The sequence below is a fragment of the Pseudomonas sp. GOM7 genome, from assembly GCF_026723825.1.
Lineage (GTDB): Bacteria > Pseudomonadota > Gammaproteobacteria > Pseudomonadales > Pseudomonadaceae > Aquipseudomonas.
Genome location: NZ_CP113519.1, coordinates 4,094,013 through 4,209,355 on the forward strand (window position 1 = coordinate 4,094,013; position 115,343 = coordinate 4,209,355).

At 62.5% G+C, this 115,343-nt stretch carries 100 protein-coding genes, 3 tRNA genes, 3 rRNA genes and 4 pseudogenes (1 of these 110 only partly in view); 34 read left to right on the top strand and 76 right to left on the bottom strand.

The window, feature by feature from the left end:
- The 6 genes from OU800_RS18095 to edd all read right to left on the bottom strand — a co-directional run.
- Positions 1–35: the start of an ABC transporter substrate-binding protein gene (locus OU800_RS18095; RefSeq protein WP_268178730.1), read on the bottom strand. The gene continues 1,234 nt to the left of window position 1, outside the view; only the first 35 of its 1,269 coding nucleotides appear in the window; the start codon lies at positions 33–35; its stop codon lies beyond the left edge, outside the window.
- 116 nt (positions 36–151) lie between these two features.
- Positions 152–1,384: a D-mannose isomerase gene (locus tag OU800_RS18100; protein WP_268178731.1), complete on the bottom strand. Its 1,233-nt coding sequence runs from the start codon at positions 1,382–1,384 to the stop codon at positions 152–154.
- Positions 1,385–1,553: 169 nt separating this feature from the next.
- A complete protein-coding gene (locus tag OU800_RS18105) occupies positions 1,554–3,011 on the bottom strand; it encodes an ATP-binding protein (RefSeq protein ID WP_277372703.1) in 1,458 nt (485 codons plus the stop codon).
- Complete coding sequence (locus OU800_RS18110) at positions 3,001–3,735, bottom strand: response regulator (protein WP_268178732.1); 735 nt, start codon at positions 3,733–3,735, stop codon at positions 3,001–3,003. Before OU800_RS18110 ends, OU800_RS18105 begins: the two co-directional genes overlap by 11 nt.
- Positions 3,736–3,778: 43 nt before the next feature.
- Positions 3,779–4,747, bottom strand: a complete 969-nt coding sequence (locus OU800_RS18115) for a glucokinase (RefSeq protein ID WP_268178733.1) — start codon at positions 4,745–4,747, stop codon at positions 3,779–3,781.
- A complete protein-coding gene (edd, locus tag OU800_RS18120) occupies positions 4,744–6,573 on the bottom strand; it encodes a phosphogluconate dehydratase (RefSeq protein ID WP_268178734.1) in 1,830 nt (609 codons plus the stop codon). The genes OU800_RS18115 and edd overlap by 4 nt, the downstream gene beginning before the upstream one ends.
- Before the next feature lie 128 nt (positions 6,574–6,701).
- Between edd and gap the strand changes: the two genes are divergently transcribed.
- Positions 6,702–7,703, top strand: a complete 1,002-nt coding sequence (gene gap, locus OU800_RS18125) for a type I glyceraldehyde-3-phosphate dehydrogenase (protein ID WP_268178735.1) — start codon at positions 6,702–6,704, stop codon at positions 7,701–7,703.
- 44 nt (positions 7,704–7,747) lie between these two features.
- On the opposite strand, the pseudogene OU800_RS18130 reads toward gap, so the two are convergent.
- The 3 genes and pseudogenes from OU800_RS18130 to OU800_RS18140 all read right to left on the bottom strand — a co-directional run.
- Positions 7,748–8,150, bottom strand: a pseudogene (locus OU800_RS18130) (Fic family protein); the annotation flags it as partial.
- A 30-nt stretch (positions 8,151–8,180) separates the two neighbouring features.
- Complete coding sequence (locus OU800_RS18135) at positions 8,181–8,843, bottom strand: DUF4276 family protein (RefSeq protein WP_268178736.1); 663 nt, start codon at positions 8,841–8,843, stop codon at positions 8,181–8,183.
- 3 nt (positions 8,844–8,846) lie between these two features.
- Positions 8,847–10,238 carry an AAA family ATPase gene (locus OU800_RS18140; protein ID WP_268178737.1) on the bottom strand — a complete coding sequence of 464 codons (1,392 nt, stop codon included), beginning with the start codon at positions 10,236–10,238 and terminating at the stop codon, positions 8,847–8,849.
- 530 nt (positions 10,239–10,768) lie between these two features.
- Between OU800_RS18140 and OU800_RS18145 the strand changes: the two genes are divergently transcribed.
- The gene (locus tag OU800_RS18145; protein WP_268178738.1) at positions 10,769–11,815 is read left to right on the top strand and encodes an NAD-dependent epimerase/dehydratase family protein; all 1,047 of its coding nucleotides are present in this window, start codon (positions 10,769–10,771) and stop codon (positions 11,813–11,815) included.
- 67 nt (positions 11,816–11,882) lie between these two features.
- On the opposite strand, the gene guaA is transcribed toward OU800_RS18145, so the two are convergent.
- Complete coding sequence (gene guaA / locus OU800_RS18150) at positions 11,883–13,460, bottom strand: glutamine-hydrolyzing GMP synthase (protein ID WP_268178739.1); 1,578 nt, start codon at positions 13,458–13,460, stop codon at positions 11,883–11,885.
- A 119-nt stretch (positions 13,461–13,579) separates the two neighbouring features.
- Complete coding sequence (gene guaB / locus OU800_RS18155) at positions 13,580–15,049, bottom strand: IMP dehydrogenase (protein WP_268178740.1); 1,470 nt, start codon at positions 15,047–15,049, stop codon at positions 13,580–13,582.
- A gap of 192 nt (positions 15,050–15,241) precedes the next feature.
- On the opposite strand from guaB, the gene OU800_RS18160 reads away from it, so the two are divergent.
- Positions 15,242–17,359: a TonB-dependent siderophore receptor gene (locus tag OU800_RS18160; RefSeq protein WP_268178741.1), complete on the top strand. Its 2,118-nt coding sequence runs from the start codon at positions 15,242–15,244 to the stop codon at positions 17,357–17,359.
- 74 nt (positions 17,360–17,433) lie between these two features.
- On the opposite strand, the pseudogene OU800_RS18165 reads toward OU800_RS18160, so the two are convergent.
- Both OU800_RS18165 and OU800_RS18170 read right to left on the bottom strand, forming a co-directional pair.
- Positions 17,434–17,987, bottom strand: a pseudogene (locus tag OU800_RS18165) (sugar ABC transporter ATPase).
- 60 nt (positions 17,988–18,047) lie between these two features.
- A complete protein-coding gene (locus OU800_RS18170) occupies positions 18,048–18,515 on the bottom strand; it encodes a multidrug/biocide efflux PACE transporter (protein WP_268178742.1) in 468 nt (155 codons plus the stop codon).
- An 88-nt stretch (positions 18,516–18,603) separates the two neighbouring features.
- Between OU800_RS18170 and OU800_RS18175 the strand changes: the two genes are divergently transcribed.
- The 7 genes from OU800_RS18175 (at position 18,604) to OU800_RS18205 (ending at position 27,079) form a co-directional block, all read left to right on the top strand.
- Complete coding sequence (locus OU800_RS18175) at positions 18,604–19,482, top strand: LysR family transcriptional regulator (RefSeq protein WP_268178743.1); 879 nt, start codon at positions 18,604–18,606, stop codon at positions 19,480–19,482.
- Between the two features lie 43 nt (positions 19,483–19,525).
- A complete protein-coding gene (xseA, locus tag OU800_RS18180) occupies positions 19,526–20,905 on the top strand; it encodes an exodeoxyribonuclease VII large subunit (protein ID WP_268178744.1) in 1,380 nt (459 codons plus the stop codon).
- Positions 20,906–20,909: 4 nt separating this feature from the next.
- Positions 20,910–21,752, top strand: a complete 843-nt coding sequence (locus tag OU800_RS18185) for a peptidoglycan DD-metalloendopeptidase family protein (protein WP_268178745.1) — start codon at positions 20,910–20,912, stop codon at positions 21,750–21,752.
- 120 nt (positions 21,753–21,872) lie between these two features.
- Entirely contained in the window at positions 21,873–23,180 is a 1,308-nt protein-coding gene (locus OU800_RS18190) for a mechanosensitive ion channel family protein (protein WP_268178746.1), read from the top strand.
- Between the two features lie 17 nt (positions 23,181–23,197).
- The gene (locus tag OU800_RS18195) at positions 23,198–23,863 is read left to right on the top strand and encodes a glutathione S-transferase family protein (RefSeq protein WP_268178747.1); all 666 of its coding nucleotides are present in this window, start codon (positions 23,198–23,200) and stop codon (positions 23,861–23,863) included.
- A gap of 321 nt (positions 23,864–24,184) precedes the next feature.
- The gene (gene leuA / locus OU800_RS18200) at positions 24,185–25,861 is read left to right on the top strand and encodes a 2-isopropylmalate synthase (RefSeq protein WP_268178748.1); all 1,677 of its coding nucleotides are present in this window, start codon (positions 24,185–24,187) and stop codon (positions 25,859–25,861) included.
- A 168-nt stretch (positions 25,862–26,029) separates the two neighbouring features.
- Complete coding sequence (locus OU800_RS18205; RefSeq protein WP_268178749.1) at positions 26,030–27,079, top strand: NAD(P)-dependent alcohol dehydrogenase; 1,050 nt, start codon at positions 26,030–26,032, stop codon at positions 27,077–27,079.
- A 51-nt stretch (positions 27,080–27,130) separates the two neighbouring features.
- Here OU800_RS18205 and OU800_RS18210 read toward each other — a convergent pair whose 3' ends face one another.
- The 22 genes from OU800_RS18210 to trmJ all read right to left on the bottom strand — a co-directional run bounded on the left by OU800_RS18210 (position 27,131) and on the right by trmJ (position 46,375).
- The gene (locus OU800_RS18210) at positions 27,131–27,589 is read right to left on the bottom strand and encodes a hypothetical protein (RefSeq protein ID WP_268178750.1); all 459 of its coding nucleotides are present in this window, start codon (positions 27,587–27,589) and stop codon (positions 27,131–27,133) included.
- A gap of 17 nt (positions 27,590–27,606) precedes the next feature.
- Positions 27,607–28,389, bottom strand: a complete 783-nt coding sequence (locus tag OU800_RS18215; RefSeq protein WP_268178751.1) for an amidohydrolase — start codon at positions 28,387–28,389, stop codon at positions 27,607–27,609.
- 66 nt (positions 28,390–28,455) lie between these two features.
- On the bottom strand, positions 28,456–29,604 hold the full coding sequence (locus tag OU800_RS18220; protein WP_268178752.1) for a pyridoxal phosphate-dependent aminotransferase: 1,149 nt from the start codon (positions 29,602–29,604) through the stop codon (positions 28,456–28,458).
- A gap of 117 nt (positions 29,605–29,721) precedes the next feature.
- A complete protein-coding gene (gene der, locus OU800_RS18225; protein ID WP_268178753.1) occupies positions 29,722–31,197 on the bottom strand; it encodes a ribosome biogenesis GTPase Der in 1,476 nt (491 codons plus the stop codon).
- 100 nt (positions 31,198–31,297) lie between these two features.
- A complete protein-coding gene (gene bamB, locus OU800_RS18230) occupies positions 31,298–32,449 on the bottom strand; it encodes an outer membrane protein assembly factor BamB (protein ID WP_268178754.1) in 1,152 nt (383 codons plus the stop codon).
- The gene (locus tag OU800_RS18235) at positions 32,442–33,080 is read right to left on the bottom strand and encodes a tetratricopeptide repeat protein (protein WP_268178756.1); all 639 of its coding nucleotides are present in this window, start codon (positions 33,078–33,080) and stop codon (positions 32,442–32,444) included. The genes bamB and OU800_RS18235 overlap by 8 nt, the downstream gene beginning before the upstream one ends.
- Positions 33,081–33,112: 32 nt before the next feature.
- A complete protein-coding gene (hisS, locus tag OU800_RS18240; protein WP_268178757.1) occupies positions 33,113–34,402 on the bottom strand; it encodes a histidine--tRNA ligase in 1,290 nt (429 codons plus the stop codon).
- A gap of 140 nt (positions 34,403–34,542) precedes the next feature.
- Complete coding sequence (gene ispG / locus OU800_RS18245) at positions 34,543–35,655, bottom strand: flavodoxin-dependent (E)-4-hydroxy-3-methylbut-2-enyl-diphosphate synthase (RefSeq protein WP_268178758.1); 1,113 nt, start codon at positions 35,653–35,655, stop codon at positions 34,543–34,545.
- A gap of 3 nt (positions 35,656–35,658) precedes the next feature.
- On the bottom strand, positions 35,659–36,645 hold the full coding sequence (locus OU800_RS18250; RefSeq protein ID WP_268178759.1) for a helix-turn-helix domain-containing protein: 987 nt from the start codon (positions 36,643–36,645) through the stop codon (positions 35,659–35,661).
- Positions 36,642–37,403, bottom strand: coding sequence for a type IV pilus biogenesis/stability protein PilW (gene pilW / locus OU800_RS18255; RefSeq protein WP_268178760.1), 762 nt, complete (start codon positions 37,401–37,403; stop codon positions 36,642–36,644). The genes OU800_RS18250 and pilW overlap by 4 nt, the downstream gene beginning before the upstream one ends.
- Before the next feature lie 13 nt (positions 37,404–37,416).
- The gene (gene rlmN / locus OU800_RS18260; protein WP_268178761.1) at positions 37,417–38,559 is read right to left on the bottom strand and encodes a 23S rRNA (adenine(2503)-C(2))-methyltransferase RlmN; all 1,143 of its coding nucleotides are present in this window, start codon (positions 38,557–38,559) and stop codon (positions 37,417–37,419) included.
- A gap of 26 nt (positions 38,560–38,585) precedes the next feature.
- Complete coding sequence (ndk, locus tag OU800_RS18265; RefSeq protein WP_017675177.1) at positions 38,586–39,017, bottom strand: nucleoside-diphosphate kinase; 432 nt, start codon at positions 39,015–39,017, stop codon at positions 38,586–38,588.
- 102 nt (positions 39,018–39,119) lie between these two features.
- The gene (gene iscX / locus OU800_RS18270) at positions 39,120–39,320 is read right to left on the bottom strand and encodes a Fe-S cluster assembly protein IscX (protein ID WP_268178763.1); all 201 of its coding nucleotides are present in this window, start codon (positions 39,318–39,320) and stop codon (positions 39,120–39,122) included.
- Between the two features lie 18 nt (positions 39,321–39,338).
- Entirely contained in the window at positions 39,339–39,680 is a 342-nt protein-coding gene (gene fdx, locus OU800_RS18275; RefSeq protein WP_013716857.1) for an ISC system 2Fe-2S type ferredoxin, read from the bottom strand.
- A 7-nt stretch (positions 39,681–39,687) separates the two neighbouring features.
- Positions 39,688–41,562 carry a Fe-S protein assembly chaperone HscA gene (gene hscA / locus OU800_RS18280; RefSeq protein WP_268178764.1) on the bottom strand — a complete coding sequence of 625 codons (1,875 nt, stop codon included), beginning with the start codon at positions 41,560–41,562 and terminating at the stop codon, positions 39,688–39,690.
- Positions 41,563–41,607: 45 nt separating this feature from the next.
- On the bottom strand, positions 41,608–42,129 hold the full coding sequence (gene hscB / locus OU800_RS18285; protein ID WP_268178765.1) for a co-chaperone HscB: 522 nt from the start codon (positions 42,127–42,129) through the stop codon (positions 41,608–41,610).
- 7 nt (positions 42,130–42,136) lie between these two features.
- Positions 42,137–42,460, bottom strand: coding sequence for an iron-sulfur cluster assembly protein IscA (gene iscA / locus OU800_RS18290; protein WP_268178766.1), 324 nt, complete (start codon positions 42,458–42,460; stop codon positions 42,137–42,139).
- Positions 42,461–42,473: 13 nt separating this feature from the next.
- Positions 42,474–42,860 carry a Fe-S cluster assembly scaffold IscU gene (gene iscU / locus OU800_RS18295; RefSeq protein WP_268178767.1) on the bottom strand — a complete coding sequence of 129 codons (387 nt, stop codon included), beginning with the start codon at positions 42,858–42,860 and terminating at the stop codon, positions 42,474–42,476.
- A gap of 73 nt (positions 42,861–42,933) precedes the next feature.
- Positions 42,934–44,148, bottom strand: coding sequence for an IscS subfamily cysteine desulfurase (locus tag OU800_RS18300; RefSeq protein WP_268178768.1), 1,215 nt, complete (start codon positions 44,146–44,148; stop codon positions 42,934–42,936).
- Between the two features lie 29 nt (positions 44,149–44,177).
- Positions 44,178–44,675, bottom strand: a complete 498-nt coding sequence (iscR, locus tag OU800_RS18305; protein ID WP_268178769.1) for a Fe-S cluster assembly transcriptional regulator IscR — start codon at positions 44,673–44,675, stop codon at positions 44,178–44,180.
- A 139-nt stretch (positions 44,676–44,814) separates the two neighbouring features.
- Complete coding sequence (cysE, locus tag OU800_RS18310) at positions 44,815–45,603, bottom strand: serine O-acetyltransferase (RefSeq protein ID WP_268178770.1); 789 nt, start codon at positions 45,601–45,603, stop codon at positions 44,815–44,817.
- Positions 45,596–46,375 carry a tRNA (cytosine(32)/uridine(32)-2'-O)-methyltransferase TrmJ gene (gene trmJ, locus OU800_RS18315; RefSeq protein WP_268178771.1) on the bottom strand — a complete coding sequence of 260 codons (780 nt, stop codon included), beginning with the start codon at positions 46,373–46,375 and terminating at the stop codon, positions 45,596–45,598. The genes cysE and trmJ overlap by 8 nt, the downstream gene beginning before the upstream one ends.
- Positions 46,376–46,555: 180 nt before the next feature.
- On the opposite strand from trmJ, the gene suhB reads away from it, so the two are divergent.
- On the top strand, positions 46,556–47,371 hold the full coding sequence (gene suhB, locus OU800_RS18320; protein ID WP_268178772.1) for a type III secretion system regulator SuhB: 816 nt from the start codon (positions 46,556–46,558) through the stop codon (positions 47,369–47,371).
- A 66-nt stretch (positions 47,372–47,437) separates the two neighbouring features.
- On the opposite strand, the gene OU800_RS18325 is transcribed toward suhB, so the two are convergent.
- From OU800_RS18325 to OU800_RS18355, 7 genes are all read right to left on the bottom strand, one after another.
- Positions 47,438–47,980, bottom strand: coding sequence for a glycine zipper 2TM domain-containing protein (locus OU800_RS18325; protein ID WP_268178773.1), 543 nt, complete (start codon positions 47,978–47,980; stop codon positions 47,438–47,440).
- Between the two features lie 154 nt (positions 47,981–48,134).
- On the bottom strand, positions 48,135–49,046 hold the full coding sequence (secF, locus tag OU800_RS18330) for a protein translocase subunit SecF (protein WP_268184371.1): 912 nt from the start codon (positions 49,044–49,046) through the stop codon (positions 48,135–48,137).
- 13 nt (positions 49,047–49,059) lie between these two features.
- Positions 49,060–50,928, bottom strand: a complete 1,869-nt coding sequence (gene secD, locus OU800_RS18335) for a protein translocase subunit SecD (protein ID WP_268178774.1) — start codon at positions 50,926–50,928, stop codon at positions 49,060–49,062.
- 70 nt (positions 50,929–50,998) lie between these two features.
- Complete coding sequence (gene yajC / locus OU800_RS18340; RefSeq protein WP_268178775.1) at positions 50,999–51,331, bottom strand: preprotein translocase subunit YajC; 333 nt, start codon at positions 51,329–51,331, stop codon at positions 50,999–51,001.
- Between the two features lie 44 nt (positions 51,332–51,375).
- A complete protein-coding gene (gene tgt, locus OU800_RS18345) occupies positions 51,376–52,491 on the bottom strand; it encodes a tRNA guanosine(34) transglycosylase Tgt (protein WP_268184373.1) in 1,116 nt (371 codons plus the stop codon).
- 20 nt (positions 52,492–52,511) lie between these two features.
- The gene (queA, locus tag OU800_RS18350; RefSeq protein ID WP_268178776.1) at positions 52,512–53,555 is read right to left on the bottom strand and encodes a tRNA preQ1(34) S-adenosylmethionine ribosyltransferase-isomerase QueA; all 1,044 of its coding nucleotides are present in this window, start codon (positions 53,553–53,555) and stop codon (positions 52,512–52,514) included.
- A gap of 78 nt (positions 53,556–53,633) precedes the next feature.
- A complete protein-coding gene (locus tag OU800_RS18355) occupies positions 53,634–54,344 on the bottom strand; it encodes a substrate-binding periplasmic protein (protein ID WP_268184374.1) in 711 nt (236 codons plus the stop codon).
- A gap of 250 nt (positions 54,345–54,594) precedes the next feature.
- On the opposite strand from OU800_RS18355, the gene OU800_RS18360 reads away from it, so the two are divergent.
- The 3 genes from OU800_RS18360 (at position 54,595) to OU800_RS18370 (ending at position 55,793) form a co-directional block, all read left to right on the top strand.
- Positions 54,595–54,679: transfer RNA gene (locus OU800_RS18360), tRNA-Leu, on the top strand.
- Between the two features lie 304 nt (positions 54,680–54,983).
- Positions 54,984–55,196 carry a cold-shock protein gene (locus tag OU800_RS18365; RefSeq protein WP_268178777.1) on the top strand — a complete coding sequence of 71 codons (213 nt, stop codon included), beginning with the start codon at positions 54,984–54,986 and terminating at the stop codon, positions 55,194–55,196.
- A gap of 99 nt (positions 55,197–55,295) precedes the next feature.
- The gene (locus tag OU800_RS18370; RefSeq protein WP_268178778.1) at positions 55,296–55,793 is read left to right on the top strand and encodes an RDD family protein; all 498 of its coding nucleotides are present in this window, start codon (positions 55,296–55,298) and stop codon (positions 55,791–55,793) included.
- 58 nt (positions 55,794–55,851) lie between these two features.
- Here the strand turns inward: OU800_RS18370 and lptG are convergent, their stop codons facing one another.
- Entirely contained in the window at positions 55,852–56,916 is a 1,065-nt protein-coding gene (gene lptG / locus OU800_RS18375) for an LPS export ABC transporter permease LptG (protein ID WP_268178779.1), read from the bottom strand.
- The gene (lptF, locus tag OU800_RS18380; protein ID WP_268178780.1) at positions 56,909–58,027 is read right to left on the bottom strand and encodes an LPS export ABC transporter permease LptF; all 1,119 of its coding nucleotides are present in this window, start codon (positions 58,025–58,027) and stop codon (positions 56,909–56,911) included. The genes lptG and lptF overlap by 8 nt, the downstream gene beginning before the upstream one ends.
- A gap of 144 nt (positions 58,028–58,171) precedes the next feature.
- Between lptF and OU800_RS18385 the strand changes: the two genes are divergently transcribed.
- The 7 genes from OU800_RS18385 to OU800_RS18415 all read left to right on the top strand — a co-directional run bounded on the left by OU800_RS18385 (position 58,172) and on the right by OU800_RS18415 (position 67,403).
- Complete coding sequence (locus OU800_RS18385; RefSeq protein ID WP_268178781.1) at positions 58,172–59,689, top strand: leucyl aminopeptidase; 1,518 nt, start codon at positions 58,172–58,174, stop codon at positions 59,687–59,689.
- A gap of 95 nt (positions 59,690–59,784) precedes the next feature.
- Entirely contained in the window at positions 59,785–60,204 is a 420-nt protein-coding gene (locus OU800_RS18390; protein ID WP_268178783.1) for a DNA polymerase III subunit chi, read from the top strand.
- Positions 60,205–60,264: 60 nt separating this feature from the next.
- Positions 60,265–60,717, top strand: coding sequence for a DNA polymerase III subunit chi (locus tag OU800_RS18395; protein ID WP_268178784.1), 453 nt, complete (start codon positions 60,265–60,267; stop codon positions 60,715–60,717).
- Between the two features lie 135 nt (positions 60,718–60,852).
- A complete protein-coding gene (locus OU800_RS18400; protein WP_268178785.1) occupies positions 60,853–63,684 on the top strand; it encodes a valine--tRNA ligase in 2,832 nt (943 codons plus the stop codon).
- 170 nt (positions 63,685–63,854) lie between these two features.
- Positions 63,855–65,231, top strand: a complete 1,377-nt coding sequence (nhaD, locus tag OU800_RS18405) for a sodium:proton antiporter NhaD (protein WP_268178786.1) — start codon at positions 63,855–63,857, stop codon at positions 65,229–65,231.
- Positions 65,232–65,244: 13 nt separating this feature from the next.
- Positions 65,245–65,541 carry a winged helix-turn-helix domain-containing protein gene (locus tag OU800_RS18410; protein ID WP_268178787.1) on the top strand — a complete coding sequence of 99 codons (297 nt, stop codon included), beginning with the start codon at positions 65,245–65,247 and terminating at the stop codon, positions 65,539–65,541.
- Positions 65,542–65,573: 32 nt separating this feature from the next.
- Positions 65,574–67,403, top strand: coding sequence for an SLC13 family permease (locus tag OU800_RS18415; protein ID WP_268178788.1), 1,830 nt, complete (start codon positions 65,574–65,576; stop codon positions 67,401–67,403).
- A 6-nt stretch (positions 67,404–67,409) separates the two neighbouring features.
- Here OU800_RS18415 and OU800_RS18420 read toward each other — a convergent pair whose 3' ends face one another.
- Positions 67,410–67,880 carry a bacteriohemerythrin gene (locus OU800_RS18420; protein ID WP_268178789.1) on the bottom strand — a complete coding sequence of 157 codons (471 nt, stop codon included), beginning with the start codon at positions 67,878–67,880 and terminating at the stop codon, positions 67,410–67,412.
- Positions 67,881–68,085: 205 nt separating this feature from the next.
- On the opposite strand from OU800_RS18420, the gene rlmF reads away from it, so the two are divergent.
- Positions 68,086–69,087 carry a 23S rRNA (adenine(1618)-N(6))-methyltransferase RlmF gene (rlmF, locus tag OU800_RS18425; RefSeq protein ID WP_268178790.1) on the top strand — a complete coding sequence of 334 codons (1,002 nt, stop codon included), beginning with the start codon at positions 68,086–68,088 and terminating at the stop codon, positions 69,085–69,087.
- Here rlmF and rimI read toward each other — a convergent pair.
- From rimI to OU800_RS18440, 3 genes are all read right to left on the bottom strand, one after another.
- Complete coding sequence (gene rimI, locus OU800_RS18430) at positions 69,084–69,536, bottom strand: ribosomal protein S18-alanine N-acetyltransferase (RefSeq protein WP_268178792.1); 453 nt, start codon at positions 69,534–69,536, stop codon at positions 69,084–69,086. The genes rlmF and rimI overlap by 4 nt on opposite strands.
- Before the next feature lie 31 nt (positions 69,537–69,567).
- Positions 69,568–70,320, bottom strand: coding sequence for an energy transducer TonB (locus tag OU800_RS18435; RefSeq protein ID WP_268184376.1), 753 nt, complete (start codon positions 70,318–70,320; stop codon positions 69,568–69,570).
- Positions 70,321–70,384: 64 nt separating this feature from the next.
- Entirely contained in the window at positions 70,385–71,317 is a 933-nt protein-coding gene (locus tag OU800_RS18440; protein WP_268178793.1) for a LysR family transcriptional regulator, read from the bottom strand.
- 111 nt (positions 71,318–71,428) lie between these two features.
- Here OU800_RS18440 and OU800_RS18445 point away from each other — a divergent pair, with 111 nt between their 5' ends.
- From OU800_RS18445 to OU800_RS18455, 3 genes are read left to right on the top strand one after another with little or no spacing between them, the layout of a single operon-like run.
- Positions 71,429–72,778: an acyclic terpene utilization AtuA family protein gene (locus tag OU800_RS18445; RefSeq protein ID WP_268178794.1), complete on the top strand. Its 1,350-nt coding sequence runs from the start codon at positions 71,429–71,431 to the stop codon at positions 72,776–72,778.
- Positions 72,778–73,101, top strand: a complete 324-nt coding sequence (locus OU800_RS18450; protein WP_268178795.1) for an AtuA-related protein — start codon at positions 72,778–72,780, stop codon at positions 73,099–73,101. Before OU800_RS18445 ends, OU800_RS18450 begins: the two co-directional genes overlap by 1 nt.
- 55 nt (positions 73,102–73,156) lie before the next feature.
- Complete coding sequence (locus OU800_RS18455) at positions 73,157–74,458, top strand: CitMHS family transporter (protein WP_268178796.1); 1,302 nt, start codon at positions 73,157–73,159, stop codon at positions 74,456–74,458.
- 62 nt (positions 74,459–74,520) lie between these two features.
- Here OU800_RS18455 and OU800_RS18460 read toward each other — a convergent pair whose 3' ends face one another.
- The 5 genes from OU800_RS18460 to OU800_RS18480 all read right to left on the bottom strand — a co-directional run bounded on the left by OU800_RS18460 (position 74,521) and on the right by OU800_RS18480 (position 80,430).
- Positions 74,521–75,765 (bottom strand): saccharopine dehydrogenase family protein, encoded by a 1,245-nt coding sequence (locus OU800_RS18460; RefSeq protein ID WP_268178797.1) that lies wholly within the window; start codon positions 75,763–75,765, stop codon positions 74,521–74,523.
- A 143-nt stretch (positions 75,766–75,908) separates the two neighbouring features.
- The gene (locus tag OU800_RS18465) at positions 75,909–77,006 is read right to left on the bottom strand and encodes a carboxynorspermidine decarboxylase (protein WP_268178798.1); all 1,098 of its coding nucleotides are present in this window, start codon (positions 77,004–77,006) and stop codon (positions 75,909–75,911) included.
- A 235-nt stretch (positions 77,007–77,241) separates the two neighbouring features.
- Positions 77,242–77,745, bottom strand: coding sequence for a DUF6160 family protein (locus tag OU800_RS18470; protein ID WP_268178799.1), 504 nt, complete (start codon positions 77,743–77,745; stop codon positions 77,242–77,244).
- Positions 77,746–77,759: 14 nt separating this feature from the next.
- Positions 77,760–79,322: a hypothetical protein gene (locus OU800_RS18475; RefSeq protein ID WP_268178800.1), complete on the bottom strand. Its 1,563-nt coding sequence runs from the start codon at positions 79,320–79,322 to the stop codon at positions 77,760–77,762.
- Position 79,323: 1 nt separating this feature from the next.
- Positions 79,324–80,430, bottom strand: a complete 1,107-nt coding sequence (locus OU800_RS18480; protein ID WP_268178801.1) for a hypothetical protein — start codon at positions 80,428–80,430, stop codon at positions 79,324–79,326.
- Positions 80,431–80,724: 294 nt separating this feature from the next.
- On the opposite strand from OU800_RS18480, the gene mksB reads away from it, so the two are divergent.
- From mksB to mksF, 3 genes are all read left to right on the top strand, one after another.
- Positions 80,725–81,966 (top strand): Mks condensin complex protein MksB, encoded by a 1,242-nt coding sequence (mksB, locus tag OU800_RS18485; protein ID WP_268178802.1) that lies wholly within the window; start codon positions 80,725–80,727, stop codon positions 81,964–81,966.
- Positions 81,967–82,050: 84 nt separating this feature from the next.
- Positions 82,051–82,743 carry an Mks condensin complex protein MksE gene (mksE, locus tag OU800_RS18490; protein ID WP_268178803.1) on the top strand — a complete coding sequence of 231 codons (693 nt, stop codon included), beginning with the start codon at positions 82,051–82,053 and terminating at the stop codon, positions 82,741–82,743.
- Entirely contained in the window at positions 82,740–85,571 is a 2,832-nt protein-coding gene (gene mksF / locus OU800_RS18495) for an Mks condensin complex protein MksF (protein WP_268178804.1), read from the top strand. The genes mksE and mksF overlap by 4 nt, the downstream gene beginning before the upstream one ends.
- 128 nt (positions 85,572–85,699) lie before the next feature.
- Here mksF and OU800_RS18500 read toward each other — a convergent pair whose 3' ends face one another.
- From OU800_RS18500 to ilvC, 14 genes and pseudogenes are all read right to left on the bottom strand, one after another.
- Positions 85,700–88,000, bottom strand: a complete 2,301-nt coding sequence (locus OU800_RS18500) for a PqiB family protein (protein WP_268178805.1) — start codon at positions 87,998–88,000, stop codon at positions 85,700–85,702.
- The gene (locus OU800_RS18505; RefSeq protein WP_268178806.1) at positions 87,993–88,610 is read right to left on the bottom strand and encodes a paraquat-inducible protein A; all 618 of its coding nucleotides are present in this window, start codon (positions 88,608–88,610) and stop codon (positions 87,993–87,995) included. Before OU800_RS18505 ends, OU800_RS18500 begins: the two co-directional genes overlap by 8 nt.
- Positions 88,597–89,256, bottom strand: coding sequence for a paraquat-inducible protein A (locus OU800_RS18510; protein WP_268178807.1), 660 nt, complete (start codon positions 89,254–89,256; stop codon positions 88,597–88,599). Before OU800_RS18510 ends, OU800_RS18505 begins: the two co-directional genes overlap by 14 nt.
- Before the next feature lie 98 nt (positions 89,257–89,354).
- Positions 89,355–89,870: pseudogene (locus OU800_RS24415) on the bottom strand (methyl-accepting chemotaxis protein); the annotation flags it as partial.
- 387 nt (positions 89,871–90,257) lie between these two features.
- A pseudogene (locus tag OU800_RS24420) lies at positions 90,258–91,031 on the bottom strand (cache domain-containing protein); the annotation flags it as partial.
- A gap of 442 nt (positions 91,032–91,473) precedes the next feature.
- Positions 91,474–91,589 (bottom strand): 5S ribosomal RNA (gene rrf / locus OU800_RS18520).
- A gap of 138 nt (positions 91,590–91,727) precedes the next feature.
- A 23S ribosomal RNA gene (locus OU800_RS18525) occupies positions 91,728–94,620 on the bottom strand.
- 257 nt (positions 94,621–94,877) lie between these two features.
- A tRNA-Ala gene (locus tag OU800_RS18530) sits at positions 94,878–94,953 on the bottom strand.
- A gap of 22 nt (positions 94,954–94,975) precedes the next feature.
- Positions 94,976–95,052: transfer RNA gene (locus tag OU800_RS18535), tRNA-Ile, on the bottom strand.
- 85 nt (positions 95,053–95,137) lie between these two features.
- Positions 95,138–96,674, bottom strand: a 16S ribosomal RNA gene (locus OU800_RS18540).
- The 16S, 23S and 5S rRNA genes sit together here with 2 tRNA genes alongside, the layout of an rRNA operon.
- A gap of 553 nt (positions 96,675–97,227) precedes the next feature.
- Positions 97,228–97,854, bottom strand: coding sequence for a protein-methionine-sulfoxide reductase heme-binding subunit MsrQ (gene msrQ, locus OU800_RS18545; protein WP_268178809.1), 627 nt, complete (start codon positions 97,852–97,854; stop codon positions 97,228–97,230).
- Positions 97,854–98,864: a protein-methionine-sulfoxide reductase catalytic subunit MsrP gene (msrP, locus tag OU800_RS18550; RefSeq protein ID WP_268178810.1), complete on the bottom strand. Its 1,011-nt coding sequence runs from the start codon at positions 98,862–98,864 to the stop codon at positions 97,854–97,856. Before msrP ends, msrQ begins: the two co-directional genes overlap by 1 nt.
- A 66-nt stretch (positions 98,865–98,930) precedes the next feature.
- Positions 98,931–99,746 carry a CDP-diacylglycerol--serine O-phosphatidyltransferase gene (gene pssA, locus OU800_RS18555; RefSeq protein WP_268178811.1) on the bottom strand — a complete coding sequence of 272 codons (816 nt, stop codon included), beginning with the start codon at positions 99,744–99,746 and terminating at the stop codon, positions 98,931–98,933.
- 137 nt (positions 99,747–99,883) lie between these two features.
- Complete coding sequence (ilvC, locus tag OU800_RS18560; RefSeq protein ID WP_268178812.1) at positions 99,884–100,900, bottom strand: ketol-acid reductoisomerase; 1,017 nt, start codon at positions 100,898–100,900, stop codon at positions 99,884–99,886.
- A 123-nt stretch (positions 100,901–101,023) separates the two neighbouring features.
- On the opposite strand from ilvC, the gene ilvY reads away from it, so the two are divergent.
- The gene (gene ilvY / locus OU800_RS18565; protein ID WP_268178813.1) at positions 101,024–101,905 is read left to right on the top strand and encodes an HTH-type transcriptional activator IlvY; all 882 of its coding nucleotides are present in this window, start codon (positions 101,024–101,026) and stop codon (positions 101,903–101,905) included.
- A 54-nt stretch (positions 101,906–101,959) separates the two neighbouring features.
- Here ilvY and ilvN read toward each other — a convergent pair whose 3' ends face one another.
- Both ilvN and OU800_RS18575 read right to left on the bottom strand, forming a co-directional pair.
- Positions 101,960–102,451: an acetolactate synthase small subunit gene (gene ilvN / locus OU800_RS18570; RefSeq protein WP_104728002.1), complete on the bottom strand. Its 492-nt coding sequence runs from the start codon at positions 102,449–102,451 to the stop codon at positions 101,960–101,962.
- A 1-nt stretch (position 102,452) separates the two neighbouring features.
- Positions 102,453–104,177 carry an acetolactate synthase 3 large subunit gene (locus OU800_RS18575; protein ID WP_268178814.1) on the bottom strand — a complete coding sequence of 575 codons (1,725 nt, stop codon included), beginning with the start codon at positions 104,175–104,177 and terminating at the stop codon, positions 102,453–102,455.
- A gap of 403 nt (positions 104,178–104,580) precedes the next feature.
- Between OU800_RS18575 and OU800_RS18580 the strand changes: the two genes are divergently transcribed.
- Positions 104,581–105,012: a DUF4124 domain-containing protein gene (locus OU800_RS18580; RefSeq protein ID WP_268178815.1), complete on the top strand. Its 432-nt coding sequence runs from the start codon at positions 104,581–104,583 to the stop codon at positions 105,010–105,012.
- A 194-nt stretch (positions 105,013–105,206) separates the two neighbouring features.
- On the opposite strand, the gene OU800_RS18585 is transcribed toward OU800_RS18580, so the two are convergent.
- The 3 genes from OU800_RS18585 to mrcB are packed head-to-tail and all read right to left on the bottom strand — an operon-like array spanning position 105,207 to position 108,584.
- Positions 105,207–105,533: a YqcC family protein gene (locus tag OU800_RS18585; protein ID WP_268178816.1), complete on the bottom strand. Its 327-nt coding sequence runs from the start codon at positions 105,531–105,533 to the stop codon at positions 105,207–105,209.
- A complete protein-coding gene (locus tag OU800_RS18590) occupies positions 105,533–106,225 on the bottom strand; it encodes a tetratricopeptide repeat protein (RefSeq protein ID WP_268178817.1) in 693 nt (230 codons plus the stop codon). The genes OU800_RS18585 and OU800_RS18590 overlap by 1 nt, the downstream gene beginning before the upstream one ends.
- Positions 106,226–106,265: 40 nt before the next feature.
- Positions 106,266–108,584 carry a penicillin-binding protein 1B gene (gene mrcB / locus OU800_RS18595; protein WP_268178818.1) on the bottom strand — a complete coding sequence of 773 codons (2,319 nt, stop codon included), beginning with the start codon at positions 108,582–108,584 and terminating at the stop codon, positions 106,266–106,268.
- A gap of 114 nt (positions 108,585–108,698) precedes the next feature.
- On the opposite strand from mrcB, the gene OU800_RS18600 reads away from it, so the two are divergent.
- The 4 genes from OU800_RS18600 to OU800_RS18615 all read left to right on the top strand — a co-directional run bounded on the left by OU800_RS18600 (position 108,699) and on the right by OU800_RS18615 (position 111,917).
- Complete coding sequence (locus OU800_RS18600; RefSeq protein WP_268178819.1) at positions 108,699–110,261, top strand: bifunctional aminoglycoside phosphotransferase/ATP-binding protein; 1,563 nt, start codon at positions 108,699–108,701, stop codon at positions 110,259–110,261.
- 81 nt (positions 110,262–110,342) lie between these two features.
- Entirely contained in the window at positions 110,343–110,687 is a 345-nt protein-coding gene (locus OU800_RS18605) for a pentapeptide repeat-containing protein (RefSeq protein WP_268178820.1), read from the top strand.
- A gap of 66 nt (positions 110,688–110,753) precedes the next feature.
- A complete protein-coding gene (locus OU800_RS18610; RefSeq protein ID WP_268178821.1) occupies positions 110,754–111,026 on the top strand; it encodes a TfoX/Sxy family protein in 273 nt (90 codons plus the stop codon).
- Between the two features lie 105 nt (positions 111,027–111,131).
- The gene (locus OU800_RS18615) at positions 111,132–111,917 is read left to right on the top strand and encodes a cyclic nucleotide-binding domain-containing protein (protein ID WP_268178822.1); all 786 of its coding nucleotides are present in this window, start codon (positions 111,132–111,134) and stop codon (positions 111,915–111,917) included.
- 264 nt (positions 111,918–112,181) lie between these two features.
- Here the strand turns inward: OU800_RS18615 and OU800_RS18620 are convergent, their stop codons facing one another.
- The 4 genes from OU800_RS18620 to OU800_RS18635 are packed head-to-tail and all read right to left on the bottom strand — an operon-like array spanning position 112,182 to position 115,010.
- Positions 112,182–113,066, bottom strand: a complete 885-nt coding sequence (locus tag OU800_RS18620; RefSeq protein WP_268178823.1) for a ChaN family lipoprotein — start codon at positions 113,064–113,066, stop codon at positions 112,182–112,184.
- 20 nt (positions 113,067–113,086) lie between these two features.
- Complete coding sequence (locus OU800_RS18625; protein WP_268178824.1) at positions 113,087–113,854, bottom strand: heme ABC transporter ATP-binding protein; 768 nt, start codon at positions 113,852–113,854, stop codon at positions 113,087–113,089.
- Complete coding sequence (locus tag OU800_RS18630) at positions 113,854–114,888, bottom strand: FecCD family ABC transporter permease (RefSeq protein WP_268178825.1); 1,035 nt, start codon at positions 114,886–114,888, stop codon at positions 113,854–113,856. Before OU800_RS18630 ends, OU800_RS18625 begins: the two co-directional genes overlap by 1 nt.
- Positions 114,888–115,010, bottom strand: a complete 123-nt coding sequence (locus OU800_RS18635) for a hypothetical protein (protein WP_268178826.1) — start codon at positions 115,008–115,010, stop codon at positions 114,888–114,890. The genes OU800_RS18630 and OU800_RS18635 overlap by 1 nt, the downstream gene beginning before the upstream one ends.
- Positions 115,011–115,343 lie beyond the last annotated feature (333 nt).

Below are 115,343 nucleotides of genomic sequence, written 5' to 3' on the forward strand. Positions count from 1 at the left end.
GATACGGCAGCGGAGATACGCGTAATCGAGTTCATCGGAAATACCTTTCTTGTTGTTATCCGGCAAGTCATGGCGCTTGCGTTTGGATGGAGTGTAATCAGCCTTCGAGGGCGCTCAGGTAACGAAGCGACGCGCGAATGTCACCAGCCCGTTACAAAGCCGCCAGGGCACTGGCCAGGCTCGGCGCCAATGACAAATTCGGCAGTAGCACGGCCTGATAGGCGTGATAGAGGTCGGGTTTGCCCGCCCAGATACTCCCTGCCGGGCGGTTGTCGCTGTCCAGCTCGTGATGCCAGCTACCGCCTTGCAGGTCGATGAAGTGGCGCGCGGCGAACTCCCAAAACTGTCGATACCAACGCTCGTAGTCGGCCTCGCCGGTGCGTCGCAGCAAGGCCGCAGCCGCCGCGATGGCCTCGGCCTGCACCCAGTGCAGACGCGCACGCACCACAGGCCGCGCCTGCCAGTCCAGGCTATAGACCAGCCCCGGCGTGCCGTCGGCCTGCCAGGCAGCGCGACTGGCGCTGGCGAACAGGCCACGGGCGTCCGTCAGCAGCCAATCGGGCGCGACCAGCCCGGCGCGCAGCAAGGCCGCTTCCAGATGCAGCAGCAGGCGCGCCCACTCGAAGCTGTGGCCCGGCGTGCTGCCGTAGGGGCGGAAGGGGTCGGCACGGTTGTCGGCGTTGTATTCCGGCAACGGCTGCCAGTGGCGGTCGAAATGTTCGACCACCACATGGCCGCTGGCCACGGCATGAGCATGGATCAGCCGCTCGGCGATGCGCAGGGCGCGCTGCAGCCACAGGGCATCGCCGGTGACATCGGCCAGGGCGAGAAAGGCCTCCACGCCATGCATGTTGCTGTTGGCACCGCGATAGGCCTCTTCCTGCGTCCAATTGCGGCTGAAGCTTTCGCGCAGGGTGCCCTCCTCCTCGCTCCAGAAATGCCCTTCGAGCACTGCGATGGCCTCGGCCAACAGCGCCTCGGCGCCAGGCCGCTGAGCCACCCGTGCGGAGCTGGCAGCCAGGGCGACGAAAGCATGCAGGTAGGCGCTCTTGTCGCCGCTGCGGCGGGCATCGGCGAACCAGCCGCCATGCACCTCGTCACGCAGCGCCCCGCATAACGCCGCGATGCCGTGGTCGACCAGATGGGCATGGCCGGGCAGCCCCTGGATATGCGCCAAGGCGAAGCAATGGGTCATGCGCGTGGTGTGGATCAGCTCGGCGCAGGCGTCGGCCGGCAAGTTGCCGCGCTCATCGAGGGCGGCGAAGCCCTGTTCGACGCGCGCGGCCCTGGCGAAGGCCAACAGGCGCTGGCCTTCGGCGTCCAGCCAGGCCCGGTGGCGGGCTTTGCTCAGCCAGCTCGTGGCGGGCAGTTCAGGCAGGTTCATGGCAGTGACTCCAGACTCATGGCAAACACCCGGGTTACGCCTTGGGCTAACCCAGGCTACGAAACGACGACACCTGCGCTCACCGTAGCCTGGGTTGAGCGCAGCGATATCCGGGAACCCACTGGCGCCAACGTATCGCCCGAACGAAGCCCACACCTGCTGCAGGCAGTCACTCCACCGAACGCGGCAACTGCAGGGTCACCCGCAGGCCACCTTCGCGCAGGTTCTGCAGGCTCACCTCGCCGCCATGGCTGTGAGCGATATTGCGTGCGATGCCCAGCCCCAGGCCGTAGCCCTGCTGCTGCCCAGCCAGGCGGAAATGCGGCTCGAACACCTGTTCCAGACGCTGTTCGGGCACCCCTGGGCCGTCGTCATCGACGTGCAGCACATAGGCCTGGGCATCGTCCTCGACATGCAGGTGGGCGCTGTGGCCGTACTTGAGCGCGTTGTCGATCAGGTTGCCGATGCAGCGCCGTAGCGCCAGGGGCTTGCCCGGGTAGGCAGCCTGGGCCTGGCCATGCACCGTCACCTGGCCCGTCCCCGTTGGCGCCAGGTAGGGTTCGACCAGGCAATGCAGCAACTGGTTGAGATCCACCGGCTCGATGTTCTCGTGGATGTCGGTGTCCTTGACGCATTGCAGCGCGCCCTTGACCAGCAGTTCCAGCTCGTCCAGATCGCGGCCGAACTTGGCTTGTAGCGCCTCGTCCTCCAGCAGCTCGACCCGCAGACGCAGGCGCGTGATGGGGGTGCGCAGGTCGTGGGAAATGGCGCTGAACAGTTGCGCACGCTCGGTCAGGTAACGGCTGATGCGCTCGCGCATGGCATTGAAGGCGCGGCTCACCTCCACCACCTCGCGCCCACCGCCCTCGGCCACCGGCTCCACCTCGGCGCCCAGCGACATGTGCCGCGCCGCCCGCGCCAGACGCTTGAGCGGCCGGCTCTGCCAATGCACAAGCAGGCCGATGAACAGCAGCAAGAAGGCGCTGCTGAAGAGCATGAACCAGAGTTGCTGGGCCGGCAGCACCGGCTCCTCCAGACTGGTGTAGGGCTCGGGCAGCAGCGAGGCGATATACAGCCATTCGCCGGGGGCTAGCTGCATCTGGGTGACCAGCACCGGCGGTTTGACCGGCTCCAGGGTCAGCGCGTAATGCGCCCAGGAGCGTGGTAGCTCTTCGAGCTTGAGACCGCCATTGAAGATCAGCAGGTCGTCCGGGCTGACGAAGTTCACCGAGATGTCCGCACTGCCGCCCAGCGAAGCGTGCAGCACCTCGCTCACCGCCTCGGTCACCGCCTGCTTGCGTGGCGTGGCCGGCAGCAGCTTCATCTGCAGGGGACGATCATTGAGGCTGACCACGAAGCGCGTGCCGCCCATGCTGCGCAACTGGTCGAGCACCAGCGGCCGATAGGCCACCGGCAACGAGCGGAAGTAACGCACGCTGGCCGACATCGAATGAGCCAGGCTGCGCGCAGCGGTGACCAGGCCTTCGAGCTGGGTGGCGCGCAACTGCGACAGCCAGATGGCGCTGGACAGCGCCTGTGCCACCAGCACTGCGAGCAGGGTCAGCAGCAGCATGCGCCCCAGCAGCGAACGCGGAATCGGCAACAGCCGCCGCCACTCAGCGCGCATGGCCGGCCTGGGCGGTGACCGTTGCGGCCAACTGGTAACCACTGCCGCGTACGGTGCGGATCAACCGTGGCGGCTTGTCGGTGTCGCGCAGACGCTGGCGCAGGCGACTGACGGCCATGTCGACGACGCGCTCCAGCGGCATCATCTCGCGGCCACGAGTGGCGTTGCCGATGGTGTCGCGGTCGAGAATCTGTTGCGGATGATCGAGAAACAGCTTGAGCAAGGCAAAGTCGGCGCCGGAGAGCAACACCTCCTCGCCATCGAGGTGGAACAGGCGGTGACTGACCATGTCCAGGCGCCACTCATCGAAGGCCAGCACCTCGGGGGCCCGCTCCTGGGCGAAGTGCACCCGGCGCAGCAGGGCCTTGATCCGCGCCAGTAGCTCACGCGGGCTGAAGGGCTTGCCGAGGTAATCATCGGCGCCCAGCTCCAGGCCGATCACCCGGTCGGCCTCGTCGGAGCTGGCGGTAAGCATGATGATCGGCACCTGGGCGAAACGCCCGTGCGCGCGCGTCCAACGGCACAGGCTGAAGCCGTCTTCGTCGGGCAGCATCACATCGAGAATCAGCAAGTCCGCGCCGCCCTCCTCCAGCGCCTGACGAAAGCCGGCGCCATCGGCCACGCTGCGCACCTGCAGGCCGGCGCGGCCCAGGTAGGTTTGCAGCAACTCGCGGATTTCCTGGTCGTCGTCGACCAGCAGGATGGATTTTCCGGTCGGGCTCACATCGATAGTCCTTGATCTTGTTGTTATGCAACGCCGCGTGCAGCTATCGCCTGCGCGCCAGATGCTGCTCCGCCGCCACACCAGCACCCATCAGCCCCGGATACTCGGCCGTCACCAGCCACACCGGCAAGCCGTCGAAATAATCGCTCATGCAGCCCTTGTCGCGCAGGCAGCGGGAAAAGCCGCTGGCCAGGAAGAATTCGGCGAAGCGCGGCACCATGCCGCCGGCGATATACACGCCACCGCGCGCGCCCAGGGTCAGCACGTTGTTGCCGGCCACCCGTCCCAGCAGGCAGCAGAAGGTTTCCAGCACGCTGGCTGCCAGCGCGTCGCCCTCCAGAGCCGCGCCGGTAATCTGCGCGGCACTGTGCAACAGCGGCGGCTGGCCGTCCACCGTGCAGGTAGCGCGGTACAGCGCCAGCAGGCCATTGCCGCTGAGCGCGCCGGCCTCGGCGCTGACATGCCCGAGCTGGTCATGCAGCGCCTGCCAGATCTGTGCCTCGCGTGCTGAGCCCACCGGCAGGTCGACATGCCCGCCCTCGCCCGGTAGCGCATGCCAGCCGCCACCCGGCAGCTCCAGCAGGGTGCCGACACCCAGGCCGGTGCCCGCACCGATCACCACACGCGGACGACCAGGCTCGGCCACGCCCGAGCAGACGCTGATGCGCTCATCGTCGCGCAAACAGGTCATGCCCAGGGCCATGGCCGAAAAGTCGTTGATCAGCAGCAACTCGCGCACCTGCAGCTCGGCGCAGAAGGCCGCACGACTGATGCGCCAGGCATTGTTGGTAAAGCGAAACGGATCGATCTCCACCGGCCCGGCGCAGGCCAGGCAGACGGTCTGTACCTCCCCCGGCGCCAGCCCCACGGCGGCCATGTAGGCGGCCACGGCCAGCTCCGGCGTGGCATGCTCGGCCGTGGCCGATACCCTCACGGCCTCGATACGGCCATCGCGCCACAGGGCGAAACGCGCGTTGGTGCCGCCGACATCGCCGACCAGCACCAGGCTCATCGCAGCGACTCCAGTTCCGCCGTGAAGGCACTGGCGCCCTGCTCCGCCGGGCTGAAGGCGGCGCGCATGAAGGCGAACAGCTCACGCCCGCAACCGACGCCGGTGCCCTGCGGGCGCGGTGCCAGCTCGCGGGCGGCCCAGTCGGCCTCATCCACCAGCACCTGCAGGTGCCCGGTCACGCCATCGACACGAATCAGATCACCGTCGCGCACCTTGGCCAGCGGCCCGCCGTCCCAGGCTTCCGGGCTGACGTGAATGGCCGCCGGCACCTTGCCCGATGCCCCGGACATGCGCCCGTCGGTGACCAGCGCCACCTGAAAGCCACGATCCTGCAGCACACCCAGGTAGGGCGTGAGCTTGTGCAGCTCGGGCATGCCATTGGCTTTCGGCCCCTGGAAGCGCACCACGGCGACGAAGTCGCGTTCCAGCTCACCGGCCTTGAAGGCATCGGCCAGCTCGGCCTGAGTCTCGAACACCCGCGCCGGCGCCTCGACCACCTGATGCTCCGGCGCCACCGCCGACACCTTGGCCACACCGCTGCCCAGATTGCCCGTCAGCACGCGCAACCCGCCTTCAGCCGAGAAGGCCTCGGTCGCGCCGCGCAGGATAGTGCGATCCAGGCTCTGCGCCGGGCCTTCGCGCCAGACCAGGCGGCCATCATCGAGGAAGGGTTCCTGGGTGTAGCGCGCCAGGCCGGGGCCGGCCACGGTATGCACGTCCTCGTGCAGCAGACCGGCTTCGAGCAGGGTACGCACCATGAAGGGCACGCCACCGCTGGCATGGAAGTGGTTCACGTCGGCCTGGCCGTTGGGGTAGACCTTGGCCAGGGTCGGGGTCACGGCGGAGATATCCGCCATATCCTGCCAGGTCAGGTGAATACCGGCAGCACGGGCGAACGCGGGGATATGCAGGGTGTGGTTGGTCGAGCCGCCCGTGGCGTTGAGCGCTACCACCGAGTTGACGATGGCCTTCTCATCGATGATCCGGCACAGCGGCGTGTACTCGCCGCCCTGGCGGGTCAGACGCACCACCTGGCGCGCGGCCTCGGCGGTCAGCGCGTCACGCAGCGGCGTGTAGGGGTTGACGAAGGACGAGCCCGGCAGGTGCAGGCCCATGATTTCCATGACCACCTGATTGGTGTTGGCGGTGCCGTAGAAGGTGCAGGTGCCGGGGCTGTGGTAGGACTTCATCTCCGATTCCAGCAGCTCTTCGCGGCTCGCCTTGCCCTCGGCGTAGAGCTGGCGCACGGCGGCCTTTTCCTTGTTGGGGATGCCCGACGGCATCGGTCCGCCCGGCACGAAGATCATCGGCAGATGGCCGAAGCGCAGCGCGCCGATCATCAGCCCCGGCACGATCTTGTCGCAGATGCCCAGCAGCATCGCCGCATCGAACATGTTGTGCGACAGCGCCACGGCGGTGGACATGGCGATCACCTCGCGGCTGGCCAGGCTCAGCTCCATGCCCGGCTCGCCCTGGGTCACGCCATCGCACATGGCCGGCACGCCACCGGCCACCTGGCCGACCGAGCCCACTTCGCGCAGCGCCTGCTTGATCATCTGCGGGTAGTGCTCGTAGGGCTGGTGCGCCGAGAGCATGTCGTTGTAGGCGGTGACGATGCCGACGTTGGCCTCGTTCATCAGGCGCAGGCGCTGCTTGTCGCCAGCGGAATTGCAGCCCGCCACGCCGTGGGCGAAGTTGGCGCACTGCAGGGTGCCACGGTGCGGGCCCTGGCTGTCGGCGGCAGCCATCTGCGCCAGGTAACGCGCGCGGGTCGCAGAGCTACGGGCAATGAGGCGCTCGGTGACCTCAAGAATGCGGGGATGCATGGTTTCGACTCCAGGCTATCGAACAGCCATTAAATTGTATTTTTATCAAAATACTGACATTCAAAGCGCTTGATTTCTAGTCTCATGGGAATAATCTTGTTTTAAAACAACAAACCGAGATCATCACCATGACACTACGAATTGCCATCAACGGTTTCGGCCGCATCGGCCGCAACGTGCTCCGAGCACTCTATACCCAGAACTACCGCGACAAGCTGCAGGTCGTCGCGATCAACGACCTGGGCGACAGCGCGATCAACGCCCACCTGCTCAAGTACGACAGCGTACACGGCATTTTCGATGCATCGGTCGAGGTCGACGGCCAGAGCCTGATCGTCAACGGCGACGTCATCGCTGTCAGTGCCGTGCGCAACCCGGCCGAACTGCCGTGGAAGGCGCTCGAGGTAGATGTGGTATTCGAGTGCACCGGCCTGTTTACCGAGCGCGACAAGGCCGCCGCGCACCTGGCCGCCGGCGCCAGCAAGGTGATCATCTCAGCCCCGGCCAAGGGCGCCGATGCCACCATCGTCTACGGCGTCAACCACGGCAGCCTGCGCGCCGATCAGCAGATCATCTCCAACGCCTCCTGCACCACCAACTGCCTGGCGCCGGTGGCCCAGGTGCTGCAGCGCGAACTGGGCATCGAAAGCGGGCTGATGACCACCATCCATGCCTACACCAACGACCAGAACCTCTCCGACGTCTACCACAGCGACCCCTTCCGCGCCCGCTCGGCCACCCAGTCGATGATCCCCACCAAGACCGGCGCTGCCGAAGCCGTCGGCCTGGTGCTACCGGAACTGGCCGGACGCCTGACCGGCATGGCGGTGCGGGTGCCGGTGATCAACGTGTCGCTGGTAGACCTGACCGTGCAGGTGCAGCGCGACACCAGCGCCGAAGAGATCAATACCCTGCTGCGCGCCGCTGCCGAAGGCTCGAAGGTATTGGGTTACAACCCGTTGCCGCTGGTGTCCTGCGACTTCAACCACAACCCGCTGTCATCGATCTTCGACGCCAACCACACCAAGGTGAACGGCCGCCTGGTCAAGGTGCTGGCCTGGTACGACAACGAATGGGGCTTCTCCAACCGCATGCTCGATACTTGCCTGGCGGCGTGTGCGGCGGGGTGAGGGCATCGAGTGCCTGGCATCAGGGCCCAAGTGGGCCCTCAGTCCTATCTGCGCCGATATCGCTGCGTCGGGCTGCGGGGTGATGCTGGGTCGGTCATTTCGATCAGCCCCGCGGCCAAGGCTGGATTAAGGTAGTTCCGAGTAAAGGTCGGACGATGTGATAATCCCAGACGCTGCATCAGCTCGCTGGATTTGAGCGCAACACCAGGCGGAAGAGCCTGCAGCAAACGCGCTACTTGATCGGTTACTTGATCGCTCTGACCAGTCTCGCTTAGTGTCTGGCGCAACGCCGCCAGCATGAACTCCACGAACAGCGTGGCCTCAGCCGCCTGATCGGCAGCGGCCAACGCAGCGTAATAGGCCTCCTGCTGATCGCGGATTACGATTCTCCACTGGCAAATAGGCCAACACCAACCGCCATCGACTGAGCCACAAGCGCCCCGCACGATAGATAACAGAACACTCCCCCGTGCGGCATTAACGCAAATAACCGAGCTCTCGCAGCGCCAACCGCAGCTCTTCCTCCAACGCTTGAAAGCTAGGCAGATTTCGTAATACCTCAAGCGATACTTGCTCACCCAAGGTGTTGAGATAGGGGGACACGCCTTGGCGTAAGCGCCTACTCGGTGGGTTTGTGGCTGTAAACGCTCCCTTCAATGCGGCTTTCGGATCCGCTACACCTTCGGCACCTCGAAGGGCCGGTAGACCCAAGTCTTGATCACTCAGCTCTGTACCAAATGCACACCTAAGCGCATTACCATCAGCAATGACCCAAGCTTCCGTTTCACGAATTGGAACTACGCCCACGCCCGCCACCTCACCATCCATAGTTCGACGAACAAGATCAAGCCCCGGCTGAACCTGCTGCCGCCGAAATTTTTGCGGATCGCTGGCCCCATCAGCATGAATAAATAAGACATTCCAGGCACCTCTTGCCATTTTTGCCGATTGGGCTATACGTTCTTCCCTCGGCAAACGGTCTTCAGTCACTGGATTGTCCAATCCCAAAACCTCACTAACCTCAACGGCATAGGTAGCATCATGCGCACAGATATCTTCACATAGGCGCTGAAGTAGCGGACGAAGAAAGTAGTAGTCGGTAGGTCCTTCCGCAAACAGAGCCAATCCCAAATACCGCATAAATCAGCCCTCTGCACTCGCAGTTTCCAGAACTGTTCTTACTTCAAAATCGGAGACGAAATCGCGATTGCCTTCATCGTCAAAAAGGTCGCCCTGTGGACGCGTGCGAACAGGGCGAAGACGTGTTTTCCGCCTAACCTCTCCCACCACTGGATCGCTTACCGTTGAAGTGTCGGCAAACAGCACAACCCCTTCAGTAGCGTGATAGCTCTTGTCGATCAGAGCTGAGAGCACCACCGGAGAATGACTATTTAACAAGAGCTGACTGAGAGGAGCTACTTCGTCTTCGACTTCAAAATCGTCAGGCTGGCTGACCATATCCCTTAAACGCTGAACCAACAGTTTCACCCTGGCAGGGTGAACACCATTCTCCGGCTCCTCAAAGCAGATGAGCCCACGATGACGAGGGTCATGCAGCAGCGTGAGCAGCGCCAAGACTCGCAAAGTACCATCGGATACGACACGCGAAGAGAAGGGCAAACCATCACGCATTGTCAATTCAATTCGATATTCGCGACTGGCGTCATGCAGCTCCGCATCCAGTTTTTTTATTCCAGGAATGAGATTATTCAACTCCGCTGCTATGTCGCTCAAAACACCATTTGGCCGCACAGAACTTTGTGTTTCCATTTTCAACTGGGTCAACACAGCGGCGAGATTGGCGCCATCAGCATTAAGAGTATCGGATGCGGTAACAGCTACCGGTTTGCGTAAAAGCGTCGGATCTAGCTGCAAAAGTCTCCAGTGACGCATTTCCTCTCGCAACGCGAAGAGATGCGGAAATTCCGCATTAGTAATGCTATAAAGCACGGTAGCCTCTGCTGCACTGGCTGGCCGATTACGCCCTTGCTTGCCATCTTGATGTATATCAAATATCGGGCCATTTTCACGTTCTTCCGTTGTCAACCAAGGTTTGCTACGGCTGTACTTCAAATAAGCGACTCTAAAACCCTTAGATGGCTTTACCGCCTCGGCCCATCTATCGTCTTTTCGCATAATCGGGCGAACGGCCTCGTGAGCAACTTGTATACGCTCGATACCATTTCGTATCTCGCGCCGCTCAAGAGTAACCTCATAACGCATCCGAGTGTGAGTTAGCTTTACTTCACTGCCCCAAGGATCTCGCACAACAGGATCGACAAGCACTTCGGCAGCCAAGCGAATCTGCTTGGCTCTACCGCTCGGAGTCTGACGAAATAACTCTAATGGCTCCCCCCTCATTTCTTTAACAGCCTCAGCAACATCACGTACAGCGAGGCTAGACAGTAGCTGAATAGCATCAAAAAGATTACTTTTACCCGCTGCGTTATTTCCCACGATTGCAGTAAAAGGCGTCAGATCAACTTGAAGATTCTCGAAGGTCTTGAATCCATCTATTTCGAGACGCGTGAGCATACGGTTACCTTCGGTTCAGTGGGTATTGCTTTTTAAGATGCGGCCATCCTAAACGCAAATATGCGCCGTTCCCAGAGGCTCAAGCTCCTGTTGTACAGCAAGCTAAGATCTCGACCCCCGACTCGATGGTCGTCGGCGGCTAATTTGAGACGCCGTGAGTGGAACGAAAGATGTCTTCGGTCTGGTTGATGATGCGACCGCTGGCTTTTCCGGTTGCTCGTAGAGCATACGCTTACAGAGCGCCCGCCCCGGTGTGAAAATGAGCGACTCGCTCCGCTCGATTCAGAAGACACTCTACTCGAAGCTTCAGATATCGCGACGCAAAGTCCGATAACGCCAATTCGCTGTCCGTCTAAGCCCCCTTTTCCGTCCCTTACGCCCCTTATCGACCTGGCCAGCGCCTGAATAAGCTAGCCGGCACAGCATTGCGCTGCCTGATAACGACGCTCGCTCCATCGCGGCCAAAGCCCGCGCTCTCACGCAGGGCCGATGGCTGTGCGAACCGACCCGCGCCAAAGAGGAGTTACGCCATGGCTGATACCGTATTGGTCACTGGCGGCAGCGGCTATGTCGCCTGCCACCTGATCCAGCAATTGCTCGCTGCCGGCAACCGCGTTCATGCCACGGTGCGCAGCCTTGGCAATGCAGCCAAGCTGCAGCCGTTGCTGAATCTGCAGAAGGAATTTCCGGGGCGCCTGCATCTGTTCGAGGCCGACCTGCTGGCAAATGGGGCCTTCGATAGCGCCATGCGGGGTTGCTCGGTCGTGCACCACGTCGCCTCGCCATTTCTGCTCCCCGAGAAGATCAAGGATGGCCGCAGGCAGATGCTCGAACCAGCCCTGCAAGGGACTCGCAACGTGTTGGGCAGCGTGGAAAGAACCCCCAGCGTCACACGGGTGGTGATGACCTCCACCGTCGGGGCGATCTTCGGTGACTACATAGATGTCATGCAGATGGAGCGCCAGACCCTCTCGGAGGCCTACTTCAATACCAGCAGCACCCTGGAAAACAATCCTTACCACTACGCCAAGACCGCAGCCGAAAAGGAAGCCTGGGCCATCTGCGCCAGCCAGGATCGCTGGACACTGGTGACGATCAACCCCGGCCTGATCCTCGGCCCGTCGCTGACGCCGGCCTCGGATTCCGGCAGCCTGTTCCTGCTGGACGAAATGTTCAGGGGTTATTTCTTCTATGGCATGCCCGACCTGAGCATCACCACCGTGGACGTGCGCGAAGTGGCGCAGGCGCACATCGCCGCGGCCAGCAAGCGCAACGCGCAGGGGCGCTATATCCTGGCGGAAAAACGTATGCTGTCCTTCGCCGAGGTGGCCAGGATCGTTCGCCCGCACCATCGCCGCCCCTGGACGCTGCCTACCTACAGCCTGCCCAACGGACTCATCCGCCTGATCGGGCCGCTCTTCGGCCTGGATGGCGACTACCTGCGCAAGCACCTGGGCATCCGCTTCGCCATCGACAACCAGCGCAGCATCGACGAACTGGACATCACCTATCGCCCAGTCGAGCAGACGCTGATCGAGCACTATCGCTGCTGGGAGCGCCAGCGCTCGGCTCGCTAAGCGAGCCCACTTATCCGAGCCATGAAAAAACCGGCCGAAGCCGGTTTTTTCATTTACCGCAGCGGGATCACTCCCACTCGATGGTCGCTGGCGGCTTGCTCGACACGTCGTAGGTGACGCGGGAGATGCCGTCGATCTCATTGATGATGCGGCCGCTGACGGTTTCCAGCAGCTCATAAGGCAGGTGCGCCCAGCGTGCGGTCATGAAGTCCACGGTTTCCACGGCGCGCAGGGCGACGACCCAGGCGTAGCGACGGCCGTCACCGACCACGCCCACCGACTTCACCGGCTGGAACACCACGAAGGCCTGGCTGGTCTTGTGGTACCAGTCGGCCTTGCGCAGTTCTTCGATGAAGATGTGGTCGGCACGGCGCAGGATGTCGGCGTATTCCTTCTTCACTTCGCCAAGGATGCGCACGCCCAGGCCCGGCCCCGGGAAGGGGTGGCGGTAGACCATGTCGTAGGGCAGGCCCAGTTCCAGGCCGATCTTACGCACTTCGTCCTTGAACAGTTCACGCAGCGGCTCGACCAGCTTGAGATTCATTTCCTCCGGCAAGCCACCGACGTTGTGGTGGCTCTTGATCACATGGGCCTTGCCGCTCTTGGCGCCAGCCGACTCGATCACGTCCGGGTAGATGGTGCCCTGGGCGAGGAACTGGATGTTGTCCAGCTTGCTGGCCTCGGCATCGAACACGTCGATGAAGGTGCGGCCGATGATCTTACGCTTCTTCTCCGGGTCGGCTTCGCCGGCCAGGTTGGCGAGGAACTGCTCTTCGGCATTGGCACGGATCACCTTGACGCCCATGTTCTCGGCGAACATGGCCATCACCTGGTCACCCTCGTGCAGGCGCAGCAGGCCGTTGTCGACGAATACGCAGGTGAGCTGGTCGCCGATGGCCTTGTGCAGCAGCGCCGCGACCACCGAGGAATCCACACCACCGGACAGGCCGAGCAGCACGTTGGCGTCGCCGACCTGGGCGCGCACAGCGGCCACGGCGTCCTCGACGATGTTGGCCGGGGTCCACAAAGCCTCGCAGCCGCTGATTTCCAGCACGAAGCGCGAGAGGATGCGACCGCCCTGCTTGGTGTGGGTCACTTCCGGGTGGAATTGCACGCCGTAGTAGTGGCGGCTGTCGTCGCTCATGGCGGCGATCGGACAGCTCGGGGTGCTGGCCAGGATGTGGAAGCCTTCCGGCAGGCGGGTGACCTTGTCGCCATGGCTCATCCACACGTCGAGGCCGAACACGCCGTCGGCGTCGACATGGTCTTCGATGCCGGCCAGCAGCTCGCTCTTGCCGACCACGTCGACACGGGCATAACCGAACTCACGCAGGTCGGAGCCTTCCACCTTGCCGCCGAGCTGCTCGGCCATGGTCTGCATGCCGTAGCAGATGCCCAGCACCGGCACGTTCAGGTCGAACACCGCTTGCGGCGCGCGCGGGCTGTTGGCTTCGTGCACCGACTCCGGGCCACCGGCGAGGATGATGCCGCGCGGCGCGAAGGCACGAATGTCCTCGTCGCTCATGTCCCAGGGGTGCAGTTCGCAGTAGACGCCGATCTCGCGCACGCGACGAGCGATCAGTTGGGTGTACTGGGAACCGAAGTCCAGAATGAGGATGCGGTGGGCGTGAATGTCGTGGGCCATGGGTGCCTCTGCGAGGCAGCTGCAAGCCTCAAGCTGCAAGCTGCAAGTTGAAGAAGAAAGCGGCAGCCACAGGCGCGATGGCTTGTAGCTTGCCGCTTGGAACTTGAAGCTGGTGGGCTTTAGCCCACCCGGTAGTTGGGGGCTTCCTTGGTGATCTGCACGTCGTGGACGTGCGACTCGGCCATGCCGGCGCCGGTGATGCGCACGAACTCCGGCTTGGTGCGCATCTCTTCGATGGTGGCGCAGCCGGTGTAACCCATGGAGGCGCGCAGCCCCCCCATCAACTGGTGAACGATGGCCGCCATCGCGCCCTTGTACGGCACGCGGCCTTCGATGCCTTCCGGCACCAGCTTCTCGGCACCGGCCGAGGAATCCTGGAAGTAACGATCCGAGGAGCCCTGAGCCTGCGCCATGGCGCCCAACGAACCCATGCCACGGTAGGCCTTGTAGGAACGACCCTGGAACAGTTCGACCTCGCCCGGCGCCTCTTCGGTACCGGCCAGCATGGAGCCGATCATCACAGCCGATGCGCCAGCGACTATGGCCTTGGACAGGTCACCGGAGAAACGGATGCCACCGTCGGCGATCAGCGGCACGCCAGTGCCGGCCAGGGCGGCGGCAACGTTGGCCACGGCGCTGATTTGCGGCACGCCAACACCGGCGACGATGCGGGTGGTGCAGATCGAGCCAGGGCCGATGCCGACCTTGACGCCATCGGCGCCGGCTTCGACCAGCGCCAGAGCAGCAGCGCCGGTGGCGATGTTGCCGCCGATCACCTGAACCTCCGGGAAGTTCTGCTTGACCCAACGCACGCGGTCGATCACACCCTTGGAATGGCCGTGAGCGGTGTCGACGATGATCACGTCGACGCCAGCGGCAGCCAGTGCCGCCACGCGGTCACCGGTATCAGCGCCGGTGCCGACGGCAGCGCCGACACGCAGGCGACCCTGGTCGTCCTTGCTCGCCAGCGGATAGGCCTTGGCCTTCTCGATGTCCTTGACGGTCATCATACCCTTGAGGTTGAAGGCGTCATCGACGATCAGCACCTTCTCTATGCGGTGCTTGTGCAGCAGCTCGCGCACGGTTTCCTTGTCCGCGCCTTCCTTGACGGTGACCAGGCGCTCTTTCGGCGTCATCACCTCACGCACTAGGGCGTCCAGGCGGTTCTCGAAACGCACGTCGCGGGAAGTGACGATGCCCACCAGGTCACCATTGGACAGCACCGGCACGCCGGAGATGTTGTTCTGCCGGGTCAGCTCGAAGAGGTCACGCACGGTGGCATCGGCTTCGATGGTGATCGGATCCTTGACCACGCCAGCCTCGAACTTCTTGACCTTGCGCACCTCGGCAGCCTGCTGCTCGATGGTCATGTTCTTGTGGATGATGCCAATACCGCCTTCCTGCGCCATGGCGATGGCCAGGCGAGCCTCGGTGACCGTGTCCATGGCGGCGGACAGCAGCGGAATGTTCAGTTCGATCCCACGGGTCAAGCGGGTCTTGAGGCTGACGTCCTTGGGCAGCACCTCGGAGTAACCGGGGATGAGCAGGACGTCGTCGAAAGTGAGTGCTTCTTGGCTGATGCGCAGCATGGCGGGCTCCCGAGCGGGAAAATAAGAAGCGCGACATTATACCCACCGGCCTCGCTGCACTCAATGCAAAGTATCGATTCAAAGTCCGCTCCGTGTCGCCCCGATCAGTCGAAACGACACCAGACCCTAGCCAGCAACTGGCCACGAGCCATAGAATAATGATTCTCAAAAACACCCGCATCTGAGTCACGAATGAAATCCAACCGCCCTTCCCTGAGCCGCCCTCGCGTCGCGTTGCTCGGCCTTTGCCTGCTGCCCACCGGCTCCCTGCTCGCACAGGAGCTGGAATTACCCAATCAGGACATAGTCGCAGCCCCCATCGCCGACGAGAATGGCTACCAGGCAAAGCGTGCCAGTACGGCGAGCAAGTCCTCCGTGCCGCTCAAGGAAGAGGCCCAGTCGGTACAGGTGGTCACCCCGCAGACCATCGAAGACTTCCAGCCCCACACGCTGGACGATGCGCTGAAGTTCGTCAGCGGTATCAGCCAGGGCAACACGCTGGGCAATACCCGTGACGCCCTGGTCAAGCGCGGCTTCGGCAACAATTCCGACGGCTCAGTGCTGCGCGATGGCGTGCGCTCCAACCTGTCGCGCAACTTCGGTGCCACCACCGAACGGGTGGAAGTGCTCAAGGGCCCGGCTTCGCTACTGTATGGCGCGCTGGAGCCTGGCGGGCTGATCAATGTGATCAGCAAGCAGCCGCAGTACATGCAACGTAGCGAAATCGGCGGCACGGCGTTCGGCGAAGGCGGCGGTAGCCTGAGCCTGGATACCACCGGCCCAGTGGGTGACAGCAGCCTGGCCTATCGTCTGGTCGCCGAACGGCAAAGCCGCGATTACTGGCGCAATTATGGCGTCGACCAGCACACCCTGGTCGCCCCCTCGCTGAACTGGGTCGGCGAGCGCGCCAGCCTGACCCTGGCCTACGAGTACAACGACTACGGCACGCCCTTCGACCGCGGCACGGTGTTCGTCGACGGCCACCCGGCCGATATCGACTACCACAAGCGCTTGGGCGAGAAATGGGAAGGTAACGAGGGCATCGGCGAAAGCGCCAGCGCACGCTTCGAGTACGAGCTGAGTGACGCCTGGAAGACCCGTCTGACCTACGCCTGGAACAACGACCGCTACGACCTGGCCATCGCCCAGCCGGTCTCGCTCAACGGCAACCAGCTACTGCGCACGGCCAACGGTGGCCAGTACGACTATGAAACGCGCTACGCCAGCCTGGACTTCATCGGCCAGCAGACCCTGCTCGGCCAGACCCACGAGCTGCTGCTGGGCATCGACAACGAGGTCAACGATAACTTCCGCGGCAAGACCTATCGCAACCCGAACCGAACCCGGCGCAACATCGACATTCGCGACCCGCACTACGGCGATCTCGGCGAACCGAACGTCATCGACGCCAACCGCAGCAACATGCGCAACGAGCTGACCTCTACCTCGCTGTACCTCAAGGACAACTGGCACCTGAACCAGCAGTGGATCCTGGTGCTCGGCGGCCGCTACCAGCACTACGACCAGTACAGCGTGCAGGGCCTGTCCGCCAACCGCGAACCGAGCCTGGACAATAACGACCAGACCTTCATCCCCTTCGCTGGGCTGGTCTACAAGCTCGACGACGCGCTATCGCTGTACGGCAACTACAGCCGCTCCTTCGTGCCGAACACCACTGTCGACGACCAGAACAAGGCGTTCGACCCGGAGGAAGGCCGCAGCTACGAAGTGGGCGCCAAGTACGACTTCAACCCGAACCTGAGCCTGAATCTGGCGCTGTTCGATATCGTCAAGAAGAACGTGGTCACCAGCACCAACGTCGGCGGCTTGAGCATCAGCGAGGCGGCCGGCAAGGTCGGTTCACGCGGCTTGGAACTGGATATCAGCGGGCGTCTGGCCGAACGCTGGCAGATGATTGCCACCTACGCCTACACCCACACGGAAATCCTCGACGACCCGCAAGACAAGGGCAACCGCCTGACCCAGGCGCCGCGCCAGACAGCCAGCCTCTACCTCACTCACCACCTGCGTGCGCCTGCGGCCTTCGGCCAGTGGCACCTGGGCGCCGGCACCCGCTACGTTGGCGAGCGCGCTGGCGACAACGCCAACAGCTACTACATGAGCAGCTACACGGTGAGCGACGCTTTCCTGCGCTGGGATCTGCCGACCCACGACTACGAGACGCGCCTGCAGCTCAATGTCGACAACCTGTTCGACAAGCACTACTACCCGTCGAGCACCGGCAGCCCGCTGCAGGTCAATGTCGGTCAGCCGCGCGCGCTGCGCCTGTCGGCCAGCATCGCCTTCTGAAAAACCGTGGAAGGCGCTTCAGCGACGACTGAAAACAGCAAAAGCCGCTCCCACACACCCGACTGAAAAGCCGCTCAGGCCGGATCGTCGACTCGCACCTGCCTCACCGCAAAGCCCAAGCGTTCGCCGAGCTCCTCGACGAACGCCGAGCGCAGGCCGGCTTCAGCCCAGCCGTTGAAGATGAAGCCCAAGTTGGAGAAGCCGCAGGGCTGCAGGAACAGGAAGCCGTTGATGTCATCTTCATGCCCGCACTCGGGGCAGGTGAAGTTGTCGGTTTCCCCCGGCCACCAGACCTCCAGGCTGTCGAACAACGGCACGCCCACTTCGCGGCGGCATTCGGGGCAGCCGGCCTCTTCGAGAAAGTTGCGCGTCGGCATATAGATGCAACGCTTGGTGATGATTTCCAGACCATTGTGCGGCTGCCCGTAAGGCAGCAACTCGGGACACTGAGCGATACGCCGCGCGCCCGGCCCGATGCCGTAAGCCATGCCGTTGCCACCCTGCCCACAGGTGGTCGGCAGGCCTCGACGATCTCCCGCTTGACCAGCCAGCGCAGCATGGCCTGAGCCTTTTGCTCGTGAGCGGGAAGCGTGGAAATCTGTGGGACGAGGATCAGTTGCGCGGTCATAGTGCTCGAACGATGGGGCCAGGAAAGCCGGCAGCTTAACAGGCGTCGCCATCGGTTGGCTCAAGCCCCACGACAGACCGCTGTGCCCGCCTGCGCCTCACGGCGCGCCAGCCAACGGGCGCGCAGCACGTCGTAGACCCAGTTGAACGCCATGGTGTAAGGCAGGAAGAACAGGATCAGCCCGATATCCAGCAGCAGCGCCTCGAGCAGGCTGATGGACAACCACCAGGCCGCCAGCGGCACCAGCATGACCACCAGGCCGCCCTCGAACAGCAGTGCATGGATGGCCCGCGCCCGCAGCCCGCGCTCGAAACCCAGGCGACTCTGCGCGCGGTCGAACAGGTAGTTGAACAGCATGTTCCACAGCATGGCGACAGTGGAGAACATCAGGGTCAGCACTCCCAGATGCACCAACGGCTTGTCCATGGCCCAGGCCAGCGCCGGCGCACAGATGACGATGGCGATGAATTCGTAGGCCATTGCATGCCCCACACGCTCGGGCAACGACCGCGGCAGTGGCTGAGTCATGGAGCGAACCTCGTGATAAGTGAAGATGGGCGCTATGATCATCGGGTTTACGCTTATCAAAAAACTAGCTGCCATCGGAAAAACCGATATGAATCCTTCTCCTGATTCCCTTCAGGCCTTCGCTCAGGCTGCCAGTTGCGGTTCGCTCAGCGCCGCCGCAAGGCGCCTGGGCAAGAGCCAGTCGACCATCAGCGAGGCCGTGGCGCGCCTGGAGCTGGATCTTGGCGTCGAACTGTTCGAGCGCGGCCCACGGCGCCTGCAACTGACCGAAGCCGGCAGCAGCCTGCTGGCCCATGCCGAAGAAGTGCTGGCCGCCAGTGACCGCCTGGCGCGCCATGCGGCAAGCCTGGCCAAAGGCCAGGAGGCGTGCCTAACCGTGGTGCTGACCGATGCCTACCAACCCAAGCGGTTCGAGGTTCGCCTGCAGGAGCTGGATCAGCACTACCCCGATCTGCAGCTCGAAAGCCTGATCGCCGAGCAGGCCGACGTGCTCGACCTGGTCAGCCAGGGCCGTGCGCAGCTCGGCCTGACCGCTGCATTACCGAACTACCCGCCACACATCGCCCACGCGCGCCTGGCAATGAGCAGCGAACTCAGCCTGTTCGTCGCCAAGAATCACCCGCTGAGCAAGCTGAAACAGGTTCGCCACGAAGACCTGTCGCACTGGCGCCTGCTGCGCTTGAGCAGCGTTGCCAACGACCACACCAACAGCGACGACCTGCCCGGCAGCGGCGGGCGTTGCTGGGCCGCGCCGGACTACCTGATGCTGCTGGAAATGGCGCGCCGGGGCTTCGGCTGGGCCGAGCTGCCACGGCAACTGGTCGACGCTTACGGCTTCGGCGAGCTGTATGAAATGCCCTGCAGCGGCTGGCCCCGACGGGTAACGGTAGATGTCATCTGGTCACGGCAGCGAGCCCTAGGCCCGGTCACGGCCTGGCTGCTCGAACGCTTGCTAGAAGACGCCTGATGAAGGTCGCACCTGCGAGCCTCTCGGCTTATCATGCCGCCCCATGATCAAAGATCCCTTTGCCCGCCTGAACCTCGACCGCGAGGTGCTCAGCGTCAGCCAGCTCAACAACCGTGCGCGCCTGCTGCTGGAGGACGTGTTTGCCAGCATCTGGGTGGAGGGGGAAATTTCCAACCTCGCCCGCCCGGCCTCCGGCCACATCTATTTCACCTTGAAAGACAGCCAGGCGCAGGTGCGTTGCGCGTTGTTCCGGCAGAACGCGGCGCGAGTGCGCCAGGCGCTGCGCGACGGCCTGGCGGTGAAGGTGCGCGGCAAGGTCTCGCTGTTCGAGGGCCGCGGCGACTACCAGTTGATTCTCGATGCCGTCGAGCCCGCTGGCGACGGCGCCCTGCGCCTGGCCTTCGAGGCGCTGAAGGAAAAGCTCGGCGCCGAGGGACTGTTCTCGACCGAGCGCAAGATCGCCCTGCCCGCCCACCCCAAACGCATCGGCATCGTCACCTCGCCCACCGGCGCGGTGATCCGCGACATCATCAGCGTGTTCCGCCGCCGCGCGCCGCAGGTGGAGCTGAACCTGATTCCCACCGCCGTGCAGGGCCGTGAAGCCACCGCGCAGATCGTCCGCGCCCTGCAACGCGCCGACGCGCAGGGCTTCGATGCGCTGATCCTGGCCCGTGGCGGCGGCTCGCTGGAAGACCTCTGGTGCTTCAACGAGGAAGCCGTGGCCCGCGCCGTGGCCGCCTGCGTCACGCCCATCGTCAGCGCCGTGGGCCACGAAACGGACGTGTCCATCGCCGACTTCGTCGCCGACGTGCGTGCGCCAACGCCTTCGGCCGCTGCCGAGCTACTGGCCCCGGACAGCAGCGAGCTGGTACAGCGCCTGCACAATCTGCAGCGTCGCCTGGTGCTGCACATGCAAGGCCGCCTGGCCCGCGAACGCCTGCGCCTGGAAGGCACCAGCAAACGCCTGCGCCATCCAGGCGAGCGCCTGCGCCAACAGGCCCAGCGTCTGGACGATCTGGACATGCGCCTGCGCCGCGCCTTCAACCAGCAGCTCGGCGCTCAGCGCGAACGCCTGGCCCGCCTCGATGCGCGCCTCGCCGCGCAGCATCCGGGGCGCAACCTGGCGCTGCTGCGCCAGCGCCTCGATGGCCTGGCAGCCCGCCTGCCTCGCGCCATGCAGGGGCAACTGCGCAGCCAGCGCCAGCAACTGGGCGCGCTGGCCACGCAATTGCAGATCGTCAGCCCACTGGCCACCCTCGGTCGTGGCTACGCCATCCTCCTCGACGAACGCGGCCAGGCCGTGCGCAACGCTGCCCAGACCCAGCCGGGCCAGCGCCTCAAGGCACGCCTGAGCGAAGGCGAGCTGGACGTGCGCGTCGAAGACAACCACATACAACCAGCGACCCTGTCGCTGCTGGATTGAACCAATGCCGGCCTCTCCCCTACAAATGCTGTGCGCAGGCCTGCTAGCCCTGTGCCTTGCCCTGCCCGCCCACGCCGAAGGCTTTATCACCCGCCTGCTGAACAAGCCGGTGCCCGGTGGCGTGGCGGTGGTCGATCTGGGCAATCCGGCGCAGGCACCCGAGGTGCGTTACCAGGGCAAGCCGGTGCTGACCATTCGTGAAGATGGCAAACGCTGGATCGCCATTGTCGGCATTCCCTTGAGCGTCAAGCCCGGCAGCCAGCAGGTGGAGGTCGATGATGGCCGTCGGGTGAACTTCCAAGTCGGCACCAAGCATTACGCCGAGCAACGCATCACCATCAAGAACCAGCAGCAGGTCACGCCCAACGCCAAGAACCTCGCGCGCATCGAACGCGAGCTGGCCGAGCAGACCCGTGCCTACCGGCAGTTCAGCCCGCGCCAGCCGAGCAACCTGTTGTTCGACAGGCCGGTGAACGGGCCGCTGTCGAGCCCCTTCGGCCTGCGCCGCTTTTTCAACGGCCAGGAGCGCAATCCGCATTCGGGCCTGGACTTCGCCGCCAACCGTGGCACGCCGATCAAGGCGCCAGCGGCCGGCAAGGTCATCCTCGTCGGCGACTATTTCTTCAACGGCAAGACGGTATTTCTCGACCACGGCCAGGGCCTGATCAGCATGTTCTGCCACCTGTCCGAGATCGACGTGAAGCCCGGTGACGAGATTCCGCGTGGCGGCCATGTCGGCAAGGTCGGTGCCACGGGCCGCGCCACCGGGCCACACCTGCACTGGAACGTCAGCCTCAACGACGCCCGCGTCGATCCGGCGATCTTCATCGGCGCGTTCAAGCCCTGACACGACGCAAGCGGCAACAACTGCCGTTTCGATCAGCAAACCTTTTTTGCTAGGGTACGACGGCTCGCATGACCGGCCCTGTCACTCCGGTCTGCCTTACCGCCTGCTTCGGAGCCGGATATGCCGAATGAGCTCACAACCTGGATGGATTGGCTGCAGCAGCAGCCGAAACTGCTCACCCTGACCGCCAGCCTGACCCTGATCGTCGCCGCCTGGCTGTCGAACTGGATCGTCAAGCGCATACTGGTGCGCGCCATCTACCGCGTGGTCGGCGCCACCGCACTGGGCCGGCATGGCCAGATCAAGGAAAGCGGCCTCATCAAGCGCCTGTCGAACATCGTCCCGGCGCTGGTGCTGACATCCGGCGTGGCAGTGGTGCCGGGTATGCCGACAGCGGTGGTAAAGGTCACGCAGAACGTCTGCAGCGCCTTTATCGTATTGACCATCGCCCTGGCCATCGCCGCCCTGCTGGATATCCTCAACACCCTCTACCAGCGCCGCCCCAACGCCCACCTCAAGCCGATCAAGGGCTACCTGCAGGTGGTCAAGATCGCCCTCTTCGCCATCGCCGCCATCCTCATGGTGGCCACACTGATCGATCGCTCGCCACTGATCCTGCTGTCCGGCCTCGGCGCCATGGCCGCCGTGCTGATGTTGATATTCCAGGACACCCTGCTGTCGCTGGTGGCCAGCGTGCAGATCTCTTCCAGCGACATCATCCGCGTCGGTGACTGGGTGGAAATGCCCCAGCTCAATGCCGATGGCGACGTGATCGACATCGCTCTGCACACGGTCAAGGTGCAGAACTGGGACAAGACCATCACCACCATTCCCACCAAACGTTTCATCAGCGACCCGTTCAAGAACTGGCGCGGCATGCAGGAATCCGGTGGCCGGCGGATCAAGCGCTCGCTGTATCTGGATCAGACCAGCGTGCATTTCCTAAGCGACGAGGAGATCGCCCGTCTGCGCCGCTTCATGCTGCTCGACGAGTACCTCGACCGCAAGGATCAGGAACTGCGCGAGTGGAACCTCAAGCTGGCCGAACATGGCAAGGAAGCGGTCAACACCCGACGCATCACCAACATCGGCAGCTTCCGCGCCTATGTCGAGCACTACCTGCGGCACAACCCCAACGTGCACCAGAACATGACCCTGCTGGTGCGCCAGCTCAGCCCCACTGCCGATGGCCTGCCGCTGGAGGTCTACTGCTTCACCAACACCACGGCGTGGAACGCCTACGAAGGCATCCAGTCGGATATATTCGACCACCTGCTGGCCATCCTCCCCGAGTTCGGCCTGCGTGTGTTCCAGCACCCCAGCGGAGCCGATATGCGCGAGCTACGGATGAGTCTGCCAACGGCCGGCGAGCCCCCTTTGCACGCCCCCACGCGCGCGCCTGAACGACTCGCCGAAACCGCCCCCTGACCCAGCCGGAGCTTGCCATGATCACCGTGCATCACCTGAACAACTCGCGCTCGCAGCGCATTCTCTGGATGCTCGAAGAGATCGGCGTCGACTATCAGATCAAGCACTACCAGCGCGACCCGCAGACCATGCTGGCTCCCGCCGAGCTGCGCCAGGTGCACCCCCTGGGCAAATCGCCCTTGATCACCGATGGTGAACTGACCCTGGCCGAATCCGGCGCCATCATCGAATACCTGGCCGAACGCCATGGTGACTGGCTACTGCCGCCCCCAGGCAGCCCGGAGCGCTTGCGCTGCCGCTACTGGCTGCACTATGCCGAAGGTTCGGCGATGCCGCCGCTGCTGCTCAAGCTGGTGTTCGACAAGCTGCGCAGCTCACCCATGCCCTTTTTCATCAAGCCCATCGCCCGTGGCATCGCGGACAAGGTCGGCCAGGCCTTCATCACGCCGCAACTGAAGCTGCATTTCGATTACCTGGAAAGCCAGTTGAGCGAGCATGAGTGGTTCGCTGGTGACGCCTTCAGCGCCGCCGACATCCAGCTCAGCTTCCCGCTGGAAGCGGCCGCTGCCCGTGGCGTGCTGCCGAACCACCCGCGCCTGCACGACTTCCTGCAGCGCATCCACGCCCGCCCGGCCTATCGCCGCGCCCTGGAGAAGGGTGGCGCCTACGACTACGCCGACTGAGTCAGGATCAGGTCTGACCAGCGAGGAGTCCTTCGTCGGCCAGGCACAGCAAACACGATTCGCTGAAAACACCTCGATTCGAGCAATAAAATCCACCGATAAAAACCAAATCGCAATAAATCGGCGTTTTTCCGGCAAGCATTGCCATATCCACGCACGGTGGATAGGGTTTCCCCATGAAAAACGTCAACGTCCTCTTTCTTGTCCGCCAGCTCGCGTGCCTGCGACTGGTCAGCCCGCGACTGCGAAGCCTCGCCTGAAGCTCCGTTTCCTGGCCGCTGTGGCCTCGTGTTCGCCTCCCTATTTTCGCAGGACCTGCTCATGACCATGCTCAAAGACCCGTCGAAGAAGTACCGCCCCTTCACCCAGATCCAGATTCCGGATCGCACATGGCCGGACAAGATCATCGACAAGGCGCCGATCTGGCTGTCCACCGACCTGCGCGACGGCAACCAGTCGCTGATCGAGCCGATGGATGCCGAGAAGAAGATGCGCTTCTTCAAGTGCCTGGTCGCTGTGGGCCTGAAGGAAATCGAAGTGGGCTTCCCGTCCGCTTCGCAGACCGACTTCGACTTCGTGCGTGAGCTGATCGAAGGCGGTCACATCCCCGATGACGTGACCATCCAGGTACTGACCCAGGCCCGTGACGACCTTATCGAGCGCACCTTCGAGTCGCTCAAAGGCGCCAAGAAAGCCATCGTTCACTACTACAACGCCTGCGCGCCGAGCTTCCGCAAGATCGTCTTCAACCAGGACAAGGCCGGCGTCAAAGCCATCGCCGTGGCCGCCGGCACCACCATCAAGCGCCTGGCCGAAGCCGCGCCGGAAACCCAGTGGGGCTTCGAGTACTCGCCGGAGGTGTTCAGCAGCACCGAGATCGACTTCGCCGTCGAGGTGTGCAACGCGGTGATCGAGGTGTTCCAGCCGACCCCGGCGAACAAGCTGATCCTCAATCTGCCGGCCACCATCGAGTGCGCCACGCCGAACAACTACGCCGACCAGATCGAGTGGTTCGGTCGTCATGTCGACCGCCGCGACAGCGTGCTGATCAGCGTGCACACCCATAACGACCGTGGCACCGGCGTCGCCGCTTCGGAACTGGCCGTGATGGCCGGCGCCGACCGTGTCGAAGGTTGCCTGTTCGGCAATGGCGAGCGCACCGGCAACGTCTGCCTGGTGACCCTGGCGCTGAACCTCTACACCCAGGGCGTCGACCCGGAGCTGGACTTCTCCGATATCGACGCCGTGCGCAAGGTGGTCGAAGACTGCAACCAGATTCCGGTGCACCCGCGCCATCCGTATGTCGGCGATCTGGTGCACACCGCCTTCTCCGGCTCGCACCAGGATGCCATCCGCAAGGGCTTCGCCCAGCAGAAGGAAGACGCGCTGTGGGAAGTGCCATACCTGCCGATCGATCCGGCCGACATTGGTCGCGACTACGAGGCGGTGATCCGCGTGAACAGCCAGTCCGGCAAGGGTGGCATCACCTTCCTGCTCGAGCAGGAATACGGCATCAGCCTGCCACGCCGCATGCAGATCGAGTTCAGCCAGGTGGTACAGCGTGAAACCGACCGCCTCGGCCTGGAAATGACCGCAGCGCAGATCTACAAGCTGCTGGAAACCGAGTTCCTGCAAGCCACCCAACCCTATGCCCTGAAAGGCCACCGCCTGCAGGAAGAGAATGGTGAAAGCAGCGTCGAGGTGAAGGTTCAGGTCGCCGGCCAGGAACAACGCTGGAACGGTACGGGCAAAGGCGCGCTGGAAGCGCTGGCGTCGAGCCTGCCGCTCGCCGTCGAGGTCATGGACTATCACGAGCACGCCATCGGCGGCGGTGCCAATGCCAAGGCTGCCTGCTACATCGAGATCCGCCTGGACGGCCAGCGCCCGCTGCATGGTATCGGCATCGACGAGAACATCACCACCGCCAGCTTCCGTGCCCTGTTCAGTGCACTGAACCGCGCCGTCAAGCAGGCCGAGCTGAAAACCGAAGCGGCCTGATCCGCGACGGAGCATCAAACACGAACCCCGCCGACTGGCGGGGTTCTTCGTTTCCATGTCGAAAATCAGGCACTTATGGGCATTGATGGAACAGGATCATGCAACCTGCCCATCACGCTCATGCTCTAACCTGCTTACCTGATTTTTTTGCACCCCAAGGAGAACTTCATGAGCACGACCCTCGCCTATGCCGCGCAGAGTGCACAATCGCCGCTGGCTCCGCACATTATCGAGCGCCGCAACGTTGGCCCGGACGATATCGCCATCGACATCCTCTACTGCGGCGTCTGTCACTCCGACCTGCACACCGCGCGTAACGAGTGGAAAAACACCCTGTACCCCTCCGTACCCGGCCACGAGATCGTCGGCAAGATCAGCGCAGTGGGCAGCAACGTCAGCGCGTTCCAGGTGGGTGAGATCGCGGGTGTCGGCTGCATGGTCGATAGCTGCCAGCACTGCGCCTCCTGTGGCGAGGGCCTGGAGCAATACTGCGAGAACGGCTTCACCGGCACCTACAACGGCCCGGTATTCGGCGGTGAGAACACCTTCGGCGGCTACTCCCAGCGTATCGTGGTCGACCAGCGCTTCGTGCTGCGCATCAGCCACACCGATAACCTGGCCGCCGTGGCACCGCTGCTGTGCGCGGGCATCACCACCTACTCGCCGCTGCGTCAGTGGAAGGTGGGCCCGGGGCAGAAAGTGGGCATAGTCGGCCTCGGCGGGCTCGGCCACATGGGTGTGAAGATCGCCGCCGCCATTGGCGCGCATGTGGTGCTGTTCACCACCTCACCGAACAAGCGCGAAGACGCCCTGCGCCTCGGCGCTAGCGAAGTGGTGGTGTCGAAGAACGCCGAGGAAATGGCCGCCCACCTCAACAGCTTCGACTTCATCCTCAACACCGTTGCGGCGCCGCACGACCTCAACCCCTTCCTCAATCTGCTCAAGCGCGACGCCACCATGACCCTGGTGGGCGCCCCCGAGTCAGCGCACCCATCGCCGGATGTCTTCGGCCTGATCTTCAAGCGCCGCCGGCTGGCCGGTTCGCTGATCGGCGGCATCGCCGAAACGCAGGAAATGCTCGACTTCTGCGCCAAGCACGACATCGTTTCGGATATCGAGATGATCGCCATGCAGGACATCAACCAGGCTTACGAACGCATGCTCAAGAGCGACGTGAAGTACCGCTTTGTGATCGACATGGCCAGCCTGCAGGCCTGATGAGCCGGCGCCGGGTCACTGTTGCTGGCCCGGCAACAATCCGCGAACGGCTCAAACAAACAGCAGCATCAGCACGCCGACCAGCAGCGCCGTCACGCCAAGGAAGAACAGAATGGCGATACCGGCGGCGCGCCAATTGGACAGGAAGGCACCGCCGGCTGCCGCGTGTCGCAGCAGATCAGCCTGGATCAGTTGCTTGGCCAGCAGCAGCATGCCGAGCAGTTGCAGGATGGCGAAGGGCAGGGTCAGGGTATCTTCGGGCAATACGAAGGACAGCACCGTGGTCAGCACCAACATCGCCAAAGCAACGCTCCAGACCATCGCCACATGCTTGGCCTTGCCTAGCTGCCGCAGGTTGTAGGCAAGCAGCCAGGCACCGGCCAGCGGCGTTCCGAGGAAGGTGCCGATGCCAATGGCGGTCATACGGTAGAGCGGCTGCCCACTGCTGAAAACATGCGGCTGCAGATCCGCCTGCGGGGGCTGAAACGGATTGGCCTGTTGTACATCCATGTCTTGCAGCTCCAAGATCAGTTCAGGGTGAAGGTATCGGCATCCAGGTGCGCTGGAAAACGCTCGCGGTAGCTGAGCAGCGCCTCGCTCGACAAGTGCACGCGGAATACGCCATCGCCTTCTCCTGCCGCCAGCAGCGCCTCGCCCTGGAAATCCAGCACCTGGGAGTCGCCACTATAACCATGCCCCTTGCCATCCTCGCCGACACGGTTCACGGCGGCGACATAACACAGGTTCTCGATGGCTCGCGCCGGCAGCAGGCGGTTCCAGTGCTGGCGGCGGGCTGCCGGCCAGTTGGCGGTGTACAGCAACAGGTCAGTGTCGCCGGCATCGCGGCTCCAGACCGGGAAGCGCAGGTCATAGCAGATTAGCGGGCGCACGCGCCAACCCTTGAGCTCCAGCACCACCCGCTCGCCACCTGCGCTGTAATGCTTGTGCTCGCCGGCCATGCGGAACAGGTGGCGCTTGTCGTAATGCGCCAGCGAGCCGTCCGGGCGCGCCCAGAGCAGGCGATTGCGGTAGCTGCCGTCGGCGGCCTGGATGATCAGGCTGCCGCAGATCACCGCGCCGATAGCCTGCGCCTGCTCACTTAGCCACTGCGTGGTGGGGCCATCCTCGGCTTCGGCCAGGGCCGCCAACTCCATGGAAAAGCCGGTGCTGAACATCTCCGGCAGGATCACCAGATCGGCGCCGCGCGCCTGCTCCAGCAGGGCCTGGAAATGTTCACGGTTGGCCGCCGGATCCTGCCAGGCCAGTGCAGTCTGGATCAGCGCCAGTTCGAGATCGGGTCTGTCGTTCATCTCATGTCACTCGCCGTAGGGTGGATGTCGTTTTTCACATCCACCAAGCTTTGCTGGATAACACCGCTACACCGCGCAGAGCTTCTCGGCAGCCTGACGCAGGGTCTCCTCGCGCTTGGCGAAGCAGAAACGCACCAGGCGCATGTCCTGGGGCGCAGACTGGTAGAACACCGATACCGGAATTGCCGCCACGCCGTGCTCGCGGGTCAGCCATTCGGCCATGGCCACGTCGTCCAGATCAGGGCGAATGGCCGAGTAATCGGCGAGCTGGAAGTAGGTGCCTGGTGCGCGGGTGAAGGTGAAACGCGAGCCAGCCAGCAGGTCGCAGAACAGGTCGCGCTTGGCCTGATAGAAGGCCGGCAGTTCCTCGACATGCTCGGGGTGCGCGGCCATGAACTCGGCCAGGCCGTGCTGCAACGGGGTCACGCCGCAGAAGTTGACGTATTGGTGGATCTTGCGCAGCTCGGCCGTCAAGGCCGGCGGCGCCACCACGTAGCCGGTCTTCCAGCCGGTAACGTGGTAGGTCTTGCCGAAGGAGCTGACCACGAAGGCGCGCTGATACAGCTCCTCGTGGGCCAGCACGCTGGCGTGCTGCATACCGTCGTAGATCAGGTGCTCGTAGACCTCGTCACTGATCACATGGATATCACGCCCGCGAATCAGCTCAGCCAGTTTGTCCAGATCGGCACGGGTCAGCAGCGCACCGCTGGGATTATGCGGCGAGTTGAGGAAGATCAGGCGGGTACGCGGCGTGATCGCATCGGCCAGGCGTTGCCAATCGACAGCGAAATTCGGCAGTGCCAGTGGCACATGTACGCAACGACCGCCTGCCAGTTCCACGGAGGGCTCGTAACTGTCGTAGCAGGGGTCGAGAACGATGGCCTCATCCCCGGCACGAATCAGCGCCTGCACCGCGCAGAAGATCGCCTCGGTGGCGCCAGGGGTGATGGTGATCTCGCTGTCGGCATCGCGCTGCACGCCATAGCTACGAGCGATCTTCGCGGCCACCTGCTGGCGTAGGCTCGGCAGCCCGGTCATTGGCGAATACTGGTTGCGTCCATCCATTACATGGCGCGCGACTGCCTCGCGCAACGCCTGCGGTCCGTCGAAATCGGGAAAGCCCTGAGAGAGGTTCAGCGCGCCTACATCGGCAGCGAGCTGCGACATCCGCGTGAAGATGGTGGTGCCGACGTTGGGCAGCTTACTGGTGAGCATGGCGCGCTCCTGATCGCGGGTATGCAGAGAGCTACAAGCTACAAGTTTCAAGCCGCAAGAAAAAGCCGGCCTGCACGCCTGCGCCTCTGCTTGCAGCTTGTGGCTTGCCGCTTAAAGCTATTTTTTCTTGTCCCTGCGCTTCTTCTCAGCCTTCTTGTGGTGGCTCATCAGGCGGCGCTTCTTGTTCACCTGGCGGTCGGTGAGGGTGTTCTTCTTCCCCTCGAAGGGGTTCTCGCCGCCCTTGTATTCGATACGGATCGGCGTGCCGACCAGCTTGAGCACGCGCCGGTAGGTATTTTCCAGGTAACGGGTGTAGGCGCGCGGCACGGCGTCTACCTGGTTACCGTGAATCACGATCAGCGGTGGGTTGGCGCCTCCCAGGTGGGCATAGCGCAGTTTGATGCGGCGGCCATTGACCAAAGGTGGAGCGTGGTCGCTGACGGCGTCTTCGAGAATCTGCGTCAGGCGGCTGGTGGGCCAGCGGGTGATGGCCGACTTGAACGAGGCCTGCACCGACTTGTACAGGTGGCCGACGCCGGTGCCATGCAGGGCGGAGATGAAGTGGATGTCGGCGAAGTCGACGAAGAACAGCCGGCGTTCCAGCTCGGTCTTCACGTAGTCCTTCTGCCCCTGATCCATGCCGTCCCACTTGTTCAGTGCGATGACCAGGGCGCGGCCGCTCTCCAGCACGAAGCCGAGCAGGTTGAGGTCGTGGTCGACCACGCCTTCGCGGGCGTCCATGACGAACACTACGACGTTGGAGTCCTGGATGGCCTGCAGCGTCTTGACCACGGAGAACTTCTCCACCGCCTCGAAGATCTTGCCGCGGCGGCGCACGCCCGCGGTGTCGATCAGGGTGTACTTCTCGTCGTCACGCTCGAAGGGGATGTAGATGCTGTCACGGGTGGTGCCGGCCTGGTCGTAGACCACCACGCGCTCTTCACCGAGCATGCGGTTGACCAGGGTGGACTTGCCGACGTTGGGCCGACCGATGATGGCCAGCTTGATGCCGTCCTTCTCGCTCGGGCCGGGGATGCGCGCGGCCTCCTGGCCTTCGAGCACCTCCTCTTCCTCGGCGCCCTCCTCCGGCTCGCCGGCATCCTTGGGGAAACTGCCGAGCACGGCTTCGAGCATCTGAGTGATGCCGCGGCCATGGGCGCCGGCGATGGCCAGCGGCTCGCCCAGGCCCATGGGGCTGAATTCGGCGCGGGCCAGGTCGACGTCGAGGTTGTCGACCTTGTTGACGATCAGAAAGCTCTGCTTGTTACGCCGGCGCAGGTGCTCGCCGATCATCTGGTCGGACGCGGTCATGCCGGCACGCGCGTCCACCAGGAACAGCACGGCGTCGGCTTCTTCGATGGCCTGCAGCGACTGCTCGGCCATCTTCGCGTCGATGCCTTCCTCGTCACCGGAAATACCGCCGGTGTCGATCACGATGTAGGTGCGCCCCTGCCACTTGGCCTCGCCGTACTGGCGGTCGCGGGTCAGACCGGAAAGGTCGCCGACGATGGCGTCGCGGCTGCGGGTCAGGCGGTTGAAGAGTGTGGACTTGCCGACGTTCGGCCGGCCCACCAGGGCAATTACGGGAACCATCAGGCTCTCCACTTGGTTGATTCAGAAAATGCAAAGGCCGCTGCAGGGGCAGCGGCCAGGATAGTGCGTGCTACCGGAGGCTATCCGGCAGCATAGCGCGTCATTTGATCTTGAGGCCGACCAGCTTGCCGCTGTTGCCGTAGACATACAGCCAGTCACCCACCACCAGCGGCTGGGCACGCAGGCCGTCGCTGTCGATACGGGTACGACCGACGAAACGCCCATCGACCTGGCTCAGCAGGTGCAGATAGCCCTCGAAGTCACCCACGGCGACATAGCTGGAGAACACCGCCGGTGCCGACAGTTGACGGCGCGCCAGCGACTCGTTGCTCCACAGCGCCGAAGCGCTACGCTCGTCGATGGCCTCGACGGTGCCACTGGCCAGACTGACGTAGACGTTACCGAAGCCCTGGGCGACACCCACGGAGCTGGACGCCTCGCGTTGCCAGAGAATGCGCCCGGATTCCAGATCCATCGCCGCCACACGGCCCTGGTAGCTCACCGCGTAGACGGTGCCACCGGAGAGCAGCAGGCCGCCGTCGATATCGACCACGCGATCCAGTTCGGAACGCCCTTGCGGGATGGCCACACGCTGTTCCCAGACCGGCAGGCCGCGCTGGGCATCGACGGCAATGACCTTGCCGCTGGACAGGCCCGCGACCACCAGGCGGTTGGTCACCAAGGGCGCACCGGTGCCACGCAGGGTGAGCACGGCTGGCGTATTCTCGACGATCCAGCGCTGGTTGCCGGTATCGGCATCGAAGGCGATCAGGCGGTCGTCCTGGGTCTGCACCACGACGATGTCACCATTGCTGGCCGGCGGTGCCAGCACTTCGCTGGTCACCTGCGCGCGCCACTGCTCGCCACCGTCGGTGGCATCCAGGGCGACCACTTCGCCCTTGAGCGTGCCCAGCAGCACCTGACCATAGCCCGCGCCAATGGCACCGGACACCGGGATATCCAGCTTCTTGCGCCAGATCACGTCACCGCTGGTGCGCTCGATGGCCATGACCAGACCGTCGACATCGGCAGCGTAGATGACGTCGCCATCGATGGCGGGCACCAGCATGTTGAAGGTCTCGCCCTGGCCATCGCCAACGGAGCGGCTCCACTCGGTGCGCAGTTCGACCTCTTCGTCGAACTTGGTCAGTTCGGCTGGCGGCAGTTCCTTCTTGCTATTGCTGCTGCAACCCACGGCCAGAAGGGCCAGGGCCAGCAGTGCGGCATTCTTCCAACGCATCACGTCACGCATCCCCTTTTGCCAGGTCGTCCAGCTTCATCTGCAGGCCACCAACGGCGGCGTCTTCGGTCAGGGCATCCTTGGCCTTCTGATAGGCGGCGTGCGCATCATCGCTACGCCCCAGTTGTACCAGCAGGTCACCCTTGAGCTCTTCACGGCTGGCGAGGAAGGCATCGTCGACCTTGGCATCGAGCAGTTTCAGCGCGGCATCGGTCTTGCCCTGCGCCGCCAGCACACGGGCCAGACGCTGACGTGCCAGCTCGCCAAGGGTAGCATCGGCAGGCTTGTCGACCACGGCCTGCAGATCGACTGCCGCATCGTCCAGCTTGCCCGCCTCGACCGCGACCTTGGCCACGAACAGACGGCCGTACTGGGCATAATGGGTGCTACCGTACTGGCTCTCCAGCTTGCTGCTGATATCGGCGACCTTGGCCGCATCCGGCTTGCCGGACGGATCCAGCGCCGTTTCCAGCAGTTGCTGATAGAGCACGGAGGCGCCCTGGGACTGATTGAGCTGATACTTCTGCCAACCCTGCCAGCCAACCACGGCCACCAGCGCCAGCACGCCACCGGCGAGCAGAGGCTTGCCGTTGCGGTTCCACCAGTCCTTGAGTTGCGCGATCTGTTCGTCTTCGGTCTGCATGTCTAACCCCGTACTCCTAATCGAGAGCCTGCTCAGGCCTGCTGCAGGCAGGCAGCCAGATGCTCGGCCAGAGCATCCCAGGCAACGCTTTGTTGTTCACTGTCGTCGCGCAGCGGTTTGCAACCTACCACGCGGCCTGCCAGTTCGTCGTCCCCCAGAATCAGCGCATAGCGTGCACCGCTCTTGTCGGCCTTCTTGAACTGGCTCTTGAAACTGCCACCACCGGCATTGAGCTGCAGGCGCAGGCCCGGTAGCTCGTCGCGCAGACGCTCGACCAGGGTCAGCGCCGCCAGCTCCGCCGCCTCGCCAAAGGCGCAGACATACACATCGGCGCCGCGGTTGAGCTCGTCCGGAAGCAAGTCCAGGGTTTCCAACAGCAGCACCAGGCGCTCGACGCCCATGGCGAAGCCGACACCCGGCGTGGCCTTGCCACCTAGCTGCGCCACCAGGCCGTCGTAGCGGCCACCGGCGCACACCGTACCCTGCGCGCCGAGCTTGTCGGTGACCCACTCGAACACGGTGCGGTTGTAGTAATCCAGACCGCGCACCAGCTTGTGGTTGATCTGATAGCGAATGCCGGCCGCATCCAGGCGCGCCTTGACACCCTCGAAGTGCAGACGCGACTCTTCGTCGAGGTAGTCGCCAAGAGTCGGGGCACCGACCAACACGGCCTGAGTCGCCTCGTTCTTGCTGTCGAGGATGCGCAGCGGGTTGGTGGTCAGGCGGCGCTGGCTGTCTTCGTCGAGCTGATCGAAACGCTCCTGCAGGTAGGCCACCAACGCATCGCGATAGGCGGCACGCGCCTCGCTGGAACCCAGGCTGTTGAGCTGCAGGGTCACGGCATCGGCCAGACCGAGCTGCTTCCACAGGCGCCAGGTGAGCACGATCAATTCGGCATCGACATCTGGCCCCGGCAGATTGAAGGCTTCCACACCCACCTGGTGGAACTGGCGATAACGACCCTTCTGCGGTTTCTCATAGCGAAACATGGGGCCGGCATACCATAGTTTCTGCACCTGACCGCCACCGGCCAGGCCATGCTCGAGTACCGCCCGCACGCAACCGGCGGTGCCTTCAGGGCGCAGGGTCAGGGATTCTTCGTTGCGGTCGAGGAAGGTGTACATCTCCTTGTCGACCACGTCGGTGCCCTCGCCGATGCCCCGAGCGAACAGCTCGGTGTATTCGACGATGGGCAGACGGATTTCCTTGTAGCCATAGCCGTCGAGCAGGCTGACCAGGGTGCTTTCCAGGTAGCGCCAGGCAGGAGTCTGCTCCGGCAGGATATCGTTCATGCCACGAATGGCTTGTAGGGACTTGCTCACAAAGAATCCTTAGCAGGCCGTTGAAGAACCACCGGCGTTGTCTGGCCGTCGTTGAACAGCCTCGAAATACTCATGTACAGCGCTTGAACGGCGCTTTTCGGCCATTCTTGCAAGCCTATCGGCCAGTCAGCACACGGCGATCAGCCGCGCACGATCACGGCCGCATCGGCGGCGACCTTTTCGGCCGCCTTGTCGCGGATGAGCTTTTCCAGCTCGTCCACCAGGTTTTCGTTGGTCAGCTTCGAGGCCGGTTTGCCGTCGATGTAGACCAGGTTGTTCGGGCTACCACCTGTGAGGCCGATATGCGCCTCCTTGGCTTCACCCGGGCCGTTGACCACACAGCCGATCACGGCGACGTCCAGCGGCACCAGCAGATCCTCGACGCGGGCCTCCAGCTCGTTCATGGTCTTGACCACGTCGAAGTTCTGCCGCGAGCAGCTCGGGCAGGCGATGAAGTTGATGCCACGCGAGCGCAGACGCAGGGACTTGAGGATGTCGAAGCCGACCTTGATCTCTTCCACCGGGTCGGCCGCCAGGGAGATGCGGATGGTATCGCCAATCCCCTCGGCCAGCAGCATGCCCAGGCCGACCGCGGACTTCACGGTACCGGAGCGCAGGCCACCGGCCTCGGTGATGCCCAGGTGCAACGGCTGCTCGATCTGCTTGGCCAGCAGACGGTAGGCCTCCACGGCCATGAACACGTCGGAGGCCTTTACGCTGACCTTGAAGTCGGGAAAGTTCAGGCGGTCGAGGTGCTCGACGTGCCGCAGCGCGGACTCGACCAGAGCCTCGGGAGTCGGCTCGCCGTATTTCTTCTGCAGATCCTTTTCCAGGGAGCCGGCGTTGACGCCGATGCGGATCGGGATGCCCTTGTCGCGCGCCGCCTCGACCACCGCCTTGACGCGATCCTCACGGCCGATGTTGCCGGGGTTGATGCGCAGGCAGTCGACACCCAGCTCGGCCACACGCAAGGCGATCTGGTAGTCGAAGTGGATGTCGGCCACCAACGGTACGCGCACCTGCTGCTTGATCAGACCGAAGGCTTCGGCAGCCTCCATGTCCGGCACGGAAACGCGCACGATATCGGCGCCAGCATCCTCCAGGCGACGAATCTGCGCCACGGTGGCGGCGACATCGTTGGTGTCGGTATTGGTCATGCTCTGTACTGCGATCGGTGCATCACCACCTACCGGCACGGAGCCAACCCAGATCTTGCGCGACAGGCGGCGCTTGATCGGCGATTCGCAATGCATGCTTTACAACCCCAGTTTCAGGCGCGCGGTTTCGCCGCTCATGTGCGGCGTCACGTTGACGGTTTCGCCGTTGAAAATCACTTGGGCGCCACGGGCAAAGCCCAGACGCAGCTCCAGCGGCGCCTTGCCGGTCACGTCCAGGCTGTCGCCACCGCGCTTGAGGGCGCTGACCAGGATCTTGCCATCGGCATCGGTCACCTGTGTCCAGCAATCGGCGCTGAACTGAATCTTCAACAGGCCTTGGCCGGGCGCAGCCGCCACGCTCGGGCTCGGCTCGGCCTGCGGCGCAGGCGCAGGTGCAGCGTTCTGCGCAGGTGCCGGAGCCGGAGCGCTGGCAGCGCCTTGGGCGGCAGGCGCGGTAGCCTCGGCTGGAATGCTTGGCTCAGCGTTGGGCGCACCCGGCTCGGGCTCTGCACCCGCGTCTTCCGGCAGCAGCAACGGCATGGAAGGCTGCTCCATGGCCTCAGCCACGGCCTGATCCTCAGGCTCGGCCAGTGAGTGAATTTGCGTGGAGCCATCGGCGGCCTCCACCTCGACATGCTCGATCCCCGGATCGAGCAGACGCCGAGCGGTGTCACTGCCCTGCTCCTGCCACCAGAAGAAGCCGGTGCCGATCAAGCCCAGCAGCAGCAGGAAGCTGACCAGGCGCAGGATGCTCTGCGAATAGCGCACGGGCTCCTCGATACGCCCCAGGGCATGCACTTCGCTGCCCGTGGCATCGGTGCCGGTGTACTGGTCGAACTCCAGCACCAGACGGTTCTGGTCCAGCTCCAGCAGCTTGGCGTAGGCACGGATATAACCACGGGCGAAGGTGGTGCCCGGCAACTTGTCGAAGTCACCGGTTTCGATCTGCGTCAGACGCTGGGCGGTCAGGTTGAGCTGGGCGGCGACCTCGGCGACGTTCCAGCCCCTGGCCTCCCGCGCCTGACGCAGGGTCTCGCCAGGATTGCTGGCCACTGGCTTGCTGATTTCGGTATGCGCCGTGTTCATCGTTTCCCCGACAGATATTGCTGGTATTCCTGAGACGCCGGATACAGGCGTTTCAACTGCAGGCCCAGACTGGCAGCTCTATCACGATCCTCGAACACCTCGGCCAGGCGTGCACCGAGCAGCAGGCTGCGAGCGTTCTGCGGCGCCAGCTCGCTGTAGGCCTCGTAATAACTGCGGGCCGGTACGTAGGCGCGATCCTCGTAGGACAGTTGCGCCATTTCCAGCAGCGCGCGTGGTTGGCGGCTGCTCAGACGCAAGGAGCGCTGGAAGTATTCCTTGGCCTGCTCGCGCTGGCCAAGTTGCAGGGCGGTCAGCCCAAGGTTCTCGAACACGCGGGAACGCTCGGGGTAGAGGTTGTCCTCGGCCGCCTTGAGATAGGTTTCCTGAGCTTCCTTGTAGCGTCCTTGTTCATAGAGGAAGCCGCCGTAGTTGTTCAGCAGCCGCGCATCGTCGGGGCGTTGCGACAGGGCCTTGCGGTAATGCTCATCGGCCAGCTTGGGCTCCATCTCCACCTGGAAGGCCAGGGCCAGCGCGGCATGTGCGTCGGCATTGGAGGAGTCCAGGTCGAGTGCGTTCTTCAATGGCACCTTGGCACGCTGGGTGTCACCTTGCTGGATATAGGCGATACCCAATTGCACGTAGGCATCCACCGCCTCCTTACGCCCCTTGTCGGTCTTCATGGGATTCACGTCGCCGGTGGTCACGCATCCTGTGAGCAAGGCGGCAATCAGCAACAGCAGACTGGGTCGCAAGGGCATCGGCATCCTCTCTTCAGCTTCGATTGGCGGCAGCAGGTGCAGCATCACCGGCCAACTGGCGCACGGCGATGTAGCGCTCACTGCGGCGGGTACGATCCATGACCTGGCCAACCAACTGGCCACAGGCAGCATCGATGTCGTCACCACGAGTGGTGCGCACCGTGACATTGTGCCCGGCCTTGTGCAGCAGATCCTGGAAGCGGCGGATGGCGTTATTGCTCGGCCGCTCGTAACCCGAGAAGGGGAATGGATTAAACGGAATCAGATTGATCTTGCAAGGGATATCGGCCAGAAGTGCGATCATCTGCTCAGCATGCTCGGGCTGATCGTTGACGCCCTTGAGCAGGGTGTATTCGATGGTCAGCACGCGCTTCTCGCCCAGCTTGGAGATGTAGCGCTTGCACGCCGCCAGCAGCATGTCCAGCGGATACTTCTTGTTGATCGGCACCAACTGGTTGCGCAACTCGTCGTTGGGCGCGTGCAGGGACAAGGCCAGGGACACGTCGATCACCTCGGCCAGCTTGTCGATCATCGGCACCACGCCGGAGGTGGACAGGGTCACCTTGCGCTTGGAGATGCCATAGCCAAGGTCGTCCATCATGATCTGCATGGCGGAGACGACGTTGTCGAAGTTCAGCAGCGGTTCGCCCATGCCCATCATCACCACGTTGGTGATGGCACGGTCGATCTTCGCCGGCACGGTACCGAAGGATTTGTTGGCGACCCACACCTGGCCGATGATCTCGGCGCTGGTCAGGTCGCTGTTGAAGCCTTGCTTGCCGGTGGAGCAGAAACTGCAGTCCAGGGCACAACCGGCCTGCGACGACACGCACAGGGTGCCGCGGCCATTCTGCGGGATGTATACGGTTTCCACACAGCTACCCGACGCCACACGCACCACCCACTTGCGCGTGCCATCGGCGGAAATATTCTCGCTGACCACTTCCGGGCCGCGAATCTCGGCAGAGGCCTCGAGCTTTTCGCGCAAGGCCTTGCCGACATTGGTCATGGCGGCGAAATCATCGACGCCAAAGTGGTGAATCCACTTCATCACCTGGCCGGCACGAAAGCGCTTCTCGCCAATGGACTCGAAAAAGCGCTCCATTTCCGGCTGGGTCAGGCCCAGCAGGTTGATCTTGCCGGTGGTATTGGTCATGGCTTCACCCTCGCTTCATTCGCCAATCAGCGGATGCGCGCGCACAGCTCGGTAGCGGAGAAGAAGTAAGCGATCTCGCGGGCAGCCGAAGCTTCGGAGTCGGAACCGTGCACGGCGTTCTCGTCGATGGAAACGGCGAAATCGGCGCGAATGGTGCCGGCAGCGGCTTCTTTCGGGTTGGTGGCACCCATCAGTTCACGATTCTTGGCAACGGCGTTCTCGCCTTCCAGAACCTGCACGATAACCGGGCCGGAGGTCATGAAGGCAACCAGATCCTTGAAGAAGCCACGCTCGCTGTGCTCGGCGTAGAAGCCAGCTGCTTCACGCTCGGACAGTTGCACCATCTTCGATGCCACGACGCGCAGGCCGGCCTTCTCGAAACGGGTGGTGATCTCGCCGATGACGTTCTTGGCAACGGCGTCAGGCTTGATGATGGAGAAAGTACGTTGAACAGCCATGTGAAGCTCCAGAAACTTTAGGGTTAAAGCGAAAAATTAAACCCGCGAATTATACGCGGGTTCCGGTTAAAAGCGTAGGGCATGCGCCATGAGCGCCCCTTGTCAGTCCTGCTCTTCGATCCAGGCGGCCTGTATCGCCTCCAGCACCTTCTCCCCACCGCGCTGCGGATCGTCGGAGAATTGCGGCAAGCTCACGACCCAGCGATGCAGGTCGACGAAGTTCACGTAGCGCGGGTCGACGTCCGGCTTCTGCTCGCTCAGTTCGATGGCGATATCCAGCACATCACTCCATTTCAGACTCATGATGACGCTCCCTGGGGATCAGTGCGGCGCTTCGGCCGCATGGTTGAGCGAATACTTGGGAATCTCGATGGTGAGATCCTCTTCACCGACTATGGCCTGGCAGGCCAGGCGCGAGTGCGCCTCCAGCCCCCAGGCCTTGTCCAGATAGTCCTCTTCCAGCTCGTCGGCTTCGTTCAGCGAATCGAAGCCCTCACGCACGATGCAATGGCAGGTGGTGCAGGCACATACGCCGCCGCATGCGCTTTCCATCTCGATATGGTGTTCATGGGCCAGTTCGAGAATCGAGATACCGGGTTCGGCCTCGACTACCAGGCCATCCGGGCAGAAACGCTCGTGCGGCAGAAAAATCACCTGTGGCATGGGTTATTTATTCCTCAATCTCGTTAAGGCTGCGACCCGCCAGGGCCGCCTTGACGGTGGCGTTCATCCGGCGCGCCGCGAAGGCATCGGTAATCTGACTCAGGCGCTTGGCCTGCTGCTCGATGGCCTGCACGTCGGTGCCGGACACCTGCTCACGCAAAGCCTCCATCTGCGCCTCGATGGCCAGACGCTCCTCAGCCTCGAGCAGGCGCTCACCATCGGCATCCAACGCGGCCTGCACGGCTTCGAGCAGACGCTCGGCATCCACCTGCTGCTCACGCAGGGCGCGGGCGGCCTTGTCGCCACCGGCATGCTGGAAGGAGTCCTGCAGCATGCGGGCAATCTCGCCATCGGTCAGGCCATAGGAAGGCTTGACCTGAATGCTCGCCTCGACGCCGGAGGCCAGCTCACGGGCAGCGACGCTGAGCAGACCATCGGCATCGACCTGGAAGGTCACACGGATCTTCGCGGCCCCCGCCACCATCGGCGGAATGCCACGCAACTCGAAGCGCGCCAAGGAACGGCAGCCGCTGATCAGTTCGCGCTCGCCCTGCAGGACGTGAATCATCATGGCCGTCTGGCCATCCTTGTAGGTGGTGAAGTCCTGGGCACGGGCCACGGGGATGGTGGTGTTGCGCGGAATCACCTTCTCCATCAGCCCACCCATGGTTTCCAGGCCGAGCGACAGCGGGATGACATCGAGCAACAACAGCTCTTCACCATCACCGCGCTTGTTGCCCGCCAAGGTATCGGCCTGGATCGCGGCGCCGATGGCCACCACCTGATCCGGGTCGATATTGGTCAGTGGCTCGCGCCCGAACAGCTCGCCCACTACCTGACGCACACGCGGTACACGGGTGGAACCGCCCACCATGACCACGGCACTGACTTCTTCCAGCTCGACGGACGAATCCCGCACGGCACGCCGGCAAGCCTTGAGGCTGCGCGCCAGCATCGGCTCGATCAGGCTCTCGAAATGCTCGCGCGACAGGCTGCCACGCCAGTCGCCGTAAACGACCTCAACCTGCGCCTGCTCGGTCAGTGCTTCCTTCGCCGTACAGGCAGCCTGCAGCAGCCTGCGCTGGGCAGCCGGATCAAGGTCATGGGACAGCCCGGCCTCCTCGATGATCCAGTCCGCCACGGCGTGATCGAAATCGTCCCCCCCCAGCGCACTGTCGCCACCCGTGGCGAGCACCTCGAATACCCCGCCACTCAGGCGCAGGATGGAGATGTCGAAGGTGCCGCCGCCCAGGTCATAGATGGCCACCACGCCCTCAGCCTTCTGATCCAGGCCGTAGGCCACGGCGGCAGCCGTCGGCTCGTTGAGCAGGCGCAGCACATTGAGGCCGGCCAGACGCGCGGCATCCTTGGTGGCCTGCCGCTGCGCGTCGTCGAAGTAGGCCGGCACGGTGATCACCGCACCCACCAGCTCACCACCCAGGGCCTGCTCGGCGCGCAGGCGCAGCGTCTTGAGAATTTCGGCGGAAATTTCTACCGGGCTCTTCGCTCCCTGCACCGTTTCGATGAAGGGCATGTGCGATTCGCCGGCACTGAAACGGTAGGGCAACTGCTCGCCCAACTGATGGACATCGGCGAGACCACGCCCCATCAGGCGCTTGACCGAGACCACGGTATTGAAGGGATCCTGCGCGGCGGCGGACTTGGCCGCTTCGCCCACCTCGATGGCGCCGTCGGCGCCGTCGAGGTAGCGCACGGCCGAAGGCAGGATGACCGCCCCTGCGGCATCGGCCAGGGGCTCGGCCAGACCACTGCGTACGGCGGCGACCAGAGAATTGGTGGTACCCAGGTCAATGCCCACCGCCAGCCGACGCTGATGGGGTTGCGGGCTCTGTCCTGGCTCAGCGATCTGCAATAAGGCCATGGTCGTTGTGAAATCATCGGGCAGGCTGCCAAGGCAACCTACAGGTTAATCGTCGAGGCGCTCTTCCAGCTGGCGCACTTCATGAGACAGCTTGTCGAGGAACTGCATGCGGCGCATCAGGCGTTCAGCTTCCTCGCGCTGGGTATCGTCGTCCCAGCAAGCGGCGAAGCGCTCGGCCAGTTGTTCCTGGGCACTCTTGAGTCGACGCTTGAAAGGCGCAACGCCATCGAGATCGGCTTCGTCCTGCAGCTCTTCCAGCTCTTCGCGCCACTGCATCTGCTGCAGGAGGAAGTCCGGATCCTGCACCGTGACCTCAAGCGGCACCTCGCCACCCTGCAGGCTCAGCAGATAGCGGGCGCGCTGCGATGGGCTCTTGAGCACCTGATAGGCCTCGTTGAGGCTGGCCGAGCGCTCCAGCGCCAGACGCTGCTCGCGCTCGTCGGCATCGGCGAAACGATCCGGGTGCACCTGGCGCGCCAACTCGCGGTAGCGAGCGCCTAGCTGATCGAGATCGATACGGAAGGTCGGCTGCAGCTCGAACAGAGCGAAATGACAGGGCTTACCCACATCGACCTCAGACGTTGAAGCTTTCGCCGCAGCCGCATTCGCCACGCACGTTGGGGTTGTTGAACTTGAAACCTTCGTTCAACCCTTCCTTGACGAAATCCAGCTCGGTGCCGTCGAGATAGACCAGGCTCTTGGGATCGATGATCACCTTGACGCCATGGTTCTCGAACACCTGATCCTCGGCCGCCAGCTCATCGACGAACTCGAGCACGTAGGCCAGGCCGGAACAACCCGTGGTGCGAACACCGAGGCGAATGCCTTCACCCTTGCCACGTCCCTCGAGGGAACGCTGCACATGGCGAGCGGCAGCTTCAGTCATGGTGATGGCCATTGCGTACCTCGTGTCAGAGCAAACCTTTCTTCTGCTTGTAGTCGCGCACGGCCGCCTTGATGGCGTCCTCGGCGAGTACCGAGCAGTGGATCTTCACCGGCGGCAGCGCCAGTTCTTCGGCGAGCTGGGTGTTCTTGATGCTCTCTGCCTCGTCCAGGGTCTTGCCCTTCATCCACTCGGTGGCGAGGGAGCTGGAGGCGATAGCCGAACCGCAGCCGTAGGTCTTGAACTTGGCGTCTTCGATCACGCCGCTCTCGCTGACCTTGATCTGCAGACGCATCACGTCGCCACAGGCCGGCGCGCCGACCATGCCGGTACCGACATCGGGATCCTCGGCATCGAGCTTGCCGACGTTGCGCGGGTTTTCGTAGTGGTCGATGACCTTGTCACTGTATGCCATGTCGTACTTCCTCTCTCATCAGGTGCCGCTCTTCAGGCAGGCCGCCCATCGAGCGATCCGCCTCGGCAGCTTTTCAGTGTGCTGCCCATTCCACGCTGGAAAGGTCGACACCTTCTTTGAACATATCCCACAGGGGCGACAGCTCGCGCAGCTTGTCCACGGCCTCGCGCACCTTGGCGGCGGCGTAGTCGACCTCTTCTTCGCTGGTGAAACGGCCGAAGGTGAAGCGGATCGAACTGTGCGCCAGCTCGTCGTTACGACCCAGGGCACGCAGCACGTAGGACGGCTCCAGCGAAGCCGAGGTGCAGGCCGAACCGGACGATACGGCGAGATCCTTGAGCGCCATGATCAGCGACTCACCCTCGACGTAGTTGAAGCTCAGATTCAGGTTATGCGGTACACGAGCGGTCAGACTGCCGTTGACATAGAGTTCTTCCATGCCTTCGAGCTGACGGTAGAAACGGTCACGCAGGGCCGTGATGCGCTGGTTTTCCGCGGCCATTTCTTCCTTGGCGATACGGAAGGCCTCGCCCATGCCGACACACTGGTGCGTGGCCAGGGTACCCGAACGCATGCCGCGCTCGTGACCACCGCCGTGGGTCTGCGCTTCCAGACGCACACGCGGCTTGCGGCGCACGTACAGGGCACCGACGCCTTTGGGGCCGTAGGTCTTGTGTGCGGAGAAGGACATCAGATCGACCTTCATCTTTTCCAGATCGATCTCCACCTTGCCGGTGGACTGGGCGGCATCAACGTGCAACAGCACGCCACGGGAGCGAGTCAGCTCGCCGATGGCGGTGATGTCGTTGATGGTGCCGATTTCGTTGTTGACGTGCATGAGCGACACCAGCACGGTGTCCTCGCGCAGCGCTGCTTCGACCATCGCCGGAGTGATCAGGCCGTCTTCGCCCGGCTCCAGATAGGTGACCTCGAAGCCTTCGCGCTCGAGCTGGCGGGTGGTGTCCAGCACCGCCTTGTGCTCGATCTTCGAGGTGATGATGTGCTTGCCCTTGCTGGCATAGAAATGCGCGACACCCTTGATGGCCAGGTTGTCGGACTCGGTGGCACCACTGGTCCAGACGATTTCGCGCGGGTCGGCATTGACCAGCTCGGCGACCTGACGACGGGCGTTTTCCACCGCCTCCTCGGCCTTCCAGCCGAAGACGTGGGAGCGCGAAGCCGGGTTGCCGAAGTTACCGTCGACCAACAGACACTCGCTCATCTTCTGCGCCACGCGCGGGTCGACCGGCGTGGTAGCGGAATAATCGAGATAGATCGGTAATTTCATTGCGTTTCTCCTATCAGGCAACGCCCTGCTCACTCGATGGCGGACGCTTCAATCTTATCCAGATCCAGACGCGGGGCTCTGCCAGTGCAGCGACGCTGATCCTGGCGCAACGCGACTTCCTGCACCTCATGACGCGCAACCAGATCGGCCAGGCTGATGCCACTGAGGAACTCATGAATCTGCTGGCTGAGGTCACACCACAGGTGGTGGGTCAGGCAGGTGTCACCGGAATGGCAATCGCCCTGCCCTTGGCAGCGCGTGGCATCGACCGACTCGTTGACCGCATCGATCACCTGCGCAACCTGAATGCTGCGCATCTCGCGCGATAGCTGGTAACCACCGCCCGGACCACGCACGCTGGAAACCAGACTGCTGCGGCGCAACCTGGCGAACAACTGCTCCAAGTAGGACAGGGAGATACCTTGACGCTCGGAAATATCAGCGAGAGAGACGGGCCCATGCTGCGCGTGCAGCGCCAGGTCGAGCATGGCGGTAACGGCGTAACGGCCTTTGGTGGTCAGTCGCATGGCTCTCTACCACGATTCACTTGAATGGTGGCGAGTATGCGCTTTTCCGAGTATTTAAGTCAACTATAAGACCTATCAATTTACTCGGATTTGACTGACAGAAGAGGCGGCATGATAGCAGAGGCCGCCCCGACACGCATCAGGCTGCCGGCTTGTCGTCCGCCCGCTGCTGATCCTTGCAGACCCCGGCGAAATCCTCGTCGCGCAACACCGGCAGATCCTTGGCGCAGTAGTCGCTACCCAGCGCGGTCAAGGCCTTGCACATGCCCTCCAGACGGCCATCGACGGCATGCAGGTGATCGAGCAACTGGCCAATGGCACGCGCCACAGGGTCGGGCATGTCCTGACCGACGCCATAGGCATCGAAGCCGATCTTCTCGGCCATGGCCTGACGCTTGGCTTCCTGCTCGTCATCGGACTTGACGATGATCTTGCCGGGAATGCCGACCGCCGTGGCGCCAGCCGGCACCGCCTTGGTCACCACGGCGTTGGAACCGATCTTGGCCCCGGCACCGACGGTGAACGGGCCGAGCACCTTGGCCCCGGCACCGACCACCACGCCATCTTCCAGCGTGGGATGGCGCTTGCCCTTGTTCCAACTGGTGCCGCCCAAGGTCACGCCCTGATAGAGCGTCACGTCGTTGCCGATCTCGGCGGTCTCGCCGATGACGATACCCATGCCGTGGTCGATGAAGAAACGCCGCCCTATCCTGGCGCCCGGATGGATCTCGATGCCGGTCATCCAGCGACCGAAGTTGGACACCACGCGCGCCAGCCACTTCCAGCCCGACGTCCACAGGGCGTGAGCAATGCGATGCAGCCATACGGCGTGCAAGCCGGGATAGCAGGTGACCACCTCGAAGGCATTACGTGCCGCCGGATCCCGATGGAATACGCTCTGAATGTCTTCCCGCATGCGCTCAAACATCTATCTTTCCCCGCTTGTGATGCTCCCCGCGCGCCGCCTTCTCGGTTTCGGTCAGGATGCCGCGCAGAATATTCATTTCCAGCTTGCTCACATCACTGCGCCCGTACAGGCGACGCAGACGGCTCATCAGGTGCCGCGGTTTCTCCGGATCGAGAAAACCGATGGTCACCAGCGTACGCTCCAGGTGCCCGTAGAAGGACTCCAGCTCATCGGCCGTGGCCAACTGGGTATTGAGCATGGCCGTGGTTTCCAGCTTGGCCACCTTGGTCGGCAACTGCTCGGCCGCCAGCCAGGCCATGCGCACTTCGTAGCTCAACACCTGCACCGCTGCCGCCAGATTGAGCGAACTGAATTCAGGATTCGATGGAATGTGCACGTGATACTGACATCGCTGCAGCTCTTCATTGGTCAGGCCGGCATATTCACGACCGAACACCAATGCCACTTCGCCACCGCCAGCGGCCTGCTCGCAACTGGTCACACCGCACTCGCGCGGATCGAGCATAGGCCAGGGGATACGCCGATCCCGAGCACTGGTACCGATCACCAGGGTGCAGCCCACCAGGGCCTCTTCCAGGGTGCCGACCACCTGCGCGGCATCGAGGATATCGGTGGCACCCGAGGCACGCGCCACGGCGTCGCTACTAGGAAAATCTTCCGGCGCCACCAGCACCAGCCGCGAAAGGCCCATGTTCTTCATTGCCCGCGCCGCACCGCCGATGTTACCCGGATGACTGGTACCGACCAGCACAACACGAATTCTTTCCAGCAAGGCCAAACCATCCACGCAAGCAAAAGGGCCACCGATCTTACCGAAGCCACACAGTCATTACCATGCAGCGGCACCTCATGCAGGCCAGCGACATGATGACCGGACTGCGGCCGACGCTTCATCGGCCACGCTTTTCTGCTAACATGGCCGGCTTTCTTTAACGCCCCAGGTGAACCTCCCATGCAGCCCATGCTGAATATCGCCCTGCGCGCCGCCCGCAGCGCCGGTGAAATGATCTTTCGCTCCATTGAGCGCCTGGATGTCATCTCGGTCGACGAGAAGGATGCCAAGGACTACGTCACCGAAGTCGACAAGGCCGCCGAACTGATGATCGTCCAGGCCATTCGCAAGGCCTACCCGACCCACGGTTTCCTGGGCGAGGAAGGCGGCGTGCTGGAAGGCAGCGGCGAAGGCGCCGATTATCAGTGGATCATCGACCCGCTGGATGGCACCACCAACTTCGTCCGCGGCGTACCGCACTTCGCCATCAGCATCGCCTGCAAATACCGTGGGCGCCTCGAGCACGCCATCGTCCTCGACCCGGTGCGCCAGGAAGAATTCACCGCCAGCCGCGGCCGTGGCGCCGCCCTCAATGGCCGCCGCCTGCGTGTGAGCAGCCGCAAGAGCCTCGATGGCGCCCTGTTGGGTACCGGCTTTCCGTTCCGTGACGGCCAGCTCGACCACCTGGAAAACTACCTGGGCATGTTCCGCAGCCTGACCGGCCAGACCGCTGGCATCCGCCGTGCCGGCGCCGCCAGCCTGGATTTGGCCTACGTCGCTGCCGGCCGCTTCGATGCCTTCTGGGAGTTCGGCCTGTCGGAGTGGGACATGGCCGCAGGCGCCCTGCTGATCCAGGAAGCCGGCGGCCTGGTGAGCGACTTCACCGGCGGCCACGAATTCCTCGAAAAGGGCCAGATCGTCGCCGGCAATACCAAGTGCTTCAAGGCCGTGCTGACCGCGATCCAACCGCACCTGGCGCCCTCGATGAAGCGCTGACGCTGCCCGAACCCGATACAACGCCAATAAAAAACGCCCCGAAGGGCGTTTTTTATTGCAGTGAACTCATTGCGCCTGCTGCACCAGCACCAGTTCACCTTGTTTGTTGACCGGAATCTGGCTGCCGGGGTCGCGATCCATGCGCACGTTGCCGACCTTCTCACCCAGTTGATACTTCACGTCATAGCCGACCACTTTCTCGCTGGTGTCGGTAACCGTGTTGCAGCGGGTTTCCGTGGTGGTATAGGTGTCACGGGCCTGCATGCCTTCCTGAACCTTGTTGCCGGCATAACCACCACCGATGGCACCGGCCACGGTGGCGATTTTCTTGCCGTTACCACCACCGATCTGATTACCCAGCAGGCCACCGGCAATGGCGCCGATCGCCGTACCGGCGATCTGGTGTTGATCCTGCACCGGACGCTGTCGCGTCACGGTGACGTCTTTGCACACCTCGCGCGGGGTCTTGATGGTTTCCTTGACTGGCGTGACCGCCAGCACCTCCGCATAGGACGGACCACGATCCACCAGGCTGTAAGTGGCAACCGCCCCACCCGCCGTCACACCCACAGCGCCCAGTACGGCACCTACCAACATCGACTTGTTCATGGTTATTGTCTCCTCGCACGGCGCGGCGCGCCCTTCTCCCTGCCTAGGACAGCCGAAGGCCGCGACAAGTTCGACTTGCCGCGGCCTTCGTCAGGTTTCATGAACTGCATCACATCACCTGAGCCCCTCTTTCGAGCGCCAGGTGATACAGGTCTCAGGGCCGTCCGTCGTCAGCCTCGACCTCGACCGCAGGCGGGATCAGATCTTCCACGGTCAGCTTCAGCCACACCAGCACCACAGCCCCGATGTACACCGAGGAGTAGGTGCCGACCACCACACCGATCAGCAGCGTCAGAGCAAAGCCTGCCAGCGCGTCGCCACCGAAGAACAGCAGCGCCAGCAGGGCCAGGGCTGTGGACAGCGACGTGGCGATGGTACGCAGCAGGGTCTGAGTGACCGAGATATCGATGTTCTCGATCAGCGACGCCTTGCGCAGCATGCGGAAGTTCTCGCGGATACGGTCGTAGATGATGATGGTGTCGTTGAGCGAGTAACCGATCATCGCCAGCACCGCGGCCAGCACCGTCAGGTCGAAGGGCACCCGGAAGAAGGCCAGCACACCCAGAGTGATGATGACGTCATGCACCAGCGAGGCGATGGCGCCCATGCCGAACTTCCACTGGAAGCGGAAGGCCAGGTACAACAGCACACCACCCAGCGCCAGAAGCATGGCGATACCACCCTTGTCGCGCAGCTCTTCGCCGACCTGCGGGCCGACGAACTCGACCCGCTTGACCTCGAACTTGGCACTGCCAGCCGTGCGCAACGCCTCGGCGACGCGCTTGCCAAGATCGACCTCGTCACCAGCCAGGCGCACCAGCACGTCGGTGCTGGCACCGAAGTTCTGCACGATGGCATCGGCATAACCGGCCTGGCCCAGCTCGGCCTTGATGTTATCCAGGTTGGCCGCCTGCTCGTACTGCAGTTCGATCAGCGTACCGCCGGTGAAATCCAGGCCGAAGTTGAGGCCCTTGGCGAACAGCGCGCCCAGGCCGATCAGCGTCAGCACGACCGTAATGGAAAAGGCGATGTTGCGCACCGCCATGAAACGAATGGTTGACTTGATCATGGCTGGCCCCTCAGATCCACAGCTTCTTGAAGTTACGACCACCGAAGATCAGGTTGACCATGGCGCGGGTGAACATGATGGCAGTGAACATCGAGGTGATGATGCCGAGCGACATGGTCACGGCGAAGCCCTTGACCGGGCCGGTACCCATGGCGAACAGGATGCCGCCGACCAGCAGCGTGGTCAGGTTACTGTCGAGAATCGCCGAGAAGGCACGGTCGAAACCCTCGTGCAGCGCACGCTGCACTGGCAGGCCATTGGCCAGCTCCTCGCGTATGCGCGAGAAGATCAGCACGTTGGCATCCACCGCCATACCCAGGGTCAGCACGATACCGGCGATACCCGGCAAGGTCAGGGTGGCGCCGATGGCCGACATCAGACCAACCAGCAACACCAGGTTGAAGGCCAGCGCCACAGCCGCCAGCATACCGAAGAAGCGATAGATGGCGATGATGAACAGGGTAACGAAGATCATCGCCCATTCGGTGGACTCGATGCCCTTGGCGATGTTCTCGGCGCCCAGGCTCGGGCCGATGGTGCGCTCTTCGGCGAAGTACATCGGCGCGGCCAGGCCACCGGCACGCAGCAGCAGAGCCAGTTCCGAGGACTCACCCTGGCCGTTCAGGCCGGTGATGCGGAACTGACTGCCCAGCGGCGACTGGATGGTTGCCAGGCTGATGACCTTCTTCTCCTCGACGAACGATGGCACCGCCACTTCCTGCTCGACGCCGTCGACGGTCTGCCGCACGTAGCGGGTCACCGGCTTCTGCTCGATGAACACCACGGCCATGCTGCGCCCGACATTGTTGCGCGTGGCGCGGCTCATCAGGTCGCCACCATGCCCGTCCAGACGAATGTTCACCTGCGGGCGGCCGTTCTCGTCGAAGCTGGCCTGGGCATCGGTGACCTGATCCCCCGTGATGATCAGCTCACGCTCGAGCTGCACCGGCGGGCGTCCCGCCTCACGGAACTCGAAGGTTTCGGTCGAAGCCTTGGAGGCATCCAGGGAGGCTTGCAGGCGGAACTCCAGGTTCGCGGTCTTGCCCAGGATACGCTTGGCCTCGGCGGTGTCCTGCACCCCCGGCAGCTCGACCACGATGCGGTTGGCGCCCTGGCGCTGCACCAGCGGCTCGGCCACACCCAGTTCGTTGACCCGGTTGCGTACCGTGGTCAGGTTCTGCTTGATCGAGTATTCACGAATCTCGGCGATCTTCGCCTGGGTCAGCGCCAGTTGCAGCACCTGCTGGCCACCGCGCTCGACGGTGCTCAGCTCGAAGTCCTTGTAGTCCTTGCGAATCAGGCGCTCGGCCTTGTCCAGCGTCTCGCTGTCGGCAAAGCCGAGCTGAATGCGGCCATTGCTTTCCGGCATGCTGCGGTAGCGCACGCGCTCCTTGCGCAGCAGGCTCTTGATCTCGCCTTCGTAGACCTTGCGGCGTACGTCCAGCGCCTTGTCCATGTCGACTTCCAGCAGGAAGTGCACGCCACCGGACAGATCCAGCCCCAGTTTCATCGGGCTGGCGCCCAGGCTGCGCAACCAGTCGGGCGTGGTCTGCGCCAGGTTCAGCGCCACCACGTAGTCATCGCCGAGCACACGACGAACCACGTCCTTGGCCGGCAACTGGTCATCCAGCTTGGTCAGGCGGATCAGGCCGGCATGGCCGCTCTGGGCCAGGCTACTGGCCTTGACCACGATGCCGGCTTCCTGCAGCGCCTTGCTGGCACGATCGAGATCCGCCTGCTCGACGCTCAGCGCCGTGCTGGCACCACTGATCTGCACGGCAGGATCGTCCGGATAGAGGTTGGGAATGGAGTACACCAGGCCCACCGCCAGTACGGCGAGGATCAGCAGGTACTTCCACAGAGGATATCTATTGAGCATGAACGGGCTACCCGTCTAAGACACGGGGCGCAGAAAGCGCCCCGTGGAATGGAAAGAACCAATAACCGAATCAGATGGCTTTCAGCGTGCCCTTGGGCAGGGTCGCGGCGATGGCCTGCTTCTGGAACTTCAGCTCGACGTTGTCGGACACCTCGATCACCACGAAGTCGTCGGCCACCTTGGTCACCTTGCCGGCGATACCACCGCTGGTGACCACTTCGTCACCCTTCTGCAGGCTGCCGAGCAGGTTCTTGTGCTCCTTGGCACGCTTGGCCTGCGGGCGCCAGATCATCAGGTAGAAGATGACCAGGAAACCGATCAGGAACACCCACTCGAAACCAGTGCCGGCAGGGCCTGCAGCCGCAGCGGTGTCAGCGTAGGCGGCGGGAATGAAAAAGCTCATGTAACACTCCTAATGGGAAAGGACTTCTTGAAAACGTGAGAGGGTCAGTCCAATGGCGGCACAGGGAGGCCGCGCTTGGCATAGAAGGCTTCGACAAAGGCGGCCAATGTACCCTGTCCGATAGCCTCGCGCAAACCAGCCATGACCCGCTGATAATGCCGCAAGTTGTGGATGGTATTGAGCATGCTACCGAGCATTTCGCCGCATTTGTCCAGATGATGCAGATAGGCGCGCGAGAAGTTCGTGCAGGTGTAGCAGTCACAGGTTGGATCCAGCGGCGAGTCGTCGTGCTTGTGCACCGCGTTGCGGATCTTCACCACCCCGGTATCGACGAACAGGTGGCCATTGCGCGCATTGCGCGTCGGCATCACGCAGTCGAACATGTCCACGCCACGGCGCACCCCCTCGACCAGATCCTCCGGCTTGCCCACCCCCATCAGGTAGCGCGGCTTGTCCGCCGGCATCTGCGGCGGCAGGAAATCCAGCACGCGGATCATCTCCTCCTTGGGCTCGCCCACCGACAGACCGCCGATGGCCAGGCCATCGAAACCGATTTCGCAGAGCCCTTCGAGCGAGCGCATGCGCAGTTCTTCATGCATGCCGCCCTGAACAATACCGAACAACGCCGCCGTACTCTCGCCATGGGCGACCTTGGAGCGCTTGGCCCAACGCAGCGACAGCTCCATGGAGCGCTTGGCCACGTCGAACTCGGCCGGGTAGGGTGTGCACTCGTCGAAGATCATCACGATGTCCGAACCCAGGTCACGCTGCACCTGCATCGACTCCTCCGGCCCCATGAACACCTTGGCGCCATCGACCGGCGAGGCAAAGTACACGCCCTCCTCCTTGATCTTGCGCATCGCCCCCAGGCTGAACACCTGGAAGCCGCCGGAGTCGGTGAGGATCGGCCCCTGCCACTGCATGAAGTCGTGCAGGTCGCCATGCTTCTTGATCACCTCCATGCCCGGGCGCAGCCACAGATGGAAGGTGTTACCGAGGATGATCTGCGCGCCGATGCCCTCGACATCGCGCGGCAACATGCCCTTGACCGTGCCATAGGTACCCACCGGCATGAAGGCCGGGGTCTCGACCACGCCACGCGGGAAGGTCAGGCGGCCACGGCGGGCCTTGCCGTCGGTGGCCAGCAACTCGAAGGACATGCGACAGGTGCGCGACATACTCAAACCTCGGGCCCGCGCGCGGCGGGATTGCGGGTGATGAACATGGCATCACCGTAACTGAAGAAGCGATAGCCCTGCGCCACCGCCTCGCGGTAGGCCGCCATGGTCTCGGCGTAGCCGGCGAAGGCCGACACCAGCATCAACAGGGTCGACTCGGGCAGATGAAAGTTGGTCACCAGGGCATCGACCACATGGAAGGGGCGCCCTGGGTAGATGAAGATGTCGGTATCGCCGCTGAAGGGCTTGAGCTCGCCATCACGCGCCGCCGTCTCCAGCGAGCGCACGCTGGTGGTGCCAACGGCGACCACACGACCGCCACGGGCGCGACAGGCCGCCACGGCATCGACGACGTCCTGGCTGACCTCCAGCCATTCGCTGTGCATGTGGTGATCCTCGATGCGCTCGACCCGCACCGGCTGGAAGGTGCCGGCGCCGACATGCAGGGTAACGAAGGCGCTCTCCACGCCCTTGGCGCGGATCGCTGCCAGCAGCTCGTCATCGAAGTGCAGGCCAGCGGTTGGGGCCGCCACGGCACCAGCCTTCTGCGCATAGACGGTCTGATAGCGCTCGCGGTCAGCCTCGTCATCCGGCCTGTCTATATAAGGCGGCAGCGGCATGTGCCCGACACGCTCCAGCAACGCCAGCACCGGCTCGGCGAAGTCCAGCTCGAACAGGGCATCGTGACGCGCCACCATCTGCGCCTCGCCACCACCATCGATGAGAATGCTCGAGCCCGGCTTGGGCGACTTGCTGGCCCGCACATGCGCCAGCACCCGGGTCTGATCCAGCACGCGCTCGACCAGGATCTCCAGCTTGCCGCCCGAGGCCTTCTGCCCGAACAGCCGCGCCGGAATCACCCGGGTGTTGTTGAACACCATCAGATCGCCAGGACGCAATTGCTCCAGCAGATCGGTGAAGCGGCCATGGCGCAGCGCCCCTGTCGGCCCGTCGAGCTGCAGCAGGCGGCTGGCTCGACGCTCGGCCAGAGGGTGACGGGCAATCAACGACTCGGGAAGATCGAAATGGAAGTCGGCAACACGCATGGGCAATGGAGGGTCATTTTGCAGGGCGGCAAAGCTTACCGGAATTCACCCTCCCCGACCATGCGGGCCTGCCAGTGGTCAGGGCGCGTAGCGGGCGACGATGCGCGCCAGGGTGCCGTCTTGCTGCATGCTGCGGATGGCCGCATCCATGCTGCCGAGCCACTGCCGGTAATCGCGGTGCAGCCTGAGCCGCAACTGCGAGCTGTGGATGACAGGCCCCTCCTCGACGCGCCAGCGCGGCAATTTCAAGCGCGCGTCCTTGCGCAGCAGATAGCGCCACTCCAGGCGGTCGATGATGCCAGCGTCGCTACGCCCCTGCGCCACCAGATAGATCAAGGCAGCCGCATCGGCACCATCGACCCGCGTGAAGGTACCTGCACCGGCATAGCCATAACCGCGCACCGTGGCGATGGCGCGCCCGCGCAAATCTTCGAGCGTTCGATAGGAAAAGGCCTTGCCGGGAGGAAACAGCAGGATCTCCTGCGCCTCGAGCACCGGCACCGTCCACAGGGACACCTCGGCCTGCTCTGGCTCCGCGCGCCACAACTGACTCACACAGCATTCGATCTGCAGATGCCCCTCACGAAACAGCTTCTGCGCACGCAGTGGCGGTAGCGGATGGCTGGCGTCGAGCTGCACGGGTAGACGCTCGCCCAGAGCGAGCATGACATCGTGCAGAATGCCCTCGATACGCCCGTCCTCCACGATCCAGTAGGGCTCCCAACCTTCGTCCGTCACCGCATAGGTCAGGGTTTCGGCCTGCACCAGCGGGACGAATGCCAGCAGCATAACGAACACGGACTGTCGCCAAACATTAGCCAAGCACCCCTCCCCCCTGAGAGCGAATTCCACTTCCGAGAGCACCGCTATAAACGAGATGCCCGCCATTCTTTATGACAGGTCAGATTTTATTCCTTGGCTCGTCATGCAGCGCGTATAAGTTATCAACCCTGCACAGCACTTCAGGTGCGGCAGATCGAAGCTGCAAAGACGCCGATTGACCGGCGCCAGGCGCATCCCTATACTGCGCCGCCATTGTGCCCCGGTGGCGGAATCGGTAGACGCGGCGGATTCAAAATCCGTTTTCGAAAGGAGTGGGAGTTCGAGTCTCCCCCGGGGCACCATCATCTTCTCGAGGCTCTTCAGCAGTCTTGCGCAACACCTCTTCAGTACGCATTCGACAAGGCACGTCGATACCCTTGCAAACCCTGGCGCAGCAGCGCTGGCAGGGGGTTGGCAAGTGCATAAAAGTTAGCGTAGAGTGGCCTAACTGTTTGCATGGGTCGCCGTGAATCGTGACTCAGGTGCGGCAGATCATTTGATCCGCTACATCCCGCTCGACTTCTATTACTCCTTGCAACCAGTCTTCAGTCCTCCACGGCATTTCGCTGGAGGCTGTCATCAACTACTAGTTTCAAGGAAAAAGACATGTCGAATCGTCAAACCGGCACCGTCAAGTGGTTCAACGACGAGAAAGGCTTCGGCTTCATCACTCCCGAAAGCGGTCCGGATCTGTTCGTGCACTTCCGCGCTATCGAAGGCACTGGCTTCCGCAGCCTGAAAGAAGGCCAGAAGGTCACCTTTGAAGCCGTGCAAGGCCAGAAAGGCATGCAGGCTGACAAGGTTCAGGTAGTCAGCTAAGACTTCCTCGAAAACCCCTGATGGCAACATCAGGGGTTTTTTATATCCTGCCAGCAGTCCCGGTTAGAATGGCGCGCAGTCCATTACAGCGAGCCCATCATGCCGAGACATCAGCTACGCCCACAGGGCGACTTCCCTTCTGCCGGTCCGATCCGCCGACTGGCTGCTCTCTTTTACGATTCCCTGCTCTGCGTCGCACTGATGATGGTGGTCACGCTCATCTATCAACAGGGCATCCTGCGCCTGATCTTCGGTAGCGAAAAGCTGATGATCATGTCGCAACAGGGTGCGCTCGACCGCGACCCCCTGCTGGCCAGTCTGGTGTTGTTGAGCCTGTTCGGCTTCTTCGCCAAGTTCTGGACACACAATGGCCAAACCCTGGGTATGCAGGCCTGGGGGCTGCGCATCCAGAACGCCGATGGCACGGCCATCGACCTGTGGCAGGCACTGCTGCGTTTCGTGGTCGCTATCGGCTCCTGGCTGTTCGCCGGCCTCGGCTTCCTGTGGATGCTCTGGGACAAGCAGGGGCGCACCTGGCATGACGCCTATTCGGACAGCCGCATGGTGCAACTGCCGAAGAACGTGCACAAGAAATAGCCCAGCACAGACATGAAAAAGCCGGTTCAGTGAACCGGCTTTTTCATGTCTACCAACCTCAGCCGGCGCGTCGCAACAACCAGACCCCAGCCAGGGCACAGACACCGGCCGGCACCAGCACCGCCAGCAGCGGCGAGAAGCCGAACACCAGGCTGGACGGCCCCAGCAGATCCTGAGCGATGCGGAAGATGAAGCCTACCAGTACGCCGGTGAAGACCCGCTGCCCCAGCGTCACCGAACGCAGCGGACCGAAGATGAAGGAAATCGCCATCAATACCAGCGCAGCGGTAACCAGCGGCTGCAGCACCTTGCTCCAGAATGCCAGCCAGTAGCGCGCGTTGTTCAAGCCCTGATCCGCCAGGTAGTGGATGTATTGCCACAAGCCGGTGACCGACAGAGCCTCTGGCTCCATCACCACCGTGCCCAGCAGTTGCGGATTGAGTTCGATGTCCCAGCGCTCCTCGTCCTGCTGGCTGACCTCGGAGTGATCGGCATACAGGTGCGTGGTCTTCACGTCGCGCAGCAACCAGTGACCGTCATTGAATTCGGCACGGCGCGCGAAGCTGGAGGACTGCAGGCGGCGCTCGTCGTCGAAGCGATAACGGGTCACCCCCAGCAGGGTGCCATCGGCGCGCACCACGTTGATGTGCACGTACTCCTGCCCCTGGCGGTGCCACATACCACGTTTGGAGCTCTGCGCCTGGGCGCCGCCCTGGGCGATGGCACGACTGGCCTGGGCCTGGTTCTCGGTCCAGGGCGCCACGTATTCGCCGATCAGAATGCCAACCAGCAGCAAGGCCAGCATGGGTTTCATCACCGCCCAGGAAATACGCCCGATGGAGACACCCGCGGCGCGCATGACGGTCAGCTCGCTGTTGCTGGCCAGGGAGCCGAGACCGATCAGGCAACCGATCAACGCCGCCATCGGCAGCATCTCGTAGGCGCGGCGCGGCGCGGTGAGCAAGACGTACCACAACGCCTGCGGCAGGCCGTAGTCACCCTTGTTCAGATCACCCAGTTCGTCGATGAAAGCGAACAGCAGAGCAAGCCCGAGGATGATGCCCAGCACCGCCAGGATGGCGATGAATACCTGCACACCGATGTAACGATCCAGCTTAGCCATGGGCCACCTCCGACACGCGACGACTGGCCCACCACAGGCTCAAACGCTCCCAATAAAGCAAGCTCAGGCCGATGGCCAGGAAGATCAGGTGCACCCACCACAAGCCCAAGGCTGGCGGCAGCTTGCCCTTGTCCAGCGCGCCACGGGCGGCGATCAGCAGGCCCAGGTAGGTCATATAGAGGAAGATCGCCGGCAGTAGCTTGAGAAAGCGCCCCTGGCGCGGATTGACCTTGGACAGCGGCACCGCCAACAGGGTGACCACGAATACCAGCAAGGGCAGCGACAGGCGCCATTGCAGCTCGGCCTGCATCACCGGATCGTCGCTGCCGAACAGGTCGCGGGTCGGGATCGCCTCGCGCTCGTTGGCCTCGAGCGCCACCTCGGGCTTGGGCAGCAGCACGCCATAGGTGTCGTAACGAATGGCACGGTAATCGGCCTCGCCCGGCTCGCCATCGTAGCGATAGCCATTTTCCAGAATCAGGTAGCGACTGCCGTCCGGGTGAATTTCCTGACGGCCACTTTCAGCCACCAGCACGGTGGTGCCGCGTTCGGAACGGCCATCGGAGGAGAAACGCTTCTCCGACATGAACACACCACGCAGCTCGCTGCGATCGGCCGACAGCTCCTGCGAGTAGGTCACCCGCGAGCCATCGCGCAGCGACTGGAAGCGCCCAGGCACCAGGGTATCGAGCTCGGTCAGGGCATCCTGCTCGTTGAGGATGCGCGCCACCCCGGCCACGCCTTGCGGCGCCAGGCCCATGCTCAGCCAGCCGACCAGCAGGGCGACGATCAGGGCCGGCGCCATGCTGTACACGGTCAGGCGCTGCTGGCTGACGCCAGTGGCCGACAGCACGGTCATTTCGCTGTCCAGGTAGAGGCGCCCGTAAGCCAGCAGAAAACCGAGGAACAGACCGAGCGGCAGGATCAGTTGCAGGAAACCGGGAATCCGGTAGCCCATGATCAAAAACAGCACGCTCGGGTCGAGCACCCCCTGCGCCGCCTGGGCCAGGTACTTGATGAAACGACCGCTCATGATGATCACCAACAGCACGGCGCTCACCGCACTGAGGGTCAACAACACTTCGCGGGACAGATAGCGGAAGACGATCAAACCGGACGCTCCAGGGTTGTCAGGCTCAGGCGCGAGCGCTCAAACTAGCCGCACCTACTTGCCGGCCCACCGCTGGGTGGGCCCTCGAAAAAATGGCGGCCATTATCCGTCAAACCCGACTCTTTGTCTTGGGGACAGCTCAATATGGAATTTCTCGTCAAAAGCACCCGCCCGGAAACCCTGAAGACCGCCACCCTGGTCGTCACCATCGGCGAGGGCCGCAAGCTGGGTGATGCCGCCAAGGCCGTCGACCAAGCCAGCAACGGCGCGATCACCACGGTACTCAAGCGTGGCGACCTCGCCGGCAAGCCGGGCCAGACCCTGCTGCTGCACGGCCTGCCGGGGCTCAAGGCCGAGCGCGTGCTGCTGGTGGGCTGTGGCAAGGGCGATCTGTCCGACCGCCAACTGCGCAAGTTGGTTGCCAGCGTGCACGGCGTGCTCAAGGGACTGGGCGGCAGCGACGCCTTGCTGGCCCTGGGCGAACTCAAGGTCAAGGGCCGTGATGCCTATGGCAAGACCCGCCTGATCCTGGAAACCCTGGCCGACGGTGGCTACCTGTTCGAGCAATTCAAGAGCAAGAAGAGCGACCCGCGTGCCCTGAAGAAAGTCACGCTGGTGGTCGACAAGGCCGAGCTGGCCGATGCCGAGCGCGCCCTGCAGCATGCCCGCGCCATCGCCACGGGCGTGGCCTTCACCAAGGATCTGGGCAACCTGCCGCCGAACCTGTGCCACCCCAGCTACCTGGCCGAAGAGGCCAAGGCTCTGGGCAAGGCACACAAGAACCTCAAGGTGGAAATCCTCGACGAGAAGAAGCTCAAGGAGCTGGGCGCCGGCGCCTTCCTCGCCGTGGCCCAGGGCAGCGAGCAGCCGCCACGCATGATCGTCATGCACTACCAGGGCGGCAAGAAGGACGACAAACCCTTCGCCCTGGTCGGCAAGGGCATCACCTTCGACACTGGTGGTATCAGCATCAAACCGGCAGCCAGCATGGACGAGATGAAGTACGACATGTGCGGCGCCGCCAGCGTCTTCGGCACCCTCAAGGCGGTGCTCGAGCTGCAACTGCCGATCAACCTGGTGTGCCTGCTGGCCTGCGCCGAGAACATGCCCAGCGGCCGCGCCACCCGCCCCGGCGACATCGTCACCACCATGAGCGGACAGACCGTGGAAATCCTCAACACCGACGCCGAAGGCCGCCTGGTGCTGTGCGACACCCTGACCTACGCCGAGCGTTTCAAGCCGCAGGCGGTGATCGACATCGCCACCCTCACCGGCGCCTGCATCGTCGCCCTGGGCAGCAATGTATCCGGCCTGATGGGCAACAACGACACGCTGATCAAGCAGATCCTCAAGGCGGGTGAAACGGCCGACGACCGCGCCTGGCAACTGCCGCTGTACGACGAGTATCAGGAACAGCTCGACAGCCCCTTCGCCGACATCGCCAACATCGGCGGGCCGAAGGCCGGCACCATCACCGCTGGTTGCTTCCTGTCGCGCTTCGCCAAGAACTTCCACTGGGCGCACCTGGACATCGCCGGCACCGCCTGGATCAGCGGCGGCAAGGACAAGGGCGGCACTGGCCGTCCGGTACCGCTGCTGACCCAGTACCTGCTGGATCGCAGCGAAAGCAGCCGCAAGCGGCAAGCCGCAAGCGACAAATAACAGCCCTGCAACCCAGCCACCAGGGCACTTCGGTTCATCGAAGTGCCCTTGCTTTTTCTTGCAGCTTGCCGCTTGAAGCTTGAGACTTGCCCACCATGCCCAGAATCGAGTTCTACGTCCTCTCCTCCGCTGACGCCGAAGGTCGCCTGCGCGCGGCCTGCCAGTTGGCGCTGAAGGCCTGGAGCGCGGGCCTGCCGGTATTTGTGCGTGGCAGCGACGAAGCACAGTGCGGCGAGCTCGACGAGATGCTCTGGCGTTTCAAGGCCGAACGCTTTGTGCCGCATGATCTGCACCGCGATGCGCCGCTGTCGCCCGTGACGCTGGGTATCGACGACGTGCCCAGTGTCGAACAGGGCGTGCTGATCAACCTCGGCAACAATCTGTCGCCCCATGTCGAGCGCTTCTCGCGCATCATCGAGATCGTCAACCAGCAGCCCGAACTGCTCAGCGCCTGTCGCGAGAATTTCCGTATCTATCGTCAGCGCGGGTATGATCCCAAGCGCGTCGAACTTTAGTCTGCAGCGACGCTCACACCTCTCGTCACCCTAGCCCTCTTACCCGCTGCGTCGATCACCATGGACACCCCCAAGCCTCCGCAAAAGCCCGCTCAGCTACTGCATGACCTGGAGTCGATTCGCGAGCTGCTGGGCGACAGCAGCAGCGAGCCGTCACTGCTGATTGACTCGCTCGACCCGGACAGCATTCCCGTGCTCTCCGACATCGTCAGCGCGCCGCCAGGGCCGCCGCCGCCCTTCCACACCACACCGCCTGCCCAACCCGCGCCAGCGCCAGCGCCAACGCCCAAAGCCACGGGCACCGCGCCGACCAGTGACGCCGTGCGAACCAGCCTGGAGCCGCGCCTGCACGACAGCGCCCGCGAGCTGCAGCACCTGAGCGGCGAACTGCGCGCCGCCGCGCAATTGATCCTGCAAGACGTGATCGACGATTTCGTGCCGCAGATCGAAGCCGAGCTCAAGCGCCGTCTCGAAGCCCGCCTGCCGCGCCTGTTGCCGCCGCGCAAACCCTGACGCACGTCCCAGCCCTGCCCGCCCCCCTGGGGCTGGCAAGCCCTGGATCTTGTAGCTTGAGGCTTATGGCTTGGCGCTCATAAGCGTTATACTTGCCGGCTTTTCCGATCAGCCGTCACAAGGGTCCCGCCGCGCATGGACAAGACCTACCAGCCGCACGCCATCGAATCCAACTGGTACCAGACCTGGGAGAAGAACAACTACTTCGCCCCGCAAGGTAGCGGTGAGCCTTACACCATCATGATCCCGCCGCCGAACGTCACCGGCAGCCTGCACATGGGTCACGGCTTCAACAACGCGATCATGGATGCGCTGATCCGCTTCCGCCGCATGCAGGGCCGCAACACCCTGTGGCAGCCGGGCACCGACCACGCCGGTATCGCCACCCAGATGGTGGTGGAGCGCCAGCTCGCCGCGCAGGGTATCGGCCGTCACGACCTGGGCCGCGAGAAATTCCTGGAGAAAGTCTGGGAATGGAAGAACCAGTCCGGCGGCACCATCACCCGCCAGATCCGCCGCCTGGGCAGCTCGGTAGACTGGTCGCGCGAGCGCTTCACCATGGACGACGGCCTGTCCGAAGCGGTCAAGGAAGCCTTCGTCCGTCTGCATGAAGACGGCCTGATCTACCGCGGCAAGCGCCTGGTCAACTGGGACACCAAGTTCCACACCGCCATTTCCGACCTGGAAGTGGAAAACCACGACGAGAAAGGCTCGCTGTGGAACCTGCGCTACCCGCTGGCCGACGGCAAGAAGACCGCCGAAGGCAAGGACTACCTGATCGTCGCCACCACCCGCCCGGAAACCATGCTCGGCGACAGCGCCGTGGCCGTGCATCCGGAAGACGAGCGCTACAAGGCGCTGATTGGCAGCTACGTCGAACTGCCGCTGCTGGGCCGTCGTATCCCGATCATCGCCGACGACTACTGCGACCCCGAGTTCGGCACCGGCTGCGTGAAGATCACCCCGGCGCATGACTTTAACGACTACGAAGTGGGCAAGCGCCACAACCTGCCGCTGATCAACATCTTCGACAAGAACGCCGCAGTGCTGGCCACTGCCCAGGTGTTCAACCTCGACGGCAGCGTCAACGAGCAGGTCGAGGCCAACATTCCAGCGCAGTTCGCCGGGCTGGATCGCTTCGAGGCGCGCAAGCAGATCGTCACTGCCTTCGAGGCTGCCGGCCTGCTGGAGAAGATCGAAGACCACGCCCTGAAAGTGCCGAAGGGCGACCGCTCCGGCACCGTGATCGAGCCCTGGCTGACCGACCAGTGGTACGTCTCCACCAAACCGCTGGCCGAGAAAGCCATCGCCGTGGTCGAGAGCGGCGAGATCCAGTTCGTGCCCAAGCAGTACGAGAACATGTACTTTAGCTGGATGCGTGACATCCAGGACTGGTGCATCAGCCGTCAGCTCTGGTGGGGCCACCGCATCCCGGCCTGGTACGACGAAGCCGGCAACGTCTACGTCGGCCGTGACGAAGCGGAAGTACGCGCCAAGCACAACCTCGGCGACGCCAAACTGCGCCAGGACGAAGACGTGCTCGACACCTGGTTCAGCTCCGGTCTGTGGACCTTCTCCACCCTCGGCTGGCCGCAGCAGACCGACTTCCTCAAAACCTTCCACCCCACGGATGTGCTGGTCACCGGCTTCGACATCATCTTCTTCTGGGTCGCCCGGATGATCATGCTGTCCACCCACCTGACCGGGCAGATTCCGTTCAAGACCGTGTACGTGCACGGCCTGGTACGCGATGGCCAGGGCCAGAAGATGTCCAAGTCCAAGGGCAACGTGCTCGACCCGCTGGATATCGTCGATGGCATCACCCTCGACGAACTGCTGGAAAAACGCACCAGCGGCATGATGCAGCCCAAGCTGGCCGAGAAAATCGCCAAGCAGACCAAGGCCGAGTTCCCCGAAGGCATCGCCAGCTACGGCACCGATGCCCTGCGCTTCACCTTCTGCTCGCTGGCCACCACCGGCCGTGACGTGAAATTCGACATGGGCCGCGTCGAGGGCTACCGCAACTTCTGCAACAAGCTGTGGAACGCCGCCAACTTCGTCATCGAGAACACCGATGGTCAGGACACTGGCGCGAATGGCGAAGAGGTCGAGCTGTCCTCGGTGGATCGCTGGATCATCAGCCAGTTGCAGCGCACCGAGGCCGAGGTCACCCGCCAGCTCGATGCCTTCCGTTTCGACCTGGCCACCCAGGCGCTCTACGAGTTCGTCTGGGATCAGTACTGCGCCTGGTACCTGGAGTTGGTCAAGCCAGTGCTGTGGGACGAGAACGCGCCGATCGAGCGCCAGCGCGGCACCCGCCGCACCCTGGTGCGCGTGCTGGAAGTGATCCTGCGCCTGGCTCACCCGTTCATGCCGTTCATCACCGAAGAAATCTGGCAGCGCATCAAGGGCCAGGCCGGCGTGCAGGGTGAAACCCTGATGCTGCAACCCTGGCCGGTGGCCAATGAGAGCCGCATCGACGCTGCCGCCGAAGGCGATATCGAGTGGGTCAAGCAGTTGATGCTCGGCGTACGGCAGATCCGTGGCGAGATGAAGATCTCCATGGCCAAGCGCATCGACATCATCGTTGCCAACGCCAGTGCCGAGGATCAGCGCCGCCTGGCCGACTTCGAGCCGCTGCTGAACAAGCTGGCCAAGCTGGAATCGGTACGTGTGCTGGCTGCCGGTGAAGAAGCGCCGATGTCCGCCACCACCCTGGTGGGCGAGATGGAAGTGTTGGTGCCGATGGCCGGGCTGATCGACAAGGACGCCGAACTGGCGCGCCTGGACAAGGAGATCGGCCGCCTCGATGGTGAGGTCAAGCGCGTCGGCGGCAAGTTGGCCAATGAAGGCTTCGTCGCCAAGGCCCCCGCCGAGGTGCTGGAGAAGGAGCGCGCCAAGCTGGCTGAGGCCGAGCAGGCCCTGGCCAAGATGGTCGAGCAGCGCGGCAAGATCGCCGCGCTCTGATAGCGGCACTTTCCTGCTTCAGCCCGACAAGGCCCGCGCCCACCACGGCGCGGGCCTTTTCGTTCCTGCACTTTTAGCTATAAAAGCCTTCCCTTTTACAAGGTGTTTCAGGCATCTTCCTCCGCCTACCGACCTTTACCTCACCGATAAGAAAGAACAGGCGGATCCCCATGTATGCGTTGATGGCACTCGTGTTCGTCCTCGGTTATCTGTGCATAGCCCTGGAACATCCACTGAAGATCGACAAGGCCGCGTCCGCGCTGCTCACCGCCGTCATCGCCTGGACACTGCTGGTGATGGGCGCCGACAGCATCCTGCCGATGATCGGCTCGGGCACCGCCGGCTCCAGCACCAATACCCATCGCGCCATCGAGGAACTGCGCCATCACCTGGGCGAGATTTCCGAGATTCTGTTCTTCCTCATGGGCGCCATGACCATCGTCGAGCTGATCGATGCCCATGAGGGCTTCAAGGTCATCACCGATCGCATCCGTACCCACAAGCGCGTGCATCTGCTGTGGCTGGTCGGCCTGATCACCTTCTTCCTGTCCGCGGCGCTGGACAACCTGGCCACCACCATCGTGATGATTTCGCTGCTGCGCAAGCTGATCGCCGAGCAGCACGAACGCTGGTTCTATGCCGGCATCGTGGTGATAGCCGCCAATGCTGGCGGCGCCTGGTCGCCCATCGGCGACGTGACCACCACCATGCTGTGGATCGGCGGCCAGATCACCGCCAGCGGCATCGTTGCCCAACTCTTCCTGCCCAGCCTGATGTGCCTGCTGGTGCCACTGATCGTCATGAGCTTCATCCTCAAGGGAGAAGTCGCGCCACCTCGGCTCAAGGAAAGCAGCGAAAGCCGCCGCGACCCGACCACACCCTTCGAGCGCAACCTGATCTTCGGCCTCGGCCTGGGCGCACTGATCTTCGTGCCGATCTTCAAGACCATCACCCACCTGCCGCCGTACATGGGCATCCTCTTCGGCCTCGCCCTGTTGTGGATCACCACTGAGGTCATCCACCGCAGCAAGAACAGCGAAGAGAAGGATCCGCTGTCGGTGGTGGGCGTGCTGCGCCGCATCGACATCACCAGCGTGCTGTTCTTCCTCGGCATCCTGCTCGCCGTGTCAGCGCTGTCCAGTGCCGGCCATCTGACCCAGGTGGCGACTCTGCTCAAAGAAAGCCTGGGCAACGTCTACAGCATCACCCTGTCCATTGGCATGCTGTCGGCAGTGGTGGACAACGTGCCCATGGTGGCCGGGGCGATGAAGATGTACCCGCTGATCAGCGCCGAGGCACTGCAACTGGCCGATATCGCCGAGCAATCCTGGCTCGGCAGCTTCGTCGTCAACGGCCACTTCTGGGAAATGCTCGCCTATTGCGCAGGCACCGGCGGTAGTTGCCTGATCATCGGCTCGGCCGCTGGCGTGGCAGCCATGGGCATGGAGAAGATCAATTTCATCTGGTACCTCAAGCGCATCAGCGGCCTGGCCCTGCTCGGCTACCTGGCCGGTGCCGGCACCTATATGCTGATTGCCAGCCTGTAACCAGGAGCACGACATGGACGTGAGCAAGACCAGAACCAGCTTCTACCGCCGCCTCTACGTGGCCTGGCTGATCGACAGCGGCGAGGCCGTCAGCGTACCGGCGCTGATGGCGGCCACCGGCATGCCAAGGCGCACCGCCCAGGACACCCTCGCTGCCCTGGCCGAACTGGATATCGATTGCCAGTTCGAGCAGGCCGAAGGCGAGCGCAACAATGCCGGCCACTATCGCATCCGCGACTGGGGCCCGTTCGACAAGACCTGGATCGCCGCGCACCTGCAGCAGATCAAGGCCACGCTCGGTTATCCCTGAGATAATCGCGTCCCTGTTTACTAGGAAGCGCGATGAATCCTGATCTGTTCTGGGTGCTGGGCCTGCTGGCCGGCGCCGTCACTCTCTTCATCATTGGCAAACCGCGCATGGACGTGGTCGCCCTGCTGGTGCTGATCGCCCTGCCGCTGACCGGCGTGCTCGACCTGCAACAGACTCTGGCCGGGTTCAGCGACGCCAACGTCATCCTCATCGCCGCACTGTTCATCATCGGCGATGGCCTGGTACGTACCGGCATCGCCTACCGTCTGGGCGACTGGCTGGTGGCCAAAGCCGGCAACAGCGAAACGCGCCTGCTGATCCTGCTGATGCTGGCGGTGGCCGGGTTGGGTTCGGTGATGAGTTCCACCGGCGTGGTCGCCATCTTCATCCCCGTGGTGCTAGGCGTGGCCGCACGCCTGCGCATCGCCCCGGCACGGCTGATGATGCCGCTGGCCTTCGCTGGGCTGATCAGCGGCATGCTGACGCTGGTGGCCACGCCACCGAATCTGGTGGTGCATGCAGAACTGCGCCGCGCCGGGCTGGATGGCTTCGACTTCTTCGCCTTTACCCCCATCGGCTTGAGCATCCTGCTGCTCGGCGTCGGCTACATGCTGCTGGCGCGTCGCTGGCTGGTGCGCAGTGCGTCAGGTGGCAATGCCGAGCCGCCACGCCTGACCCTGGCCGACCTGGCCGAACGTTATCGCCTGAGCGAGCGCGAACGGCGCCTGCGGGTACGCACTGACTCGCCGCTGGCCAACCAGGTGCTCAACGAACTGCAACTGCGCCGCGAGCACGGCATCAACGTCATCGCCGTCGAACGCCGCCAGCGCCTGCGCACCCTGCTGCTGATGGCCAGCGGCAACACCCAGCTGGAGCCGGGCGACGTGCTGCTGGTGGACATCGCCAGCCCCGCCATCGGCCTACTCGGCAGTTACCAGACACTGGGCCTGGAGCCCATGCCGCTGCCGCACTCCTATTTCAGCCTGCACGCCCACGAACTGGGCCTGGCCGAGGTAGCGCTGCCGCCGGAGTCGCAACTACCGGGCAAGACCATTCAGGAGCTGGGCTTTCGCTCGCGGCACAAGCTCAACGTGGTCGGCCTGCGCCGTCAGGGCCAGGCGTTGGAAGGCGTGCTGGTGGACGATAAGCTCAAGGCCTCCGACACCCTGCTGGTGGCCGGTGCCTGGCGCGACATCCACCGCCTGCAGGGACTGAGCCGGGATTTTCTGGTGCTCAGCCTGCCGGCGGAAGTGGCCGAGGTGGCGCCTGCTGCACGCAAGGCGCCCTACGCCCTGCTCAGCCTGGCGGTGATGGTGGGGCTGATGGTCAGCGGCCTGGTGCCCAACGTACAGGCGGCGCTGATCGCCTGCCTGCTGCTGGGTGCGTTTCGCTGCATCGACCTGGACAGCGCCTACCGCGCCATTCACTGGCCAACGCTGATCCTCATCGTCGGCATGTTGCCCTTCGCCCAGGCATTGCAGCAGACCGGCGGCGTCGAGCTGGCGGTGCAGGGCCTGGTCGGCGGACTCGGCGATGCCGGGCCACGGCTGATCCTCGCCTGCCTGTTCGCGTTGACCGCCGTGATCGGCCTGTTCATCTCCAACACTGCCACGGCGGTGCTGATGGCGCCGGTGGCCATCGCCACCGCGCAGGCGCTGGGCGCCTCGCCGCTGCCCTTCGCCATGACCGTGGCACTGGCCGCCTCGGCGGCCTTCATGACACCGATTTCTTCGCCGGTGAACACTCTGGTGCTCGGCCCCGGCCAATACCGTTTTGGCGACTTCGTGCGCATCGGCGTGCCCTTCACCCTGCTGGTGATGCTGGTCAGCGTGGTGCTGGTGCCGCTGCTCTTCCCGCTCTGAAAGCGCTCACGCGGCACCATGGAAGAAGCGTCGTCCGGCGCGGCGTAGCCATCCACCTTCGGAAACATCGCTGCTCAGCCGACGCAGGTTATCGTTGACGGCCTCGACGTAGTTGCGGTCGTCACTGCGGATATGGCTGAACAACCAGCGTCCCAGTAGCCCCTTGAGTTCGTCGGCGATATCCTCAGCGCTGTTGAAGCGCTGTCGGTAGTCTTCCACACGCTTGATAAACAACGCGTGTACCCGCTTGTGCGCCTTGGTGAAGGCATAGCCAGCCTCTTCGAGCATCGCTTCCTCGAAGGCGAAATGTGAGACGGTATAGTCGATCAACTCGTCGATGACTGCGCCCACCTTCGCCTTGCTGGCGCTACGCTGAGCGTCGTCTAGCTGATTGATCATCGCGACGATACGTTTGTGCTGATCGTCGATTACCGTGATGCCGGTATCGAGGTCGTCACTCCACTGCAGATATGCCATGTTGCCTCCTTGCTGCAGATAGAAGATGTGGCAGTCTAGAGCCTTAGGCCGGCGCCAAATTGACCGGAGTCAACGCAAGCCCCGCTGTTTTATGGCATTTGCGAAATTCCGTTAACCAGAGCACAGATCACGTGCTTCTTCGCCGGGCTACGGTTTGCGGGCAAAGCATGGGAAAATCCCGCGCCCGCCAGACCAGATGACCACCATGCCGCAATCACCGAAGCGCCCCCGCAAGCCCACCCCCGCTGCCGTGAAGACGGCGCCGGCCAAGGGCGAGCTGCACCCACGCAATCGCCACAAGGGGCACTACGACTTTCCCGCGCTGATCGAGGTCAGCCCCGAACTGGGCGACTTCGTCATCACCAATCCCTACGGCAAGCCGAGCATCGACTTCGCCGACCCGGTGGCGGTCAAGGTGTTCAACCGCGCCCTGCTGCGCCAGTACTACGGCATCCAACACTGGGATATTCCCGAGGGCTATCTGTGTCCACCGATTCCCGGCCGTGCCGACTACCTGCACAACCTCGCCGACCTGCTGGCGAGCGACAATGATGGGCTGATTCCCCGTGGCGAGCGCATCCGCGCGCTGGATATCGGCGTCGGCGCCAATTGCATCTACCCGTTGATCGGCCATTGCGAATACGCCTGGCATTTCCTCGGTGCCGATATCGCAGCCGCCGCCCTGGACTCGGCGCGCGCCATCGTCGAGGGCAACCCGCAACTGAGCGGCGCCATCGAACTGCGTCAGCAGGCCAATGCCGAGCAGATCTTCATCGGTCTTTTGCGCAGCGAGGAGTATTTCGAGCTGACCCTGTGCAACCCGCCCTTCCATACCAGCGCCGCCGAAGCCAGCAGCGGCAGCACGCGCAAATGGCGCAATCTCGGCAAGCTCGACCCCAAGCGCAAGCTGCCGGTGCTCAACTTTGGTGGTCAGGCAGCCGAGCTATGGTGCCCAGGTGGTGAGGCCGGCTTTCTCAAACGCATGGCCAGCGAGAGCACACAGGTGGCCGGGCAGGTACTATGGTTCAGCAGCCTGGTGTCGAAGGTCAGCAACGTCGAGCTGCTGCAAGGCTGGCTGACTCGGGCCGGCGCGGTCGAGGTGCGCATCCTCGGCATGTCCCAGGGGCAGAAGCAGAGCCGCCTGGTAGCCTGGACCTTCAAGGACGGCGAGGCGCGCGGCGCCTGGCGCAGGGAGCGCTGGAGCTAGTCGATCAAGGTACAGGCCATCACCAGCGCATCTTCGCGCCCACCCACGGCCGGGTAGTAGTCACGACGGCGGCCCACTTCGTTGAAACCGAAACGCTCGTACAGCCGATAGGCCGTCTGGTTGCTCGCGCGTACTTCGAGGAAGCATTCACGACCGCCCAACTTATAGGCCTCCTGCATCAGGTGTTCGAGCAGACGCAGGCCGAGCCCGCGCCCCTGGCTCTCCGGCTTGACGGTGATATTGAGCAGGTGCGCTTCGTCGAGAATCAGGTTGATCACGCCATGGCCGACCTGCTGTCCACCCTCGAACATCAGCCAGCAGTCATAGGACTTCAGCGCATCGCTGAAGATGCCACGGGTCCAGGGGTGACTGAAGGCGGCATATTCGATCTTCAGCACGGCATCGAGATCCGCCTCGGTCATCGGGCGGAAGGAAATCGCATCGCTCATTGGGCGTCACTCAGGCGCAAGGACAGTATTCTCAGGAGTGAGCGGGAACCAGCCAGCGCTGACGGATTCGCCGCATCGCCTGCCACAGCTCGCGCTTGCGCGCGGGCTCGTCCATCAGCGACTCCAGACCCGGCAAGGCCCAGCAGGCGCCGAGGCCTTCGACCTGCAGTTCGCGGTTGTAGCTGTGCTCGTCGCCCTCGCCAGCGAAACGGATGGCCGGCAGCCCGACCAGCCACAGGCAGGCGCTGGGCTGCTCCTCCAGACGTGCGGCGACGAAGCTCTGCACGAACTCAAGCGCCGCCTCCGGGCCCTGATCCATCTGGCCGCGCACCAGCAGCGGCCAGCGCACCGGCTCGCCGAGCAGTTGCGGGCTGTCTGGCAGGCCGGCGGCGCGCAGTAGATCCTTGAGCAGGATATAGGCCGGGTCGCGGCTCTGGAAAGGCTCGCCAGTGGGCAGCTCCACCAGCAGGGCGCAGTCGCCGGCACGCAGCAACTGCAGGGAGAAACGCGGCGGCGGCACGCTGACGCGAGCCGGTTTTTCCTCGGCCGCTTCCGGCTCTGCCGCTGGCGTTTCGACAGCCACCTGACGTGGCTGGGCGCCCGGGCGTGGCACCTCGATCTTCGGCCGCTCGGCGGGTACCTCTCGCACCGCCTCGGCAACCTTCACCACAGACTCGACTGCCACCTCCTGCGGCGCTTCGGCCGGCGGCGGGGCGAGCAATTCGGCGCGCGATGGCGCAGCAAAGGGCAGCTCGGTACGCGGCAGCCAGGTGGTCACCTGCATGGCATCGAGGTAGGCGCGGCGGCGCAGCTCGGCGTTCAAAGCAGAAGTATCCCGTGCAGTCATTTCAGAGGGGGCGATTGTCGCGTGAATCGGCGGTGGCGGATAGCCCCTGAGCGGTGCCCGTCTGCTGGCGCAACAGGGCGACGAAGGCCTGCGCCGGTGGGCTCAGATAGCACGGCTTGCGCTGCAGCAGGCCGATGCTCCGCGCTGGCGCCTCGCTCAGCACCTGCACGGTGAGGCTGCCGTCGCTGTTGAAGGTGTCGGCGACACTGGCCGGCAACAATGCGAAGCCCAACCCCGCGCGAGCCAATGCAGCGGCGCTGCTCATGTACGCCACCTCCCACGCTGGTTCACGCAGCAGCCCCATGCGCTGCAACGTTGCATCGGCCATGCCGCGCAGGCTGGTGTCACGTGTCGTGGCGATGTAGTCCTGCTCGCGCAGCGCAGCGAGCAACGCCTTGCCGCGCAGACGCTCATGGCCGCGCACCAGCAACACCAGACTGTCGTCGTACAGCGGCTGGAAATCCAGCGCGCCGAGATCGTCCACCGTCGAGGTGATGGCGAAATCCACCTCGGCGGCGCTGACCCACTGGCGGATCTCCCCGGCACGGCCGTCGCTCAGGCTGATGTCGATGCCGGGATAACGCCGCCGATACTCCTGAAGCACCCGCGGCAGCGGGTCGATGGCCACCGAGGGCAGCACGGCGATGCGCAGCGAACCACTCTCCAAATGCAACTGTTCACGCGCATCGTGCACGGCGTTGTCCATGTCGCGCAGCAGCCGCCTTGCCTGTTCGAGAAAGCGCAGCCCGGCCTCGGTCAGCTCCACGCTGCGCGTATTGCGCGCCAGCAAGGCGAGCCCGAGGGCGTCCTCCAGCTTGCGCAGGCTGTAGCTGAGCGCCGGCTGCGACAGGTGGATGCGCTCGGCGGCGCGGCTGAAACTGCGGTGTTCGGCGATCAGCACGAAGGCCTGCAACTGGCGAAAGCTGACGTCCACGGGCGCCACCTCTTATAAAAATGTTTTATCAATTGATACCACATTTCTAATTCACAACTTAATCCAGCCCGCTCAGGATGGTGCCCTACCGAATTGCCAACGGGCTCGACCATGACAAAAACCGTGCATATCGGCTGTGGCGCTGGCTTTGCCAACGACCGCCCCGATGCCGCTCTGGCGCTGGCCAGCGACCTGGCAGGCCGCGATGGGCGGCGTTTCCTGTTCTTTGAACTGCTCGCCGAACGCACCCTGGCCGAGGCGCAACTGCGCCGCCTGCACGATGCCGACAGCGGCTACGCCACGCGCCTGTTCGAGTTTCTCGAACCGGTGCTGGAAACCTGCCTGGACGCCGGCATCCCGATCATCAGCAACGGCGGCGCGGCCAACCCGGCAGCCGCCGCCCGACGCCTGCGCCAGCACCTGCAGGGCACGCGCCACGCGGCAGCACGTATCGCCTGCGTATTGGGCGACGATCTGCTGGCCAGCGACATCGACCTGCAACACTGGCTACCGGAATGCCTGGATGGCGAGGTGGTGTCGGTCAACGTCTACAGCGGTGCCGAGGGCATCACCCAGGCGCTGAACGAAGGCGCCGATATCGTGCTCTGCGGCCGCGTCGCCGACCCCAGCCTGGCAGTCGGCCCTCTGTGCCATGCCTTCGGCTGGCAGGCCGATGACTGGGATCGCCTGGCGCTGGCCACCACCGTTGGCCATCTGCTCGAATGCTGCACCCAGGTCACGGGCGGCTACTTCGCCCATCCGGGCCTCAAGGACGTGCCGGATCCGGCCAACCCTGGCTGCCCCATCGCCACGGTGACTGCCGATGGGCAGATCATCATCGGCAAGGCCGCAGGCACCGGCGGATGCGTCACCGAGCAGACGGTCAAGGAGCAACTGCTCTATGAAGTCCACGACCCGGCGGCCTACCTGACCCCGGACGTGACCCTCGACCTGAGCCAGGTGCGCGTGCGCCAGGTGGCGGCTGATCGAGTCGAGGTCGAAGGTGTGCGCGGCCATCCCCGCCCGGCACGTCTCAAGGGGCTGGTAGGCCTGCGCGGCAAATGGTTCGCCGAGGCGGAAATTTCCTACGCCGGCCCCGGCGCCCTGGCCCGCGCCGCCCTGGCCCGCGACATCCTGCTGCAACGCAGCGCGCGCCTGGCGCCACAACTGACGCCCTGGATCGACCTGATCGGCGTCGCCAGCCTGTTCAATGACCGCGCCGGCCAGTGGCTGGACGCACGCCTGGCGGACACGCAGGAGGCGCAGGACGTGCGCCTGCGCATCAGCTTCATCGACCGCGACAAGGCGCTGCTCGAACGCCTGCTGCTCGACGCCGAATCGCTCTACACCAATGGCCCGGCCGGCGGTGGTGGGGTGCGCCGCTACCTGAGCGAGTCGCTGTCCACCGCGAGCTTTCTCATCGAGCGCGACCAGGTTCAACAATACGTGGAGTGGTTCTGATGAGCGCCGAAGTGCTGCTGTGCGATTACGCCCACGCCCGCGCAGGCGACAAGGGCAACACCCTGAGCGTCGCGGTATTCGCCTATGACGCCGCGCATTACCCCTGGCTGGCCGCCGAGCTGACCGCCGAGCGCGTCGCCGCCTGCCTGGCGCATCGGCGTATCGGCCAGGTGCGGCGTTACGAGCTGCCCAACCTGGGCGGCCTCAACTTCGTCGTCGACGACGCCCTGGAAGGCGGCGTCAACGCCAGCCCCGGTATAGACCGGCACGGCAAGAGCCTGAGCTACCTGTTGCTCGACCTGAGGCTGCCGCCGCCAGGCTGACTCGCCCTTCCCTGCTCACCTCGACTCCAACAACAATAAAATCGGAGACACCGGCATGATCACTGCCCTCGGCTTCACCCTGATGTTCGTCATCGTCGCCCTGATCCTGATGCGACGTATCACCCCGCTGGTAGCCTTCACCCTGCTGCCGGTCATCGCCTGTGCGCTGGCCGGTTTCACTCCGGCCGAAATTGGCAAATTCATCACCGAGGGGCTGAAGGCCGTGGCCCCAACGGCGACGCTGTTCATCTTCGCCATCCTATACTTCGGCATCATGCGCGAGCGCGGCCTGTTCGCTCCGCTGGTCAACTTCCTGCTGCGCAGCACCGGTGGCAGGCCGCTGGCCGTGGCGATGGTGACGGTCGCGGTGACGGCGGTCACCCATCTGGATGGCATCGGCGCTGCTACCTTCCTGCTGGTGATTCCTGCCCTGCTGCCGCTGTACCTGCGTCTGGGCATGAAACGGGAAATGCTGCTGTGCCTGGTGGTGCTCAGTGCCGGGGTAATGAACATGGTGCCCTGGGGCGGCACCACCGCACGCGCCTCGGCCGTGACCGGCATCGACGCCTCGCAGCTATGGATCTCGCTGATCCCGATTCAACTGATCGGCCTGGCGCTGGTGATGGGTCTGGCGGTGTTCCTCGGCCGTCGCGCACGACGCAGCCTGGTCGGCATTGGCGACATCAGCGAGCACGCAGCCGCGACCTCGGCCAGCGACGACACGACCCAGCTCAGCCCGCGCACCTGGCGCTACTGGGGCAACCTGGGGCTCACCCTGGCCATTCTCGCCTGCCTGTTCACCGGCGCCTTCCCGCTGTTCGCCTGCTTCATGGTCGGCCTGGGCCTGGCTCTTGTGCTCAACTATCCCAGCCTGAACGAACAGAATGCAGCGCTGATGCGCCATGCCAGCGATGCCCTGCAGATGGCTCTGGTGATGCTCGCCGCCGGCATCCTGCTCGGCGTGCTCTCGGGTGCGGGGATGTCCGAGGGCATGGCGCACTGGATGATCAACGTGCTGCCGGAGGGCTCGGCAAGTTGGCTGCATGTGATCATCGGCGCCTTCGGCGTGCCGCTGGGCATGCTGTTCTCGCCGGACGCCTACTACTTCGCCCTGCTGCCGGTGATCCGCGATGTCGCCGTAGCGGCGGGCGTCGACCCGGCGGCGGTGGCCAAGGCCATGCTGATCGGCGAGAACACCGGCTTCGGCGTCAGCCCGGTGGTGCCGAGCGTATACCTGGCCATCGGCCTGGCCGGTGTCGAGCTGTACAAGCACATCCGCTACACCGTGCTATGGGCCTGGGGCATCAGCCTGGTGATGCTGGCTGCGGCCGTGTTGTTCGGCGTGGTCACGGTCTGAGGTCAGACACTGCAACGAAAAAAGGATCGCCGAGGCGATCCTTTTTAATGCTGCGGGGCGAATCAGGCAGGCTGATCCCACGGACGATCACCGTGCTCGTCCTTGATGCGGGTGGGCAGGCCCATCACATCGAGCAGCTTGAGGAACGGCTCGGCCGGCAGCTCTTCGACGTTGACCATGCGCTTGGCATCCCACTCACCACGCGCGACCAGTAGGGCAGCAGCAACCGGCGGTACGCCAGCGGTGTAGGAAATACCCTGGCTGTCGGTCTCGGCGAAGGCTTCTTCGTGATCGGCCACGTTGTAGATGAACAGCTCGCGCGGCTGGCCATCCTTGGTGCCCTTGACCAGATCACCGATGCAGGTCTTGCCGGTGTAACCCGGCGCCAGCGAGGCGGGATCCGGCAGCACGGCCTTGACCACTTTAAGGGGCACCACTTCCAGACCCTCGGCAGTCTTGACCGGCTGCTCGGAGAGCAGGCCGAGGTTCTTCAGTACGGTGAAGACATTGATGTAATGGTCGCCGAAGCTCATCCAGAAGCGGACGTTCGGTACGTCGAGGTGCTTGGACAGCGAGTGCACCTCGTCATGGCCGGTCAGGTACAGGTTCTGTTCGCCCACCACCGGCAGATCGTCGGTGCGTTTGACTTCGAACATGCGGTTACTTACCCACTGGCTGTTCTGCCAGCTATAGACCGTGCCGGTGAATTCGCGGAAATTGATTTCCGGGTCGAAATTGGTGGCGAAGTACTTGCCGTGTGAACCGGCGTTGACGTCGAGGATGTCGATCGACTCGATCTTGTCGAAGTACTGTTGTTGCGCCAGAGCAGCATAGGAGTTGACCACGCCCGGGTCGAAGCCGACACCGAGGATGGCGGTCACGCCTTTTTCCTGGCATTCGGCCAGGTGCTTCCACTCGTAGTTACCGTACCACGGCGGGGTTTCACAGATCTTGCTCGGGTCTTCGTGGATCGCGGTGTCCAGGTAGGCGGCGCCGGTGTCGATACAGGCACGCAGCACGGACATGTTGAGGAAGGCGGAGCCCACGTTGATGACGATCTGCGACTCGGTTTCACGAATCAGCGCCTTGGTCGCTTCCACGTCCAGGGCGTTCAGTGCATAGGCCTTGATCTCGCCGGGCTGCTTGAGTCCGCCCTTGGCCTGCACACTGTCGATGATGGCCTGGCATTTGGAGATGTTGCGCGACGCAATCGCAATACGACCGAGTTCGTCGTTGTGTTGCGCGCACTTATGGGCCACCACCTTGGCAACACCTCCTGCACCAATGATCAGGACATTCTTCTTCAATTGTTTCACCTCCTCGGTACTGCGTTTCAGGACAATTGCTGCGTTGGAAAAAAGCGCTTCGCCGCAGGCTGGACGACGCCCGTCTCATCCACCACCGTTTGGCAAAAGGTGGGCGGATGAAGCGTCATCCACCCCACGGGATATCACGACAGACTGGACAGGTAGTCGTCGAACGCGAATTGGCGAACCACCTCGACGCTACCGTCGAGTTGTTTCACCACGATGGATGGCATCTTCAGGCCATTGAACCAGTTCTTCTTGACCATGGTGTAACCGGCGGCATCGACGAACGACAGGCGATCCCCGATCTCAAGCGGCTTGTCGAACTGGTACTCGCCGAAGATATCGCCGGCCAGGCAGGATTTGCCGCACACCATATAGGTGTGTTCGCCGTCATTCGGCGCCATCTTGGCGTTGAGGCGGTAGATCAGCAGGTCGAGCATGTGCGCTTCGATGGAGCTGTCGACCACGGCCAGGTGCTTACCGTTGTACAGGGTATCGAGCACGGTCACTTCCAGCGAGGCGCTGAGGGTGATCGCCGCTTCGCCCGGCTCCAGATACACCTGCACGCCGTATTTTTCGGAGAAGGCTTTCAGGCGCGCGCAGAAGGCATCGATCGGATAGCCCTCACCAGTGAAGTGGATGCCGCCGCCAAGGCTGACCCACTCGACCTGGGCGATCAGGTGGCCGAAGCGCTCCTCAATGGTGCTCAGCATCTTGTCGAACAGCTCGAAGCTGCCGTTCTCGCAGTTGTTGTGGAACATGAAGCCGGAAATCTGCCCCATGACCTTTTCGATCTTGGCCGGATCCCACTCACCTAGGCGGCTGAACGGGCGCGCCGGATCGGCCAGCAGGTAATCCGAGCTGCTCACCTGTGGATTGACACGCAGGCCGCGAATGGTGCCCTCGGTACGCTGGGCGAAGCGTTCGAGCTGACCGATGGAGTTGAAGATGATCTTGTCGCAGTTGGCGACCATCTCTTCGATCTCGTCATCGGCCCAGGCCACGCTGTAGGCGTGGGTTTCGCCAGCGAACTTCTGTCGGCCCAGTTTCAGCTCGTACAGCGAGCTGGACGTGGTGCCGTCCATGTACTGCTGCATCAGGTCGAACACCGACCAGGTGGCGAAGCATTTCAGCGCCAGTAGCGCCTTGGCACCGGAGTTCTCGCGCACGTAGGCGATCTTCTCCAGGTTGACCAAGAGCTTCTGTTTGTCGATGAGGTAGTACGGCGTCTGGATCATCTCGTCGCCCCAGCTAGATCGGCCAATGGGGTGCTCAATGCCCCCGGAAAAAAGTGGACGCGAATTGTGCCGATAACCGGCGCATATCGAAAGGGCATTGAGGATTTTTTGTACAACAGGCGCTTACCGATTGCTCGGCCAGCCTACACGGCCGAGCACGGATTTTGCTAACGAATCGAAGGAGAGGATGACGCAGATTTTGTTACAGGCGTATGCGTGAGGCGGCAAAAGCCACTCAGGGCAGGCCCATGATGTAGACATTGCCGTGCAGACGAGCCTCGCCATTGGCGCGGAAGGTGAGCAGGTTGGTCTGTTGAAAACCCGCCGTGGGCGTGCCTGTCTCGCTATTGGAACCGCCCAGGGTGAAGCGAAAGTCGCCGAAGCGCACATTGCTCAAACCGACGCGCATGACGCCCGAATTGAAGGCCGCACCGTCACCATCGAAGCCGCTGTTGAGCTTCTCCATATCGATGGTCACGCCGTCGAAACTGAACATGCCGCGAATATTGTCCAGCACTATGACCCCTGCACTGTTGCCCGGCCGGATCGCCACGCGTGTACCGCAACCGCCGGGGCAGCGGGTCTGCGCCGGATTGGCAGCGAAGTTCAGGTTGGCGGCGATGCTCAATCCGGCCTGGCCGCTGACCTGCTGCATTTCATCCTCCTGCAAGGGTTGCAGCTCGGCAGCTACAGGCCCAGCAACGAACAACAGGGCGAGGCATAGCGGTCTGATCGACATGAGCATGCTCCTTTTCATCGCGGCAGGTTGACCGTGCGTACATCCAGGTAATCCAGGCGCATGCCACGCACCACCTGGGAGCCTAGGTCGACGCCACTCATGCTGAGGTTACCGACACTGATATTGCTCTTGGGCACCTGCTGGTAAAAGGCTTGGTGGTTTTCCCAGGTGACGGCCGGCAGGGTCAGGCGCAGCTCACCATTGGACTGCACGGCCAGGCTCAAGGGCTGGTACTTGCCGTGACCAAGGTTGATGTCGAAATACAGGTTCTTCGCCACCATGCGGTTGGCATCGGTGCAGTTACGGCAGCCACCCAGAACCAGTTTATCGGCATACATCTGCAGGCTGGCTTCACCTTGCAGGCCATTGTTATCCCCCCAGAGGTTGAGGTAGGCGCCATGCAGGGTGAACCCTTCCAGGTTGATGGAGAAGAAATCCTGGCGCCTGGTGGTAGCACCCTTGACGATATTGCCGTTGCCATCCTTGCTGTAAGCAACGCTAGGCAGGTTGAAGGTGGTTTCCACCCCGACGTCCATGCCTTTGACCCGCTTGCCACCTGCCTGCAGGGTGGTGGCGACCAGGGTCAGCACAGTGCGATTGTCCTGGGTTTTCTTGATGCGGCCCATGACGCAGCTCGGTGACTCGGCCGTCGGCGTACCACAGAGGCCGGTGAACTCGTCGAAATCGGTGACACGTTGGTTCAGGGTGTAGCCATTGCGCTCGACGCTCCAGGCTTCGCCAAGAGCCTTCTGCGCATCGGCAAGCTCGCTGACCTGATTCTGGTAGTCGTCCACCGATTGGTTGTAAGCGCGCACGGCGCTGTTTGTGCAAAGATCGCCGCAGCCGTATTTTTCACCGAACGCCGGCTTTTTATAAATACCAAAGAGACCGGTACTAGCAGGCGCGGCATCATAACGGGTTCGCATGGTGCCGCGAGTCGTTTGCACATCCTGGGTTTCCTGGTCGACCTGGGCACGACGCTGGTTGACCGTCTGCATGTCCTGATCGATGCCACTCTTGAGAGTGAGAAAGCCAACGCTCTGGTAACGCGAGAGTATCTGGTCACGCCGACTGCCCAGCGTATTGAGTTCCTGATCGATGGCGGCCTGTGCACGCATCGGGTCGGTACAGCCCGGCTCGCCATACAGGCAGCCCTGGTAATAGGCCCAAAGGCCATACTGGTGGGTATCGTTGAGTGGGTCGCTCCAGGTCGGCGTGCGGATCTGCAAGGCAGTGGCACCAGCCGGCAGGCTCGGCGCCAGCTCGGTACCACCGACCCGCAGGCTGAAGGGATGCAACGGCGTACCGAGCTGCGCCGGGGTGTCCAGGGCGCCACGTTGGCTCCCTTCGCCCTTGACGTAACTGCGCTCGATATCGACGGTAATCGGGTTGCCCTGGCTGTCCTTGATATCGCTCAACTGCGCCGTGGCACTGCCCTGGTCGTAATAGAAGTCGTCGAGGAAGAACCCCACCCCGGCGCCATTCACCTGGCTCAGTTCCGCGTCATCCAAGGACTGCATGGCACTTGCCAGGCCAGGCAGCAACAGCAGGATCGCACTCCCTATGCAGACTTTCATCTCAGCACCCCTTGCCCTGGCCACCCATGCAGGTGGACACTCGCGCCGCACCGTTGAGCGCCTCGTACAGCGAAACGACGAATGGATAGATGGCATCGGCACCCGTTCCGGTCTTGGCGAAGTTGGCGAAGGCACCTTTCTGGGTCTCGATGAAATTACCGGTACTGGAAGCCAGATCCTGCCAGGGCACATTCTGGTTCTGCAGCGCGAAGAAGATGCCTTGCGCGCCCCCGAGATTGAGGTCGGCCTGGGTACGATCCCCGACGAAGATGCTCTTGTAGTTGAGCAGGGGAAAGCAGGCCGGCATACCGGATGCCGTGCAGTCACCGTTGTTACGGGAAAGCGCCGGCAACAGCGTCTCGAGCAAGGCGTTGTCGGTATGGAAGGATTCGCCATTGGGCACGCCGATCTGGGTCGCACGGTTGATCGGCTGACCATTGATAGTGGTATCCCCCGTGCCGGCCTTGAGCAGTTCGACCTGAGCGTAGATTTCCGCATCACCAGCCACGGTCAACGCCAGGCAGTTCGCGTCGAAGACACAGGTAGCATTGTTTAGGTTGTTCTGCTTCATATAATACTCGCGCGCAGTGGACGCAGCGCCGGTGGCGAAGCCCTGCATGACGCCTGTCAGCGAATGGATATCACCGGACAGATCACCACGGGCACGACCAAAACCAAGGCGCACACCAACCACCTCGCGCACGCCACTGGCGTTGGTCTTGAAGGCGAGTTCGAGATAGGGGTCACGTACCTGGAAGGGCACGACGCTGGCGTTGGGGGAGTTGGCATTGTCGACACGGCCTAGGGCGAAGTTGTCGATCCAGATATCGGCAGGCTGGTTCGACACTGTGTTGGCACCGGAGCGCGGGTAATTGCCCAGGCGCAGTTCATCGACATTGAGCAGCATGTCGATGTCGGTACCAAAATTGATCCGGGTGTACTCGAAGCCGTTGTAGGTCAGCGCATCCAGGTTGATCAGCGCCTGGCCACTGATTTCGGCGAGTTCGCTGTCGTCCAGCGGCTCCATGGCAGCCTCGGCGGTGCCAAGCAGCATCGCCGAACACAGCAGGGCGAAGGCAGGTTGCAAGAGACGGCGGGACGGACGCATGACAGGTTCCTCCTGGTCGGGCGGCTGGTTCCGCCTCTGAGTACCACTATAGTGGCCACCCCTGAGCGGCGACCCGACCCATAGTCGAGAAAACCCCAGGCCGAGCACTTCAGACGTGACGAAGGTGTTACCAGCGGCAACAGTTGCGTCACCGCGCCAGCCGACAGGCCAGGACTGCCCCAGGTGCTCGTCACGGAGCGCGCCATATCGGCCTCCGATCGATTCGGACTCAAACCCACCCCTCACCATGCAGTACAATCGCCGCCTTTCACTTGCCTGGAACCCGGCGCCCCGATGATCGATCCCAAGCGCGTTTTGCGCGCCCTCGCCGAACACTGGACGTTGCTCGAACCACTCTGTGAGCGTTTCGACGCGGGCACCCTGAGCCTGGTCGAGCTGCGCAGCCAGCTCGCCACGCAGTTGCCCGACGCCACGCCCAGCGACACCACCGCTCTGCTCGACACCTGGATCCGCCTGGATATCCTGGTGCCGGTGGCCAAGAGCCCCAACCGCTTCGAGCTCAACGCGCAGATTCACGACTTTCTCGCCTACCTGCGCCGCGAGCACCGCCTCGGCCTGTGCCTGGAGATCGAAGCCTACCTGCGCCACCTGGAGCGCCTTGCCGGCTATATCCAGGATGCCTTCGAGGTGCGCGACGCCAACGACCTGGCGCGCCAGTTACGCCTGCTCGACATGCGCGTCAGGGACGTGCTGAAGAAGCTGGCCAATGATGAACAGGCGCTGGTCGGCGTGGCCGACCGGGCCAAGACCTCGGATCGGCAGATTCCCCTGCGCCAGCGCTACGCCGAAGTGCTGGCCACCTGGGACGAATACGTCGAGCCGATGATCCAGCTAGTCGCTGCCGACGGCGCCTTCGAGCAGGGTGTGCGCCACGTCGAGCAGGTACTGCTGCGCCTGCTCGGCGATCAGCAGCGCCTTGGCCAATTAGTGGACGATGACCTGCTGCTGCGCACCCACGCGCGCATCCTGGAAATGCAGACCACCGCCCAGCTAACCCTGCGCAAGGCTCGCGAACTGCTACTGCCGCTGCGCGAGGAAGCGCGCCGGCACAACGCCGTAACCCGTGGTGCGGCACTGGCGCTGTCGGTGATCCGCAAGAAGGGCATCGACGCCGTGCCGCAGGCCGCCATGCCGCTGTTCACCCGGCCTCAGAGCAACTTCCTCGGCAGCGCCAGCCAGGTTGAGGCCTACGTTTACGCCCTGGCCCGCTTCGAGGCCAAGCCGGCGCATTTCCCCAAAGCCAGCAGCAGCCGCAAGGGCGGCGCGCCCAAGGCGCCGAAGACCGCACGGGAGATGATCGAGCGCTGCGAACAGGCCCTGCCGCTGCCTGATCTGATGGCCTGGCTGCTGGAACAGGAGCCGGAAGGCGCCACCGACGAGCTGCTCTACTGGTTCTCGCGCCTGTCGCGCGAATCGCGTTTCCAGCGTGAACGCCTGGAACGCCGCCAGTACCTGACCCGCGAGCACGAGGTCAGCCTCGCCTCCTTCGCCCTGGTAGGCCAGCCCAATGCTTGAGCTGCCCGTAGGGTGCGCTGTGCGCACCGCAACCGACGACATGGTGCGTACAGCGCACCCTACGACTGCCCGTGAGCACGACGTATGAATATCGATCTGAAAGAAATGACCCAGCTCGCGGCCGCCTTCCGCGACCTGTTCAAGGGCTACCACATCTCGCGCAGCGAGCCGGAGTGCTACGCCCAGCTATCCAGCATGCAGGACCAGTACCGCGCGCTGTTCCGCGCCCTCGGCTTCGAGCTGGTCTGCGACCCGCGCGGCTTCTACTACTTCGTCCCCGAGCAGGTCGCGCCGCAGGTGAACAAGACCGCCCAGCGCCTGGCGCTGTTCACCTTCATTCTGGTCGAGCACCTGGCCGACCAGGGCCGCGACCCGCTCTCGGTGCTCGACGGCGGCAGCATCGGCCGTGACGAGCTGCCGGCGCTGCTGGAAAAATACCGCGACCTGTTCCTGCAGGCCGAAGTCACCACCTTCGAGGAGCTGGAGGACAAGATCATTCGCCGCCTCACCCAGCTCGGCTTCGCCGAGGACAGCAACGGCGTGTACCGCTTCCTGCCGCCGATGCACCGTTTCCTCGACGTCTGCCTGTCGGTGCAGCATGACCGCGACCTGGCCGCCAGCCTGCACAGCAGCGACCTGCCGCTGCCGGCGCCGGTGCTGCTGGACGACGACGGTGACGCCGACGCGACCGCTGTCATCGATATCGAAGAATCCGAGGAAGACGCCCTGGCCCGCGCCATGGCCGAAGAACGTGCTGCACAGGAGCAAGACGCATGACCCAGGAACGCTACGGCATCCGCCGCTTCGCCCTGCTGAACACCGCCGGCTACAGCCTCGGCCTGTTCCCGCTGGAAAACCCGCTGTCGGTGTACGGCGCCAACAACCTGGGAAAATCCGCCTCGATCAACGCCCTGCAGTTCCCGATCCTGGCGCGCATGTCGGACATGAGCTTCGGCAAGTACAGCCTGGAAGCCTCGCGCAAGTTCTACTTCGCCAGCGACACCAGCTACATCCTCGTCGAAGTCGCCCTGCCCCACGGCCCGCACGTGATCGGCGTAGCCGGTCGCGGCCCGGGCGGCGGCTTCGGTCACCAGTTCTTCGCCTACGCCGGTGAGCTGGATCTGGAGCACTACCAGCAGAACGGCACCTGCCTGCGCCAGCGCGAACTGTTCAAGAACCTCGGCCAGGCCGGCATCACTGCCTACGAGCTGAAGCCTGACGAACTGCGTCGCTTGCTGGTCGGCGGCCACACCAGCATCCCGCTGGACCTGACCCTGATCCCGTTGCGCTCGACCAGCGAGCAGAGCCTGAAAACCTTCCGCGCCCTGTTCATCAACCTGCTGCACATGCGCGAGATCACCGCAGCTAAGCTCAAGCAATTGTTCCTCGATGCCTTCGAGCACAGCCTGCGCTCGGGCAGCGTCGACTATATCGCCGCCACCGAGGAAGCCTTCCGCGACGTGCGCCGCATGGAACAGGACTACCAGGCCCTGGTCACTGCCGGCCCCTTGATCGAGGCACTGGCTTCGGGCGTGGCCCAGCGCGAAGTGCTGCGCGGCAAGCTGCATCGCCTCTCACCACTGCTCGACAACCTGCTGGGCACCTGGCACGACTACGCCGATGCGCGCAAGGAAGAGCTGGTGATCCAGGCCGAGCACTACCGCAACGAGCAGGACGGCCTGCAGAACGAGCAGCGCGGCGGTACCAGTGAGCTGATGCGCCTGGAGCGTGAGATCAGCGAAATCCAGCGCTGGCTGGGCGAACTGGCGGTGCTGAAGAACCGTTTCGCCCTGGTGGACGATGCCAAGGTGCTGGAAGAGCAACTGCTCGCCGCCAAGGACGCCCACGACGAACTGGCCGGCGCCCTGGCGCAGTCGCGCCAGTTCTCCAGCGAAGACCTGGACGAGCGCCTGCGTGATCTGGAAAAACGCCTCAAGTCGGTCAAGCAGCAGCTCGATCACGCCGACAACAACAGCTACTCGCGCCTGCGCGAGGAATTCAGCCAGCAGGACGTCGACCGCCTGATGCGCCTGTTCAACGGCCAGTTGTTCAGCCTGCCGCTGGGTGAGAAAGGTATCCAGGCCGAGGGCGATGACTGGGTCAAGGCCGTCGAAGCGGTGCTTGATCGCTTCAAGGGCGATACCTTCGCCGTGCCGGGCCTGTCCATCGACCTCAGCCATATTGAGCCGCCGGCGCTGCAAGCACTGGCCGACCGCGCCGCCCTGCGCGATCAGAAGGATCGTCTGGAGCGCGAGCTCAAGCAGCTCAAGACCCAGCAGTCGGTCGCTGCCGACCGCGCTGCCAGCAAGGCCCAGGCCGAGGCCCTGTACCAGGCCGTACTGGATGCGCAGAAAGCGCTGGAAGACTTCCGCAAGAGCCAGACCCTGGCTGCCGAGGAGCCGCAGAAGCTGGAGCGACTGGCCGAACTGGAAGGCGCCCAGGACGAACTCAAGCGTGCCAGCGATGCCTTCGCCGAGCGCGTGCAGCAGTTGTCCGCCAAGCTGCAACTGGTCGGCCGCCAACTGGCCGATCTGGAAGCCAAGGAACGCACTCTGGAAGATGCCCTGCGTCGCCGCCAGTTGTTGCCGTCCGACCTGCCCTTCGGCACGCCGTTCATGGAGCCGGTGGACGACTCGCTGGACAACCTGCTGCCGCTGCTCAACGACTATCAGGACACCTGGCAGGCGCTGCAGCGCATCGACAACCAGATCGAAGCGCTGTACGCCCAGGTACGCCTGAAAGGCGTGGCCAAGTTCGACAGCGAAGACGACGTCGAGCGTCGCCTGCAACTGCTGGTCAACGCCTACGCCCACCGCCAGGACGAAGCCCTCACTCTAGCGAAGGCCAGACGTGCGGCAGTCACCGATATCGCCCGTACCCTACGCAATATCCGCAGCGACTACGACAACCTCGAGCACCAACTGGCGCTGTTCAACCGCGAGATCAACAAGCGCCAGGTCTCCAACCTGCAGAGCTTCCGCATCGTCCTGGCGCCGAACAAGGAAGCCCTACGCCACATCGACCAGATCATCCACAGCGCAGGCCAGTACGAAGAAGGCGAGACCTTGTCGGTGTTCGACCTGTCGCAGTCGGCCGATCAGGACGCCAAGAACGAGGAGGCCAAGGAGTACCTGTCGCGCCTGGTGGCCGCCAACGGCAACCAGCTGGGCCTGAAGGATCTGTTCGAGCTGGCCTTCGAGATCACCAAGGTGCACGGCCAGCCGATCATTCACACGGACATCGACGGGGCCGCCTCCAACGGCACCACCATGACCATCAAGGCACTGACCAATATGTACCTGCTGCTGCACCTGATGGATCGCGAGCAGGCCGGGCGCGTGCGCCTGCCCTACTACCTCGACGAGGCGGCGGACATCGACGAACGCAACCAGCAGGCGCTGATCGAAACCAGCCTGCAGCTCGGCTTCGTGCCGATCCTGGCCTCGGTAAAGCCGCAGGTCTCGGCCCACGTGGCCATCGACCTGGAAGGCGGCAGCGGCCCCAACGGCATCTATATTGACGAGGCGGACTGGAAGTTCATCAAGCCGCGCGAGAACGCCAAGGCGCAGGCGCCACAGCAGGAAGAAGCGACCGAGCCGGCCTGACCGCATCGCGACTGAAGCCGCTCCTACGGCCAACCTTGCGTAGGAGCGGCTTCAGCCGCGAGCTTTTATAGCCGCAAAAATGAAAGGGGCCGCTCATTGCGGCCCCTTTCATTTCTATGATTTTCTTACTACTCCAGCACGATCTTCGGTGCCCAATCCAGCCAGCCCTGTCCCGGCTCGTCGAACAAGGCGAAGGTCTGACCTGGCAGCGCCGGGCCACCCATATCAGCATTGTCCGGCGTGGCGAAGGCGATGCCACCCTCGATCAAGGCTTCCAGCGATTCGGTACGCACCTTCACCCCCTTGAACAGCCCCGCGTCCACACCGATGCCGCTGGCATTCCAGAAGCGGCTGCCGCTGCGCACCAGCGGCGCATAACGTGGCTCAATCAGGATATGGATCAGCACGCGGTCGGAAGTCGGCCCCAGCTCGAAATCCACCACCTTGCCCACCGGCACCTCACGGTAGCTGACGATCACCCCCGGCTTGATCGAACCACGCCGCGGCGCACTCAGCACCAGGCGCAAACCCTCCTCACGTACTGCCTGATTCGGCGGGCCGTCCAGGGCAACGAACTGGGTACGACGCGGCCCTTTTTGCAGTGCCGGTTGCACTTCCAGATATTGGCCGCTGACCAGGGTGCCGAGGTTGGCCGCACGGGTCAGGCTCAACTCCGGCCGCACCACCCAGAACTGTGTGCCCTCGCGGTTTATCTGCTCGGCCGCCTGGGTGATGCGCACGTTGAGCATCACCGCCTGCAAGTCGTCGGTCAGGCTCAGGTTCTCCACCTTGCCCACCTCCAGGCCCTTGTAACGCACCGCCGTACCCGGTTGCAGGCCCTCGCCATCGGCCACGCGAATGCTGATCTGCTGACCCAATTGCAAGGCACTGTCGCGATCCGGGTGTAGAGCGAAACGCTGAATCTGCCGATCCGACCTGGCCGCGTTCAGATCAGGTGTCTCGAAGGCAATGCCGCCGGCCAGTAGCGTCTGCAGCGATTCGCTCTTTACCTCGACTCCCGACAGCCCGCCCTTGAGCGTGATACCACTGGCATTCCAGAAGCGGGTCGAGGTGTTCACCAGGTGCACGTAATCCGGCTCGATATGTACGCCCAGCACCACCTGCTGGTTATCCCGAGCGAGCTGATAGCTCTGCACCGAGCCCACCTTGAGCTGCCGATAGAGCACCGGGCTGCCCACCTCGATGGAGCCGAGCTGATCGGTGAACAGCACCAGATGCAGCCCGGGTGCGCCGAGATCCAGGGGCGGCGCCTTGCTCCGCGCGACGAACTTGCGAGCCGGAGTGCCGCCCTTTTCGCCAGGCCGCATGGCGATATAGTTGCCCTTGACCAGAGCCTCCAGCCCGGTGATGCCAGCCAGAGAAATGGAGGGCTTGACCACCCAGAAGTCCGAACCCTCGACCAGATAGTCTTCGGCCAGGGGGTTGATGGTCAGCTCGGCGGTGGCGCTGGTAAGGTCAGCATTGACCTTCAGGGTTTTCAGCGTCCCCACCTGGATGCCCTTGTACATCACCGGCGTCCTTCCTTCCTGCAAACCCTCGAAGTCACTGAAGGTCACGACCACCTTGATGCCCGCCTGTGCTTCATCGTAATCCTGGTAAAGGCGGAACGGCAGACTGGGATCGGTAGGCGGGCTATCCTTGCGGTTTTCCGGGGTGGCGAAGGCGATGCCGCCGGCAACGATGCTGGCCAGTGACTCGCTGCGCAGCTTGAAGCCGGACAGATCGGCGTCGACACTGATGCCGCTGGCATTCCAGAACCGCGTGTGTTTGCGTACCAGATGAGCATATTCCGGCGCGATGAATACCTTCACCTCGACAGTGCTCTGATCCTCGCCCAGCTTGTAGCTCTTCACCCGTCCGACCTGAATCTGCTTGTAGAACACCGGACTGTCGCGATTGAGCGAGCCGAGGCGCTCCGCCTTCAGGGTCAGGTGCAGACCGGGAACGTCGTCGCCCATCGGTGGCTCCTGCTCCAGGGCGGTGAAGCTGCGCGAAGGCTCACCTTCCCCTGGGCTGAAGGTGATGTAGTTGCCCGATACCAGCGTTTCCAGGCCACTGATGCCAGCCAGGCTCACATTGGGCTTGACCAGCCAGAAGCGCGTCTCGCTGCGCAGGAACTGCTCGACATCCTTGTTGACCTCCAGCTTCGCGACCACGCCACGGTTCTTGCCACTGGTGTCGAGACTGATGTCCGTCACCTTGCCCACAGCCATGCCCTTGTACATCAGCTCGGTCTTGCCGGCCTGGATGCCCTCGCCACTGGCGAAAACCAGCTCCACCTCGATACCCGCCTCACTGTAGGCGCGCCAGGCCAGCCAACCACCGATGAGCAAGGCGATCAGCGGCAATACCCAGATGGCAGACCAGTTCGAGGCAGGACGCGTCTTGGCCAGAGGAAGGTCAGTCATATTCGGTTTCCGTATTGTCCCAGATGAGGCGGGGGTCGAACGTCAGGGCTGCAAGCATGGTCAGGATCACCACGCTGGCAAACGCAGCAGCACCAGCACCAGCTTCGATACTGGCGAGGCTGCCAAAATTCACTACGGCCACCAGAATCGCGATGACGAAGATATCCAGCATCGACCAGCGCCCGATCCATTCGATGAAGCGATACATGATGATGCGCTGACGCGCCGACATTGGCTGGTGACGCTGTACCGAGTACAGCAACAGCGCGATGCCCACCAGCTTGAAGGTAGGCACCAGGATACTGGCGATGAACACCACAGCGGCGATGGGCAACATGCCATGGTGCAGCAGTTCGACGACACCGCTCATGATGGTGGACGGCTCCCCCTTGCCAAGGCTGTTCACCGTCATGATCGGCAACAGGTTGGCTGGAATGTAGAGAATCGCCGAAGTCAGCAGAAGCGCCCAGGTACGCACCAGGCTGTTGGGTCTGCGTGCATGCACCAGACCGCCGCAACGGCTGCAGTACTGATGCTGGACATCTGGCTCGATGGGGTTGAGCTGATGGCACTCATGACAAACCAGCAAACCGGCATCAATCGCCCGCATGGCTATCCTCCCCCGACAGGGCTTCCCAGATTTGCTGCGGTGACATCGTCACCTCCAGCCATACCTGCACCAGCAACAACGTGACGAAGCAGAACAGACCCAGGCCGAGACTCAGATCGGCCAGATCCTTCAGCTTCACCATGGCAACCAGAATGCCCATCAGATAGACCTCGAGCATTCCCCATTCGCGCAAGTGGTGATAGATGCGATAGAGCAGCAGACCATAGCTACGCCCCAGATCCAGACGGATGCTGAGCAGCACCAGCAACTGACAAAGCAGCTTGAGCAACGGCACGGCCATGCTGCACAGAAACACCACCACGGCGATTCCCTGCATGCCGCTTTCATACAGGCCGATCACGCCACTCCAGACCGTGTCCTGAGAAGTCTGCCCCAGCAGATTGAGCTGCATGATCGGCAGGAAGTTCGCCGGGATATACAGCAACAGTGCGGTAAGCACCAAGGCCAGGCTACGCCGCACGACGTATAACCGGTGACTGAACAGCTCATAGCTACAACGCGGACATTGCGCACGCTCGCCATCCTGCAGAACAGGCTTGCGCATCAGCAAATCGCACTCGTGGCAAGCGACGAGCGCACTTACCGGCAGCGAGCACAGCGGGATGTCAGGGGGCGAGTCAGCCATGGAGCCTCCGCACAGGGAGGCTCATTCTAACCGAGTGCTGAGCACTCAGAGAGGCTTGGCATGTGGATCGAATAGGAGGCTTTGTCCTGGCTGGCGGCTCAGACCTTGAATCGACGAATCAGTTGATCCAGCTCGTGCGATAAGCGCTCCAGATCCCGACTCATATCGTTGTTCTGCGCGGTCATACCCTGCGTCTCACTGATATGGCGGGATATCTGCGCGAGGCTCTGATTCACCTCGGCACCAATGCTCGACTGCTCTTCGGCGGCCGTCGCAATCTGATTGTTCATGCCGGCAATATCCGAGACGGCCTGGCTCACGCCAGCCAGAATCTGCCCCGTCCCGTTGGCCTTGGACACTGCAGCCTCACTGCCCTTGAGACTGTTCTGCATGGTCACCACTGCAGCACGCGCGCCCTGTTGCAACTGACTGATCTTGGCCTGGATCTCTTGTGTGCTCTGTTGCGTACGCGAGGCCAGGGAACGCACTTCGTCAGCCACCACGGCAAAGCCTCGTCCCTGCTCACCCGCGCGAGCTGCCTCGATCGCAGCGTTCAATGCCAACAGATTGGTCTGCTCGGCGATGGCACGGATGACATCGAGAATGGAGCCAATGGACTCCACATCGTTGCCAAGCGTCTGGATGTCCTCGGCTGCCTTCTCGATATCGATGGCCAGGCCACTGATCGCCTCGATGGTCTCGTCCACGTTGAGTTGCATCGCGCGTGCCTGATCATCGGTATCGCGGGTGACCTGAGCGGCACTCTGCGCCGCCTCGGCGACATTGTGCGTCGCCAGCGCCATCTGATCCATGGCATGGGTAACCTGCTCGGCATCAGTGGTCTGGCGCACCAAGGCATCAGCGGCCTGCTGGGTGCTCATGCGCAGTTGCTCGTTACGCTCCTGCAGAGCATGCACGCAACGCGTCAGCTCCAGAATCATGTCACGAATCTTGCCCACGAAGAGGTTGAAGGCACCGGCCATCGACGCAGTTTCTTCGTTGCCATCGACAGGCAGATGGTGAGTCAGATCGCCCTCCTCCGAGGCCAGCAATTGCAAATTGCTCGTGAGCTGACGTATCGGCCGCACGATCGACGCAGCTACCCATACGGCCAGCCCCGCAAGCACCGCCAAGAGAACAGCCAGAGTCAGCCACTGCTTCAGGCGCAGCTCGTCCAGCGCTTTCTGTTGTTGCTGCAGTTGCTCATCGATCAGCCTGTCGACCCCATCGATATAAAAACCCGCCCCCACCGTCCAACCCCATTTCTCCAGATAGCGGGAGTAGGACAACTTTGGGTAGGAGGTCGTATCGCTACCAGGGCGCGGAAAGTAGTACGTCACGAAATCACCGCCGCGCTTGGCAGCAGCAATGAGCTCGCGAATCAGGTAAGAGCCTTGGGTATCTTGCAGATCCCAGAAATTCTTGCCCTCATCTTTCCCGGCAAGAAAGATGCGATCACCTTTGTCGTTGTAGCCAAAAAAATAGCCGTCAGAGCCATAGCGTAGCTCTCGTAGCTGATCAGCCGCCTGTTTCATGACCTCGGGCGTTTGCGCATCTGGACTGTCATAGAGCGGTTTGATCGCGCTAAAAGCAATATCCAAATAGCTTAGTAACTCGTCCTTGCGCGTTTTCAACAAGGTTTCTCTAGTCTCCTCGAGACTACGCTGGCTCAAGGACTGTTGTTCGGAGAAAGCCAGTAACTGTACGACAAGGGCAGTGAGAAAGGCTGGGATGAGCGATAACAACAGGACTTTATTGCGAATATTCCATTTCATGGCATGGCCCTGAACATTGGATTTAGGACGCCAATATATCGGCTTTACCCGAATAAATCTTTATCTCGGTAAAGGTTTACGCAGAAATAATCCGCGGTCATGAGGCTAAAGAGACGCACGAATGACGGCCAAGATTGATCAGCCCCCAGATACACCAAGGCCACCTTCAAGGTGGCCTTTTCATTGCGCAGTCAGCGTAGGGTGCGCCGCGCGCACATGGCCATGAGCCCAGTGATTCGGTGCGCACAGCGCACCCTACGCCAGGCTTCGGCTTTTCCCGGCGCAAAGAAGAAACCCCAGACCGCGTTGGCGATCTGGGGTTTCGTATAGGAGCTTGACGATGATCTGGCCGGCACTCCGGGACTCTCACCGCCACCTGCCATTTTTCGCGCACATAGAAGAACGCCCTGACCAGTTACCTGATCAGGGCGTTCGTATAGGAGCTTGACGATGACCTACTCTCACATGGTGAAGCACCACACTACCATCGGCGATGCGTCGTTTCACTACTGAGTTCGGGATGGGATCAGGTGGTTCCAACGCTCTATGGTCGTCAAGCAATTCGGTTGGGATCTCGTCGTTAGACGCTATCCCCTGGATACGTGATAGAAGCTTTGTAGTTCTTGCAAATTTTCGGCTTTCTGTCGACTTCACCATCGACACCCTCTGCACGAGGGCAGATTGTTTGGGTGTTATATGGTCAAGCCTCACGGGCAATTAGTATTGGTTAGCTCAACGCCTCACAGCGCTTACACACCCAACCTATCAACGTCGTAGTCTCCGACGGCCCTTTAGGGAGCTCGAGGCTCCAGTGAGATCTCATCTTGAGGCAAGTTTCCCGCTTAGATGCTTTCAGCGGTTATCTCTTCCGAACATAGCTACCCGGCAGTGCCACTGGCGTGACAACCGGAACACCAGAGGTTCGTCCAACCCGGTCCTCTCGTACTAAGGTCAGCCCCTCTCAAATCTCAAACGTCCACGGCAGATAGGGACCGAACTGTCTCACGACGTTCTAAACCCAGCTCGCGTACCACTTTAAATGGCGAACAGCCATACCCTTGGGACCGGCTTCAGCCCCAGGATGTGATGAGCCGACATCGAGGTGCCAAACACCGCCGTCGATATGAACTCTTGGGCGGTATCAGCCTGTTATCCCCGGAGTACCTTTTATCCGTTGAGCGATGGCCCTTCCATACAGAACCACCGGATCACTAAGACCTACTTTCGTACCTGCTCGACGTGTCTGTCTCGCAGTCAAGCGCGCTTTTGCCTTTATACTCTACGACCGATTTCCGACCGGTCTGAGCGCACCTTCGTACTCCTCCGTTACTCTTTGGGAGGAGACCGCCCCAGTCAAACTACCCACCATACACTGTCCTCGACCCGGATGACGGGCCAGAGTTAGAACCTCAAGGTTGCCAGGGTGGTATTTCAAGGATGGCTCCATGAGAACTGGCGTCCCCACTTCAAAGCCTCCCACCTATCCTACACAAGCAAGCTCAAAGTCCAGTGCAAAGCTATAGTAAAGGTTCACGGGGTCTTTCCGTCTAGCCGCGGATACACTGCATCTTCACAGCGATTTCAATTTCACTGAGTCTCGGGTGGAGACAGCGCCGCCATCGTTACGCCATTCGTGCAGGTCGGAACTTACCCGACAAGGAATTTCGCTACCTTAGGACCGTTATAGTTACGGCCGCCGTTTACCGGGGCTTCGATCAAGAGCTTCGCTTGCGCTAACCCCATCAATTAACCTTCCGGCACCGGGCAGGCGTCACACCCTATACGTCCACTTTCGTGTTTGCAGAGTGCTGTGTTTTTAATAAACAGTCGCAGCGGCCTGGTATCTTCGACCGGCATGGGCTTACGCAGTAAATGCTTCACCCTCACCGGCGCACCTTCTCCCGAAGTTACGGTGCCATTTTGCCTAGTTCCTTCACCCGAGTTCTCTCAAGCGCCTTGGTATTCTCTACCTAACCACCTGTGTCGGTTTGGGGTACGGTTCCTAGTTACCTGAAGCTTAGAAGCTTTTCCTGGAAGCATGGCATCAACCACTTCGCATTCTAAAAGAACGCTCGTCATCAGCTCTCGGCCTTGATCTCCCGGATTTACCTAAGAAACCAGCCTACCGCCTTAAACACGGACAACCAACGCCGTGCTGGCCTAGCCTTCTCCGTCCCTCCATCGCAGTAACTAGAAGTACGGGAATATTAACCCGTTTCCCATCGACTACGCATTTCTGCCTCGCCTTAGGGGCCGACTCACCCTGCGTCGATTAACGTTGCGCAGGAAACCTTGGTCTTTCGGCGTGCGAGTTTTTCACTCGCATTGTCGTTACTCATGTCAGCATTCGCACTTCTGATACCTCCAGCAAGCTTCTCAACTCACCTTCACAGGCTTACAGAACGCTCCTCTACCGCTCATCCAAAGGATGAACCCGTAGCTTCGGTGTATGGTTTGAGCCCCGTTACATCTTCCGCGCAGGCCGACTCGACTAGTGAGCTATTACGCTTTCTTTAAAGGATGGCTGCTTCTAAGCCAACCTCCTAGCTGTCTAAGCCTTCCCACATCGTTTCCCACTTAACCATAACTTTGGGACCTTAGCTGACGGTCTGGGTTGTTTCCCTTTTCACGACGGACGTTAGCACCCGCCGTGTGTCTCCCGTGCTGACACTTGCTGGTATTCGGAGTTTGCATCGGTTTGGTAAGTCGGGATGACCCCCTAGCCGAAACAGTGCTCTACCCCCAGCAGTGATACACGAGGCGCTACCTAAATAGCTTTCGAGGAGAACCAGCTATCTCCGAGCTTGATTAGCCTTTCACTCCGATCCACAGGTCATCCGCTAACTTTTCAACGGTAGTCGGTTCGGTCCTCCAGTCAGTGTTACCTAACCTTCAACCTGCCCATGGATAGATCGCCCGGTTTCGGGTCTATACCCAGCGACTAAAGCGCCCTATTAAGACTCGCTTTCGCTACGCCTCCCCTATTCGGTTAAGCTCGCCACTGAATATAAGTCGCTGACCCATTATACAAAAGGTACGCAGTCACCCAACAAAGTAGGCTCCCACTGCTTGTACGCATACGGTTTCAGGTTCTATTTCACTCCCCTCTCCGGGGTTCTTTTCGCCTTTCCCTCACGGTACTGGTTCACTATCGGTCAGTCAGTAGTATTTAGCCTTGGAGGATGGTCCCCCCATGTTCAGACAAGGTTTCTCGTGCCCCGTCCTACTCGATTTCATTGATAAGAGCGTTTCGTGTACGGGGCTATCACCCACTACGGCGGCACTTTCCAGAGCCTTCCACTACACTCAAATCAACTTAAGGGCTAGTCCCCGTTCGCTCGCCACTACTTAGGGAATCTCGGTTGATTTCTTTTCCTCAGGGTACTTAGATGTTTCAGTTCCCCTGGTTCGCCTCTTGCACCTATGGATTCAGTACAAGATACCTAGGTTATCCTAGGTGGGTTCCCCCATTCAGACATCTCTGGATCACAGTCTGTTTGCCGACTCCCCAAAGCTTTTCGCAGGCTACCACGTCTTTCATCGCCTCTGACTGCCAAGGCATCCACCGTATGCGCTTCTTCACTTGACCATATAACCCCAAGCAATCTGGTTACTGTCTCAATCGTGAAGACGACATTCGCCGAAAATTTGCGTCTTGAGAACTACAAATTTTACCTTGACCAGATCAATTGCCAGTGAAAGCAATCAATCAGTCACTTCTATCACATATCCAAATTTTTAAAGAACGATGTTTCTACCGGTCAAAAGACCAGAAATCAGCACTCAACAGGTCTACCCTGAAGCGCTCATTTCTGAACTCTTTCCTTCTACCGCAACGCGCGAGAGTGGTGGAGCCAAGCGGGATCGAACCGCTGACCTCCTGCGTGCAAAGCAGGCGCTCTCCCAGCTGAGCTATGGCCCCGTAATCTTCTGCACCAAGCAATTGGTAGGTCTGGGCAGATTTGAACTGCCGACCTCACCCTTATCAGGGGTGCGCTCTAACCAACTGAGCTACAGACCTATAACAGGGTCGCGTTACAGCATCGTCTTCGACTATGAATCAAGCAATTCGTGTGGGAACTTATGAAGAAGCTGATGTCTTCGATTAAGGAGGTGATCCAGCCGCAGGTTCCCCTACGGCTACCTTGTTACGACTTCACCCCAGTCATGAATCACTCCGTGGTAACCGTCCCCCCGAAGGTTAGACTAGCTACTTCTGGAGCAACCCACTCCCATGGTGTGACGGGCGGTGTGTACAAGGCCCGGGAACGTATTCACCGTGACATTCTGATTCACGATTACTAGCGATTCCGACTTCACGCAGTCGAGTTGCAGACTGCGATCCGGACTACGATCGGTTTTATGGGATTAGCTCCACCTCGCGGCTTGGCAACCCTTTGTACCGACCATTGTAGCACGTGTGTAGCCCTGGCCGTAAGGGCCATGATGACTTGACGTCATCCCCACCTTCCTCCGGTTTGTCACCGGCAGTCTCCTTAGAGTGCCCACCATAACGTGCTGGTAACTAAGGACAAGGGTTGCGCTCGTTACGGGACTTAACCCAACATCTCACGACACGAGCTGACGACAGCCATGCAGCACCTGTGTCTGAGTTCCCGAAGGCACCAATCCATCTCTGGAAAGTTCTCAGCATGTCAAGGCCAGGTAAGGTTCTTCGCGTTGCTTCGAATTAAACCACATGCTCCACCGCTTGTGCGGGCCCCCGTCAATTCATTTGAGTTTTAACCTTGCGGCCGTACTCCCCAGGCGGTCAACTTAATGCGTTAGCTGCGCCACTAAAATCTCAAGGATTCCAACGGCTAGTTGACATCGTTTACGGCGTGGACTACCAGGGTATCTAATCCTGTTTGCTCCCCACGCTTTCGCACCTCAGTGTCAGTATCAGTCCAGGTGGTCGCCTTCGCCACTGGTGTTCCTTCCTATATCTACGCATTTCACCGCTACACAGGAAATTCCACCACCCTCTACCGTACTCTAGCTCGCCAGTTTTGGATGCAGTTCCCAGGTTGAGCCCGGGGCTTTCACATCCAACTTAACGAACCACCTACGCGCGCTTTACGCCCAGTAATTCCGATTAACGCTTGCACCCTTCGTATTACCGCGGCTGCTGGCACGAAGTTAGCCGGTGCTTATTCTGTCGGTAACGTCAAAATTGCACGGTATTAACGTACAACCCTTCCTCCCAACTTAAAGTGCTTTACAATCCGAAGACCTTCTTCACACACGCGGCATGGCTGGATCAGGCTTTCGCCCATTGTCCAATATTCCCCACTGCTGCCTCCCGTAGGAGTCTGGACCGTGTCTCAGTTCCAGTGTGACTGATCATCCTCTCAGACCAGTTACGGATCGTCGCCTTGGTGAGCCATTACCTCACCAACTAGCTAATCCGACCTAGGCTCATCTGATAGCGCAAGGCCCGAAGGTCCCCTGCTTTCTCCCGTAGGACGTATGCGGTATTAGCGTTCCTTTCGGAACGTTATCCCCCACTACCAGGCAGATTCCTAGGCATTACTCACCCGTCCGCCGCTAAATCAAGGAGCAAGCTCCTCTCATCCGCTCGACTTGCATGTGTTAGGCCTGCCGCCAGCGTTCAATCTGAGCCATGATCAAACTCTTCAGTTCAATACTGCTTGGGTTTTGAGAAAACCCTAAACTTGGCTCAGCAATCGCAAATCTCTTACTTAAAAGAGTAACTCTCGAATTCACGAGTGTTGCTTTGTGATGCTGATAATCTGTCGACTATCAGGCTTACCTCACAAGCACCCACACGAATTGCTTGATTCAGTTGTTAAAGAACAGTTGGTTAAGCCTCTCGCCTCAACCAGGCCGCGCATTCTACAGCAGCCCTTCTTTCTGTCAAGTCGTTTTCAAAAGAATTTTTCCTTTCTACTCAACCACTTGCGCCTTCGATCAGAACTTCTTCTCTCCAGCGGGAGGCGCATTCTACAGCGTTCAAAACCGCTGTCAACCACCTCTTTCAAACCGCTTTCGATCCATTCGACCGAACCACCAACAAGACTCAACCACCGCCCTGTCGACCGGCGCGCATTCTACACGCCAGATCCAGCTTTGCAAGCCCTTCATTTAACTTAACTTATTGATTAACAAGCAGTTTTTGAAGCGCTTCAGCGCTGAAGTGGCGCGCATTCTACCGCCAGCAGCATGCGCGTCAAGCTTAAATTGCAATTTTCTTTGCATTATCTCGCCAGGCGCTGCCAAGCCGCTGCATTCCACTTGCCACCACCGGCAGGCGCATCAGCAGCAAGGCGCCGCCCAGCAAGGCATAGACGAGCCACTCGCCCAGATCCGCGCGCACCACCCAGAGCATATGCAGCAACGCCAACAGCAGAATCAGGTAGACCAGACGATGCAATGCCTTCCACTTGCGCCCGAGCTTCCTGATGCTGAAACGGTTGGAGGTCACGGCCAGCACCACCAGGCCGATAAAGGCCAAGGCTCCCACGATGATGTAGGGGCGCTCAGTAAGGTCACGCAACACCGAATCCAAACGCAGCCCGGCGATGAATAGCAGGTACCCCGACAGGTGCAGGGCGACGTAGGCGAAGCACCACAACCCCAACTGTCGCCGCACGGCGATCCAACCGCCCCAGCGAGTAAGCTGCTGCAGCGGCGTCATGGCCAGAGTGATCAACAGCAGGATCAACCCGCCGAGCCCGAGGTTGTCTACCAGCACCTTGCCGGGATCAGGCCCCAGCAACCCGAACATGGCCAGATACAACCAGTACGATGGCGGCAGCAGGGCCACTACGAACACAGCGACACGCCACAACGGATACCGCATCAGTAGTACTTCCTCAGATCCATGCCAGCGTAAAGCCCGGCCACTTCGTCATAACCATTGAACATCCGGGTATCGATCACGTTCGGACTGAACAGGCCACTGGGCAAGCGCCGCTCGGTGGCCTGCGACCAGCGTGGATGATCCACCTGCGGATTGACGTTGGCATAGAAGCCATACTCGTTCGGCGCGATACGCTCCCAGGTGGTCTTGGGCGCCTCCTCCACCAGACTGATGCGAACGATGGACTTGATGCTCTTGAAGCCGTATTTCCACGGCACCACCAGGCGCAGCGGAGCGCCGTTCTGGTTGGGCAGCACGCGCCCATACATGCCCACCGCCATGAAGGCCAGCGGGTGCATGGCCTCATCCATGCGCAGACCTTCCACATAAGGCCAGTCGATCAGGGAGAAGCCCGAGCGCTGTCCGGGCATGTGCTCAGCATCCACCAGTGTCTCGAAGCGCACGTAGCGCGCCGCGGAAGTGGGTTCGACCTGCTTGAGCAGATCAGCCAGGGGAAAGCCCAACCAAGGAATGACCATGGACCAGGCCTCGACGCAACGCAGCCGATAGATGCGCTCCTCGAAGGCATGGGGCTTGACCAGATCCTCGATGGCATAGCGGCCCGGCTTGGCCACTTCGCCATCGACCATCACCGTCCAGGGCTCGATCTGCAGCTTACCGGCATTGGCCGCCGGGTCGCCCTTGCCCGTGCCGAACTCGTAGAAGTTGTTGTAGTGCGTCGCGTCCCTGAAAGGGGTGATGCTCTCACCCTGCGCAGTCACCGCCTGCCAGCGCGTACCTGCCAGCTTGCTCTGGAACCAGTCAGGCGCCTGGGCAGGCGCCACATCGGCATAGGTTCCCGGCGTATCGGCGCGCACCCACCCCGGCATGGCAGCCAGCCCCGCCAAGGCCAGCGAGCCCTGCATCAGCTTACGCCGAGAAAGATAGACGGACTCAGGGGTAACTTCGGACTCAAGGGCCCGAGAAGAAGGAGGGACTCGGATGAGCATGGCAACTCCGCGACTACGGTTCTAGAAACGAACTGTAGACCACGGAGCGCGGAAGAAATTACAGCGTCACTGGGTTTTGCGACGACGTAGCTGCAACAGGTACTGGATCGGCCCGGAGACGGCATAAGCCGTGAAGATCAGCAGCAGGATGCGTGGCGGGTCACTGAACACCACCGCGAAGACCAGCACCACGACCAGAATGGCGACGAAAGGCACACGGCCTTTCAGGTCGAGATCCTTGAAGCTGTAGTACTTGATGTTGCTGACCATCAGGCAGCCCGCAGCGGCGACCAGCAGCGCCACGAGGAAGGCCATGTTGGAACCCTGAATGCCGAAATCGCTGAAGGCCCACACGGTGCCGGCAACCACACCGGCCGCCGCCGGGCTGGCCAGGCCGATGAAGTAGCGCTTGTCGACACTGCCGATCTGGGTATTGAAGCGCGCCAGGCGCAAGGCAGCGCCGGCCACATAGATGAAGGCGACCATCCAGCCCACCTTACCCAGGCTGCCCAGCGCCCACTCGAAGGCGAGCAATGCCGGCGCGACGCCGAAGGCGACCATATCGGAAAGGGAGTCGTATTCGGCACCGAACGCGCTTTGCGTGTTGGTCAGACGGGCGACACGCCCATCCAGGCTGTCCAGCACCATGGCCACGAACACGGTCGCAGCCGCGACGTAGAAGTTGCCGTTCATCGCGTTGATGATGGAGTAGAACCCGGCGAACAGATTGGCCGTGGTGAACAGGTTCGGCAGCAGGTAGATGCCGCGATGGCGCACCTTGCGCCCTTCGGCGTCGTGCCCCTCTTCCACATGCTCGTCGATGGGCAGCAGGCTTTCGATATCCTCGCCCGACCGCTTCGGCTCTTCGTGACCTTCACTCATGAACAACACCTTGCTACGGATTTGAAGAATGGCCGGCGACCCTTGCAGCAGCCCCGACGCCCAGGCTTTATACCAGAGCCTTGCCGCAGAATGAAAAAACGCGGCATAAAGCCGCGTTCTTTCGCACATCGCAGACCTTAGTTCTTGGTCTTGTCGACGATCTTGTTGGCAGCGATCCACGGCATCATCGCACGCAGCTTCTCACCGACCACTTCGATGCCGTGAGCGGCATTGTTGCGGCGATAGGCTGTCATCGACGGGTAGTTGGCGGCGCCTTCGGTGATGAACATCTTGGCGTATTCGCCGTTCTGGATGCGCTTCAGAGCGTTACGCATGGCAGCACGGGATTCGGCGTTGATCACTTCCGGGCCGGTGACGTACTCACCGTACTCGGCGTTGTTGGAGATCGAGTAGTTCATGTTGGCGATACCGCCCTCGAACATCAGATCGACGATCAGCTTCAGCTCGTGCAGGCACTCGAAGTAGGCCATTTCCGGCGCGTAGCCAGCTTCGACCAGGGTCTCGAAACCGGCCTTGACCAGTTCGACGGTACCGCCGCAGAGCACGGCCTGCTCACCGAACAGGTCGGTTTCGGTCTCGTCCTTGAAGGTGGTTTCGATGATGCCGGTACGGCCGCCGCCCACGCCCGAAGCGTAGGACAGGGCGACGTTCTTGGCGTTGCCGGAGGCGTCCTGATAAACGGCGATCAGGTCAGGGATACCGCCGCCCTTGACGAACTCGGTACGTACGGTGTGGCCCGGGGCCTTCGGCGCGATCATGATCACGTCGAGGTCGGCACGCGGAACGACCTGGTTGTAGTGGATGGCGAAGCCGTGAGAGAAGGCCAGGGTAGCGCCCTTCTTGATGTTCGGCTCGATCTCGTTCTTGTACAGCTGGCCCTGGAACTCGTCCGGGGTGAGGATCATGACCAGGTCGGCAGCGGCAACGGCGCTGGCAACGTCGGTCACTTTCAGGCCATGAGCTTCAGCCTTGGCAACGGTGGCGGAGCCTTTGCGCAGGCCGATGGTGACGTCGACACCGGAGTCCTTCAGGTTGCAGGCCTGGGCATGGCCCTGGGAGCCATAACCGATGATGGCGACTTTCTTGCCCTGGATGATGGAGAGGTCGCAATCTTTGTCGTAATAAACTTTCATGTTTCTGGCTCTTCTGAATCGAAAGGAATGGGTGCTGGCACCGCGACCCAAGCACCTTATGTGATCTGAACCATTGCGTAAAATGATATATTTGCAACACGACATGCCGATATACGAAACGTAATGGACAGTCACTCCCTCAGACTCTTTCTCTCCCTGGCAGACAACCTGCACTTCGGCAAAACCAGCCGCGAACTGCACGTCAGCCCTTCAGCACTGAGCCGCAGCATCAAGCAGCTCGAGGCCGAACTGGGTGCCACCCTATTCGTCCGCGACAATCGCTCGGTTCGCCTGACCCGCGAGGGTCAGCAGTTCCGCGAATACGCGAGCGAGGTCATGAATGGCTGGCAGGCCATCCGTCAGACCTTCATGCAGGATCAGTTGAACCTGCATGGCGAGCTGTCGCTGTATTGCTCAGTGACCGCGAGCTACAGCTTCCTCTATGACATCCTCAGCAACTTCCGCCAGGACTACCCACGCATCGAAATGAAGCTGCATACCGGCGATCCGGCGAAAGCCGTCGAGCGCGTGCAGCAGGGCCTGGAGGATCTGGCCATTGGCGCCCTCCCCGATAGCCTGCCAGCCGGCGTGGAGTTTCAGTCGATTACCCGTTCGGAGTTGCGCTTTATCGGCCCGCAAGCGCCGCAACTGTTGAACGAGGAACAGCTTCGGCAGCCGACAGCGCAGAGCTGGAAGGACGTGCCGATGATTCTTTCGGAGGAAGGCCTGGCACGGACGCGCACCGATCGCTGGCTGAAGCGCCACAACATCAAGCCGCGTATCTATGCCCAGGTCAGCGGCAACGAAGCCATCGTCAGCATGGTCAGCCTGGGTTTCGGCATCGGCGTGGTGCCGCAGATCGTTCTGGACAACAGCCCGTTGACTGCCCGCATCCGTATCTACGACATCCAACCACCGCTCACCGCTTATGACATTGGCCTGTTCGCGCTGGAGAAACGTCTAAAGGATCCGCTGATCGCGGCTTTCTGGAATCGTCAAAGCTGACTTTCAGGCAATAAAAAGCCCCGCACCAGGCGGGGCTCTCTTTAGCCGTAGCGATCAGATACTCAGTACCTTGTCGCCACGGGCGATGCCAGTGACACCGCTACGCACGGTTTCCAGGATCGACGCAGTGCCGACTGCCTGGATGAAGCTGTCCAGCTTGTCGCTGGTGCCGGTCAGCTGCACGGTATACACGCTGCTGGTCACATCCACGATCTGGCCGCGGAAGATGTCAGTGGTGCGCTTGACCTCAGCACGCTGGGCGCCGGTGGCCTTGATCTTCACCAGCATCAGCTCGCGCTCGATATGGGCGCTTTCCGACAGGTTGACCAGCTTGACCACCTCGACCAGCTTGTTGAGGTTCTTGGTGATCTGCTCGATCACCTCGTCATGACCGACCGTGGTCAGGGTCAGGCGCGACAGCGTCGGATCCTCGGTCGGCGCAACGGTGAGGCTTTCGATGTTGTAGTTACGCTGGGAGAACAGACCGACCACGCGGGACAGTGCACCCGGCTCGTTTTCCAACAGCAGGGAAATGATGTGTCGCATGTTAGGTCCGCTCCGTCTTGCTCAGCCACATGTCACGCATTGCGCCATCCCGAATCTGCATGGGGTAGACGTGCTCGCTGGTATCCACTGCGATATCGAGGAACACCAGGCGATTCTTCAGTGCGAAGGCCTCTTCGAGACCCGGCTTGAGATCTTTCAGCTCGGTGATGCGCATGCCCACATGCCCATAGGCCTCGGCCAGCTTGACGAAGTCAGGCAGCGACTCCATGTAGGAGTGCGAGTAGCGACTGCTGTACTGCATGTCCTGCCACTGGCGAACCATGCCCAGCGCGCCGTTGTTCAGGTTGACGATCTTCACCGGCAGGTCGTACTGCAGGCAGGTCGACAGCTCCTGGATGTTCATCTGGATGCTGCCTTCGCCGGTCACGCAAGCTACGTCGGCCTCCGGGAAATTCATCTTGACGCCCATCGCCGCCGGGAAACCGAAGCCCATGGTGCCCAGGCCACCGGAGTTGATCCAGCGGTTGGGTTTGTTGAAGCGGTAGTACTGCGCCGCGAACATCTGGTGCTGGCCCACGTCGGAGGTGATGAAGGCATCGCCTTTGGTCACTTCGCAGAGGGTCTCGATCACGGCCTGCGGCTTGATGATCGAACCGTCGCCCTCGTTGTAGGGGAACAGACGGCCACTGCCGCGCCACTCGTCGATCTGCTTCCACCAGCTAGCAACCGTGTCCTTGTTCGGGGTTTCGCCGATTTCCTTGAGGATGGCGACCATCTCGGTCAGCACGCTATCCACCGGGCCGACGATCGGAATATCGGCCTTGATGGTCTTGGAGATCGAGGCCGGGTCGATGTCGATGTGGATGATCTTGGCATTCGGGCAGAACTTGGCCGCGCCGTTGATCACCCGGTCATCGAAACGCGCACCAACGGCCAGGATCACGTCGGCATGGTGCATCGCCAGGTTGGCGGTGTAGCTGCCGTGCATGCCGAGCATGCCGAGGAACTGGCGATCGGTGCCGGGGTAACCACCCAGGCCCATCAGGGTATTGGTCACCGGCAGGTTGAGCATCTGCGCCAGCTCGGTCAGCGGCGCGGAGGCATTGCCCATGATCACGCCACCACCGGAGTACAGCACCGGGCGCTTGGCCGCCAGTACCATCTCGGCTGCCTTGCGGATCTGCCCGGAATGACCACGTACGGCCGGGCTGTAGGAGCGCAGCTTGACCTTCTTCGGATAGACGTACTCGAACTTCTGGGTTGGATCGCCCATGTCCTTGGGAATGTCGACCACCACCGGGCCGGGACGACCGGACTCGGCGAGGTAGAACGCCTTTTTCAGCACCTCGGGAATTTCCGCCGGGTGCTTGATGATGAAGCTGTGCTTCACGATCGGCCGGGAGATACCGACCATGTCGGTTTCCTGGAAGGCATCGGTACCGACCATGTTGCTCGGCACCTGACCGGAAATCACCACCATGGGAATCGAGTCCATGTAAGCCGTGGCGATACCGGTGATGGCATTGGTCGCACCCGGGCCGGAAGTCACCAGCACCACGCCGGCCTTGCCGGTGGCGCGGGCATAACCATCTGCCATGTGGGTCGCGGCCTGCTCGTGGCGAACCAGGACGTGAGTCACTTCCGGTTCCTTGAACAGGGCATCGTAGATATGCAGGAGGGCACCACCCGGGTACCCATAGATGTACTTAACGCCTTCGTCACGCAGGAAGCGGACGACCATTTCAGCGCCAGATAAGAGCTCCACGTTTTTCACCTCTTGAACGCCAGTGTGCCACCCGACAGACGAGCGGCCCTTTAAGTAGGTCTTACTGTCAGCGGACATGCACGACGGTGATCGTGGATTCGGAACATCTGCTAGACGAGTAACGGAACAGCCCATGGTCTTGCGGGGCTGAACCTCCCAGCGCGAGGTAACGCGTTGCGGGTGTCACGGTTCGGCGCGGGTAGCGCCTCTTTGCACCGAGCTGGAGGACGCTTGCGGCGGACTCCACTACGGTGGAAGGCAAGATTGTTCGGGTTAGTCGCAGGCAAGTCAAGCGATGCGTGGCGATATCTTCCATCTCGCCTGTGACGCAGCGCAGGATGAACAATCAGCGCTTTTGGTTATAGTAACCAGCAGTACCGCAGTGCTCGATAAAGGAAAACGCATGCGCCTCATGATTCTTACCGGCAGTCTGTTGCTCGCCCTGAGCACCTCGACCCTGGCCAGCCAGGTGTACAAGTGGGTCGACGACAAGGGCGTGACGCACTTCGGCGCGCAGCCACCGCAAGGCCAGGAGGCCACCACCATCAACACGGCCAACCCACCACCGCATTCTGTCGCGCCTGCCGAGCCGGTCCCGGAGGTCGACAGGCAGCAGCAGGCCATCGATGAGAAGGTGAAGGATCAGGTGGCCAAGCAGGAAGCCGAGCGCAAGAAATACTGCGAGGGCGCCCGCACCAACCTTGCGCAACTGGAAAACAACCCTCGCGTACGCATCGAGGGTGAGGATGGCGAGTTGCGCCGCATCGGCGAGGACGAGCGCCAGAAGCGCATCGCCGAACTGAAGAAATCCATCGACGAGAACTGCCGCCAGTAACAGACCGTGTGAAAACGTAGCGAGCGCAGGTCAGGCAAGGCAAAAAACGGCGAAAAAGCGCAGTTTACGCGCTGTAAATGAGCATTTTTGATGGGGGCGCCTAGCTCGGACTCGCGCCCGAGCCGTTTTTTAACGCAGCATGAGCAAGCGCAGTAGTTTTCACACAGTCTGAGTAAGGCGGGCATGCGCCTGGATCAGGCGCGTGTCAGCAGGCGGTCGAACTCCCCCAGCAGTTCGAGCAACACGCGCGCCCGGTGCGGCTGCTCGCGATAGGCCATCTCGGCCATTTCCTTGATCCCCGATGCCCTCGGCAACGGGCTGGCGCTTTCCAGCAGCATTTTCATGCGCGGCAGAAAGATCCACTGCAACCATTGCTCGAAGGCCAGGGTATCGACGCAGAACGGCGCCTGGCTGGCCAGTGCCTCGGCACTGGGCGCCTCGCTCTGCCACCAGCCTAGCTGACGCAACTCGCGCTCGATCAACAGCAGTTGCTCGGCAACCTGAGCGGTTCGTTCATCCATCACAGGGTGACCCGCGCTTGCTCACGCGCCTTGGCGGCGCCTGCCGGGTCGCCCTGACGCTCGCGTGCCTGGGCGATGAGGTTCCACAGGCTGGCCTGCAAGGCAGGGCGCCCCGAGGCGTAGGTCAGACCACGCCGCGCGAACTGCTCGGCCTGTGCCGCATCGCCCTGGGCCAGGCGCACCTCGGCCAGACGGTAGAGCACCTGCGGCTCGCGCGGGGCGATACGCTGGGCACGCTCGAGACTGGAGGAGGCACCATTGAGGTCGCCGCTACCCTGCTGCTGCTGAGCGGTGGTCAGCAAGGCCAGTACCGGGCCATCGAGCTGTTCGTCCGCCGCCAGCCCACCGCCACTGGGAATGCCGCTGGGCGCACTGGGCGCCGGGCTGTAGACATTGCCCTGCGGGGCGCTGATCGGTGGTTCGTCGAAGGTCAGACCACCGCTGGACGGGGCAGCCTGCGAGCCGGTCTGCAGGGGCGTGGAAACGGCGCCCTGCGGCACCATCACCACCACGCCGGAGTCTTCTTCGATCTGTTGCGTTTGCGCCTGCGCCGGCGTTGGTGCGCTGGCACCGGCAATGCGCCCAGCCGACAGCGGCGTACCGGCATCGACCACGGGAATCGAACCCTGCGGCACGCTGCTGCAACCACCCAGAGCCGCTGTCAGCAGGGCGACAAGCCACTTCTTGTTCACATCCAGTCCTCTTCAGTAAGCGTGAAAACGGCCCGACCGATCATTGCAGCCAGCCACGTACCCAGTCCATCACCGAGTCGACCGGTGCCTGGATGCCACAGCCGGGGCCGGGAGTCGGTTCACTGCCGCGAATATAAGGCATCTGTATGGCATTCGGGCACCCGGAAGCGGAGCCTTGCCCGGTGCTGCGGTCGACCCAGGCCATGGTCACGTTATCCGGCAGGGGCATGTCCAGCGGCAAGGGATCGGCTTTGCGCATGAAGCCTGTCCAAACCTGCAGCGCGCCAGTGGCGCCGGTCAGAGGGGTCGGGCCGTTGTCGTCACGGCCGAGCCAGACCACTGCCAGCAGATCCTGGCTGAAGCCGGCGAACCAGCTATCGCGCGAGTCGTTGCTGGTGCCGGTCTTGCCGGCCAGGTTCAAGGAACTGGGCAACTGGCTGTAGACCGAACGCCCGGTGCCCTCGCGCATGACGCGCTGCATGGCATTCTGCACCAGATAGATGGCCCCCGGATCGAAGCGCTGCTGGATCTTGAACGGGTAACGGCCCAGTGGTTGACCATCGGCGGTCAGCACGCTGCGAATACCACGCAGCGGCGTGTTGAAGCCGCCATTGGCCAGGGTCTGGTACATCTCCGTGACTTCCATCGGTGTCAATGCGCCCGCCCCCAGTAACATCGACGGATAGGCCGGCCACTGGCGTTTCACTCCCAGGCGCTCGAGGGTCTGGAGCACCTTGGGCACACCGATTTCCAGGCCGAGCTTGGCCGTCGACAGGTTGTAGGAGTTGGCCAAGCCCTGATACAGGAAGATATTGCCATGGGCCTTGCGATCATAGTTCTGCGGCGTCCACACCTGACCGTCCTGCCCTTTCACGGAGAAGGGCTCATCCTCGAGCCAACTGGTCAGAGTGTACTGACTCGGGCGCTCCAGTGCCGACAGGTAGATGGCCGGTTTGACCAGCGAGCCGATCGGCCGTACCGCGTCCAGCGCACGGTTGAAGCCGGCGAAGCGCGGCTGACGGCTACCGAGCAGTGCCTGGATCTCGCCGGTTTCCGGATTGGTCACCACCATGCCGGCCTGCACCTCATCCACGCCCTTGCGGCCGGCCAGGCGTTTCATCGTATCAGCCAGGGCTTCCTCGGCCTTGAGCTGCAGAATGGGGTCGAAACTGGTGAAGATGCGTAGCCCCTCCTCGGTCAGATCCTGCTCGCGGTAATCCTCGCGCAACTGGCGCTTGACCAGATCGAGGAAGGCCGGGAAGGAACTGTCGGCCATGCGCCCACGCTGCGTCACGCCCAGTGGCTTCTGCTTGGCTGCGGCCGCCTCTTCGGGCGTGATCGAACCCTGCTCGGCGAGCAGATCGAGCACCAGGTTGCGCCGTGCCAGCGCCCGCTCTGGGTTGCGCCTGGGGTTGAAGTAGGTCGGCCCCTTGACCATGCCCACCAGCAGCGCGACCTGCTCCAGCTTGAGCTCGGAAATCGGCTGACTGAAAAAATACTGGCTGGCCAGACCGAAACCATGGATGGCGCGCTGGCCGTCCTGGCCGAGGAAGACCTCGTTGAGGTAGGCCTCGAGAATCTCGCGCTTGTCGTAATGCAGCTCCAGCAGCACCGCCATCATGGCTTCAGTGGCCTTGCGCAGCAGGGTGCGCTCGTTGGTCAGGTAGAAGTTCTTGACGAGCTGCTGGGTCAGGGTACTACCCCCCTGCACCAGGCGCCCGGAGGTGGCGTTGATCCAGATGGCACGGACGATGCCCTTGGGCGATACGCCGAAGTGCTCGAAATAGTCACGATCCTCGACGGCCACCAGGGCATCGATCAGATAAGCCGGCACCTGATCGATCTTGATCAGGATGCGATCCTCCTGATGCGCCGGGTAGAGACCGCCGATCAGCAGAGGTTCGAGCCGCGCCACCGCGAGGTTGGCGCCACCGGCCTGGGTCAGGCCGGCCACGTAGTCACCGGAGAAGCGCACGCGAATCTGCCGGGCGGGCTCGGCGCCCTCGTAGAACTGGAACCCCCGGCTGTACATGTCGATGGTATTGCCGGCAACGGCCACCGCTCCAGGGCCGTCGGCACTGCTCTGGCGGCGGTAGCCGAGCGCGTCGAGTTCGCGCAGGAAGTCGTCCTTGCTCAGTTTCTGCCCAACGAACAGCTCCAGCGGTCTGGCATAGACCTTGGCCGGCACGGTCCAGCGCTTGCCGGAGAATTTCTCCTGCACCACGGCATCGAGATAGACGGCGAAACCGGCGAGTATCACCAGGCCGACGAGGCCCAGCTTGAAGCCCCAGGCAAGCCAGGGACGCAGGCCGGAAGAACGGGTTTTCTTGCTGGAGCGAGGGGAGCTTTTTCGAGTCATGGCGGGATTATACGCACTTTACACAGGGGCCAGCAGGACTGGCCGAATGGTTTGCATGGCCGTTCACAGCGGCCATAATGCCCAGCTCGAACAGCGTAAAGACAAGGAACGAACGTGAGCCAAAGCCTGATTGCCGCGCTACAGAACCCAGCCCTCTATCCACACCCGGTGGAAGAGTTTCGCGTGATTGAGACACACATTTCCTGGGTTTTGCTCACGGGCCCCTATGCCTACAAGATCAAAAAGCCGGTCAACTTCGGCTTTCTCGACTTTACCGAGCTGTCTGCACGGCAACATTTCTGCACGGAAGAACTGCGCCTCAACCAACGCCTGACCCAAGGGCTTTACCTGGAGGTGCTGTCGATCAATGGCAGCGAGCAGGCACCCACCCTGGGCGGCGAAGGCCCGGCCATCGAATATGCCCTGAAGATGCGCCAGTTTCCGCAAAGTCAGCTCCTCAGCGCCATTCAGGAACGCGGTGAGCTGGATGAACGGCATATCGATGCCCTGGCCAGCCAGATCGCGCGCTTCCACCTCAGCGCCCCGCAGGTGGCCCAGGATCATCCGCTGGGCACGCCGGAGGCGGTGATGGCACCAGTGCAACAGAATTTCGAGCAGATTCGCCCGCTGCTCAACGACAAGAACGACCTGTTGCAGCTCGACGCCCTGGAAGCCTGGGCCCAGTCCAGCTACGATCGCCTGCAACCCTTGCTGGCCGAGCGCAAGGCGCAGGGGTTCATCCGCGAATGCCACGGCGACATCCACCTGGGCAATGTCGCCCAGATCGATGGACAGGTGGTGTTGTTCGACTGCATCGAATTCAACGAGCCGTTCCGCCTGATCGACATCGCCTCGGATGCCGCCTTCCTGGCCATGGATCTCGAAGATCGTGGCCTCAAGTGCATGTCGCGACGCTTCATCAGCGCCTGGCTGGAACAGACCGGCGACTACCAGGCCCTGCAACTGCTCAATTTCTACAAGGCCTATCGCGCCATGGTGCGCGGCAAGGTAGCACTGTTCCGCCTGAGCCAGGAGCAGGACTCGGTGCAACGAGCAGTGATCCTGCGTCAGTACCGTGCCTATGCCGCCCTGGCGGAAAGCTACAGCGCCATTCCCACGCCCTTCCTGGCCATCACCCATGGCGTCTCGGCCGTCGGCAAGAGCCATGTCGCCATGCGTCTGGTGGAAGCCCTGGGTGCCATCCGCCTGCGCTCGGATGTCGAACGTAAACGCCTGTTCGGTCAGCAGCAGGCCTCACAGCAAGGCCAACTGCAGGGCGGCATCTACAGCGCCGATGCCAGCCAGGCCACCTACGAGCGCCTGCACCAACTGGCGCAACAGGCATTGCAGGCCGGTTTCGCCGTGGTCATCGATGCCACCTATCTGAAGGCAGCGCAACGCCAGGCGGCCTGGCAGGTGGCGGAAAGCACCGGCACGCCCTTCCTCATCCTCGACTGCCAGGCACCGGAGGCCGTGATCGCCAGTTGGCTAAGCCAGCGGCAGAGCGAAGGCCAGGATCCATCCGACGCCACCCTGGAAGTGATCCAGGCTCAGCAGGCCAGTCGCGAGCCACTCGATGCCCAAGAGCTGCAGCATACCGGCCATGTCGACACCCACGACAGCGCCAGCCTGGATGGCCTGCTCGAGCGCATTCGTCAGAAACTGCCGGGCATCTGACGCCCGACCACTGGCGCTGCACACCAGGCAAAGTGTGCGGCACCTTCTATACTGGCGGTAAGCCCGCAATCGGTACATGCCATGAACCAGCCACGCCAGCTCGATCATCCGCTCTATCGTCTGCTGCACAACGACGACATCAAAGGTTTCAATGCCCAGAAACCCAAGGATGTGGAGGTCGATCTGTCGGGCGGAGACTTCCGCGGCCTCGATCTGCGCAACATGGATACCGAATTGGTCAATTTCACTGACGCCTACTTCCGTGGCGCAGACCTGCGCGGCCTGGATTTCCGTCATACCAAGATAGAAGGCGCCAGCCTGGCCCATGCGCAGATTTCCGGTACCTATTTCCCCGTCGAACTGACAGCCGATGAGATTCTCATGTCGGTGAATTTCGGCACACGCCTGCGTTATCGCACCAAATAGCGGCATAGACTCTAGACCACCCGCAGCCCCTGGCTGACGAATAGCGCATAGACGCAGGGAGGCCCGGTGAACGACGAACTGCAACGCCTGAAGAACCTCGGCAAGACATCTGCCCAATGGCTGCATGCGGTCGGCATCCATACCGCTGGCGACCTGCGCCGCCACGGTGCTGTAGGCGCCTATCGAGCGGTACGCTCCAGAGGGTTTCGCGCCTCGAAGGTATTGCTCTACGCCATCGAGGGCGCCCTGCTCGACATCCATTGGAGCGAGTTGTCAGCGACACACAAGGCGGCGCTCAACGGCGAATTGCAAGAAGCCCCGCCACACAACAAGAGTTAGCTCACAACACCTGAGCGCAAGGATTGCCGAGGCAAGCGCCACCGCCTATTGTTTCAGGGACGTCCGTACCCTTCGCCAGCCCAGCCCGTTCAAGGAATTACCGTCATGTATTTACTCGGGGAGCAACCGGCCTACGCCAATCAGTTGATCAATCGCCTACAGAGCATCCCCGCTCAACTGCTGGCCGGGCTCGAGCCCATAGGCGAACCACTGCTCATCGAGCGTACGGACGATCTGGCCAAGGTTCTGCCAGGCAATCAGCTATTCATCATCGAGAGTGGTCTGCTTCATGCGCTGGTCGACGAACGTCCGCTGTTCTATCTGCAGGAAGGCGACCTGGTCGGCCTGCGCCAAGGCATCGAACTGCCCAGTTGCCGTTACAGCAGCGAAGAACCGCTGAGCCTGACGCCCTATTCCCGTAGCGAAGTGTTCCAGCACATCCATGCCGACGAACAGCGCCAGGAGCAGTTCATCCATTACCTCATCGGTCAAACGGCTCTGCTCTCCGATGCCCTGGTACGCCTCAAGCAGCCGGAAATTCGCCCCGCCACCGGCTTCCAGCACTTCGCTGCCGGCGAGGAACTGATTCATCAGGGCGACGATGCCGACCATGTGTTCATCATCATCGAAGGCCATGCCGAAGCCTATGTCGACGGGCAGAAGGTTGGTGACGTGCAGAAGGACGAAATCTTCGGTGCCATGGCCGTCTTCACCCGTGAGAAACGCAGCGCCACCGTAGTGGCCAGCGAGCCGTGCACGGTCATGGTGATTCCCAAGGATCAGTTCCTCGGCCTGATGCAGAGCAATCCACGCATCGCCCACAGCCTGATCGAGAGCATGGCCCGGCGCATCGACCTGCTAAACAAGGAAGTCACTCAGTTGCGTAGCTAGCTCGCTGCCTGCAAGACAGAGCCCCGGCCATGTGCCGGGGCTCTTTATTTTGAGGGCCTGGGAAAAGTTGAGAAAAATTCTCAAAAAGGCGTTGACTCCAGAATGAGAATTGTTATTATTACCTCAACTGGTCGCGAGATCAGCCGATAAGCTAAAGAGACCATTCAGTCGGACTCTTCAGATTATCTCCTCATCAGGCTAATCACGGTTATTGACCCGGCTCTTGCCGGGTCTTTTTTTACCTGCAGAAAAGCAGTGCCCCGTTCAGCGCTTGAAGTGGGCGCAGAAATCCTCTTGCGGCATGCGCGCCGTGTACCAGACGTAATCAGCCATCTGCGCATCCACCCGCTGGCCCACCTCGGCCAGCAGCAACACCGCCTGGCTTCCCGGTGCCTGCAGATCCGCCAGGTGCAGCGGCACGCCGAGATCCTTGCGCACATGAAAGGCGCCAGCCAGCAGCAGGCTCGGCTGCGGCGCCGCCAGCAGCGCCTCGGCCATGCGTCGATCACGCTGTTGCTGCACGGCAAGCATGGCAGGCAACTGGCTTTGCGGCAGCATGTCGCAATGCGAGAGACGAATGTCCTGCAGCAGACGCTGCTGTACCTGCGTGGCATTGGAACGTTCGCCGACCAGCGCCGGCCGCTGCCGATAGATGCGCTGAATCTCGTCACGATCCAGGTTAGCCGCCAGCAGCGGATAAGGCTGACGCAACTGGTACAGCACCAGCGGCCCGTACAGCGACCAGCTCCAGCCGGGCTGCCAGGCCAGTGCGGCGATGGCATCCTGCGGAGGCATGCCGGCACGGCTGGAGCGCTGTGCCCGAGCGATGCGTGCCTGCTGATCCGGGTTGATCATCTCCATCAGCACGCTGCCTTGCGCTCGGTACACGGCCAGGCCACGCGATAACCAGAGCTGCAAGGCATGGTGATCCGGGTTGTCGTGCCGCTCCCCTACCAGCACCCGCTGCACCCTGGCCAGGCGTTCGAGCAAACGCTCCGGGGAGAGCCGCTCGCCCGTTCGCAGATCGTAGATCTGCCCGAATTCAACATGTTCACGCCCCAGAGGTGCCAAAGGTTGCGGTGGCGGCAGGATGATGTGCGACTGACAAGCAGCCAGCAACAGCAGGCTGCACAGGAAAAGGATGCGCATGAGGCAGGCTCCAGCAGGTTTCAACGCACGACGATCAGCGGATGATCACGCTCGGGATGGCGTTGGATCAAGACGTCCAGTCCGAACACACTATGCAGCAGGTCGGCCTGCAGCACCTGATCGGGCGAACCCTGCGCCTGCGCACGGCCTTGATGCAGGAGCACCAGGTGATCGCAGTAACGCGCGGCCAGATTGAGGTCATGCAGGATCACCAGCACGGCCACGCCGCGCTGGGCGAACGCGCGAACCGCCGCCAGCGTGGTGTGCTGATGCAGCGGGTCGAGCGCCGAGGTCGGCTCGTCGAGCAGCAGGCTGCAACCCTGCTCCCCCGGCCATAACTGCGCCATGACGCGAGCCAGGTGCACGCGCTGGCGTTCCCCGCCGGAAAGCGTCAGATAACTGCGCGATGCCAGGTGTTCGGCATCGGCGGCACGCAGTGCCTGTAACACGATTTCGGCGTCGCGCTGGCGGCCGCTGGCATGCGGCAGGCGGCCCATGGCCACCACCTCACGCACGGCAAAGGCGAAACTCAGGCTGGAGCTTTGCGGCAATACCGCCAGGCGTCGCGCCCGCGTCTGTCCTGGCCAACTGGCCAAGGGCTGCCCGTCCAGGCTGACGCTGCCCTGGCACGCCGCCACTTCGCCGCTCAGGGCCGCCAGCAGCGTGCTCTTGCCGGCGCCATTGGGGCCGAGTACCCCGAGCACGGCGCCCGGCTGCACCTGCAGATCGATGCCCTGCAGCACCAGGGTGTCGCCACGGCGCACGCCGAGATTGTCCGCCCGCAGCATCAGGCCCGTCCCCGCACCAGCAGATAGAGAAAGAACGGCGCACCGATCAGTGCGGTGACGATGCCGATCGGCAACTCGGCCGGGGCCAGCAGCATGCGCGCCAGCAGATCGGCCAGCAGCAACAGGCTGGCGCCCGCCAGCAACGAAGCCGGCAGCAGCACCCGATGATCCGGCCCCACCAGCAAACGCATCAGATGCGGCACCACCAGGCCGACGAAACCGATCAACCCGGCTGCCGCGACGGCCGCCCCGACACCCAATGCCGTGCACAAGACCAGCTCGCGCTTCAGACGCTCGACCTCGAAGCCCAGGTGGCGGGCTTCCGACTCACCCAGGAGCAAGGCATTGAGCGCCGCCGCGCGGCGTGGCAACCAGCAGGCCACGCCGACAGCGACCAGCAGCAGCGGCCACAGGCGTGAGTAACTGGCGCCATTGAGGCTGCCCAGATTCCAGAACGTCAGGCTGCGCAGCGTGGCGTCGTCGGCCAGGTAGGTGAACAGGCCAACACCAGCGCCGGCCAAGGCGGTCATCGCCACCCCGGCCAGGAGCATGGTGGCCACCTGAGTCTGGCCGTCGCGGCGGCCCAGGCGATAGACCAGCGCCGTGACCAGCAGGCCACCGAGGAAAGCACTCAGCGACAGCACGTAAGGCGACCAGGCCGGCGGCAGACTGCCCAGTTGGCTGCCCCCGACTATGGCCAGAGCCGCCCCCAGCGCGGCACCGGCCGAAACCCCGACCAGACCCGGATCGGCCAGCGGGTTACGAAACAGCCCCTGCATGGCCACCCCGGTCAACGCCAGCACGGCACCGACGCATAGCCCCAGCAAGGTACGCGGCAGGCGAATCTGCGCGACGATCAGCGCGGCCTGATGCGAACCTTCCTGGCCTACCGGCACACCGAGCAGGCGCAACAGGGCCAGGGCCGTGTCCGCCAAGGGCAGGCTCACCGCCCCCAGGGTCAGCGACAACCAGATGCTCAGAAGCAACAGCGCGCTCAGCGCCAACAACAAGGTGCGAGGTCGACACGATGACATCAGCGGCTGCCGCCATAGAAGAGATGTAGATGGAACGCGGCCGCCAGTTGCACCAGGCGCTGCGGCAAGGCGTCGGCAAGTGCCATCAGGCCGAACAGCACAGGTTCCAGCATGAGGGTCATCCCATCTCTCCAGGATCCTTCTAAAAACCTAGGTGAGGCGGCCAGCGCAACCGATGGCGGCCCCGCAAAACAGGCGAAAAAAGCGTAGTTTACGCTTTGTAAATGAGCATTTTGATGGGGCGCCCAGCTCGGACTCGCGCACGAGTATGTTTTTAACGCTGCGATGGCAACGAAGGTAGCCATTAGAGGTGCCCTCCACTGCAGCCAAGGATTCGCCACAAAGGGAAAGTTTATTCGAGATCATGGCCAGGTACGAACCCAAAGCCTGTCGCAACTGAACTCGCTACAGGATTGAGGAAAAGGTCGCCCTGAACGCTCGAGTGATGGAATCAG

Coding starts and splice junctions, on each gene's coding strand:
- OU800_RS18100 (WP_268178731.1), bottom strand. CDS start 1,384: ATGAACCTGCCTGAACTGCCCGCCACGAGCTGGCTGAGCAAAGCCCGC.
- OU800_RS18105 (WP_277372703.1), bottom strand. CDS start 3,011: ATGCGCGCTGAGTGGCGGCGGCTGTTGCCGATTCCGCGTTCGCTGCTG.
- OU800_RS18115 (WP_268178733.1), bottom strand. CDS start 4,747: ATGAGCCTGGTGCTGGTCGGCGATGTCGGCGGCACCAACGCGCGTTTC.
- edd (WP_268178734.1), bottom strand. CDS start 6,573: ATGCATCCCCGCATTCTTGAGGTCACCGAGCGCCTCATTGCCCGTAGC.
- gap (WP_268178735.1), top strand. CDS start 6,702: ATGACACTACGAATTGCCATCAACGGTTTCGGCCGCATCGGCCGCAAC.
- OU800_RS18135 (WP_268178736.1), bottom strand. CDS start 8,843: ATGCGGTATTTGGGATTGGCTCTGTTTGCGGAAGGACCTACCGACTAC.
- OU800_RS18140 (WP_268178737.1), bottom strand. CDS start 10,238: ATGCTCACGCGTCTCGAAATAGATGGATTCAAGACCTTCGAGAATCTT.
- OU800_RS18145 (WP_268178738.1), top strand. CDS start 10,769: ATGGCTGATACCGTATTGGTCACTGGCGGCAGCGGCTATGTCGCCTGC.
- guaA (WP_268178739.1), bottom strand. CDS start 13,460: ATGGCCCACGACATTCACGCCCACCGCATCCTCATTCTGGACTTCGGT.
- guaB (WP_268178740.1), bottom strand. CDS start 15,049: ATGCTGCGCATCAGCCAAGAAGCACTCACTTTCGACGACGTCCTGCTC.
- OU800_RS18160 (WP_268178741.1), top strand. CDS start 15,242: ATGAAATCCAACCGCCCTTCCCTGAGCCGCCCTCGCGTCGCGTTGCTC.
- OU800_RS18170 (WP_268178742.1), bottom strand. CDS start 18,515: ATGACTCAGCCACTGCCGCGGTCGTTGCCCGAGCGTGTGGGGCATGCA.
- OU800_RS18175 (WP_268178743.1), top strand. CDS start 18,604: ATGAATCCTTCTCCTGATTCCCTTCAGGCCTTCGCTCAGGCTGCCAGT.
- xseA (WP_268178744.1), top strand. CDS start 19,526: ATGATCAAAGATCCCTTTGCCCGCCTGAACCTCGACCGCGAGGTGCTC.
- OU800_RS18185 (WP_268178745.1), top strand. CDS start 20,910: ATGCCGGCCTCTCCCCTACAAATGCTGTGCGCAGGCCTGCTAGCCCTG.
- OU800_RS18190 (WP_268178746.1), top strand. CDS start 21,873: ATGCCGAATGAGCTCACAACCTGGATGGATTGGCTGCAGCAGCAGCCG.
- OU800_RS18195 (WP_268178747.1), top strand. CDS start 23,198: ATGATCACCGTGCATCACCTGAACAACTCGCGCTCGCAGCGCATTCTC.
- leuA (WP_268178748.1), top strand. CDS start 24,185: ATGACCATGCTCAAAGACCCGTCGAAGAAGTACCGCCCCTTCACCCAG.
- OU800_RS18205 (WP_268178749.1), top strand. CDS start 26,030: ATGAGCACGACCCTCGCCTATGCCGCGCAGAGTGCACAATCGCCGCTG.
- OU800_RS18210 (WP_268178750.1), bottom strand. CDS start 27,589: ATGGATGTACAACAGGCCAATCCGTTTCAGCCCCCGCAGGCGGATCTG.
- OU800_RS18215 (WP_268178751.1), bottom strand. CDS start 28,389: ATGAACGACAGACCCGATCTCGAACTGGCGCTGATCCAGACTGCACTG.
- OU800_RS18220 (WP_268178752.1), bottom strand. CDS start 29,604: ATGCTCACCAGTAAGCTGCCCAACGTCGGCACCACCATCTTCACGCGG.
- der (WP_268178753.1), bottom strand. CDS start 31,197: ATGGTTCCCGTAATTGCCCTGGTGGGCCGGCCGAACGTCGGCAAGTCC.
- bamB (WP_268178754.1), bottom strand. CDS start 32,449: ATGCGTGACGTGATGCGTTGGAAGAATGCCGCACTGCTGGCCCTGGCC.
- OU800_RS18235 (WP_268178756.1), bottom strand. CDS start 33,080: ATGCAGACCGAAGACGAACAGATCGCGCAACTCAAGGACTGGTGGAAC.
- ispG (WP_268178758.1), bottom strand. CDS start 35,655: ATGCATTGCGAATCGCCGATCAAGCGCCGCCTGTCGCGCAAGATCTGG.
- OU800_RS18250 (WP_268178759.1), bottom strand. CDS start 36,645: ATGAACACGGCGCATACCGAAATCAGCAAGCCAGTGGCCAGCAATCCT.
- pilW (WP_268178760.1), bottom strand. CDS start 37,403: ATGCCCTTGCGACCCAGTCTGCTGTTGCTGATTGCCGCCTTGCTCACA.
- rlmN (WP_268178761.1), bottom strand. CDS start 38,559: ATGACCAATACCACCGGCAAGATCAACCTGCTGGGCCTGACCCAGCCG.
- ndk (WP_017675177.1), bottom strand. CDS start 39,017: ATGGCTGTTCAACGTACTTTCTCCATCATCAAGCCTGACGCCGTTGCC.
- iscX (WP_268178763.1), bottom strand. CDS start 39,320: ATGAGTCTGAAATGGAGTGATGTGCTGGATATCGCCATCGAACTGAGC.
- fdx (WP_013716857.1), bottom strand. CDS start 39,680: ATGCCACAGGTGATTTTTCTGCCGCACGAGCGTTTCTGCCCGGATGGC.
- hscA (WP_268178764.1), bottom strand. CDS start 41,562: ATGGCCTTATTGCAGATCGCTGAGCCAGGACAGAGCCCGCAACCCCAT.
- iscA (WP_268178766.1), bottom strand. CDS start 42,460: ATGGCCATCACCATGACTGAAGCTGCCGCTCGCCATGTGCAGCGTTCC.
- iscU (WP_268178767.1), bottom strand. CDS start 42,860: ATGGCATACAGTGACAAGGTCATCGACCACTACGAAAACCCGCGCAAC.
- OU800_RS18300 (WP_268178768.1), bottom strand. CDS start 44,148: ATGAAATTACCGATCTATCTCGATTATTCCGCTACCACGCCGGTCGAC.
- iscR (WP_268178769.1), bottom strand. CDS start 44,675: ATGCGACTGACCACCAAAGGCCGTTACGCCGTTACCGCCATGCTCGAC.
- cysE (WP_268178770.1), bottom strand. CDS start 45,603: ATGTTTGAGCGCATGCGGGAAGACATTCAGAGCGTATTCCATCGGGAT.
- suhB (WP_268178772.1), top strand. CDS start 46,556: ATGCAGCCCATGCTGAATATCGCCCTGCGCGCCGCCCGCAGCGCCGGT.
- OU800_RS18325 (WP_268178773.1), bottom strand. CDS start 47,980: ATGAACAAGTCGATGTTGGTAGGTGCCGTACTGGGCGCTGTGGGTGTG.
- secD (WP_268178774.1), bottom strand. CDS start 50,928: ATGCTCAATAGATATCCTCTGTGGAAGTACCTGCTGATCCTCGCCGTA.
- yajC (WP_268178775.1), bottom strand. CDS start 51,331: ATGAGCTTTTTCATTCCCGCCGCCTACGCTGACACCGCTGCGGCTGCA.
- tgt (WP_268184373.1), bottom strand. CDS start 52,491: ATGTCCTTCGAGTTGCTGGCCACCGACGGCAAGGCCCGCCGTGGCCGC.
- queA (WP_268178776.1), bottom strand. CDS start 53,555: ATGCGTGTTGCCGACTTCCATTTCGATCTTCCCGAGTCGTTGATTGCC.
- OU800_RS18355 (WP_268184374.1), bottom strand. CDS start 54,344: ATGCTGCTGGCATTCGTCCCGCTGGTGCAGGCCGAAACCCTGACCTAT.
- OU800_RS18365 (WP_268178777.1), top strand. CDS start 54,984: ATGTCGAATCGTCAAACCGGCACCGTCAAGTGGTTCAACGACGAGAAA.
- OU800_RS18370 (WP_268178778.1), top strand. CDS start 55,296: ATGCCGAGACATCAGCTACGCCCACAGGGCGACTTCCCTTCTGCCGGT.
- lptG (WP_268178779.1), bottom strand. CDS start 56,916: ATGGCTAAGCTGGATCGTTACATCGGTGTGCAGGTATTCATCGCCATC.
- OU800_RS18385 (WP_268178781.1), top strand. CDS start 58,172: ATGGAATTTCTCGTCAAAAGCACCCGCCCGGAAACCCTGAAGACCGCC.
- OU800_RS18390 (WP_268178783.1), top strand. CDS start 59,785: ATGCCCAGAATCGAGTTCTACGTCCTCTCCTCCGCTGACGCCGAAGGT.
- OU800_RS18395 (WP_268178784.1), top strand. CDS start 60,265: ATGGACACCCCCAAGCCTCCGCAAAAGCCCGCTCAGCTACTGCATGAC.
- OU800_RS18400 (WP_268178785.1), top strand. CDS start 60,853: ATGGACAAGACCTACCAGCCGCACGCCATCGAATCCAACTGGTACCAG.
- nhaD (WP_268178786.1), top strand. CDS start 63,855: ATGTATGCGTTGATGGCACTCGTGTTCGTCCTCGGTTATCTGTGCATA.
- OU800_RS18410 (WP_268178787.1), top strand. CDS start 65,245: ATGGACGTGAGCAAGACCAGAACCAGCTTCTACCGCCGCCTCTACGTG.
- OU800_RS18415 (WP_268178788.1), top strand. CDS start 65,574: ATGAATCCTGATCTGTTCTGGGTGCTGGGCCTGCTGGCCGGCGCCGTC.
- OU800_RS18420 (WP_268178789.1), bottom strand. CDS start 67,880: ATGGCATATCTGCAGTGGAGTGACGACCTCGATACCGGCATCACGGTA.
- rlmF (WP_268178790.1), top strand. CDS start 68,086: ATGCCGCAATCACCGAAGCGCCCCCGCAAGCCCACCCCCGCTGCCGTG.
- rimI (WP_268178792.1), bottom strand. CDS start 69,536: ATGAGCGATGCGATTTCCTTCCGCCCGATGACCGAGGCGGATCTCGAT.
- OU800_RS18435 (WP_268184376.1), bottom strand. CDS start 70,320: ATGCAGGTGACCACCTGGCTGCCGCGTACCGAGCTGCCCTTTGCTGCG.
- OU800_RS18445 (WP_268178794.1), top strand. CDS start 71,429: ATGACAAAAACCGTGCATATCGGCTGTGGCGCTGGCTTTGCCAACGAC.
- OU800_RS18450 (WP_268178795.1), top strand. CDS start 72,778: ATGAGCGCCGAAGTGCTGCTGTGCGATTACGCCCACGCCCGCGCAGGC.
- OU800_RS18455 (WP_268178796.1), top strand. CDS start 73,157: ATGATCACTGCCCTCGGCTTCACCCTGATGTTCGTCATCGTCGCCCTG.
- OU800_RS18465 (WP_268178798.1), bottom strand. CDS start 77,006: ATGATCCAGACGCCGTACTACCTCATCGACAAACAGAAGCTCTTGGTC.
- OU800_RS18470 (WP_268178799.1), bottom strand. CDS start 77,745: ATGTCGATCAGACCGCTATGCCTCGCCCTGTTGTTCGTTGCTGGGCCT.
- OU800_RS18475 (WP_268178800.1), bottom strand. CDS start 79,322: ATGAAAGTCTGCATAGGGAGTGCGATCCTGCTGTTGCTGCCTGGCCTG.
- OU800_RS18480 (WP_268178801.1), bottom strand. CDS start 80,430: ATGCGTCCGTCCCGCCGTCTCTTGCAACCTGCCTTCGCCCTGCTGTGT.
- mksB (WP_268178802.1), top strand. CDS start 80,725: ATGATCGATCCCAAGCGCGTTTTGCGCGCCCTCGCCGAACACTGGACG.
- mksE (WP_268178803.1), top strand. CDS start 82,051: ATGAATATCGATCTGAAAGAAATGACCCAGCTCGCGGCCGCCTTCCGC.
- mksF (WP_268178804.1), top strand. CDS start 82,740: ATGACCCAGGAACGCTACGGCATCCGCCGCTTCGCCCTGCTGAACACC.
- OU800_RS18500 (WP_268178805.1), bottom strand. CDS start 88,000: ATGACTGACCTTCCTCTGGCCAAGACGCGTCCTGCCTCGAACTGGTCT.
- OU800_RS18505 (WP_268178806.1), bottom strand. CDS start 88,610: ATGCGGGCGATTGATGCCGGTTTGCTGGTTTGTCATGAGTGCCATCAG.
- OU800_RS18510 (WP_268178807.1), bottom strand. CDS start 89,256: ATGGCTGACTCGCCCCCTGACATCCCGCTGTGCTCGCTGCCGGTAAGT.
- msrQ (WP_268178809.1), bottom strand. CDS start 97,854: ATGCGGTATCCGTTGTGGCGTGTCGCTGTGTTCGTAGTGGCCCTGCTG.
- msrP (WP_268178810.1), bottom strand. CDS start 98,864: ATGCTCATCCGAGTCCCTCCTTCTTCTCGGGCCCTTGAGTCCGAAGTT.
- pssA (WP_268178811.1), bottom strand. CDS start 99,746: ATGAGTGAAGGTCACGAAGAGCCGAAGCGGTCGGGCGAGGATATCGAA.
- ilvC (WP_268178812.1), bottom strand. CDS start 100,900: ATGAAAGTTTATTACGACAAAGATTGCGACCTCTCCATCATCCAGGGC.
- ilvY (WP_268178813.1), top strand. CDS start 101,024: ATGGACAGTCACTCCCTCAGACTCTTTCTCTCCCTGGCAGACAACCTG.
- ilvN (WP_104728002.1), bottom strand. CDS start 102,451: ATGCGACACATCATTTCCCTGCTGTTGGAAAACGAGCCGGGTGCACTG.
- OU800_RS18580 (WP_268178815.1), top strand. CDS start 104,581: ATGCGCCTCATGATTCTTACCGGCAGTCTGTTGCTCGCCCTGAGCACC.
- OU800_RS18585 (WP_268178816.1), bottom strand. CDS start 105,533: ATGGATGAACGAACCGCTCAGGTTGCCGAGCAACTGCTGTTGATCGAG.
- mrcB (WP_268178818.1), bottom strand. CDS start 108,584: ATGACTCGAAAAAGCTCCCCTCGCTCCAGCAAGAAAACCCGTTCTTCC.
- OU800_RS18605 (WP_268178820.1), top strand. CDS start 110,343: ATGAACCAGCCACGCCAGCTCGATCATCCGCTCTATCGTCTGCTGCAC.
- OU800_RS18615 (WP_268178822.1), top strand. CDS start 111,132: ATGTATTTACTCGGGGAGCAACCGGCCTACGCCAATCAGTTGATCAAT.
- OU800_RS18620 (WP_268178823.1), bottom strand. CDS start 113,066: ATGCGCATCCTTTTCCTGTGCAGCCTGCTGTTGCTGGCTGCTTGTCAG.
- OU800_RS18625 (WP_268178824.1), bottom strand. CDS start 113,854: ATGCTGCGGGCGGACAATCTCGGCGTGCGCCGTGGCGACACCCTGGTG.
- OU800_RS18630 (WP_268178825.1), bottom strand. CDS start 114,888: ATGTCATCGTGTCGACCTCGCACCTTGTTGTTGGCGCTGAGCGCGCTG.
- OU800_RS18635 (WP_268178826.1), bottom strand. CDS start 115,010: ATGACCCTCATGCTGGAACCTGTGCTGTTCGGCCTGATGGCACTTGCC.